Annotated in this window: 112 protein-coding genes and 2 tRNA genes (2 of these 114 running past the window's edge); 60 read left to right on the plus strand and 54 right to left on the minus strand. The window is 54.3% G+C overall.

Annotation, left to right across the window (positions count from 1 at the left end):
• Together ycaO and JZ655_RS06985 are read right to left on the minus strand one after the other, a co-directional pair.
• Window positions 1-1,554, minus strand: the 5' portion of a protein-coding gene (gene ycaO / locus JZ655_RS06980; RefSeq protein ID WP_046887188.1) for a 30S ribosomal protein S12 methylthiotransferase accessory factor YcaO. The gene continues 207 nt to the left of window position 1, outside the view; 1,554 of the gene's 1,761 nt are visible here — the first part of the coding sequence; the start codon lies at window positions 1,552-1,554; its stop codon lies off the left edge, out of view.
• 107 nt (window positions 1,555-1,661) lie between these two features.
• Window positions 1,662-1,889: a hypothetical protein gene (locus JZ655_RS06985; protein WP_207293363.1), complete on the minus strand. Its 228-nt coding sequence runs from the start codon at window positions 1,887-1,889 to the stop codon at window positions 1,662-1,664.
• 206 nt (window positions 1,890-2,095) lie between these two features.
• Between JZ655_RS06985 and JZ655_RS06990 the strand changes: the two genes are divergently transcribed.
• The 13 genes from JZ655_RS06990 (at window position 2,096) to JZ655_RS07050 (ending at window position 17,012) form a co-directional block, all read left to right on the plus strand.
• The gene (locus JZ655_RS06990; RefSeq protein ID WP_207293364.1) at window positions 2,096-2,788 is read left to right on the plus strand and encodes a DUF421 domain-containing protein; all 693 of its coding nucleotides are present in this window, start codon (window positions 2,096-2,098) and stop codon (window positions 2,786-2,788) included.
• 162 nt (window positions 2,789-2,950) lie between these two features.
• A complete protein-coding gene (serC, locus tag JZ655_RS06995; protein WP_207293365.1) occupies window positions 2,951-4,039 on the plus strand; it encodes a 3-phosphoserine/phosphohydroxythreonine transaminase in 1,089 nt (362 codons plus the stop codon).
• Between the two features lie 68 nt (window positions 4,040-4,107).
• Window positions 4,108-5,391, plus strand: a complete 1,284-nt coding sequence (aroA, locus tag JZ655_RS07000; RefSeq protein WP_046887185.1) for a 3-phosphoshikimate 1-carboxyvinyltransferase — start codon at window positions 4,108-4,110, stop codon at window positions 5,389-5,391.
• A 185-nt stretch (window positions 5,392-5,576) separates the two neighbouring features.
• A complete protein-coding gene (cmk, locus tag JZ655_RS07005) occupies window positions 5,577-6,260 on the plus strand; it encodes a (d)CMP kinase (protein WP_040076329.1) in 684 nt (227 codons plus the stop codon).
• A gap of 111 nt (window positions 6,261-6,371) precedes the next feature.
• Window positions 6,372-8,045 (plus strand): 30S ribosomal protein S1, encoded by a 1,674-nt coding sequence (gene rpsA / locus JZ655_RS07010; protein WP_006174462.1) that lies wholly within the window; start codon window positions 6,372-6,374, stop codon window positions 8,043-8,045.
• 168 nt (window positions 8,046-8,213) lie between these two features.
• Window positions 8,214-8,501, plus strand: a complete 288-nt coding sequence (gene ihfB / locus JZ655_RS07015; RefSeq protein WP_040076328.1) for an integration host factor subunit beta — start codon at window positions 8,214-8,216, stop codon at window positions 8,499-8,501.
• Between the two features lie 213 nt (window positions 8,502-8,714).
• Entirely contained in the window at window positions 8,715-10,979 is a 2,265-nt protein-coding gene (locus tag JZ655_RS07020) for a ComEC family protein (RefSeq protein WP_207293366.1), read from the plus strand.
• A gap of 36 nt (window positions 10,980-11,015) precedes the next feature.
• A complete protein-coding gene (msbA, locus tag JZ655_RS07025) occupies window positions 11,016-12,764 on the plus strand; it encodes a lipid A ABC transporter ATP-binding protein/permease MsbA (RefSeq protein WP_040076326.1) in 1,749 nt (582 codons plus the stop codon).
• The gene (gene lpxK / locus JZ655_RS07030; RefSeq protein WP_207293367.1) at window positions 12,761-13,765 is read left to right on the plus strand and encodes a tetraacyldisaccharide 4'-kinase; all 1,005 of its coding nucleotides are present in this window, start codon (window positions 12,761-12,763) and stop codon (window positions 13,763-13,765) included. The genes msbA and lpxK overlap by 4 nt, the downstream gene beginning before the upstream one ends.
• 15 nt (window positions 13,766-13,780) lie before the next feature.
• Window positions 13,781-15,010, plus strand: a complete 1,230-nt coding sequence (locus tag JZ655_RS07035) for a winged helix-turn-helix domain-containing protein (protein WP_207293368.1) — start codon at window positions 13,781-13,783, stop codon at window positions 15,008-15,010.
• A gap of 45 nt (window positions 15,011-15,055) precedes the next feature.
• Window positions 15,056-15,238: a protein YcaR gene (gene ycaR / locus JZ655_RS07040; protein WP_040076323.1), complete on the plus strand. Its 183-nt coding sequence runs from the start codon at window positions 15,056-15,058 to the stop codon at window positions 15,236-15,238.
• The gene (gene kdsB, locus JZ655_RS07045; protein ID WP_207293369.1) at window positions 15,235-15,981 is read left to right on the plus strand and encodes a 3-deoxy-manno-octulosonate cytidylyltransferase; all 747 of its coding nucleotides are present in this window, start codon (window positions 15,235-15,237) and stop codon (window positions 15,979-15,981) included. The genes ycaR and kdsB overlap by 4 nt, the downstream gene beginning before the upstream one ends.
• 137 nt (window positions 15,982-16,118) lie before the next feature.
• Entirely contained in the window at window positions 16,119-17,012 is an 894-nt protein-coding gene (locus tag JZ655_RS07050; RefSeq protein WP_207293370.1) for a YcbJ family phosphotransferase, read from the plus strand.
• Here the strand turns inward: JZ655_RS07050 and elyC are convergent.
• Window positions 16,989-17,768 carry an envelope biogenesis factor ElyC gene (gene elyC, locus JZ655_RS07055; protein WP_207293371.1) on the minus strand — a complete coding sequence of 260 codons (780 nt, stop codon included), beginning with the start codon at window positions 17,766-17,768 and terminating at the stop codon, window positions 16,989-16,991. The genes JZ655_RS07050 and elyC overlap by 24 nt on opposite strands.
• 124 nt (window positions 17,769-17,892) lie before the next feature.
• On the opposite strand from elyC, the gene cmoM reads away from it, so the two are divergent.
• The 7 genes from cmoM (at window position 17,893) to JZ655_RS07090 (ending at window position 28,530) form a co-directional block, all read left to right on the plus strand.
• Window positions 17,893-18,672: a tRNA uridine 5-oxyacetic acid(34) methyltransferase CmoM gene (cmoM, locus tag JZ655_RS07060; RefSeq protein WP_040076319.1), complete on the plus strand. Its 780-nt coding sequence runs from the start codon at window positions 17,893-17,895 to the stop codon at window positions 18,670-18,672.
• Between the two features lie 3 nt (window positions 18,673-18,675).
• Window positions 18,676-19,998 (plus strand): chromosome partition protein MukF, encoded by a 1,323-nt coding sequence (gene mukF / locus JZ655_RS07065; protein ID WP_040076318.1) that lies wholly within the window; start codon window positions 18,676-18,678, stop codon window positions 19,996-19,998.
• Window positions 19,979-20,683 carry a chromosome partition protein MukE gene (gene mukE, locus JZ655_RS07070; protein ID WP_046887179.1) on the plus strand — a complete coding sequence of 235 codons (705 nt, stop codon included), beginning with the start codon at window positions 19,979-19,981 and terminating at the stop codon, window positions 20,681-20,683. Before mukF ends, mukE begins: the two co-directional genes overlap by 20 nt.
• Window positions 20,683-25,131 carry a chromosome partition protein MukB gene (gene mukB, locus JZ655_RS07075; RefSeq protein ID WP_207293372.1) on the plus strand — a complete coding sequence of 1,483 codons (4,449 nt, stop codon included), beginning with the start codon at window positions 20,683-20,685 and terminating at the stop codon, window positions 25,129-25,131. Before mukE ends, mukB begins: the two co-directional genes overlap by 1 nt.
• 181 nt (window positions 25,132-25,312) lie before the next feature.
• Window positions 25,313-27,136 carry a L,D-transpeptidase gene (gene ldtD / locus JZ655_RS07080; RefSeq protein ID WP_207293373.1) on the plus strand — a complete coding sequence of 608 codons (1,824 nt, stop codon included), beginning with the start codon at window positions 25,313-25,315 and terminating at the stop codon, window positions 27,134-27,136.
• Between the two features lie 178 nt (window positions 27,137-27,314).
• Window positions 27,315-27,863: a peptidoglycan L,D-endopeptidase MepK gene (gene mepK, locus JZ655_RS07085; RefSeq protein WP_040076314.1), complete on the plus strand. Its 549-nt coding sequence runs from the start codon at window positions 27,315-27,317 to the stop codon at window positions 27,861-27,863.
• A gap of 19 nt (window positions 27,864-27,882) precedes the next feature.
• The gene (locus tag JZ655_RS07090; protein ID WP_207293374.1) at window positions 27,883-28,530 is read left to right on the plus strand and encodes an MBL fold metallo-hydrolase; all 648 of its coding nucleotides are present in this window, start codon (window positions 27,883-27,885) and stop codon (window positions 28,528-28,530) included.
• A gap of 42 nt (window positions 28,531-28,572) precedes the next feature.
• Here JZ655_RS07090 and aspC read toward each other — a convergent pair whose 3' ends face one another.
• The 17 genes from aspC to JZ655_RS07170 all read right to left on the minus strand — a co-directional run bounded on the left by aspC (window position 28,573) and on the right by JZ655_RS07170 (window position 40,676).
• Window positions 28,573-29,763: an aspartate transaminase gene (gene aspC / locus JZ655_RS07095; RefSeq protein WP_046886686.1), complete on the minus strand. Its 1,191-nt coding sequence runs from the start codon at window positions 29,761-29,763 to the stop codon at window positions 28,573-28,575.
• 184 nt (window positions 29,764-29,947) lie between these two features.
• Window positions 29,948-31,108 carry a porin gene (locus JZ655_RS07100; protein WP_040076310.1) on the minus strand — a complete coding sequence of 387 codons (1,161 nt, stop codon included), beginning with the start codon at window positions 31,106-31,108 and terminating at the stop codon, window positions 29,948-29,950.
• Between the two features lie 601 nt (window positions 31,109-31,709).
• A complete protein-coding gene (asnS, locus tag JZ655_RS07105; RefSeq protein WP_046886684.1) occupies window positions 31,710-33,110 on the minus strand; it encodes an asparagine--tRNA ligase in 1,401 nt (466 codons plus the stop codon).
• 166 nt (window positions 33,111-33,276) lie between these two features.
• Window positions 33,277-34,479 carry a nicotinate phosphoribosyltransferase gene (gene pncB, locus JZ655_RS07110; RefSeq protein ID WP_207293375.1) on the minus strand — a complete coding sequence of 401 codons (1,203 nt, stop codon included), beginning with the start codon at window positions 34,477-34,479 and terminating at the stop codon, window positions 33,277-33,279.
• A 194-nt stretch (window positions 34,480-34,673) separates the two neighbouring features.
• Entirely contained in the window at window positions 34,674-35,966 is a 1,293-nt protein-coding gene (locus tag JZ655_RS07115; protein ID WP_207293376.1) for a tyrosine-type recombinase/integrase, read from the minus strand.
• Window positions 35,967-36,010: 44 nt separating this feature from the next.
• Entirely contained in the window at window positions 36,011-36,268 is a 258-nt protein-coding gene (locus tag JZ655_RS07120) for an excisionase family protein (RefSeq protein WP_207293377.1), read from the minus strand.
• Complete coding sequence (locus tag JZ655_RS07125; RefSeq protein ID WP_207293378.1) at window positions 36,252-36,623, minus strand: hypothetical protein; 372 nt, start codon at window positions 36,621-36,623, stop codon at window positions 36,252-36,254. Before JZ655_RS07125 ends, JZ655_RS07120 begins: the two co-directional genes overlap by 17 nt.
• 43 nt (window positions 36,624-36,666) lie before the next feature.
• Window positions 36,667-37,494: an SPFH domain-containing protein gene (locus tag JZ655_RS07130; protein ID WP_207293379.1), complete on the minus strand. Its 828-nt coding sequence runs from the start codon at window positions 37,492-37,494 to the stop codon at window positions 36,667-36,669.
• Window positions 37,491-37,685: a hypothetical protein gene (locus JZ655_RS07135; RefSeq protein WP_207293380.1), complete on the minus strand. Its 195-nt coding sequence runs from the start codon at window positions 37,683-37,685 to the stop codon at window positions 37,491-37,493. The genes JZ655_RS07130 and JZ655_RS07135 overlap by 4 nt, the downstream gene beginning before the upstream one ends.
• Window positions 37,685-38,092 (minus strand): hypothetical protein, encoded by a 408-nt coding sequence (locus JZ655_RS07140; protein WP_207293381.1) that lies wholly within the window; start codon window positions 38,090-38,092, stop codon window positions 37,685-37,687. The genes JZ655_RS07135 and JZ655_RS07140 overlap by 1 nt, the downstream gene beginning before the upstream one ends.
• Entirely contained in the window at window positions 38,089-38,310 is a 222-nt protein-coding gene (locus JZ655_RS21600; protein ID WP_242637304.1) for a ParE family toxin-like protein, read from the minus strand. The genes JZ655_RS07140 and JZ655_RS21600 overlap by 4 nt, the downstream gene beginning before the upstream one ends.
• Window positions 38,282-38,536, minus strand: a complete 255-nt coding sequence (locus JZ655_RS07145; RefSeq protein WP_207293382.1) for a hypothetical protein — start codon at window positions 38,534-38,536, stop codon at window positions 38,282-38,284. Before JZ655_RS07145 ends, JZ655_RS21600 begins: the two co-directional genes overlap by 29 nt.
• Window positions 38,529-38,894, minus strand: coding sequence for a hypothetical protein (locus JZ655_RS07150; protein ID WP_207293383.1), 366 nt, complete (start codon window positions 38,892-38,894; stop codon window positions 38,529-38,531). The genes JZ655_RS07145 and JZ655_RS07150 overlap by 8 nt, the downstream gene beginning before the upstream one ends.
• On the minus strand, window positions 38,895-39,119 hold the full coding sequence (locus tag JZ655_RS07155; RefSeq protein ID WP_207293384.1) for a hypothetical protein: 225 nt from the start codon (window positions 39,117-39,119) through the stop codon (window positions 38,895-38,897).
• A gap of 177 nt (window positions 39,120-39,296) precedes the next feature.
• Window positions 39,297-39,494: a hypothetical protein gene (locus tag JZ655_RS07160; protein WP_207293385.1), complete on the minus strand. Its 198-nt coding sequence runs from the start codon at window positions 39,492-39,494 to the stop codon at window positions 39,297-39,299.
• Window positions 39,484-39,804 carry a hypothetical protein gene (locus JZ655_RS07165; RefSeq protein WP_207293386.1) on the minus strand — a complete coding sequence of 107 codons (321 nt, stop codon included), beginning with the start codon at window positions 39,802-39,804 and terminating at the stop codon, window positions 39,484-39,486. The genes JZ655_RS07160 and JZ655_RS07165 overlap by 11 nt, the downstream gene beginning before the upstream one ends.
• A gap of 182 nt (window positions 39,805-39,986) precedes the next feature.
• Window positions 39,987-40,676, minus strand: a complete 690-nt coding sequence (locus tag JZ655_RS07170) for an XRE family transcriptional regulator (RefSeq protein ID WP_207293387.1) — start codon at window positions 40,674-40,676, stop codon at window positions 39,987-39,989.
• Window positions 40,677-40,795: 119 nt separating this feature from the next.
• On the opposite strand from JZ655_RS07170, the gene JZ655_RS07175 reads away from it, so the two are divergent.
• From JZ655_RS07175 to JZ655_RS07200, 6 genes are all read left to right on the plus strand, one after another.
• Window positions 40,796-41,026, plus strand: coding sequence for a helix-turn-helix domain-containing protein (locus JZ655_RS07175; protein WP_207293388.1), 231 nt, complete (start codon window positions 40,796-40,798; stop codon window positions 41,024-41,026).
• Complete coding sequence (locus JZ655_RS07180) at window positions 41,010-41,306, plus strand: hypothetical protein (RefSeq protein WP_207293389.1); 297 nt, start codon at window positions 41,010-41,012, stop codon at window positions 41,304-41,306. The genes JZ655_RS07175 and JZ655_RS07180 overlap by 17 nt, the downstream gene beginning before the upstream one ends.
• Before the next feature lie 399 nt (window positions 41,307-41,705).
• Window positions 41,706-43,316, plus strand: coding sequence for a DEAD/DEAH box helicase (locus JZ655_RS07185; RefSeq protein ID WP_207293390.1), 1,611 nt, complete (start codon window positions 41,706-41,708; stop codon window positions 43,314-43,316).
• The gene (locus tag JZ655_RS07190) at window positions 43,313-44,284 is read left to right on the plus strand and encodes a toprim domain-containing protein (RefSeq protein ID WP_207293391.1); all 972 of its coding nucleotides are present in this window, start codon (window positions 43,313-43,315) and stop codon (window positions 44,282-44,284) included. Before JZ655_RS07185 ends, JZ655_RS07190 begins: the two co-directional genes overlap by 4 nt.
• The gene (locus JZ655_RS07195) at window positions 44,281-45,063 is read left to right on the plus strand and encodes an antitermination protein (protein WP_207293392.1); all 783 of its coding nucleotides are present in this window, start codon (window positions 44,281-44,283) and stop codon (window positions 45,061-45,063) included. Before JZ655_RS07190 ends, JZ655_RS07195 begins: the two co-directional genes overlap by 4 nt.
• 614 nt (window positions 45,064-45,677) lie before the next feature.
• Window positions 45,678-45,753, plus strand: a tRNA-Arg gene (locus JZ655_RS07200).
• A 2-nt stretch (window positions 45,754-45,755) separates the two neighbouring features.
• On the opposite strand, the gene JZ655_RS07205 is transcribed toward JZ655_RS07200, so the two are convergent.
• Window positions 45,756-46,166, minus strand: coding sequence for a hypothetical protein (locus tag JZ655_RS07205; protein WP_207293393.1), 411 nt, complete (start codon window positions 46,164-46,166; stop codon window positions 45,756-45,758).
• 282 nt (window positions 46,167-46,448) lie between these two features.
• Between JZ655_RS07205 and JZ655_RS07210 the strand changes: the two genes are divergently transcribed.
• The 10 genes from JZ655_RS07210 to JZ655_RS07255 all read left to right on the plus strand — a co-directional run bounded on the left by JZ655_RS07210 (window position 46,449) and on the right by JZ655_RS07255 (window position 52,015).
• Entirely contained in the window at window positions 46,449-46,850 is a 402-nt protein-coding gene (locus tag JZ655_RS07210) for a putative holin (protein WP_001514183.1), read from the plus strand.
• The gene (locus tag JZ655_RS07215; protein ID WP_001514184.1) at window positions 46,847-47,122 is read left to right on the plus strand and encodes a phage holin family protein; all 276 of its coding nucleotides are present in this window, start codon (window positions 46,847-46,849) and stop codon (window positions 47,120-47,122) included. The genes JZ655_RS07210 and JZ655_RS07215 overlap by 4 nt, the downstream gene beginning before the upstream one ends.
• A 3-nt stretch (window positions 47,123-47,125) precedes the next feature.
• Complete coding sequence (locus JZ655_RS07220) at window positions 47,126-47,566, plus strand: lysozyme (protein WP_207293394.1); 441 nt, start codon at window positions 47,126-47,128, stop codon at window positions 47,564-47,566.
• 11 nt (window positions 47,567-47,577) lie between these two features.
• On the plus strand, window positions 47,578-48,039 hold the full coding sequence (locus tag JZ655_RS21605) for a lysis protein (protein ID WP_425352470.1): 462 nt from the start codon (window positions 47,578-47,580) through the stop codon (window positions 48,037-48,039).
• A gap of 254 nt (window positions 48,040-48,293) precedes the next feature.
• Window positions 48,294-48,971 (plus strand): Rha family transcriptional regulator, encoded by a 678-nt coding sequence (locus tag JZ655_RS07230; protein ID WP_207293396.1) that lies wholly within the window; start codon window positions 48,294-48,296, stop codon window positions 48,969-48,971.
• Between the two features lie 169 nt (window positions 48,972-49,140).
• Window positions 49,141-49,404 (plus strand): hypothetical protein, encoded by a 264-nt coding sequence (locus tag JZ655_RS07235; RefSeq protein WP_207293397.1) that lies wholly within the window; start codon window positions 49,141-49,143, stop codon window positions 49,402-49,404.
• Window positions 49,405-49,563: 159 nt separating this feature from the next.
• Window positions 49,564-49,785: a hypothetical protein gene (locus JZ655_RS07240; RefSeq protein WP_207293398.1), complete on the plus strand. Its 222-nt coding sequence runs from the start codon at window positions 49,564-49,566 to the stop codon at window positions 49,783-49,785.
• 102 nt (window positions 49,786-49,887) lie between these two features.
• Complete coding sequence (locus JZ655_RS07245) at window positions 49,888-50,346, plus strand: hypothetical protein (protein ID WP_207293399.1); 459 nt, start codon at window positions 49,888-49,890, stop codon at window positions 50,344-50,346.
• A 96-nt stretch (window positions 50,347-50,442) separates the two neighbouring features.
• Complete coding sequence (locus JZ655_RS07250) at window positions 50,443-50,799, plus strand: HNH endonuclease (protein ID WP_207293400.1); 357 nt, start codon at window positions 50,443-50,445, stop codon at window positions 50,797-50,799.
• A 68-nt stretch (window positions 50,800-50,867) separates the two neighbouring features.
• A protein-coding gene (locus tag JZ655_RS07255) for an IS3 family transposase (RefSeq protein WP_160435769.1) occupies window positions 50,868-52,015 on the plus strand; the annotation gives its coding sequence in 2 pieces (ribosomal slippage) (window positions 50,868-51,105 and window positions 51,105-52,015; 1,149 coding nt in all).
• 452 nt (window positions 52,016-52,467) lie between these two features.
• Here the strand turns inward: JZ655_RS07255 and JZ655_RS07260 are convergent.
• Window positions 52,468-53,490, minus strand: coding sequence for a hypothetical protein (locus JZ655_RS07260; protein ID WP_207293401.1), 1,023 nt, complete (start codon window positions 53,488-53,490; stop codon window positions 52,468-52,470).
• A gap of 376 nt (window positions 53,491-53,866) precedes the next feature.
• Window positions 53,867-54,106, minus strand: coding sequence for a DinI family protein (locus tag JZ655_RS07265; protein ID WP_207293402.1), 240 nt, complete (start codon window positions 54,104-54,106; stop codon window positions 53,867-53,869).
• A 425-nt stretch (window positions 54,107-54,531) separates the two neighbouring features.
• Between JZ655_RS07265 and pepN the strand changes: the two genes are divergently transcribed.
• Window positions 54,532-57,144 carry an aminopeptidase N gene (gene pepN, locus JZ655_RS07270; protein ID WP_207293403.1) on the plus strand — a complete coding sequence of 871 codons (2,613 nt, stop codon included), beginning with the start codon at window positions 54,532-54,534 and terminating at the stop codon, window positions 57,142-57,144.
• 85 nt (window positions 57,145-57,229) lie between these two features.
• On the opposite strand, the gene ssuB is transcribed toward pepN, so the two are convergent.
• From ssuB to ssuE, 5 genes are read right to left on the minus strand one after another with little or no spacing between them, the layout of a single operon-like run.
• Window positions 57,230-58,000, minus strand: a complete 771-nt coding sequence (gene ssuB, locus JZ655_RS07275; RefSeq protein ID WP_207293404.1) for an aliphatic sulfonates ABC transporter ATP-binding protein — start codon at window positions 57,998-58,000, stop codon at window positions 57,230-57,232.
• Entirely contained in the window at window positions 57,997-58,788 is a 792-nt protein-coding gene (gene ssuC, locus JZ655_RS07280; protein ID WP_040076304.1) for an aliphatic sulfonate ABC transporter permease SsuC, read from the minus strand. The genes ssuB and ssuC overlap by 4 nt, the downstream gene beginning before the upstream one ends.
• A 9-nt stretch (window positions 58,789-58,797) precedes the next feature.
• The gene (ssuD, locus tag JZ655_RS07285) at window positions 58,798-59,943 is read right to left on the minus strand and encodes an FMNH2-dependent alkanesulfonate monooxygenase (RefSeq protein ID WP_207293405.1); all 1,146 of its coding nucleotides are present in this window, start codon (window positions 59,941-59,943) and stop codon (window positions 58,798-58,800) included.
• The gene (locus JZ655_RS07290) at window positions 59,940-60,902 is read right to left on the minus strand and encodes a sulfonate ABC transporter substrate-binding protein (protein ID WP_207293406.1); all 963 of its coding nucleotides are present in this window, start codon (window positions 60,900-60,902) and stop codon (window positions 59,940-59,942) included. The genes ssuD and JZ655_RS07290 overlap by 4 nt, the downstream gene beginning before the upstream one ends.
• Window positions 60,895-61,470, minus strand: coding sequence for an NADPH-dependent FMN reductase (ssuE, locus tag JZ655_RS07295; protein WP_207293407.1), 576 nt, complete (start codon window positions 61,468-61,470; stop codon window positions 60,895-60,897). The genes JZ655_RS07290 and ssuE overlap by 8 nt, the downstream gene beginning before the upstream one ends.
• Before the next feature lie 248 nt (window positions 61,471-61,718).
• On the opposite strand from ssuE, the gene pyrD reads away from it, so the two are divergent.
• Complete coding sequence (pyrD, locus tag JZ655_RS07300) at window positions 61,719-62,729, plus strand: quinone-dependent dihydroorotate dehydrogenase (protein WP_040076299.1); 1,011 nt, start codon at window positions 61,719-61,721, stop codon at window positions 62,727-62,729.
• A 167-nt stretch (window positions 62,730-62,896) separates the two neighbouring features.
• Window positions 62,897-63,439, plus strand: coding sequence for a cell division protein ZapC (gene zapC / locus JZ655_RS07305; protein WP_040076298.1), 543 nt, complete (start codon window positions 62,897-62,899; stop codon window positions 63,437-63,439).
• Here zapC and JZ655_RS07310 read toward each other — a convergent pair.
• Window positions 63,436-64,545 carry a YcbX family protein gene (locus JZ655_RS07310; protein WP_207293408.1) on the minus strand — a complete coding sequence of 370 codons (1,110 nt, stop codon included), beginning with the start codon at window positions 64,543-64,545 and terminating at the stop codon, window positions 63,436-63,438. The two genes, zapC and JZ655_RS07310, sit on opposite strands and share 4 nt — an antisense overlap.
• Window positions 64,546-64,643: 98 nt before the next feature.
• On the opposite strand from JZ655_RS07310, the gene rlmKL reads away from it, so the two are divergent.
• The 6 genes from rlmKL to rmf all read left to right on the plus strand — a co-directional run bounded on the left by rlmKL (window position 64,644) and on the right by rmf (window position 72,573).
• Entirely contained in the window at window positions 64,644-66,752 is a 2,109-nt protein-coding gene (rlmKL, locus tag JZ655_RS07315) for a bifunctional 23S rRNA (guanine(2069)-N(7))-methyltransferase RlmK/23S rRNA (guanine(2445)-N(2))-methyltransferase RlmL (RefSeq protein WP_207293409.1), read from the plus strand.
• Between the two features lie 12 nt (window positions 66,753-66,764).
• Complete coding sequence (locus JZ655_RS07320; RefSeq protein WP_207293410.1) at window positions 66,765-68,672, plus strand: ABC transporter ATP-binding protein; 1,908 nt, start codon at window positions 66,765-66,767, stop codon at window positions 68,670-68,672.
• Window positions 68,673-68,689: 17 nt separating this feature from the next.
• Window positions 68,690-69,955, plus strand: coding sequence for a membrane integrity-associated transporter subunit PqiA (gene pqiA, locus JZ655_RS07325; protein WP_207293411.1), 1,266 nt, complete (start codon window positions 68,690-68,692; stop codon window positions 69,953-69,955).
• The gene (pqiB, locus tag JZ655_RS07330; protein WP_046886671.1) at window positions 69,948-71,585 is read left to right on the plus strand and encodes an intermembrane transport protein PqiB; all 1,638 of its coding nucleotides are present in this window, start codon (window positions 69,948-69,950) and stop codon (window positions 71,583-71,585) included. Before pqiA ends, pqiB begins: the two co-directional genes overlap by 8 nt.
• The gene (gene pqiC / locus JZ655_RS07335) at window positions 71,585-72,151 is read left to right on the plus strand and encodes a membrane integrity-associated transporter subunit PqiC (protein WP_207293412.1); all 567 of its coding nucleotides are present in this window, start codon (window positions 71,585-71,587) and stop codon (window positions 72,149-72,151) included. Before pqiB ends, pqiC begins: the two co-directional genes overlap by 1 nt.
• A gap of 254 nt (window positions 72,152-72,405) precedes the next feature.
• On the plus strand, window positions 72,406-72,573 hold the full coding sequence (gene rmf, locus JZ655_RS07340; protein WP_010429337.1) for a ribosome modulation factor: 168 nt from the start codon (window positions 72,406-72,408) through the stop codon (window positions 72,571-72,573).
• A gap of 67 nt (window positions 72,574-72,640) precedes the next feature.
• On the opposite strand, the gene fabA is transcribed toward rmf, so the two are convergent.
• Both fabA and JZ655_RS07350 read right to left on the minus strand, forming a co-directional pair.
• A complete protein-coding gene (gene fabA, locus JZ655_RS07345; protein WP_207293413.1) occupies window positions 72,641-73,159 on the minus strand; it encodes a bifunctional 3-hydroxydecanoyl-ACP dehydratase/trans-2-decenoyl-ACP isomerase in 519 nt (172 codons plus the stop codon).
• Between the two features lie 68 nt (window positions 73,160-73,227).
• Window positions 73,228-74,988, minus strand: a complete 1,761-nt coding sequence (locus tag JZ655_RS07350) for an AAA family ATPase (RefSeq protein ID WP_207293414.1) — start codon at window positions 74,986-74,988, stop codon at window positions 73,228-73,230.
• 185 nt (window positions 74,989-75,173) lie between these two features.
• On the opposite strand from JZ655_RS07350, the gene matP reads away from it, so the two are divergent.
• On the plus strand, window positions 75,174-75,626 hold the full coding sequence (matP, locus tag JZ655_RS07355) for a macrodomain Ter protein MatP (RefSeq protein ID WP_040076287.1): 453 nt from the start codon (window positions 75,174-75,176) through the stop codon (window positions 75,624-75,626).
• A gap of 63 nt (window positions 75,627-75,689) precedes the next feature.
• On the opposite strand, the gene ompA is transcribed toward matP, so the two are convergent.
• Complete coding sequence (ompA, locus tag JZ655_RS07360) at window positions 75,690-76,745, minus strand: porin OmpA (protein ID WP_207293415.1); 1,056 nt, start codon at window positions 76,743-76,745, stop codon at window positions 75,690-75,692.
• A 356-nt stretch (window positions 76,746-77,101) separates the two neighbouring features.
• On the minus strand, window positions 77,102-77,611 hold the full coding sequence (sulA, locus tag JZ655_RS07365) for an SOS-induced cell division inhibitor SulA (protein ID WP_046886668.1): 510 nt from the start codon (window positions 77,609-77,611) through the stop codon (window positions 77,102-77,104).
• 216 nt (window positions 77,612-77,827) lie between these two features.
• Here sulA and JZ655_RS07370 point away from each other — a divergent pair, with 216 nt between their 5' ends.
• Entirely contained in the window at window positions 77,828-78,433 is a 606-nt protein-coding gene (locus JZ655_RS07370) for a TfoX/Sxy family DNA transformation protein (protein ID WP_207293416.1), read from the plus strand.
• Between the two features lie 2 nt (window positions 78,434-78,435).
• Here the strand turns inward: JZ655_RS07370 and yccS are convergent, their stop codons facing one another.
• Entirely contained in the window at window positions 78,436-80,571 is a 2,136-nt protein-coding gene (yccS, locus tag JZ655_RS07375; RefSeq protein WP_207293417.1) for a YccS family putative transporter, read from the minus strand.
• Window positions 80,572-80,586: 15 nt separating this feature from the next.
• Window positions 80,587-81,036: a YccF domain-containing protein gene (locus JZ655_RS07380; protein ID WP_040076281.1), complete on the minus strand. Its 450-nt coding sequence runs from the start codon at window positions 81,034-81,036 to the stop codon at window positions 80,587-80,589.
• 122 nt (window positions 81,037-81,158) lie between these two features.
• Between JZ655_RS07380 and helD the strand changes: the two genes are divergently transcribed.
• Window positions 81,159-83,213, plus strand: coding sequence for a DNA helicase IV (gene helD, locus JZ655_RS07385; protein WP_207293418.1), 2,055 nt, complete (start codon window positions 81,159-81,161; stop codon window positions 83,211-83,213).
• A gap of 34 nt (window positions 83,214-83,247) precedes the next feature.
• Here helD and mgsA read toward each other — a convergent pair whose 3' ends face one another.
• A complete protein-coding gene (mgsA, locus tag JZ655_RS07390; protein WP_040076279.1) occupies window positions 83,248-83,706 on the minus strand; it encodes a methylglyoxal synthase in 459 nt (152 codons plus the stop codon).
• A gap of 80 nt (window positions 83,707-83,786) precedes the next feature.
• Window positions 83,787-84,449, minus strand: coding sequence for a curli synthesis inhibitor (csgI, locus tag JZ655_RS07395; protein WP_040076278.1), 663 nt, complete (start codon window positions 84,447-84,449; stop codon window positions 83,787-83,789).
• A gap of 171 nt (window positions 84,450-84,620) precedes the next feature.
• Between csgI and JZ655_RS07400 the strand changes: the two genes are divergently transcribed.
• Complete coding sequence (locus tag JZ655_RS07400) at window positions 84,621-85,034, plus strand: CoA-binding protein (protein WP_040076277.1); 414 nt, start codon at window positions 84,621-84,623, stop codon at window positions 85,032-85,034.
• Window positions 85,035-85,070: 36 nt separating this feature from the next.
• Here JZ655_RS07400 and hspQ read toward each other — a convergent pair whose 3' ends face one another.
• Together hspQ and rlmI are read right to left on the minus strand one after the other, a co-directional pair.
• Window positions 85,071-85,388, minus strand: coding sequence for a heat shock protein HspQ (gene hspQ, locus JZ655_RS07405; RefSeq protein ID WP_040076275.1), 318 nt, complete (start codon window positions 85,386-85,388; stop codon window positions 85,071-85,073).
• Between the two features lie 60 nt (window positions 85,389-85,448).
• The gene (gene rlmI / locus JZ655_RS07410) at window positions 85,449-86,639 is read right to left on the minus strand and encodes a 23S rRNA (cytosine(1962)-C(5))-methyltransferase RlmI (RefSeq protein WP_207293419.1); all 1,191 of its coding nucleotides are present in this window, start codon (window positions 86,637-86,639) and stop codon (window positions 85,449-85,451) included.
• Between the two features lie 92 nt (window positions 86,640-86,731).
• Here rlmI and yccX point away from each other — a divergent pair, with 92 nt between their 5' ends.
• Window positions 86,732-87,013 (plus strand): acylphosphatase, encoded by a 282-nt coding sequence (gene yccX, locus JZ655_RS07415; RefSeq protein ID WP_207293823.1) that lies wholly within the window; start codon window positions 86,732-86,734, stop codon window positions 87,011-87,013.
• On the opposite strand, the gene tusE is transcribed toward yccX, so the two are convergent.
• Together tusE and yccA are read right to left on the minus strand one after the other, a co-directional pair.
• Window positions 87,010-87,339 (minus strand): sulfurtransferase TusE, encoded by a 330-nt coding sequence (gene tusE / locus JZ655_RS07420; RefSeq protein WP_040076271.1) that lies wholly within the window; start codon window positions 87,337-87,339, stop codon window positions 87,010-87,012. The two genes, yccX and tusE, sit on opposite strands and share 4 nt — an antisense overlap.
• Before the next feature lie 92 nt (window positions 87,340-87,431).
• On the minus strand, window positions 87,432-88,091 hold the full coding sequence (gene yccA / locus JZ655_RS07425) for an FtsH protease modulator YccA (protein WP_040076269.1): 660 nt from the start codon (window positions 88,089-88,091) through the stop codon (window positions 87,432-87,434).
• Between the two features lie 269 nt (window positions 88,092-88,360).
• Between yccA and JZ655_RS07430 the strand changes: the two genes are divergently transcribed.
• Together JZ655_RS07430 and JZ655_RS07435 are read left to right on the plus strand one after the other, a co-directional pair.
• Entirely contained in the window at window positions 88,361-89,989 is a 1,629-nt protein-coding gene (locus JZ655_RS07430; RefSeq protein WP_207293420.1) for an ABC transporter substrate-binding protein, read from the plus strand.
• Window positions 89,990-90,133: 144 nt separating this feature from the next.
• A tRNA-Ser gene (locus tag JZ655_RS07435) sits at window positions 90,134-90,221 on the plus strand.
• 44 nt (window positions 90,222-90,265) lie between these two features.
• Here JZ655_RS07435 and JZ655_RS07440 read toward each other — a convergent pair.
• The 11 genes from JZ655_RS07440 to JZ655_RS07490 form a co-directional block, all read right to left on the minus strand.
• Complete coding sequence (locus JZ655_RS07440; protein ID WP_207293421.1) at window positions 90,266-90,802, minus strand: nucleotidyltransferase family protein; 537 nt, start codon at window positions 90,800-90,802, stop codon at window positions 90,266-90,268.
• Window positions 90,802-91,725 (minus strand): XdhC family protein, encoded by a 924-nt coding sequence (locus tag JZ655_RS07445; RefSeq protein WP_207293422.1) that lies wholly within the window; start codon window positions 91,723-91,725, stop codon window positions 90,802-90,804. The genes JZ655_RS07440 and JZ655_RS07445 overlap by 1 nt, the downstream gene beginning before the upstream one ends.
• A 10-nt stretch (window positions 91,726-91,735) precedes the next feature.
• Window positions 91,736-93,934: an aldehyde oxidoreductase molybdenum-binding subunit PaoC gene (gene paoC, locus JZ655_RS07450; protein ID WP_207293423.1), complete on the minus strand. Its 2,199-nt coding sequence runs from the start codon at window positions 93,932-93,934 to the stop codon at window positions 91,736-91,738.
• Entirely contained in the window at window positions 93,931-94,887 is a 957-nt protein-coding gene (locus tag JZ655_RS07455) for an FAD binding domain-containing protein (protein WP_207293424.1), read from the minus strand. The genes paoC and JZ655_RS07455 overlap by 4 nt, the downstream gene beginning before the upstream one ends.
• Entirely contained in the window at window positions 94,884-95,555 is a 672-nt protein-coding gene (gene paoA / locus JZ655_RS07460; protein ID WP_040076262.1) for an aldehyde dehydrogenase iron-sulfur subunit PaoA, read from the minus strand. The genes JZ655_RS07455 and paoA overlap by 4 nt, the downstream gene beginning before the upstream one ends.
• Before the next feature lie 123 nt (window positions 95,556-95,678).
• A complete protein-coding gene (locus JZ655_RS07465; RefSeq protein WP_207293425.1) occupies window positions 95,679-96,437 on the minus strand; it encodes an ABC transporter ATP-binding protein in 759 nt (252 codons plus the stop codon).
• Complete coding sequence (locus JZ655_RS07470) at window positions 96,434-97,486, minus strand: FecCD family ABC transporter permease (protein WP_207293426.1); 1,053 nt, start codon at window positions 97,484-97,486, stop codon at window positions 96,434-96,436. The genes JZ655_RS07465 and JZ655_RS07470 overlap by 4 nt, the downstream gene beginning before the upstream one ends.
• Window positions 97,483-98,505, minus strand: a complete 1,023-nt coding sequence (locus JZ655_RS07475; protein WP_207293427.1) for an ABC transporter substrate-binding protein — start codon at window positions 98,503-98,505, stop codon at window positions 97,483-97,485. The genes JZ655_RS07470 and JZ655_RS07475 overlap by 4 nt, the downstream gene beginning before the upstream one ends.
• A 145-nt stretch (window positions 98,506-98,650) precedes the next feature.
• The gene (locus JZ655_RS07480) at window positions 98,651-99,664 is read right to left on the minus strand and encodes an alpha/beta fold hydrolase (protein ID WP_207293428.1); all 1,014 of its coding nucleotides are present in this window, start codon (window positions 99,662-99,664) and stop codon (window positions 98,651-98,653) included.
• A 129-nt stretch (window positions 99,665-99,793) separates the two neighbouring features.
• A complete protein-coding gene (locus JZ655_RS07485; RefSeq protein ID WP_207293429.1) occupies window positions 99,794-101,251 on the minus strand; it encodes a UbiD family decarboxylase in 1,458 nt (485 codons plus the stop codon).
• A 10-nt stretch (window positions 101,252-101,261) separates the two neighbouring features.
• Window positions 101,262-101,831, minus strand: coding sequence for a UbiX family flavin prenyltransferase (locus JZ655_RS07490; protein WP_207293430.1), 570 nt, complete (start codon window positions 101,829-101,831; stop codon window positions 101,262-101,264).
• 91 nt (window positions 101,832-101,922) lie between these two features.
• Here JZ655_RS07490 and JZ655_RS07495 point away from each other — a divergent pair, with 91 nt between their 5' ends.
• The gene (locus JZ655_RS07495) at window positions 101,923-102,384 is read left to right on the plus strand and encodes a MarR family winged helix-turn-helix transcriptional regulator (protein WP_207293431.1); all 462 of its coding nucleotides are present in this window, start codon (window positions 101,923-101,925) and stop codon (window positions 102,382-102,384) included.
• Window positions 102,385-102,407: 23 nt separating this feature from the next.
• Here the strand turns inward: JZ655_RS07495 and JZ655_RS07500 are convergent, their stop codons facing one another.
• Window positions 102,408-103,523: an ABC transporter ATP-binding protein gene (locus JZ655_RS07500; RefSeq protein ID WP_207293432.1), complete on the minus strand. Its 1,116-nt coding sequence runs from the start codon at window positions 103,521-103,523 to the stop codon at window positions 102,408-102,410.
• A gap of 329 nt (window positions 103,524-103,852) precedes the next feature.
• Here JZ655_RS07500 and JZ655_RS07505 point away from each other — a divergent pair, with 329 nt between their 5' ends.
• The 6 genes from JZ655_RS07505 to JZ655_RS07530 all read left to right on the plus strand — a co-directional run bounded on the left by JZ655_RS07505 (window position 103,853) and on the right by JZ655_RS07530 (window position 110,980).
• Window positions 103,853-105,070: an extracellular solute-binding protein gene (locus JZ655_RS07505; protein ID WP_207293433.1), complete on the plus strand. Its 1,218-nt coding sequence runs from the start codon at window positions 103,853-103,855 to the stop codon at window positions 105,068-105,070.
• A gap of 56 nt (window positions 105,071-105,126) precedes the next feature.
• Window positions 105,127-106,431 (plus strand): carbohydrate ABC transporter permease, encoded by a 1,305-nt coding sequence (locus tag JZ655_RS07510; protein WP_207293434.1) that lies wholly within the window; start codon window positions 105,127-105,129, stop codon window positions 106,429-106,431.
• Window positions 106,432-106,442: 11 nt separating this feature from the next.
• Complete coding sequence (locus JZ655_RS07515) at window positions 106,443-107,294, plus strand: sugar ABC transporter permease (RefSeq protein WP_207293435.1); 852 nt, start codon at window positions 106,443-106,445, stop codon at window positions 107,292-107,294.
• Between the two features lie 4 nt (window positions 107,295-107,298).
• Window positions 107,299-108,501, plus strand: coding sequence for a glycoside hydrolase family 53 protein (locus JZ655_RS07520; protein WP_207293436.1), 1,203 nt, complete (start codon window positions 107,299-107,301; stop codon window positions 108,499-108,501).
• A 29-nt stretch (window positions 108,502-108,530) separates the two neighbouring features.
• Window positions 108,531-110,588 carry a beta-galactosidase gene (locus JZ655_RS07525; protein WP_207293437.1) on the plus strand — a complete coding sequence of 686 codons (2,058 nt, stop codon included), beginning with the start codon at window positions 108,531-108,533 and terminating at the stop codon, window positions 110,586-110,588.
• Window positions 110,589-110,731: 143 nt separating this feature from the next.
• Complete coding sequence (locus tag JZ655_RS07530) at window positions 110,732-110,980, plus strand: PTS sugar transporter subunit IIB (protein WP_080346648.1); 249 nt, start codon at window positions 110,732-110,734, stop codon at window positions 110,978-110,980.
• Window positions 110,981-111,085: 105 nt separating this feature from the next.
• Here the strand turns inward: JZ655_RS07530 and JZ655_RS07535 are convergent, their stop codons facing one another.
• Window positions 111,086-112,351, minus strand: a complete 1,266-nt coding sequence (locus JZ655_RS07535; RefSeq protein ID WP_046886646.1) for a maltoporin — start codon at window positions 112,349-112,351, stop codon at window positions 111,086-111,088.
• Window positions 112,352-112,620: 269 nt separating this feature from the next.
• Here JZ655_RS07535 and JZ655_RS07540 point away from each other — a divergent pair, with 269 nt between their 5' ends.
• Window positions 112,621-113,675 carry the 5' portion of a LacI family DNA-binding transcriptional regulator gene (locus JZ655_RS07540; RefSeq protein ID WP_040076244.1) on the plus strand. The gene runs 22 nt beyond the window's last position, so 1,055 of the gene's 1,077 nt are visible here — the first part of the coding sequence; it begins with the start codon at window positions 112,621-112,623; the stop codon falls past the right edge of the window.

Genomic DNA, 113,675 nt, shown 5'->3' on the forward strand with positions numbered 1-113,675 from the left:
CTCTTCTTCCTGAGAGAGCAGCAGCAAGGTCTGCAGGCAACGGTAGTAGTTCGCACGCTCAGCCGAGAAAATAGAGCCGTTGAACTCAATGGTCCATTCAACCCAGGTCAGAGCCTGCTCCAGATCGCCGCCCGCCAGGGCCAGCATTGCCTTTAGCTCACCGATGCGCAGGGTGTACCAGCCGTTGTCTTTACCGGTTGCCAGCCCCAGCAATTCACGTACGCGAGTAAAATCGTCATTACCTTCGTCATCGAGTTGGGTGATGAGGTTGAGATAATCTTCTTTTTCCCAACGGCTTTCCGGGAGGGAGAGCAGGGTTTCGCGCAGATGCGTGCCCATGGTGTTATTGGCCAACCACAGATCTTCAACCGGATAGATATCAGACATGCCAGGCGCAAGAATACGGCAAGCATAGACACCCAGATGTTCGTAATCGGCGATATACACTTCCTGATCTTCTTCACGGAAGATAGCCATCAGCGTGGCGAATTCCTCTTCGGTGGTGCCGGAGAAGCTCCAGTCCACGAACGGGTAATCTGCATCCTGCTTGAACATATCCCAGGAGATCAGACCGCTGGAATCGATAAAGTGGGTTTCAAGGTTAGCGTGTTCAGCGACTTCTTCGTCGTCAAAGGTGGGTGGCGTAAAGACGTCAAGATCTTTCAGACCGCGGCCCTGCAGCAACTCGGTAACTGTACGCTCAAGCGCCACGCCGAAGTCTGGGTGCGCGCCAAAGGAGGCAAAGCAGGTCCCGTTAGCCGGGTTAAACAGGACCACACAGATAACCGGGTATTTACCGCCCAGCGAGCCGTCATACGCGAAAATAGGGAAACCTTCGGCTTCCAGTTTAGCAATGGATTCCACCACGCCCGGGTAACGCGCAAGAACCTCGCTCGGGATCTCCGGCAGGCTGATTGATTCGGCGATAATGCGGTTTTTGATATGACGCTCAAACACTTCAGACAGACCCTGCACACGCGCTTCGTTGCGGGTGTTACCGGCGGACATACCGTTAGAGACATACAGGTTGCCAACGATATTCATTGGAATGTAGACGGTCTGTTCGTCGGACTGACGGGTAAACGGCAGGGCACAAATCCCACGCTCATCATTGCCGGATTGCAGATCCACCAGCATGCTGGCGGTCAGTTCGTTGTCCAGATCGTAAAACGCGCGCAGACGATCGTCCAGAATACCTTCCGGCAGCTCGTCATCTTCGGTCAGCGGGAACCACTTCTCGTTCGGATAGTGCACAAACGGGCCGTTGGCAATGGTGTCGCCCAGCCAGAAATCTGCAAAGAAATAGTTGGTGGAGAGACGCTCAAAGTACTCACCCAGCGCAGAAGCCAGGGCCGCTTTTTTCGTGGCGCCTTTACCGTTAGTAAAGCACAGGGCACAGTCTTTATCGCGAATATGCACGGACCAGACGTGAGGTACAGGGTTCAGCCAGGACGCTTCTTCAATATTAAAGCCCAGATCGGTCAGTTTTTGCTGGAAGCGTGCGATGGAATCTTCCAGAGCGGCGTCTTTGCCGGGGATAAAGGTTTGGGTCATGATTAGTCAGTTGTTGATGGCAGGATGCGCAATAATACGGCTTTTAAGGAAGGATGGCTATTAACGGGAGAGTGTCAGGGCATGGGGTGACCACATACCCTGGAAGATTAAAGAATAGGGGCGCAGATACTCACGATCATTGCGGCACCCGACAGACTGGTCCCAACAATTCCGGCCGCCATAACGGCGAAGCCAATGCCCAGCGTAAAGGGCCCGGCGATAGCGCCAAGCACAATAGTGGGAATAAACGCCCCCAGACCAAGGCCGGCCGGTAAAGATAGCAGCCCAAAGCCACCGCTGACGACGCAGATTTCGTCACAGGTTAATTCACGCATAAAAAATCCTTTTCAATGAGTTTTGATTTCCAGACGAAAGATTTTAGGGAACAGGAATACCGGGAGTAAATCCCGCGATTGGGAGCAACGTCTGAAATCAGAAGAAATCAGATTTGATTTAGCCCCTGAGCAGCGCAGTCAGGCGGCGGAAAGCGGAACCTGAGCTATGCTTACAGGGAGTAACTTACTGTAAAGGAACAACAAAAATGAAAGCGTTCGATCTCCAACGGATGGCATTCGATAAAGTCCCTCCTGAATTTTTAGGTGAAGTTGCGCTGCGTAGCCTCTATACCTTTGTTTTGGTGTTTCTATTTCTCAAAATAACCGGTCGACGCGGCGTGCGTCAGATGTCGCTTTTCGAAGTGTTAATCATTTTAACCCTGGGCTCCGCGGCCGGAGACGTCGCGTTTTATGACGACGTGCCGATGGTGCCCGTGTTTATTGTTTTTGTGTCACTTGCTTTGCTCTACCGACTGGTGATGTGGCTGATGTCTAAAAGTGAAAAGCTGGAAGACCTGTTCGAAGGGAAGCCGGTCGTTATCATTGAAGAGGGGCAACTGGCCTGGGAAAAAGTGCAAAGCGCGAATATGACGGAGTTTGAGTTCTTTATGGAGCTACGTCTCAACAGCGTTGAACAACTGGGCCAGGTCCGACTGGCTATTATGGAAACCAATGGGCAGATCAGCGTCTATTACTACCCCGATGACGAGGTCAAGCCCGGGCTGTGTATCTTGCCGGATATGCTGATTGACCGTTTTAAGACCGTACCTGAGAGCGGGCAGTATGCCTGCATAAAGTGTAGCCATGTCGTGTCCATGCAGGCAGGCGATCATATGTTATGCCCGCGCTGTACCAATCCAGAATGGACGAAGGTTAGCCGGGCCAAACGGCTCGCCTGACAGCCAATTTGTCGGTTTTGTGACAGGGCGGTGGTAGATTGTATTGTGTGACCTGCGCCACATTTCCAGGGTCATAAGTTTTAGACATTGCGGCGCGTGTCACTGAATGATAAAACCGATATCCACAGTTATAACTTATTGCTTTAAGCGTGGTGAGGGGAAATGGCTCAGGTCTTTAATTTCAGTTCAGGTCCGGCAATGTTACCGGCAGAGGTACTTAAGCAAGCTCAGCAAGAGCTGGTTGACTGGCAGGGACTCGGTACGTCGGTGATGGAGATTAGCCACCGTGGTAAAGAGTTTATCCAGGTGGCGGAAGAGGCAGAAAAGGATTTTCGCGATCTGCTGAATATTCCCTCGAACTACAAAGTATTGTTCTGCCACGGCGGGGGACGCGGTCAGTTTGCTGGCGTTCCGCTGAATATTCTCGGTGACAAAACCACGGCAGATTACGTGGATGCGGGCTACTGGGCGGCAAGCGCAGTAAAAGAAGCGCACAAATACTGTACGCCGAACGTTATCGACGCCAAAGTCACCGTTGACGGACTGCGCGCTGTGAAGCCAATGCGCGAATGGCAGCTTTCTGATAACGCCGCGTATCTGCACTACTGCCCGAATGAAACCATCGACGGTATTGCCATTGATGAGACCCCGGACTTCGGTAAAGATGTTGTCGTTGCCGCCGATTTCTCCTCCACTATCCTTTCCGCGCCGCTCGATATCAGCCGCTTCGGTGTTATCTACGCTGGCGCGCAGAAAAACATCGGCACGGCGGGTTTGACTATCGTCATCGTACGTGAGGAACTATTGGGTAAAGCCCATACAGCTTGCCCATCCATTCTGGACTACACCGTGTTGAACGATAACGACTCTATGTTCAACACCCCGCCAACCTTTGCCTGGTATCTCTCCGGTCTGGTCTTCAAGTGGCTGAAGCAAAATGGCGGTGTGGCGCAGATGGATAAGATCAATCAGCAGAAAGCTGAACTGCTTTATGGCACCATCGATAAGAGCGACTTTTACCGCAACGATGTGGCTAAAGCCAACCGCTCCCGCATGAACGTCCCGTTCCAGCTGGCGGATAGCAATCTGGATAAAGTGTTCCTGGAAGAGTCCTTCGCTGCGGGTCTGCATGCGTTGAAAGGCCACCGCGTCGTTGGCGGAATGCGCGCCTCTATTTATAACGCTATGCCGCTGGAAGGCGTGAAGGCCCTGACCGATTTCATGATCGACTTCGAACGTCGTCACGGTTAATCGCGCTGTTTTCACCCCCGCAGCATCGCTGCGGGGTTTTTATTAAGTTGAGTTGAGAGTTAAGTTTCATGGAATCCCTGACGTTACAACCAATCGCGCGAGTAGACGGCACCATCAATCTGCCGGGTTCAAAGAGTGTTTCGAACCGCGCCCTGTTGCTGGCAGCGCTGGCAAATGGCACGACAGTCCTGACCAACCTGCTGGATAGCGATGACGTACGTCATATGCTCAATGCGTTACAAGCGTTGGGCGTTCACTACACGCTCTCTGACGATCGAACCCGTTGTGAAGTTACTGGCAACGGTGGGGCGCTGCGCGCTGCCGAAGAGCTCGAGTTGTTCCTGGGTAACGCCGGCACCGCTATGCGCCCCCTGGCCGCAGCCCTGTGTCTGGGTAACAGCAATATTGTGCTGACGGGCGAACCGCGCATGAAAGAGCGTCCGATTGGTCATCTGGTGGATGCCCTGCGTCAGGGCGGCGCGAAAATTGACTATCTGGAACAGGAAAACTATCCACCACTGCGCCTGCGCGGAGGCTTCACCGGCGGTCATGTTGAGGTAGATGGCAGCGTTTCCAGCCAGTTCTTAACCGCGCTGCTGATGACCGCGCCGCTGGCACCACAGGACACCGTGATTACCATCAAAGGCGATCTGGTCTCTAAGCCCTATATCGATATCACGCTGCATCTGATGCAAACTTTCGGCATCGAGGTGGAAAACCACGCTTATCAGCGCTTCGTAGTGCGCGGTGCACAGCAGTATCAATCTCCGGGCCACTATCTTGTTGAAGGCGACGCCTCTTCCGCCTCCTATTTCCTGGCCGCGGGGGCGATTAAGGGCGGCACCGTTAAAGTAACCGGCATCGGCCGTAATAGTGTGCAAGGCGATATCCGCTTTGCAGACGTTCTGGAGAAGATGGGCGCCACGGTGACCTGGGGGGAGGACTTCATCTCCTGTACGCGTGGCGAACTCAACGCCATCGACATGGACATGAACCATATCCCGGATGCGGCGATGACCATTGCGACGGCAGCGCTTTTCGCAAAAGGGACCACCACGCTGCGTAACATCTATAACTGGCGTGTGAAAGAGACCGACCGTCTGTTTGCAATGGCAACCGAACTGCGCAAAGTGGGCGCAGAGGTAGAAGAGGGCGAAGACTACATCCGCGTCACACCACCGGCACAACTGCAGGTGGCTGAAATCGGCACCTATAACGATCACCGCATGGCGATGTGTTTCTCGCTGGTGGCGCTCTCGGATACCCCGGTGACCATTCTCGATCCGAAATGTACCGCGAAAACCTTCCCGGACTACTTCGAACAGCTGGCGCGCATCAGTACGCTGGCGTAATCATCCTTTGCCGCATCATCGGATGCGGCATTTCCTTACGTTTCCTGACCCACACTCCCGCGCATTTCTTCTACACTCTGCTTCATTAATTTCGTTATTTGCACGCAAAGGTAACAGTTGCGCAAGATGACGCGTATAATGCGCGGCGTTTATATGAACGGTATGCCTTATTTAAGGAGAAAACGATGACGGCAGTTGCCCCGGTAATCACCATTGATGGGCCAAGTGGCGCAGGGAAAGGTACGCTGTGCAAAGCAATGGCGGAAGCATTGCAATGGCATCTTTTAGATTCGGGAGCAATCTATCGCGTACTGGCTTTGGCTGCGCTGCACCACCATGTGGATGTCGCGTCTGAAGAGGCACTGGTCCCGCTGGCTGCGCATCTGGATGTTCGTTTTGTCTCGACCGACGGCAACCTTGAAGTCATTCTCGAAGGTGAAGACGTGAGCGGTGAAATCCGCACCCAGGAAGTGGCCAATGCGGCTTCGCAGGTTGCCGCCTTCCCGCGCGTACGTGAAGCCTTGTTACGACGCCAGCGTGCATTCCGTGAAACACCCGGTTTGATCGCCGACGGTCGCGACATGGGAACCGTGGTTTTCCCTGATGCGCCTGTGAAAATTTTCCTTGATGCCTCATCGGAAGAGCGAGCGCAACGCCGCATGCTTCAGTTGCAGGAGAAGGGGTTTAGTGTTAACTTTGATCGCCTTTTATCCGAGATAAAAGAACGTGATGACCGCGATCGTAACCGCGCCGTCGCGCCACTTGTTCCTGCAGAAGATGCGTTAGTGCTGGACTCTACCAGTTTAACTATTGAGCAAGTGATTGAAAAAGCGCTACAATATGCGCGCCAGAAATTGGCTCTCGCGTAATCGCGACCGATTTAGTAGTACCCCCGCTGCAATGGATTGACGGCGGGTATGTGAAACAACCCCATCCGGCACGGAGCCAGGTGGACGTTAATATTAACCTGAAGATTAAACATGACTGAATCTTTTGCTCAACTATTTGAAGAATCCTTAAAAACAATCGAAACCCGTCCGGGTTCCATCGTTCGCGGTGTTGTTGTTGCTATCGACAAAGACGTAGTACTGGTTGACGCCGGTCTGAAATCTGAGTCCGCCATTCCGGCTGAGCAGTTCAAAAACGCCCAGGGCGAGCTGGAAATCCAGGTCGGTGACGAAGTTGACGTTGCACTGGACGCAGTAGAAGACGGCTTCGGCGAAACCCTGCTGTCTCGTGAGAAAGCTAAACGTCACGAAGCATGGATCACCCTGGAAAAAGCTTACGAAGAAGCTGAAACTGTGGTCGGTGTTATCAACGGCAAAGTTAAAGGTGGCTTCACTGTTGAGCTGAATGGTATTCGTGCGTTCCTGCCAGGTTCACTGGTAGACGTTCGTCCAGTCCGTGACACCCTGCACCTCGAAGGCAAAGAGCTTGAGTTCAAAGTAATCAAGCTGGACCAGAAGCGTAACAACGTTGTTGTATCCCGTCGTGCCGTTATCGAATCCGAAAACAGCGCAGAACGCGATCAGCTGCTGGAAAACCTGCAGGAAGGCATGGAAGTCAAAGGTATCGTTAAGAACCTCACTGACTACGGCGCATTCGTTGACCTGGGCGGCGTTGATGGCCTGCTGCACATCACCGACATGGCGTGGAAACGCGTTAAGCACCCAAGCGAAATCGTGAACGTGGGCGACGAAATCACTGTTAAAGTGCTGAAGTTCGACCGCGAGCGTACTCGTGTATCCCTCGGCCTGAAACAGCTGGGCGAAGATCCATGGGTAGCTATCGCTAAGCGTTACCCAGAAGGTACTAAACTGACTGGTCGCGTTACCAACCTGACCGACTACGGCTGCTTCGTTGAAATCGAAGAAGGCGTTGAAGGCCTGGTGCACGTTTCCGAAATGGACTGGACCAACAAAAACATCCACCCATCCAAAGTTGTTAACGTTGGTGATGTAGTGGAAGTGATGGTTCTGGATATCGACGAAGAACGTCGTCGTATCTCCCTGGGCCTGAAGCAGTGCAAAAACAACCCATGGCAGCAGTTCGCGGAAACCCACAACAAGGGTGACCGTGTTGAAGGTAAAATCAAGTCTATCACTGACTTCGGTATCTTCATCGGCCTGGACGGCGGCATCGATGGCCTGGTTCACCTGTCTGACATCTCCTGGAACGTTGCAGGCGAAGAAGCAGTACGTGAATTCAAGAAAGGCGACGAAATCGCTGCAGTTGTTCTGCAGGTTGACGCAGAACGTGAGCGTATCTCCCTGGGCGTTAAGCAACTGGCAGAAGATCCGTTCAACAACTGGGTTGCACTGAACAAGAAAGGCGCAATTGTAAACGGTAAAGTAACTGCAGTTGACGCTAAAGGCGCAACCGTAGAACTGGCTGACGGCGTTGAAGGTTACCTGCGCGCTTCCGAAGCTTCCCGTGACCGCGTTGAAGATGCAACTCTGGTTCTGAGCGTTGGCGATGACGTTGAAGCTAAGTTCACCGGTGTTGACCGTAAGAACCGTGCAATCAGCCTGTCTGTTCGTGCTAAAGACGAAGCTGATGAGAAAGATGCAATCGCAACTGTTAACAAACAGGAAGATGCAAACTTCTCTAACAACGCAATGGCTGAAGCTTTCAAAGCAGCTAAAGGCGAGTAATTCAAGTAATCCGATTCCTTTGAGCTATAACGCAGTTACGGCTCTAAGGATAACGAGTCTACTTGACAGATTGCAGGATTCGTCCTGTAATCAATAACAAAGGGCGGCTACGGCCGCCCTTGTTTAATAAGCTGTTCAGCTAATAGGTTTGAAGGAACCGGAGGAATCATGACCAAGTCAGAATTGATCGAAAGACTTGCCAGCCAGCAATCACACATCCCTGCAAAAGCTGTCGAAGATGCAGTGAAAGAGATGCTTGAGCATATGGCCTCGACTCTGGCACAGGGCGAGCGCATTGAAATCCGCGGTTTCGGAAGTTTTTCACTGCACTATCGTGCACCACGCACCGGGCGTAACCCGAAGACTGGCGATAAAGTAGAGCTGGAAGGTAAATACGTTCCGCACTTCAAGCCGGGTAAAGAATTGCGCGATCGCGCCAATATTTATGGCGACTGATTCTGCCCTGCTGGCGTGAATGAGTTGTTGAAGAAAAGCACCTGCGGGTGCTTTTTTTTCGTCTTAAATTCCTCTTCCTGAAAGAATCGCACAATTTTTAGTGCAATCTTGCAATCATCTTGAAAACTTTTCGTACGCGCTTCCTTATTCATCTTAAGCCATATGACCAGGACTGAATGACCCGGCACACTCCCTGCTAACAGGGAGGTGGAAATGAGTCTGACTGCACTATCAACATGCGTCATCCTGGCGATCGTGCCATTGCTATGGCTGCCTGCGTTGCCAGATTTACATGTTATTCAGGCTATCGCCTTCGCAGGGGCCATCGGTGCCTGGTGTCGCTGTCGGCCTGTGCGGTTGACCGGCTTCTGGCTTCTCTTTATGGCCTGGGGGCTGCTTGCCGGGCAGGCGATAGTCTGGCCGATGACCCACCTGACCAAAGGCCGGCAGGAGGCCGAGGTCATTCTTACCGCCAGCGATGGTGACACTACGCACCGGGCGAAAATTATCCGCATCAATGGTCAACGCCTTTCACCTGCCGTCGGGGTGAAGCTCTATGGTCAGGCGCTTCCCCAGGCCGGGTGTGCAGGGCAACGCTGGCGCATGACGCTCGCCTTGCGTCCAGTGCATGGACAGCTCAATGAAGGGGGTTTTGACGCGCAGCGCCATGCCTTGTCACAACATTTACCGTTGACCGGGCGTTTCACGCACGCCCAGCTGCTGGATGCCCGATGCAGTCTGCGTGCCCGCTATCTCGCCTCTCTGAGTGCGACGCTGGAGCCATATCAATGGGGAGCCGTCATGCTGGGATTAGGGATGGGGGAGCGGCTGACGGTCAAGCCAGAAGTAAATGACCTGATGCGGGAAACCGGTACATCCCATCTGATGGCGATTTCTGGATTACATATTGCGCTGGCCGCATCAGCTCTCTGGCTTTTGGTGCGTGCTTTCCAGTTTTTTATCCCTGTACATCGAATAGGCTGGCGAAGCCCGATGATGGCCGGTTTTTGCTTTGCTACATTTTACGCGGGGCTGACCGGTATGCAGCCTCCAGCGCTGCGTACCGTGGTATCGCTGGCGGTTTGCCTCGCCTTACAACTCAGCGGGCGACGCTGGTCATCCTGGCAGGTATGGCGGGTTTGCATAGCCGCGATCCTGTTTGTCGATCCGCTGGCTGTGCTCTCTCATAGCCTGCTGCTTTCCGCCTTTGCGGTAGCGGCGCTTATCTTCTGGTTTCAGTGGTTGCCCGTGACGAATAGGAGGTTACCCCGGGGAGTGCAGTCCATTGCGAACTTGCTGCATCTACAGTTGGGAATGCTGTTTTTACTACTGCCCCTGCAGGTTGCGTTGTTTCATGGTTTCAGCCTTTCTTCGCTGGCGGCGAACCTGGTTGCCGTACCGCTGGTCACTTTTGTCGCGGTACCGCTCATTTTGCTGGGAATGTTTTGCCATCTTGTGGCCATGACCCTGGTTGAAAATGGGCTGTGGATGGCCACTGATGCCGTACTTGATCTGCTGTTCAGGTTTTTGAAAATTCTGCCCAATGGCTGGATTGGGGTAGACAATCGGTGGACCGGGCTGGCACTCCTTCCCTGGCTTGCGCTTATCGGCTGGCGGATGCGCGTCTGGAAGAGCTCGCCGGTACTCTGTCTGGTGGTCATCATTGTGTTCACGTTCCCGTTTTGGCGAGCCAGGCACGATAACAGCTGGGCACTGCATATGTTGGATGTTGGGCAGGGGCTGGCTATGGTCATTGAACGTCAGGGCAGGGCGGTGCTTTATGACACAGGCCCAGCGTGGCCGGGGGGAGACAGCGCTCAACTACACATTATTCCCTGGCTACGCTGGCATCATTTATATCCTGACGGCGTTATTCTCAGTCACGATCATCTGGATCACGCCGGAGGCCTGAACACCTTGCGCAAAACCTGGCCAGATATGTGGGTTCGTAGTCCGCTGCGTCAGGAAGACCATATGCCCTGTTTTCGCGGTGAACGCTGGCAATGGCAGGGGCTGACCTTTAGCGCACACTGGCCTGTCGATGCCGTTCGCTGGCGCGGAAATAATCGCTCCTGCGTGGTGAAAGTGGATGACGGGGTACACAGCGTATTATTAACAGGCGATATTGAAGCTGAGGCGGAAAAGGCGATGCTGAGTCACCACTGGCAATATCTTCCGTCTACACTTATCCAGGTGCCTCACCACGGGAGCAATACCTCCTCAACGCTGCCTTTGATACAGCGCGTTAATGGGCATATCGCACTGGTCTCTGCTTCACGATTTAACGCCTGGCGCTTGCCGTCGGGGAAAGTGGCAAATCGCTATCGTAAGGAGGGTTATCAGTGGGTCACTACGCCCCAGAGCGGGCAAATCACGGTGACGTTTACACCGCAAGCGTGGCAAATCCAACGTTTACGATATCAATATTTCCGTCGTTGGTATCATCAGTGGTTTGGCGTGCCCGGCGATAACGGGTAGAATATGCGGCTATTTCAACAAATGCTGGTTTTATGAATGCATAACGATAAAGATCTCTCCACGTGGCAGACCTTCCGCCGTCTCTGGCCGATGATTGCACCTTTCAAGCCTGGTCTGATCGTGGCAGCCGTCGCGTTAATTCTCAACGCTGCCAGCGATACTTTCATGCTATCGCTTCTCAAGCCACTGTTGGACGAGGGTTTTGGTAAAACGGATCGCTCTGTGCTGCTGTGGATGCCTTTGGTGGTTATCGGCCTGATGGTCATGCGTGGTATCACCAGCTATGTCTCTAGCTACTGCATCTCCTGGGTGTCAGGAAAAGTGGTAATGACGATGCGCCGCCGTCTGTTCAGCCACATGATGGGCATGCCGGTCTCCTTCTTCGACAAGCAGTCCACCGGGACGCTGTTGTCGCGCATTACCTACGACTCAGAACAGGTTGCCTCTTCCTCTTCCGGCGCGCTGATTACCGTGGTGCGTGAAGGCGCGTCGATTATCGGCCTGTTCATCATGATGTTTTACTACAGCTGGCAGCTGTCGCTGATACTCATCGTACTCGCCCCGGTTGTCTCTATCGCCATTCGCGTCGTCTCCAAACGTTTCCGCAATATCAGTAAAAATATGCAGAACACCATGGGACAAGTGACCACCAGCGCAGAGCAGATGCTGAAAGGCCACAAAGAGGTGCTGATCTTCGGCGGTCAGGAAGTTGAAACCAAACGCTTCGATAAGGTCAGCAACAAAATGCGTACCCAGGGGATGAAAATGGTTTCCGCTTCATCCATCTCCGATCCAATCATTCAGCTGATTGCCTCCCTTGCCCTGGCGTTTGTGCTGTATGCCGCGAGCTTCCCAAGCGTGATGGAAACTCTGACGGCCGGTACGATTACCGTTGTCTTCTCGTCAATGATTGCCCTGATGCGCCCGCTCAAATCGCTGACTAACGTCAACGCGCAGTTCCAGCGCGGTATGGCAGCCTGCCAGACGCTGTTCAGTATCCTCGATTCAGAGCAGGAGAAAGACGAAGGGACGCGCGTGATTGAGCGTGCAAAAGGCAATGTCCAGTTCCGCAACGTCACCTTTACCTACCCGGGCCGTGAAGCGCCTGCGCTGCGTAATATCAATCTGGATATTCCGGAAGGTAAAACCGTGGCACTGGTTGGCCGGTCTGGTTCGGGTAAATCGACCATCGCTAGTCTGATGACCCGTTTTTACGATATCGATGAGGGTGAGATTTTACTCGATGGGCACGATTTGCGGGAATATACCCTGCAGTCGCTGCGTAACCAGGTTGCGCTGGTTTCTCAGAACGTCCACCTGTTCAATGATACCGTTGCCAATAACATCGCCTATGCCCGTACAGAAGAGTACAGCCGCGAGCAGATCGAAAACGCTGCCCGTATGGCCTATGCGATGGACTTTATCAATAAGATGGATAACGGTCTTGATACCGTTATTGGTGAAAACGGCGTGCTGCTCTCCGGCGGTCAGCGTCAACGTATCGCGATTGCCCGCGCGCTGCTGCGTGATAGCCCGATACTGATTCTCGACGAAGCCACCTCTGCGCTCGATACCGAGTCAGAGCGTGCCATTCAGTCGGCACTGGATGAGCTGCAGAAAAACCGTACCTCGCTGGTGATTGCGCACCGTCTCTCTACCATCGAACAGGCCGATGAGATTGTGGTGGTGGAAGATGGCGTCATTGTTGAGCGCGGCAGCCATGCCGATCTGCTTGAACAACGCGGTGTCTATGCTCAGCTTCATAAGATGCAGTTTGGCGCATGATTGCCCGCATCTGGTCCGGTGAGTCACCCCTGTGGATGTTGCTGTTACCGCTCTCCTGGCTGTATGGCCTGGTGAGCGGTCTCATACGCCTCAGCTACAGACTGGGCCTGAAAAAAGCATGGCGTGCTCCCGTGCCCGTTGTGGTCGTTGGAAATCTTACCGCCGGTGGCAACGGCAAAACGCCGGTTGTTATCTGGCTGGTAGAGCAGTTAACGCGTCAGGGGATTCGCGTGGGCGTTGTCTCACGGGGTTATGGCGGCAAAGCGGCTAGCTATCCTCTGGTGCTTAATGCGCAGACAACGACAGCAGAAGCTGGCGATGAACCGGTATTAATCTTCCAACGTACCGGAGTGCCGGTGGCGGTGTCCCCGGTACGTAGCGAAGCCGTACAGGCGCTGCTGGAACATGCTCCGGTACAGCTGGTCATTACCGATGACGGTCTGCAGCACTACGCGCTGGCGCGTGATAAAGAGATAGTGGTCGTGGACGGTGTCCGTCGTTTTGGGAATGGCTGGTGGTTGCCTGCCGGGCCGATGCGCGAGCGGGCTTCCCGTTTAGATTCCGTCGATGCGATCATCGTCAATGGCGGCGCGGCCCAGGCGGGTGAGATCCCGATGCGGCTGCAGCCGGGGCTGGCAGTTAATCTGCTCAGCGGTGAACGTCGTAACGTGGCTGAACTCCCGGGCCTGGTTGCGATGGCGGGCATTGGCCATCCGCCGCGCTTCTTCGCCACCCTGGAGCAGTGCGGCGCCACGCTGGTAAAAAAAATCCCGCTGGCTGACCATCAGGCAGTGAGCCAGCAGCAGGTTGCGGCGATGACCACTTCGGGCCAGACATTAATCATGACCGAAAAAGACGCTGTAAAATGTCGCCCCTTTGCGCGTGATAACTGGTGGTATTTGCCTGTCGATGCAGAGTTAGAGGGCGAGCGCCCTGAAAAACTGCTTCTGGAACTGATCGCCCTCGCGCGCCAGGCTAATGAGGTCGCCACCGCGCATTAACTGACAGGACACGCTATGGCTCTCCCCTGGCTTACGCTTTCAGCTGCACGTCATCTTCATCTTTCTGCCCAGGGGCTGCTAAAAAAGCCTCGCCGCCGCGCAAAGCCTACGGACATCCTTCCTGCCATTCAACGCATGTCGTTACTGCAAATCGATACCATCAATATTGTCGCCCGCAGCCCTTACCTAGTGCTCTTCAGTCGTCTTGGTGCGTATTCGCCTGAGTGGCTTGAAAACGCCCTCAGTAACGGCGAACTGATGGAGTACTGGGCCCATGAGGCCTGCTTTCTGCCGCGCAGTGATTTTGCCCTGGTGCGCCATCGCATGCGCGCCCCGGACAAGATGGGCTGGAAATACCGCAAAGAGTGGATGGAACAACACGCCGAGGAAATTAAAGCGCTGACAGAGCATATCAAGCAAAACGGCCCGGTTCGTTCCGCTGACTTTGAACATCCGCGTAAAGGTGCCAGCGGCTGGTGGGAGTGGAAGCCCCATAAACGCCATCTCGAAGGACTCTTTACCGCCGGGGAAGTGATGGTGATCGCGCGGCGGAATTTCCAGCGGGTCTACGATTTGACCCACCGGGTGATGCCGCACTGGGACGATGAGCGGGATATGCTCTCTCAGAGCGCGGCTGAAGCTATCATGCTGGAAAACAGCGCCCGCAGTCTGGGCATTTTTCGCCCGCAATGGCTGGCCGATTATTATCGGCTGCGCCAGCCAGCCCTGGCGCCCCTTATGCAGGAGTGGCAGGCGCAACAGCGGATCATTCCCGTGGAGGTAGAGTCCTTAGGCGCAATGTGGCTGCACAGCGATCTGCTACCTGAACTGGAACTCGCGCTGGTGGGAAAACTGACAGCAACCCACAGTGCGGTTTTATCCCCCTTTGACCCGGTGGTATGGGACCGCAAACGCGCCGAACAGTTTTTTGATTTTAGCTATCGGCTGGAGTGTTATACCCCGGCTCCCAAACGCCAGTATGGCTATTTTGTCCTGCCCTTGCTGCATAAAGGGCAACTGGTGGGGCGAATGGATGCCAAAATGCACCGTAAAGCTGGCGAGCTTGAGATTATTTCTCTCTATCTGGAAGAGGGGACGCGAGTCACCGCCGGGCTGGAGAAGGGGCTGCGCGCCGCAATAACCGAATTTGCTGCCTGGCAGGACGCAACGCGCGTTCGGCTGGGTCAACTGCCGCACGGTCTATTTGCTACCTGTCGAAGTGGCTGGGAAATAGACGCGGTCTGAAAAAGGAATATGGTAAGCTTTAGCCATAACCTATACGGAGGAATCATGGATCACCGTTTACTTGAAATCATTGCCTGCCCGGTGTGCAACGGCAAACTCTATTACAGCCAGGATAAGCAGGAACTTATCTGCAAAGTGGATAGCCTGGCGTTCCCTCTGCGTGACGGGATCCCTGTCCTGCTGGAAACCGAAGCCCGCGCGCTGGCGGCAGAAGAGAGCAAACCATGAGTTTTGTGGTCATCATTCCTGCGCGTTTTGCCTCCACCCGTCTGCCGGGTAAACCGCTGGTCGATATCAATGGCAAACCCATGATTGTGCATGTCCTTGAGCGTGCGCGGGAATCGGGTGCCGAGCGTGTGATCGTGGCAACCGACCATGAAGAGGTGGCTCGTGCGGTGGAAGCCGCCGGGGGCGAAGTGTGCATGACCCGTGCCGATCACCAGTCTGGTACCGAACGTCTGGCCGAAGTGGTTGAGAAGTGCGGTTTTAGCGACGACACGGTCATTGTTAACGTCCAGGGCGATGAGCCCATGATCCCGGCGGTGATTATCCGTCAGGTCGCGGAAAATCTGGCGCAGCGTCAGGTTGGAATGGCCACGCTGGCGGTGCCCATTCACAGTGCGGAAGAGGCATTTAACCCTAACGCCGTAAAAGTGGTGATGGATGCCGAAGGCTACGCGCTCTACTTCTCCCGCGCGACCATTCCATGGGATCGCGACCGTTTTGCCGCTTCGCGCGAAACCGTGGGCGATACTTTTCTCCGTCATCTGGGGATCTACGGCTACCGCGCCGGGTTTATCCGCCGCTATGTGACCTGGGCTCCGAGCCCGCTGGAGCAGATCGAATTGCTTGAGCAGCTGCGCGTGCTCTGGTACGGCGAGAAGATCCATGTCTCCGTGGCCGAACAGGTGCCCGGGACAGGAGTTGATACCCAGGAAGATCTTGAGCGCGTTCGCGCAGAGTTACGCTAATCCCGCCCATCCCCTCCTTCGAGGGGATTTTTTCGCTTCATTTGATGAAATCTTTTCCCGGATTGATCTCAGAAGGGTGACATCCGTCGTCCGCGCGCTCATTATAAAAGCAGTAGTCTTGATGGGGGTAATCTCAAATGGAACAGCTGCGAGTGGAGCTCAGCCATCTGCTGGGAGAAAAATTGAGCCGCGTGGAGTGTGTCCACGAAAAGGCCGATACCACGCTCTGGTCTCTGTATGACAGCCAGGGTAATCCGCTGCCGCTACTGGCCAGAAGTTTCTCCTCCCCGGACGTTGCCCGGCAGCTGGCGTGGAAGATCTCCATGCTGGCGCGCAGCGGTACGGTACGCATGCCCACGGTTTACGGTGTCATGACCCATGAGGATCATCCTGGCCCGGATGTATTACTGATTGAACGTCTGCGCGGGGTCTCTGTTGAAGCCCCGGCGCGCACGCCGGATCGCTGGGAACAACTGAAAGATCAGATCGTCGAGGCGTTGCTCTCCTGGCATCGACACGACAGTGGCGGGCTGGTCGGCCCGGTCGACAGTACTCAGGAAAACCTCTGGCCGCTCTGGTATCGCCAGCGCGTTGAAGTCCTTTGGGGAACACTGAATCAGTATCAGAACACCGGATTAACGATGCAGGACAGACGGATCCTGTTTCGTACCCGGCAGTGTCTGCCCGCACTTTTCGAAGGTTTCAACGACAACAGCGTTCTGATTCACGGCAACTTTACGCTGCGTAGCATGCTTAAAGATCCGCGTAGCGATCAGCTGCTGGCGATGGTGGGGCCGGGGGTTATGCTTTGGGCACCGCGCGAGTACGAGCTGTTTCGTCTGAGCGACAGCGGCCTGGCAGAAGGATTACTCTGGCACTACCTACAGCGCGCGCCCGTGTCCGAATCCTTCCTCTGGCGTCGCTGGCTTTATATGTTGTGGGATGAAGTGGCACAGCTGGTGAATACCGGCCGTTTCAGCCGTGCCAACTTCGATCTGGCCTCTAAATCACTGCTCCCCTGGCTCGTCTGAAGCACCTTTCAGCCATTGCCAGATTCTGCCCAGCGTCTCATACCCTACGCGATCGCTGTGCATTAACCAGACTGGAGAGGGGATGACCTTCTCCCAGGGGTTGAGCGGGGCGTTGATCGCTAACTGGTTTGCCGGCGCAGGTAGCGGATGCAGCCCCACATGCCTGAAGAAAATCATCGCACGTGGCAGATGAGAGGCGGAGGTCACCAGCAAGAAGGGCGCATCGCCAATCGCCTTCTTGACCGCTGCCGCCTCTTCTTCCGTATCTTTCGGGCTATCGAGCGTGATGATCTCGCTTCGCGGTACTCCCAGTGATTCTGCTACGCGTGCACCCGCTTCGGCCGTGCTTACCGGGTTCGTCTTCGCTGCCGCGCCGGTGAAGATCAACTTCGAACCGGGGTTCGCCCGCCACAGGCGAATACCTTCGTTAAGCCGCGGCAGGCTATTGTTAATCAGGTTAGAGCTGGGTGCCCATTGGGGATCCCAGGTATAGCCGCCCCCCAGAATCACAATGTAGGCCACTTTCTGCGTATTCTGCCAGGTAGGATAGCGCTCCTCTATGGGTCGCAAGAGCCCATCGGCAACCGGCTGCAGGCTTAACAGTAACAAGGCCAGCCAACCGATGGTGGTCAAAATTTTACCCGCTTTCTGAAAACGGCTGAACCACAGCAACGCCAGACCCAGCGCGATAATCAGCAGCAGCAGCGGCAGCGGCAACATCATGCCGCCAAGGTATTTCTTCAGTGTAAAAAGCATCCTTTTTGGTTCCTTTTTTAACCATATAGCAGGCTAATACCGGTGATATTACACCAGAGAGGTTCATTCTCCGCGCGGGTGTGACAAAATAGCGGTTTTGCAGTTAGCGAGTGGAACTCTCCCAATGCGGGATCGCAATTTTGATGACATCGCGGAAAAGTTTTCGCGCAATATTTACGGCACCACGAAAGGGCAGTTACGTCAGACGATCCTCTGGCAGGATCTGGACAACATTCTTGCCGAAGCGGGTGACCGTACGTTGCGTGTACTCGATGCCGGTGGCGGGGAGGGGCAGACTGCCATTTTGATGGCGCAGCGTGGTCACCACGTCACACTTTGCGATCTCTCTTCTGAAATGGTTGCGCGTGCACAACGGGCCGCAGAAGAGAAAGGTGTGAGCGAGAACATGCATTTTATACATTGCGCCGCTCAGGACATCCCGCAGCATTTGGAAACGCAGGTTGATCTGATATTGTTCCATGCGGTGCTGGAATGGGTGGCCGAGCCGCAGGCGGTGTTAAAAACGCTGTGGTCGATGTTGTCGCCTGGCGGTACGTTATCACTGATGTTTTACAACGCCAATGGCCTGCTGATGCGTAACGTACTGGTGGGCAATTTCGGCTATGTGCAGCAGGGTATGTACAAAAAGAAACGGCGCACGCTTTCGCCGGATTTCCCCCGTGAACCGCAGCAGGTCTATGGCTGGCTGGAGGAGATTGGCTGGGAGATCACCGGTAAAACAGGCGTGAGGGTGTTTCATGATTATCTGCGTGATAAACAAAAACAGCATGACTGTTTAGACGCCTTAACAGAAATTGAAACGCGGTATTGTCGCCAGGAGCCTTACTTAAGCCTTGGCCGCTATATTCACGTCACCGCGCGCAAGCCGCAGATGCAAGGATAATCTATGAGTGAATTTTCCCAGACAGTCCCCGAACTGGTTGCCTGGGCCAGGAAAAACGATTTCTCCATCTCGCTGCCGGTAGACCGACTCTCTTTCCTGCTGGCGGTTGCCACGCTGAATGGCGAACGGCTGGATGGTGAAATGAGTGAGGGTGAACTGGTGGATGCGTTCCGCCATGTCAGTGATGCGTTTGAGCAAACCAGCGAAACCATTAGCGTGCGTGCCAACAACGCAATTAACGATATGGTGCGTCAACGTCTGCTGAACCGCTTTACCAGCGAGCTGGCGGAAGGCAATGCCATCTATCGTCTGACCCCGCTCGGTATTGGTATCACCGATTACTATATTCGCCAGCGTGAATTCTCGACCCTGCGTCTCTCTATGCAGCTGTCGATTGTGGCCGGCGAGCTGAAGCGCGCGGCCGATGCGGCGGATGAAGGTGGCGATGAGTTCCACTGGCATCGTAATGTTTACGCCCCGCTGAAATACTCGGTGGCCGAGATTTTTGACAGTATCGACCTTACCCAGCGCCTGATGGACGAACAGCAGCAGCTGGTGAAAGACGATATCGCCCAGTTGCTGAACAAAGACTGGCGTGCGGCCATCTCCAGCTGTGAACTTTTACTGTCAGAAACCTCCGGTACGCTGCGGGAACTGCAGGATACGCTCGAAGCGGCAGGGGACAAACTGCAGGCAAATCTGCTGCGCATCCAGGATGCGACCCTGTCCCACGACGATCTGCACTTTGTCGATCGTCTGGTCTTCGATCTACAAAGCAAGCTTGACCGTATTATCAGTTGGGGTCAGCAGGCTATCGATCTGTGGATCGGCTACGATCGCCACGTGCATAAGTTCATCCGTACCGCAATCGATATGGATAAAAACCGCGTCTTCGCTCAGCGCCTGCGCCAGTCCGTACAGAACTATTTTGATGCCCCCTGGGCATTGACCTACGCCAGCGCTGACCGTCTGCTGGATATGCGCGATGAAGAGATGGCTCTGCGCGACGAAGAGGTGACCGGGGAGCTACCGCCCGATCTGGAATATGAAGAGTTCAACGAAATTCGTGAGCAGCTGGCAGCAATGATTGAAGAGCAGCTGGCGGTTTATAAAGCCAAACAAACGCCACTGGACCTCGGTCTGGTGGTGCGCGACTATCTTGCCCAATACCCGCGCGCGCGCCATTTCGATATTGCGCGCATCGTGGTCGACCAGGCCGTACGTCTGGGCGTCGCGCAAGCAGATTTCACCGGACTGCCGCCGAAGTGGCAGCCGATTAACGATTACGGAGCCAAGGTACAGGCGCATGTCATTGACAAATATTGAACAAGTGATGCCAGTTAAGCTGGCCCAGGCGCTGGCAAATCCGTTATTTCCTGCGCTGGACAGCCAGCTGCGTGCCGGCCGTCACATTGGCCTGGACGAGCTGGATAATCACGCCTTTTTGATGGATTTTCAGGAATACCTCGAAGAGTTTTACGCGCGTTATAACGTGGAGCTCATCCGTGCGCCAGAAGGATTTTTTTACCTGCGCCCACGCTCCACCACCCTCATCCCGCGTTCGGTCCTCTCCGAACTGGATATGATGGTCGGTAAGATCCTCTGTTATCTCTACCTCAGCCCGGAACGTCTGGCGAATGAAGGTATCTTCACCCAGCAGGAGCTGTATGACGAACTGCTGAATCTGGCCGAAGAGAACAAGCTGCTGAAGCTGGTGAACAACCGCTCGACGGGTTCGGATCTCGATCGTCAGAAATTACAGGAAAAAGTGCGTTCTTCTCTGAACCGCCTGCGCCGTCTTGGGATGGTCTGGTTTATGGGCCATGACAGCAGCAAGTTCCGCATCACTGAATCAGTGTTCCGCTTTGGCGCCGATGTGCGCACCGGCGACGATCCGCGTGAAGCACAGCTGCGAATGATCCGTGACGGTGAAGCGATGCCGGTGGAGAACCATCTGCAACTCAATGATGAGAACGAAGAGAACCAGCCGGATAGCGGGGAGGAAGAGTAATGATTGAACGCGGTAAGTTTCGCTCACTAACGCTGATTAACTGGAACGGCTTCTTTGCGCGTACCTTCGATCTGGATGAGCTGGTCACGACGCTCTCCGGTGGTAACGGGGCGGGTAAATCCACCACCATGGCGGCGTTTGTTACGGCGTTAATCCCTGATTTAACCCTGCTGCATTTCCGTAATACAACCGAAGCGGGTGCCACCAGCGGCTCTCGTGACAAGGGCCTGCACGGTAAGCTGAAGGCGGGCGTCTGTTATTCGGTGCTTGACGTGATTAACTCCCGCCACCAGCGCGTGGTGGTGGGTGTTCGTCTGCAACAGGTTGCCGGTCGCGATCGTAAAGTCGATATCAAACCCTTTGCCATTCAGGGCCTCCCGACCTCTATTCAGCCTACCGCACTGCTCACCGAGACCCTGAACGATCGTCAGGCCCGCGTCCTGAGTCTGCAGGAGCTGAAAGATAAGCTTGATGAGATCGAAGGCGTGCAGTTTAAACAGTTCAACTCCATTACCGACTATCACTCGTTAATGTTTGATCTGGGTATTGTGGCCCGTCGCCTGCGCTCAGCTTCCGATCGTAGCAAATACTACCGTCTGATTGAGGCCTCGCTTTACGGGGGGATCTCCAGCGCCATTACCCGCTCGCTGCGCGACTACCTGTTGCCAGAAAATAGCGGCGTGCGTAAAGCCTTCCAGGACATGGAAGCTGCCCTGCGCGAAAACCGCATGACGCTGGAAGCGATTCGCGTTACCCAGTCTGACCGCGATCTGTTTAAGCATCTGATCAGCGAAGCCACCAACTATGTGGCGGCAGACTACATGCGCCACGCCAACGAGCGTCGCATCCATCTGGATAAGGCCCTTGAGTACCGTCGCGAGCTCTTTACCTCGCGTAAACAGCTGGTGGCAGAACAGTACAAACACGTTGAGATGGCCCGCGAGCTGGGCGAGCACAACGGTGCCGAAGGGGATCTGGAAGCCGATTACCAGGCGGCCAGCGATCACCTGAACCTGGTGCAGACGGGCCTGCGTCAGCAAGAAAAAATTGAGCGTTACGAAGCGGATCTCGATGAGCTGCAAATTCGTCTGGAAGAGCAGAACGAAGTGGTGGCCGAAGCGGCCGACAAGCAGGAAGAGAACGAAGCCCGTGCCGAAGCAGCCGAACTGGAAGTGGATGAGCTAAAAAGCCAGCTCGCCGATTACCAGCAGGCGCTGGATGTCCAGCAGACCCGTGCCATTCAGTACACCCAGGCGCTTCAGGCGCTTGAACGGGCTAAAGCCCTCTGTCATTTGCCGGATCTTACGCCGGACAGCGCCGACGAATGGCTGGAAACCTTCCAGGCCAAAGAGCAGGAAGCCACCGAGAAACTGCTCAATCTCGAGCAGAAAATGAGCGTAGCCCAAACGGCGCACAGCCAGTTTGAACAGGCTTATCAGCTGGTAGTGGCTATTAATGGCCCGCTGGCGCGTAATGAAGCCTGGGATGTGGCGCGTGAATTACTGCGTGACGGCGTCAATCAGCGCCATCAGGCAGAGCAGGTGCAGCCCCTGCGCATGCGTCTGACTGAGCTGGAACAGCGCCTGCGCGAGCAACAGGATGCTGAGCGTCTGCTGGCGGAGTTCTGTAAACGCCATGGCAAGCGCGTCGATATCGACGAGCTGGAATCGCTGCACCAGGAGCTGGAGACCCGCATTGCCTCTCTCTCCGACACGGTATCTAGCGCCAGTGAACAGCGTATGACGCTGCGTCAGGAACAGGAACAGCTGCAATCGCGTATGCAGCGCTTGCAGCAAAGAGCACCGGTCTGGCTGGCCGCCCAGAGTAGCCTGAATCAGCTGAGCGAGCAGTGTGGCGAAGAATTTACCTCCAGTCAGGAGGTAACAGAATATCTGCAGCAGTTACTTGAGCGTGAGCGTGAAGCGATTGTTGAGCGTGACGAAGTCGGCGCGCGTAAACGTGAAGTCGATGAAGAGATTGAGCGCTTAAGCCAGCCGGGCGGTGCAGAAGATGCTCGTCTGAATACGCTGGCAGAGCGGTTTGGCGGGGTGTTGCTGTCAGAAATTTACGATGATGTCGGTCTGGATGATGCGCCTTACTTCTCCGCGCTGTATGGCCCGTCGCGAAACGCCATCGTCGTGCCGGATCTGTCGCTGATTTCAGAGCAGCTGGCGGGCCTGGAAGATTGTCCGGAAGATCTCTACCTGATCGAAGGGGATCCGCAGTCGTTCGATGACAGTGTTTTCAGCGTCGACGAGCTGGAAAAGGCGGTTGTGGTCAAGATCGCCGATCGCCAGTGGCGTTACTCGCGCTTCCCGGAGCTGCCGCTGTTTGGCCGCGCCGCGCGTGAAAACCGCATTGAAAGCCTGCACGCCGAGCGTGAAAAGCTCTCTGAACGTTATGCGACCTTGTCCTTTGACGTCCAGAAAACCCAGCGTCTGCACCAGGCCTTTAGTCGCTTTATTGGCAGCCATCTGGGCGTGGCCTTTGAAGACGATCCGGAAGTTGAAATCCGTAAGCTCACCACCCGCCGTGCTGAGCTGGAACGTGCGATCGCCAACCACGAGAATGATAACCAGCAGAGCCGCGTGCAGTTTGACCAGGCGAAAGAGGGCGTGGCTGCGTTGAACCGTATTCTGCCGCGGCTGAATCTGCTGGCGGATGACACGCTCGCCGATCGCGTCGATGAGATTCAGGAGCGTCTGGCTGACGCGCAGGAAGCCGCGCGCTTTGTGCAGCAGTACGGTAATCAGCTGGCGAAGCTGGAGCCGATGGTCTCTGTTCTGCAGAGTGACCCGGAGCAGTTCGAACAGCTAAAAGAGGATTATGCGTACTCCCAGCAGGTGCAGCGCGAAGCACGTCAGCAGGCATTTGCCCTGACGGAAGTCGCCCAGCGCCGGGCGCACTTTAGTTACTCTGACTCCGCCGACATGTTGAGCGGAAACAGCGATCTGAACGAAAAACTGCGCCATCGCCTGGAGCAGGCCGAAGGTGAACGAACCCGCGCCCGTGAAGCGATGCGCGGTCACGCGGCACAGCTGAATCAGTACAATCAGGTGCTGGCGTCCCTGAAAAGTTCTTATGACACCAAGAAAGAGCTGTTAACTGACCTGCATAAAGAGCTGCAGGATATTGGCGTGCGCGCTGACAGTGGGGCAGAAGAGCGCGCGCGTCAGCGTCGCGATGAACTCCACGGCCAGCTCAGTAACAACCGTGCTCGTCGCAATCAGCTGGAAAAAGCGCTCACCTTCTGTGAAGCGGAGATGGACAACCTGACCCGTCGTCTGCGCAAGCTGGAACGTGACTACCACGAAATGCGCGAGCAGGTAGTCACCGCCAAGGCGGGCTGGTGCGCAGTAATGCGTATGGTAAAAGACAATGGCGTAGAACGTCGTCTGCACCGTCGCGAACTGGCCTATCTCTCCGGGGATGAGCTGCGTTCAATGTCGGATAAGGCGCTGGGTGCGCTGCGTCTGGCGGTGGCAGATAACGAACATCTGCGCGATGTGCTGCGCATGTCGGAAGATCCAAAACGCCCTGAGCGTAAGATTCAGTTCTTCGTGGCGGTGTATCAACACCTGCGTGAACGTATTCGCCAGGATATTATTCGTACGGACGATCCGGTTGAAGCCATCGAGCAGATGGAGATTGAACTGGGGCGTTTGACCGAAGAGTTGACCTCGCGTGAGCAGAAGCTGGCTATTAGCTCCCGCAGCGCGGCGAACATCATTCGCAAAACCATCCAGCGCGAACAGAACCGTATCCGCCAGCTCAACCAGGGGCTGCAGAGCGTCTCGTTCGGTCAGGTGAATAGCGTGCGTCTGAACGTAAACGTGCGTGAGACGCATGCCACGCTGCTGGATGTTCTCTCGGAGCAACACGAACAGCATCAGGATCTGTTTAACAGTAATCGTCTCACCTTCTCTGAAGCGCTGGCGAAGCTCTATCAGCGCCTAAATCCACAGATCGACATGGGGCAGCGTACGCCGCAAACCATCGGCGAAGAGCTGCTGGACTACCGTAACTACCTCGAAATGGAAGTGGAAGTTAACCGTGGCTCCGACGGCTGGCTGCGCGCAGAATCGGGGGCGCTCTCTACCGGGGAAGCGATCGGTACCGGTATGTCGATTCTGGTAATGGTCGTTCAGAGCTGGGAAGATGAAGCGCGGCGTCTGCGTGGCAAGGATATCTCGCCATGCCGTCTGCTGTTCCTGGATGAAGCGGCGCGTCTGGATGCCCGCTCTATCGCCACGCTGTTCGAACTGTGCGACCGTCTGGAGATGCAGTTGATCATCGCGGCGCCAGAGAATATCAGTCCTGAGAAGGGCACCACCTACAAACTGGTGCGTAAAGTGTTCCAGAACAGCGAACACGTACATGTTGTCGGCCTGCGCGGATTTGCGCCGCAGCCGCCGGAATCCTTCCCGGGCACGGCAGACGCCTCCTGAACACTCCGAAAATAACAAAAGGCGGCGAATAAGCCGCCTTTTTTATTCCTTGATGATGTACCCGCGGCTACGATATCTTTAAAATTCTTTACATAAGGCAAGGCTTACCGCGGTATGCCTTCCTATACTGTAAAAAAGCCCGCTGAAGAGGGCGTTGTACACTGCTAACAGGGGGCAAGGGATGTTGCTAAACGAGAAATATGGGGGCCGGCTGTCTGCGCTAAGCATCTGCCTGGCATTACTGGCCGCACCGCTGGTCAACGCATGGGCCGATGAGCCGGAACTGGTGCCGACAGATAGCTCTGCCACCACCGGATCGCAGCCGACGGCGTTATTACAGCCGCTGGAGCAATCACCGGCAACAGCAATAATGGCGGGTATCCAACCGCTGCCTGCCGATACCAACACGGCACAATTGCGACAAGAACTGCTGGCAAACCTGCCCGCGGGTTATACCCCTGCCTACGTTAATCAACTGACGCTGTTATATGCCGCCCGTGACATGAAGCCCATGTGGGAGGATCGCGATGCGGTTCGCGCTTTCCAGCAGCAGCTCGCTGAGGTAGCCATCGCCGGCTTCCAGCCGCAGTTCACCACCTGGGTTGAACTGCTGACCAATCCTGACGTCACTGGCATGGCCCGCGACGTGGTGCTTTCCGACGCCATGATGGGCTACCTGCAGTTTGTTGCCGGTATTCCGGTTAACGGGAATCGGTGGCTTTACAGCAACAAGCCCTACAAACTCGCCACACCGCCGCTGTCGGTGATTAACCAGTGGCAGCTTGCGCTGGACAAAGGCTCGGTGCCGCGTTTTATCACCAGCCTTGCACCCGCACATCCGCAGTATTCAGTCATGCACCAGTCGTTGCTGACGCTGGTGGCCGCTACCCAGACATGGCCACAGCTGCAAAGCACAGCGACGCTTCGTCCGGGACAGTGGAGTAGCGATGTGCCTGCACTGCGCGAAATATTGCAGCGGTCGGGCGTCATTGACGGTGGCCCGAAAATTGCCCTGCCGGGTGACGATCCGCAAAACGTGGTGGTGAGCCCGTCCGCACCGGCCGTCAGTAAAAAAGCCCAGGCTGCGCCGAACAAGCCTTCGGCCTATGATCGCAACCTGGTGGCCGCGGTCAAAGCTTTCCAGTCCTCCCAGGGGCTGGGTGCTGATGGGGTGATTGGCCCCTCAACGCGGGACGCCCTGAATCTGACGCCGGCTCAGCGTGCTGGTGTACTGGCGCTTAATATTCAACGACTGCGCCTGCTGCCGGGAACACTCACGACCGGCATTATGGTGAATATTCCGGCTTACTCGCTGGTCTATTATCAGAACGGCAACGAAGTGCTGGCATCGCGGGTTATTGTCGGCCGGCCGGATCGGAAAACGCCGATGATGAGCAGCGCGTTAAACAACGTCGTGGTCAACCCGCCGTGGAATGTCCCGCCGACCCTGGCGCGCAAAGATATTCTGCCTAAGGTGTGGAACGATCCGGGGTATCTCGAGCGTCATAACTATACCGTGCTGCGTGGATGGAACAGTAAAGAGCCAATAGATCCCTGGCAGGTTGACTGGGGGACCATCACCCCGTCGAATCTGCCTTTCCGCTTCCAGCAGGCTCCAGGAGCCCATAACTCTCTGGGCCGCTATAAGTTTAATATGCCCAGCTCGGATGCCATTTACCTGCATGACACGCCAAACCATAATCTGTTCCAGAAAGAGGCTCGTGCGCTCAGTTCAGGCTGTGTGAGGGTGAATAAAGCCTCTGAGCTAGCGAATATGTTATTGCAGGATGCGGGCTGGAATGACACCCGCATATCAGATGCCCTGAAGCAGGGTGATACGCGTTATGTGAATATCCGTCATAATATTCCGGTTAATCTCTACTATCTGACGGCTTTCGTTGGTGAGAATGGCCAGACCCAGTATCGTACAGATATTTACAATTACGATGCAATCTCGCGATCCGGCGCACAAATCTTGCCGAAAGCGGAACTTTTAATCAGGTAAATGAAGCAGTTCGGAAAATTCTGTTGTCGTAACTTTGGGTGAAAACGGGGCAATCTGGCTGTGAGCCCCGTCTTTCCTGGGTTTGGGCGCCTTGACGTTAGCTTTATAGCCCGGTAAGGTGCCCTTCGTGCGCTGAAGTGCATATAAACGATAACATTGACCTGTAGACCTGATTATCATGGACAAATTTGACGCTAATCGCCGCAAGTTGTTGGCATTAGGGGGCGTTGCGCTGGGCGCAGCACTCTTACCGACGCCATCATTTGCCACCCTCTCAACGCCACGTCCGCGTATTTTGACCCTCAACAACCTGCATACAGGTGAGTCAATTAAGGCCGAGTTTTTTGATGGCAGAGGCTATATTCAGGATGAATTAGCAAAACTGAACCATTTTTTCCGTGATTTCCGCGCGAATAAAATTAAAGCCATCGACCCCTTGCTGTTCGATCAGCTTTTCCGTCTACAAGGATTGTTAGGCACGCGTAAGCCCGTGCAACTTATCTCCGGCTATCGCTCCCTTGATACTAATAACGAGCTCCGTGCGCACAGTCGTGGCGTGGCTAAAAAAAGTTATCACACCAAAGGGCAGGCGATGGACTTTCATATTGAAGGTGTTTCGTTAGCCAATATTCGCAAAGCGGCGTTATCTCTGCGCGCAGGTGGTGTAGGATATTACCCACGTAGCAACTTTGTGCATATTGATACCGGTCCAGTCCGGCACTGGTAATAACGAACACAGGAGCAGTATGAACTATCGTATTATTCCGGTTACCGCGTTCTCCCAGAACTGTTCATTGATCTGGTGTGAGCAGACCCGCCTGGCGGCGCTGGTTGATCCCGGTGGTGACGCAGAGAAGATCAAACAAGAAGTGGCAGCATCCGGGGTGACTTTGACCCAGATTCTGTTAACCCATGGTCATCTCGATCACGTTGGGGCGGCTGCAGAACTGGCACAACATTATGCTGTGCCGGTAATTGGCCCGGAAAAAGAGGATGAGTTCTGGCTGCAGGGATTACCCTCTCAAAGCCGAATGTTTGGTCTTGATGAGTGTCAGCCCCTGACGCCTGACCGCTGGTTAAATGAAGGCGATAACGTTAGCGTCGGCAATATCCCTTTGCAGGTGCTGCACTGTCCGGGGCATACGCCAGGGCATATCGTCTTCTTTGATAGCGCATCCCGGCTGCTCGTCTCCGGCGATGTGATCTTCAAAGGCGGCGTCGGCCGCAGTGATTTCCCGCGCGGCGATCATAACCAGCTTATTCAGGCGATTAAACAGAAGTTATTGCCGCTTGGCGATGACGTGACGTTTATTCCGGGACATGGCCCGATGTCTACGCTGGGGTATGAGCGTTTGCACAACCCTTTCCTGCAGGACGAGATGCCTGTCTGGTAAGCAGAAAAAAGCCCGCGATGCGGGCTTTTTTTTATCTATGTCTTACAGCACTGCGACGATGGCTTCGCACAGCGGCGCCATGTTATCTGGCGTCATGCCTGCCACGTTAACGCGGCCAGAGGCGACGGCGTACACGCCAAACTCTTCACGCAGACGCAGCACCTGTTCTTTGGTCAGGCCGCTGAAGGAGAACATCCCGTTCTGTTTGATGATGAAGCTGAAGTCGCGATTTGCCCCTTTCTCCGCCAGGGTGGTGACAAACAGCTGACGCATACGCTGGATACGCTCACGCATGTCATTCAGCTCTTGCTCCCACAGGGCACGCAGCGCGTCATTGCTCAGAATGGTCGCAACCACTGAAGCACCGTGTGCTGGTGGGTTGGAGTAGTTGGCGCGAATCACGGATTTCATCTGGCTGAACGCACGGTCAACGGTGTCTGCATCGGCAGCAACCAGCGTACAGGCACCTACGCGCTCATTGTACAGACCGAAGTTTTTGGAGTAGGAGCTGGCCACAATCAGCTCTTTATGCAGCGCTGCGAAAGCACGCAGACCTTCTGCATCCTCTTCCAGACCACGAGCGAAGCCCTGATAGGCGAAGTCAAACAGCGGCAGCCAGCCTTTCTCTACGGAGAGCTGCGCCAGCTGTTGCCACTGCTCAAGAGTCGGATCGATACCGGTAGGGTTATGACAGCAGCCGTGGAACAGCACCACATCACCGGCCTGCGCTTCGCTCAGGCTTGCCAGCAGGCCGTCAAAGTCGAGGGTATGATTTGCCGCGTCGTAGTAAGCATACTCGCGTACTTCCAGCCCTGCGGAGTTAAACACGCTCTTGTGGTTAGGCCAGGACGGATTGCTTACCCAGACGGTTTTCGCAGAGGTGTTTTTTGCAAGGAAATCGGCGGCTACGCGCAGGGCACCGGTACCGCCAGGGGTCTGCGCAGTGCGAGCACGTTTATCGCTAATCAGGGTGTTGCCTTTGCCAAACAGGAGCTCCTGAGTGCAGCGGCCAAATTCCGGAATACCGTCGATGCCGAGGTAATTTTTGGTGTTTTCATTTTCCAGCAGGTACTGCTCAGCCTTTTTAACGCTGGTCAGCACCGGGGTTTTGCCGGTTTCATCTTTATAGACACCAATACCAAGGTTAATTTTGCCGGGGCGGTCATCGGCACGAAACAGATCGGCCAGGCCCAGAATTGGGTCGGCAGGGGCGGCGGTAATGTTCTCAAACATGACGAGGTTCCATTGTGATTACAGAAGTGAAATCCGCTACCAGATTAACGGTTGATTTACACATTGCCAACCGTTTGCGATAAAAAGCGTGCGGCTTTTCAAAAGTCGCTATTTTTTTCTTTGGCACATAAAAAAACAGGGCCGAAGCCCTGTTTATTAAGCATATAATAAAGTGGTGTACTGATTAGAACTGGTAAACGATACCTACAGCAGCCTGGTCGTCTGTAGCCAGACCGGTGGATGCAGAGTATTCATTGTCGTCCAGCAAGTTGAATTTATACGCAGCGTATACGTTCATGTTCTTGTTGAAGTAGTACCATGAACCCACTTCGATGTATTTCACCAGGTCAGCATCGCCACCGGTGAAGGTACCGCGGGATTTCAGGTCTTTACCTTTGGACTGAACGTAACCGATGGATGGACGCAGACCGAAATCGAACTGGTACTGAACGACAGCTTCGATGTTCTGAGTTTTGTTCGCAAAATTGTTGTCAGCTTCGCGAGTCATGTTCTGTGTTTCAGCATACTGAACCGCTGCGTACAGGTTGTTCGCATCGTATTTTGCAGCAGTAGACCATGCTTCAGCGCGATCGCCTTCAGCACTTGCCCATGCGGTAGAGGTACCGGCAGCAACCTGCTCGTTGGTACGGTCAGCAGTTTCATAACCTGCTGCTACTGCGAAGCCTTCGCCGAATTCGTACTGTACGGAAGAACTGAATCCGTCGCCGTTACCTTTAGCGCCGTTACCGCCACGGCCGATGTTGATCAACTGGCCGTCGTCAGTGTAGGTAGCCGCTACAGCGTTGCTGCGGTCATTTTTACCCTGATACTGCAGGGCGAAGCTCAGGCCATCAACCAGACCGAAGAAGTTGCTGTTACGGTAGGTCAGCAGGCCAGAAGAACGGCCGTTCATGAAGTTGTCAGTGAAGGTCCAGGAGTCGCCGCCCCACTCAACCAGCATATCGGTATATGCGCCAGCATCATAGATTGCGCCATAGTTACGGCCATAATCGATAGAACCGGCATCACCAAAGTTCAAACCTGCGAAGGCCAGACGGGTTTTAGTACCCTGTGAACCTTCTGCGCTGGACGCGTCCATGTTGTATTCCCACTGACCGTAACCAGTGATCTGGTCATTGATCTGGGTTTCGCCTTTAAATCCGATACGGGCGTAGGTGGTATCTTCGTTGCTGGAATCACCATTGGTTGTCCAGACGTGTTCACCCACAGCTTTACCGTAGAAATCAAGCTTATTGCCGTTTTTGTTATAGATTTCTGCTGCGTTAGCTGCACCGGCTACCAGCAGGGCAGGGATAACCACTGCCAGGATATTGCGCTTCATCATTATTTATTACCCTCATTGGTTTTTTTATGACACTCGCCACTGCCGTCAATAAATTCTGTCAATAAATGTTTCCGGAACTATTGATGAGAGTTTGGTGTCTTTATGTATCTGACAGGCATCTTTCCATTCAAATTACCCTTTCGCTAGCCTGAAAGTGCTACAAACATCAAGAATCGGTTACAAAAAGCAATTATGTGTAACTAAATGTGAATTTTGAGGAACTTTGTGAAGCACCTCAAACTTCAGAGCTGAGTGGCGATAAAAACACCGTCTCGATTTCTATCTATATGAATTGCTTATCTTAATTTTAGATAATGGCATTTCTTATTACCAAAAAACTTTACAGCCTCTTTTTCTTATATGTATCTCCAGACATCCAGACTGCCAAAAAACTGCACAAATAATGTGCTAATGCTTTAGAAAAGTATTAGACGCAATAAGACTGGGGTTTATTTTTTGTTTGTAGATGATTCTGGAAATAAAAGGTAACAGCTAAGAGGATTTTGCGGGGTTGCTTTTAGAAATGATTGACGTTCAACTGACAGAAGTTGACATTGCAGCATAAAATAATGGCCAGCAAGGCTGGCCATAAATTTAATATTTAGAACGAGGCGTTGCGCGGCGTACGCGGGAACGGAATAACGTCACGCACGTTCTGCACGCCGGTGACATAGGCAATGAGACGCTCAAAGCCCAAGCCAAAACCGGAATGCGGCACGGTGCCGTAACGGCGCAGGTCGCGATACCAGCTGTAATCTTCCGGGTTCAGACCCATCTCTACCATACGTGCATCCAGCACATCCAGACGCTCTTCACGCTGCGAGCCACCGATAATTTCACCGATGCCCGGGGCCAGTACGTCCATCGCGGCGACGGTTTTCCCGTCTTCGTTAAGACGCATATAGAAAGCTTTAATGTCTTTAGGATAGTTTTTAACGACCACAGGGGCTTTAAAGTGCTTCTCAGCCAGGTAGCGTTCATGCTCGGACGCCAGATCAACACCCCAGAACACCGGGTTCTCAAACTTCTCGCCGCATTTTTCCAGAATCGCGACAGCGTCGGTGTAATCCACCTGAGCGAAGTCTGTGGTAACAAAGCGTTCGAGGCGTGCAATGGCGTCGCTATCTACGCGCTCAGCAAAGAACTTCATGTCGTCTGCACGTTCTTCAAGAACGGCTTTAAAGACATATTTCAGCATCGCTTCAGCCAGGCCAGCAACATCGTCCAGATCTGCAAACGCCACTTCCGGCTCCAGCATCCAGAACTCCGCCAGGTGGCGACTGGTGTTGGAGTTTTCTGCGCGGAAGGTAGGACCGAAGGTGTAGATTTTTGACAATGCACAGGCGTAGGTTTCACCGTTCAACTGGCCGGATACGGTCAGGAACGCCTCTTTACCGAAGAAGTCTTTGTCGTAATCCACTTTGCCTTCTGGCGTACGCGGCAGGTTTTCCATGTCCAGCGTGGACACGCGGAACATCTCTCCTGCACCTTCGGTGTCAGAGGCGGTGATCAGCGGAGTCGAAACCCAGAAATAGCCCTGCTCATGGAAGAAACGGTGCAGCGCCTGTGCAAGGGTATGACGAACGCGGGCCACGGCACCAATCATGTTGGTACGTGGGCGCAGGTGAGCCACTTCGCGCAGATACTCGATGCTGTGGCGCTTCGCCGCCATAGGGTAGGTGTCCGGATCTTCAACCCAGCCGGTGACTTCAACGGAGGTCGCCTGCAGTTCGAAGCTCTGGCCTTGGCCCGGGGAGGCTACCACGGTGCCGGTAACAATCACGGAACAGCCCGTGGTCAGGTGCAGAACGTCATCATTGTAATTGGGCAGAGAATTATTAATGACGGCCTGTACAGGATCAAAGCAGGAACCGTCATAGACGGCAAGGAAGGAGATGCCAGCTTTAGAATCTCGGCGGGTACGCACCCATCCGCGCACGGTGACTTCACTGTCAACGGCGACACGGCCCTGGAGTACGTCGGCTACAGGCACAACGCTCATAATATTCTCTCTGTAATTAGTCGGAAAAAATAAATACTTGTCCGCCCACGATGGGGGGATATCTATGTTACCTGGCATCTGCCATCAGACAAGCAGATTTCGCAGTCAAAAGAGAAGAAATAAGAAATAAATGAGAGAAGGGAGCCCACAAGGCTCCCTGAAAACGTCAGCTGGCTTTTTTAACCTGGGGCAGGTCGAAGGCTTTGCGCAAAGCGCGTACAAATGCTTTGTCATGGCAAATAGATTTGCCCGGGCTATCCGAAAGTTTAGCCACCGGTTTGCCATTACATTCTACCAGTTTAATGACAATATTTAGCGGTTTCACCTGGGGGATGTCGCAGGTCAGGCGGGTGCCAATGCCGAAGCTTAAATTCACTCTTGATGAGAAATGGCGATAGAGATCGACGGCTTTGGTCAGGTCCAGGTTATCCGAGAAGACCAGCACTTTAGTGAGCGGGTCGATACCCAGCTTTTGATAATGGGCGATGGCTTTCTCACCCCATTCAACCGGATCCCCGGAATCATGCCGCAAACCTTGATAGCGCTCGGCAAATTCTGGCCCGAAATCGCGCAGGAAGGCATCCATGGTTATACAGTCGGTAAGGGCAATACCCAGCTGATTGGGATACTCTTCCAGCCAGGCGGCAAGCGCTGCACGCTGGCTGGTGGCGAGGTCGGGGCTAATCTGCTGATGTGCCTGGAACCATTCATGCGCCTGGGTGCCCATCGGCGTCAGGGAGAGGCGACGCGCCAGGTCATAGTTACTGGTGCCGACAAACCACGGCTCTTGCTGAAGCCGTTGCGCAATAGCCTGCTGCACATCGCGAGAGAAACGACGACGCGTGCCAAAATCCATTAAGCGGAAGCGAGACATATCCAGCGATTCCGTCAGACGAGAGAAGTCGACAAGTTTCTCTTCCAGCATCATCAGGGCCTGATCGACGCCGGCATCAGGCGTGCGGTAACGGTGTACCAGTTCGCTGATGACCGCGAGCAGCGGGACTTCCCACATAATCACTTCCCGCCACGGCCCGGCAAGGCGGATATTGAGCTTACCGTTTTCGTTGGAGATAGTGACCTGTTCCGGGTTATAGCGGAAATCACGCAGGAAGTTGAGATAGTCTTCTTTAAAGAAAGGCAGGGCCGAGAGCCACTGATATTCGTCGTCCCGCAGCGTCAGATGCTGCATAGCATCGACCTGTTCGCGGATAGCTTCAGCATAGATGCCGAGCAGGTCGTCACCACGGCAGCGAAACTCCGCCGCTACCTGTACATCGTAGTAATGGTGAAAAACGGCTTGCTGCATATGCAATTTATACGCATCGGTATCCAGCAACGTATGCAGAACAGGAGAAGCGAATTGAGTCATAGGTGCGCAGTAGCATCCTCTCACGGGAGCGTTTAGTACAATAAACAACTATTGAAACCGCTGGAGTATACCTTGTTTAGCGATTTATTGAACCCCGATCACACCATAAGCTGGATTTAGGGTCGAGGGCATTTCGTGCCCCGTGTTATACAAATGTAGCAGATATGGTACTAACTGCATGTAAAATATGATTTTTAAACCACTTCAGACAGCTGATGGGGCAGTGATGGGGCAAAACGCGAAAGAGCCTGGTTGAGAATCGACACTTGCTCGGCGTTCTTCTCTGACATCCACTTCCCGTATACCTTGTAGACCATCTGCGCGTCAGCATGTCCCATCTGTGTTGCTATAAAGTTTGGGTTCGCCCCGGCAGACAACGACCAACATGCGTACGTGTGTCTTGACTGGTAGGCATTGCGGTATCGTATCCCCGCTCGCTTAATAACTGCCGCCCAAATTTTATTAATGGAATTAACCGGGTAATGGTATCCTGTTCTGGCGCCACGCTTGGTACATTGCGGACTGAAAACGAACGTGCACGGGTGGGTGACTGACTGGCCATACTCCCGTAACTGCACCTCAATTTCATACTGCTTTCCAAGCCGCGTCAGCTGGGCCTGACTTTTCAGGGCATCGATAGCTGGTTGAATGAGAAAAATCACCCTGTCAGTGCCTGCCTCGGTTTTTGGCAGGGTGAACTCATCAGTTTGAGTGTGGTTGCGTCTTACCGTCAACGTACCAGCCTTCAGATCTATATCTTCCCATGCCAGGCCGCACAATTCCCCGTGTCTCATCCCGGTATAAACCGCCAGCGACCACAAATTTCTCATTTGCAGATGCCGGCAGGCTTCGATGAACCGAATAAACTCGTCGGTACTGAGTGGATCAGGTTCACCCTTTGCCTTTTTGAGACGGTTAATTCCGCTAAACGGGTTCTCTTTGGTATAGCCGTTATCAGCACCAAACTGAAAAATCTCGGCCATTAAGGTCATGTAATTGTTTACCGTGGATGACTTTCTTCCTTGTAGAGCAGTCCGGTGATTCTTCTTCATTACATGATAACCCGTCAGCAACTCCTTCCTTACGTAAAGCAAATCCTCAGTCGTCACTGCCGATACAAGTTTTCTCTCGCCAATACGTGGCAACATATTCTTGATAATCGATTCATACCTGTTCATGGTGTTTGAACTGACTTCCATACGCTTCAGCTCTTCCCACCTCGCGGTAAGCTCTTTTACAGTGATTTCTTTCGAATCCTCACCAAACCGGCTAAGGTTCGGCGAGTTCGGGAACTTTTCAGCATAATTGAAGTTCCCCATTCGAATCGCGAAGCAGACCGAGGAGCGCAACTCCCCGGCAATTTTGCGATTCTTGGCAGTGTCGGGAACACCGAGGTTTTCCCTGACTCTCTTGCCTTTATACTGAAACCATATGCGGAGTGAACCGCCATGGTTTTCGACGCCCGTTGGGTATGATGTAGCTGACATTGATCCCTCCTGACGTCCAGGAGCATCGAAGAGTGTACTTCTTTTCATGCTTTCTGAGCACCCGGTTGATTCTTTTTCTGCGCTTCGATCCAGAGGTCGATCGCCTTACGGTTGTACATGCACTCACTTGATGGCTTTGGATTTCCGTCTGGCGAAATGTGCAGGTACTCGCGGCCAAGCATCCATGCTTCTTTTCTTGCCCGGGTGATGGTACCGGGCTTAAGCCCGGTAACCGCAATCAGAACCTTTTCGCTAACCCAGTCATTAGGCACCAAAAGAACGATTTCAGCATTGGTGTGCATGGATCCCCTCCAGTTTCTCTTTAGCCTGAAGCACGCAACGCGCAAAAGATGACGGCGTTACGATTTCCCGTAGAGCCTCGACCAGAAAATCATTGTGCTGCTGGTGCAGCTGCAGGTTGCGTTCTTTCTCCTCATGACGCAGAACCGCCAGACGGGCAGTAATAATACGGCGCTTTCCTTTAATCACGCGAAGCGCGATCTCAGCCTTTTTGCGCCATGCGCTCCAGTCACTGCTGCAGTTAGATTTTGCAAGTTGTTCTTCGATACTAAGCTGAGATTCCTCGGCGTTAACAAGCTGCTGAAGACAGTCGCTGATGGTGTTCAGATTGTCTGTCTCGATAAGAATCTTTTTCATTAATAGCCCCTCTGCAAGCCCGGCATCACACCGGGCTGATCAATCACTTAACCTGAATAAATGGAGTGCCGGCACCGCTGGTCATGTACTGGGGAAGAGTGCCATTCCATTTATTGATAGCTTCAAGTTGCATTACCTCCGGGTTCTGGCGAAGCGCATCACCTCGGATGCGGATGGATTTTGCTTCTGCCTCTGCCAACTTCAACTTTGCGTCTGCCTGGCCATCAGCCTCGGCACGAAGCATGTTTGCCTCTGCTTCACGCTGCTTTACTTCCTGCTCGCGCTGCAGCGTTTTCTGGTTGGCTGTCACTTTGGCGTTGATACTGTCGATCACGGTGGGCGGGTACTCAGGTTTGCCAACGTAAGACAGGCTCACAACCTGAATACCTACAGGCCCCATTTCCTCCTGGATCTCTTTGAGCGAGTTGGTCAGCAGGTCGGCCTTACCGCCATCGATGAAGCGGTCTGTGCTCATACGGCTGGACAGTCGGTTAAGAGAGTCCGCAATTTTCTGACGCAGGTCTGTATCGGTGATGTCGTCGACGCCCTTACGGTAGGTCTGAAAAACGGTTGTGACTTTGGTCGGATCGACCTTGTACGCAACACCGATGTGGTAGCCAATGGTGGTACCGTCGCTCATCTGAAAGTTGAAAGCGTCTTCATACGTCTTCATCTGCTTGAAGGTGGGGAAGATGTAAACCTCCGTGTTCCAGCCGGTCCAGTAGCGGCCAACGCCGACAACTTCGCCAACACCTTTATCGTCACCCAACTTGTTGACCTTAATCCCAACGTTGCCAGGCTCAACGCGATCACAACCAACAAGGCCGATGGCCGAAAGCGCGATAATTGAAGCCATAATTGCTTTTTTCATTTCTTTTCCTTAGTTACGGTAACAACAAGACCCTTACAGATGGCGTAGATGCACGGCGGGGTCAGGATCGCCAGGGCAAAACCGGATACCACAGCTGTTGTGTCCTTCATCGAAATTAGGAACGGAACAAACAGCCCATAAACGCTGGCGACAATTACCAGCGATAGAACGACGCGTAAGTAAGCAATCATCAGCGCACTCCCTCTGGTTTACTGGCCTGCAGCTCTTCCTGCTCTTTCACGAAGCGGTCGTGCATGGAATCCCACTTCGCCAGCCACTTCTGTGCTTCGCGTTTACGCTCCAGGATTCGGCGAACGCGACGCATGCAGCGGTTGTGCGCAAAAAGATATTGCTGTGTGTGCTGGCCCATGCGTCTGATGAGCACACCATTGTTGAAAACTGGCTCGTCTGGCTCGTTGGTGTTCAATCCGGCACGATGAAAAGTTTTGGTTACCATGTAGTGAGCAAGGTTGCTGATCGCCGCGCTCCTGCTCAGGAAACGGCGCGAGTATCCGTGCCTTGATACGACGTAAACAGGCTGCAGTTCTTTGGCAAAGGCGCTGTCGATTGAGCTGGTGGTGATGCGTTTATCGTTCATTTCCGGTCCTTAACTTTGCTGTAACGTTCATGGCTCATTACTTCCCAGTTCTTACCGCCGTCGCGGGAAAGTAGCCTCCAGCGGTGGTTTACCTTCAAACTCAGGTTCCCTGATCCGTGCATGCGGGAGGGATGAATTCGCCGGGCTCTGAACTGGCGCAGGACATGCGCCGCTTTAAGATGAACCCACTCAGGAATTCGAATTGCTGTCAGCGCCACTTTTCACCTCCGCAATCCGCAGCTCCATATCGCGAGCCATTTCAATAAACGTGTCCAAAGCGCAAATATGTTCGTCTGGGGACAACCGGCGATCACATTTCACCTGGCCGTTCTCTATGTAGAGAACGATGCGGCCGCTGAAATCAGGCAGAACATGCAGATCCACGCTCAACACAGGGACAGGAACCTGCACGCCCTGATAGAGCATTGTTTGGTGGTTAATCATTGCCGGCCTCCGCATTAACGGGTTTCTGTTTTTTGACGAACTCGACCAGCTCAGAAATGAGCTCGTCGATTAACTCCTTCCCGCTATCCGTGAGAAATTCACCGCTGCCATTCACATCAACTGCGTTGCTGTAAATTCCTCTGATGGCTTTTACGGCCTCGACACTTCCGTACTCGCTTATCGCGAGCCTTTCGAATTTTCTTAATAATCCATCGAGAAGAATCTCTGTTAATTCGACAGTGTTTATGCCGCCTTTATTGAGCTTAATAACAAGGCAGTTACTGCCTGTTTTACGCTGGTGGCGAAGTAGCGCTGCTTTATAAATGCGGCGTCGATATGTCTCGATTAGAAAGCTCATCTAAATATTCCTTCTCTGCTCATCTTCATTCGCCAGAACTATCTTTTCCTCTTCTTCTGTCCAGGAATAAATGCCTCCAGCAAGGTCATAAGCCATTCCCAAAAGAGCATTCATCTGGAAGCAATCAAAATCCTTATGATGGGCGTGCATAGTTTGTAGGAGGAAATTAAGCTGCTCTGCCTTGATATTCACTTCCTGAATATCCTGCCTTTCTTTAATAGACATAGTTATCTCCCGTATGCTTTTTTTAGGAAGATATTGGCGATATGCCAATAACCGGCGCGACACATTAATTGCGCTGTTTTATAAGCTTTTATATTCACCACGATAGATACCCGAATTAAGGATGTAAAAGTCCCCAGCGTTTAAGCTGCATTAAGTCCAAATTAATTTAAATGTTGATTATTTGCTTTTGGCTTTAAGAGACCGCTCCTCTATGAGCCATGCGCAAACATCCCCGGTAAGCTTGGCGAGAAGCGATGCCATGGCATGATATTCTGAATCATCCATTTTGTCGGGGTGCGACTCCAGCATGCGACAAATTACTTCTGCTTGATGTGCGCGTTCAGCTGCTTGCTCTAAAGTAATTTCATGCGCCATGATTTCCGTCCTTTACGCCAGAAAGATAAGCAGCGGTTTGAGAGATTTTATTTGTAGCAATCGCCAATTCAGCGAGAGATGAAATAATAGTGGAAAGATTGCTGATTTTTTCTTTATCAGTTTCATCATCCTCAGTTAAAGAGAAAATATTTAAGCTGATGTGATTAATGGCATCCAGCAAACTGATAGTTTTGGTATCGCAATCAGAGGCGAGATCAGCATATCCAATATCAGAACAATTAGCTTCACTTCGGAAATCTTTGATATCTACTAACTGATAGAATTTATTGGTGGTCGTTTTAGCTGTCATTTTAATGGCTCCATTGTTTGCCGATGAAATAAGCATACGATCACCAAAATTGTCTGTCAAACATATTTATGCGTGGAAAACATATTGTGGGTCTAACCAATTGTTTTCGTGGCTTTAAAAGATATGTTTCTTAAGCAAAAAAAAAGAGCCATTAGGCTCTTTTGTATGTGTGGGGAGTAGGGTTATGCGTGGCGCCTGAATTGTTGTGATTGGCTTAGAAGCACCTTTCCGCATACGTGAAGCATGTCCATCTCTGCATCAGTGATCTGCCATTCTCTATACAGTGGGTTGTCTGAAAGCACATGAAGCTGAGTCTTGATTTTCTGAAGGCGCTTAACAAAAAGATCGCCGCTAAAATCAAAAACATAAATGCCGTCACCATCGAAATGGTTTACACCAACGTCAACAAAAATGAGATCACCAGGTTCGATCGTGCCTTGCATGCTATCGCCGCGAACGTTAATGAGCTTGACCTGATTCGCGGGGCGGTGGCCAAAGAGATTTCTCGCCTCTTCGGTAACGTACTCTATCGAACTAATAACTTCGATGAAGTCACGGTTAGAGTTGCCATTGCCTGCACTTGCAGAAACGTCCATCACATCAACTCGATACACGTCCCTTCTCCTTTCCTGTGAAAGTGAATTGACACTGTATGTATCTACAGTGTCTTTTTTATCTTGGAAAGAGAATAGTTCAGAGAGTGGAACTTCTAAAGCCTCGGCAATTTTTTTGAGGCTGGCTTCACTGTAGCCCTGCATACCTCTTTCGAGCCGTGAAATGTTGCCCACATCCCAATCCGTCAGGGACGCCAGCTGATTTATAGTCATTTTCTTTGCTTTTCGCAGCTCTCTAATCCGTTGCCCTACATTCATCGAAGCACCCCCGCCAAATGTTATTTAATTTGTATTTTATACATAATTTTGCAGCTCACACAACTCGACTTGCATAATATGTTTATCACGCATAATATGTCTAAAACACATATGGAGTTATGCGCATGTTCACACCGCTACGCAAAGCTCGCCTCAAAGCAAAGATGACCATTCAGGAGGTTGCATCATCCATTAAGTGCGACCCCGGTAATCTTAGTCGAATGGAGCGAGGTATACAGAGGCCTTCTCCAGAAGTTGCTGAGAAGCTGGCCAAATTGTTCGACACAGAATTGACAGAAATACAGATCCTTTATCCCGAAAGGTTTAGCTCTGATGGATATCAACCGTAATGAGCAGCTTGTTATGCCTGACAACCATAGCCAGGCAGATTCGGAATGGATTAAGCAGCAGCTATTAACCCTGGCACCATCCGCACGACAAAAAGCAATTCAGCGTTATGCGGCTGTATATCAGGAAACGTTTGAAGCCGAGCCCGTTTCATACCGCAAGGAGAATCGGGCAAGGCATGAAGCAAATACGCGGCTTCGGCTGTTCGTGAAGAAACACAGTAGAGCTTTGCAGGGGTACACCGCTGAACCACCCCTGGCAGGAACGCAACCACGCTCCTGATAGTTTCGGGCTTAAAGGTGCCTGGTCAGTTTGGCAACCACCTTACTCTCAGCTCCATATGTACTAGGAAAGTAGTACGTTTTTATGGGGAAGAGGGAAAGGGGGGTAAGGGGGGATTGGGTGTAGGGGTAGGAATAGGGCCTTTTCCAACAGGGAAGATTCATAGGTTAGGTAGATCTCAGTCTTAAGGGCTGAACCAAAAAAGCGCCCGTATCAGCAAAGTAGTACGAGATCTGAAGGCGCAGAGAAACGAGGAAGGTTCTTCCTGGAAAAGTGAATTTCGGGGGAGCTGGTTCAGAAAGGAGGCTGGCAGCCTTTGGGGAGGCCACCAGCCATGTGAGGGGAATCCATGAAAACCACATCACAGAATTATTATCTCATCACCGCGGGGGCAGCACAATGCAGCTGACGATCACACCGAATTTTGCACAGGAACGAGCGCTTAATATGCTGCGCCGTGACTGGAAGGCAAACGACACCTTCATGGTGTATGCGCCTACCGGTAGTGGCAAGACGGGACTGGCTGCCTTCATCGCTGCCGGGTTCGTTAGCCGTGGCATGCGTGTTTTGTTCTGCGCACCGTACACAATCCTGATTGGTCAGACAGCAAACCGCTTCGTTGAATATGGATTGCCGGGTGAAGAAATCGGGTACATCTGGGCTGACCATCCAAACTACGATCCGTCACTGAAAATCCAGATTGCCAGCGCCGATACGCTTATTCGTCGTGTTTTCCCTGACAACATCGACCTACTGATCATCGATGAAGCGCATCTGCGTAAAAAACGCATCCTGCAGGATATTGAGCGCCTGCGAGCGAACGGCGTGAAAGTGATAGGTCTGTCTGGTACGCCGTTTTCCCCGTTCCTGGGCAAATACTATGACCGGCTGATTAAACCGACGACCATCGGTGAGCTCATCCAGCGTGGCGACCTGAGTAACTACGAGTTTTATGCGCCAACGAAGCCGGATCTTAAAGGGGTGAAAACCTCGGAGTCTCTCGAATACGGTAAAGACTATAACGAGGCCCAACTGGCTGAAATCATGTGCGGCTCTACGCTGGTGGGGGATATCGTCCAAAACTGGCTGGAGAACGGCCGCGACCTTCCGACGATCGCATTCTGCGTCAACGTAGCCCACGCCAATTATCTGACCATCCAGTTTAACCAGTCTGGCGTTAATGCTGAGGTGATGACCGCTGACACGCCAGTGGATGAGCGCCAGACAATCATTCACCGGTTTGAAACCGGCGCCACGAAAATCATCGTTAGCGTGGGCGTTCTGGTGGCCGGCTTCGATAGTGATGTTCGCTGCATCATTTACGCCAGGCCTACAAAGAGCGAAATTCGCTGGCTTCAGGCTCTCGGTCGTGGCCTGCGCACTGCCCCGGGTAAAGAATCCTGCCTCATCTTCGATCACAGCGGCACCGTTCACCGCCTGGGTTATCCAGACTCTATCGAATATGACGATCTTCCGGGGAAATCAGACGGTATGGAGGAGAGCGCACGCCGCGCAGCTGAGGAACGAGCAGAGAAGTTGCCTCATGAATGCTCACAGTGCCACTTCATGAAACCTGCAGGCGTCTATGTCTGCCCGAAGTGTGGACACAAGCCTCTGGCAGGCGAGGACATCGACACTGATACCGGACGCAAACTCAAAAAGCTTGGCAACGAACAGCCACAGCCCACAAAGGCCGAGAAACAAGCCTGGTGGAGCCAAATCAAGTTCTACCAGAAGCAACGCGAATCCCTGGGCAAAACACCGGTAAGCGACGGCTGGTGTAAGCACACATTCCATGAACGTTTCGGGGAGTGGCCACGCGGCATGAGCGACTATCCGATGGATCTTACCCCCACGGTTTCGAACTTCATCAAACACAAAAAGATTGCGTTCGCAAAAGGGAAGGCTAAGCGCCAGCAGGAGGTTGAAACAGAGCCAGCCACTTCGCGCCTTCGCCAGGCACAGAAAACTATTAACGAAATCAGGCAGCAATTAGGGAAAAGAGCATGAAAACGGCAGAAGCAGCAAAAGGCCAGTGGGCCATGATTCTTGAACATTACGGTCTGCCGCCTATCACCGGGAAAAACCATTTCAAAGGGAAATGCCCACTGTGTGATTCGATTGGTAAATTCCGTATTGATGACCGCGACGGTGCTGGTACCTGGATCTGCACTTGTGGCAGCGGCGATGGAATGAAACTGGTTACGCAAACCCAGGGCAAACCCTTCAATGAAATTTGCCGGGAAATTGATGAGTTGATTGGTAACACCTTCACTCGCTTGAAAATACCGGTTACCACCAGCGCGAGTAGCTTGCGTAAAAGGGTGCTCAGTAAATTTTCCAAACTGGCACCGCTGCATGGGACCACTGGTGCCGATTACCTCAATGCGCGTGGTATCTATAAGCTCCCGGCAGAAGCTATCCGTTTTAATGATAAGCAGCGTCACGATGGCCGGGTATTCCAGTCCCTCTACTCTCTGGCCACTGATGATAAAGGTGAACTTTGCTATCTGCATCAGACGCTTCTGGACGGCTCAAAAAAGGCCGATATCGGTACCAGCGCAAAGCGTCAGAAATCCCTGCAAGAGGACAATTACCTGGATCACGCTCGTTCAGTGGCGATCCGTATGTTTCCTGTTGCCAGCACCCTGGGCATAGCCGAAGGCATCGAAACAGCCCTGTCAGCGCACCAGCTGTACGGCGTGAATACATGGGCAACCATGACCAGCGGATTTATGAAGAAATTCCGGGTCCCGGCAGGCGTTAAGCATCTGATTATTTTCGCTGACCGTGACCCGAACAGCGCCACCGGGCTGGCAGCTGCCTACGAATGTGCACACCACAACCTGCTGGCAAAGAATGACCTGCAGCGTGTGAGTGTCTATTGGCCCGATCACGATGATTTCAACAATATGCTCATGAACGGTGATCAGGTTCGTGAGCTGGTTTTCAATAAAAAACAGCAGGTGGCCGCATGAAACTGGAAGCATCACTCAAGCATTTTAGCCCTCAGGGAATGCACATCAGCGACGACGTGAAAGGAACCTCTCCGGATCGGCTCACCGGCACCGATGTTATGGCGGCCATTGGTACCACCAGCAGCCGCGCACGTTTCGGCCTGGCTGCTTTCTTCGGAAAGGCCGGGATCAGCAAAACGGATGAACAGCTCGCGGTTCAGGCGCTGGCGCAGTTTGCCATTAAACACGCTCCTAAAAATGTCCGCAAAGCCGCTGGTGATGCGCTTGGAGCCTGCATGTTGACGCTGGCGCAGTTTGCCTTTGCAGAATACTCCCGTTCTGCGGCCACCAGCGTGACATGTCACACCTGCAGTGGTACCGGCTTTATCTCCGGATATGAAGATGTGGTTAAGCATCCTGGGGTTTTTGATGCAGACGGCGCCGAAGTGCTGGCACCGAAAATTAAGAAAGAGTTGGTGAAAAGAGTGTGCGGGTCATGCGAAGGAAAGAAAGTTATCTTTGCCCGTTGCAGGTGTGGCGGCAAAGGGGAAGTGTTGGACCGCAAGGCCACAAGTGAGCGGGGCGTGCCGGTTTTTAAAACCTGTGAGCGCTGCTCTGGCAATGGCTTCTCTGCTATCTCCTCGGCGACGGTACACCGTGCCATTCTCGCGCGGCTCTCCGACCTCCATCAGTCCTCATGGTCACGAAACTGGAAACCATTCTATGAAATGCTGGTGGACACTCTGCGAAAGGGTGAGCGTAGCGCGGCTGTAGAATTCGAGAAGGCAACAACTTATTAATATGATCGGAACAAATGGCGACACTTTTTTGCTCGTTAGGGTTGACTTTGCATAAAACTGTCCTGTATGCTTTCCATCGTGGGATATTACGCCTACACGACATCAAACCCGCCTGAGCGCGGGTTTTTTATTTCAGGGTCAGAAGCACAGCACTTGTGCGTTCGGCTGCTAACCGAATGGTGGAAGGTTCGTCCATACAGACAGGCCAGGCCTCCTAGCAGGCTATAGCGGCGCTTCTAGTAAATAAATTGCAGAACGAATGTATCTTTTAAGGTGTAAGCCACGTAGAGTGCCCGGGTGGTGAATCCCCCTAAGCGGTGGGGCGTCTGGGCAAAACCAGTCGGGTTTATTGAGCGCGATTTTGTGGCCTAGCACAGGATCACCGGGAGGCACCCGGCATCACAACTTCAATACCATCATTTTTAAGGCTGCCTTTAGGCGGCCTTTTTTATTTCCCCTCATCCACTGAGAGGACTTACGGCAATAAGAGTGGTGCTATATTTAAAATGGCATTTGATAATGCTCTCGATACATCAAAACACTGGGCGGGGACGCGCCCGCTACGCAGAGACAGCTGCATGACCCCTTGACCAGCGATCCATGCTGGTCTTTTTTTCGCCATTAGCTCAACTGGAGAGAGCACAGAGCTTCTACCTCTGTGGTTCGGGGCTCGAGTCCTCGATGACGGAATTTTAACTGGTCAATTCTTTCTTCAGCCTTTGCATTTTTTCAAGAACCTCAGCTGGGTTGGTAACAATAAAACTGGCCGGGAAAAATACCGTCCCGCTGGATGGGTGAACGTCATGCCAGTGCTTCGTAACGGCGACAGAATGCGCCTCCAGGTAGCTGGCATAGGCATCTCTAATTGCCTTCCTTCTGCGGACTGGAACATAAGGTAGCAACTGGTAAAAATCAGTATAGCTAATGAGCTTGTGCGGGTAAGAGCCTCCCTGGATAGCCTGAATTTCGCTGAGTAGCTTCTCCAGAACTGGCGCAGATTGCTTTCTGAACTCTGCTTTGCGTGAAGAATGGTTGCTAATTAGTGACGGAACAAATAGTCCGGCCAGGGTAAGAAGCACTCCAATTATCGTGATAATTTCCATGAGGTATTTCCATGCCTGATTATGTTTATTCTGTTCTACCCGTGCTGGGATTCGGGTTTTCTTGTTTTGGCCTGGGTTACATCTTCGGCTTTGTGCGCGGACGAGACTGAGCAGGAAGGATAAATCGGCGGGTCAGGGCGGTGAATCCTGATATTTATCCAGTCCCGTCTTACAGGCTGCCATCTGGCGGCCTTTTTCTATTTCAGGTCCCGGGAATCAACATCAGATGGCTTCGTTGTTAAATGCAGCCCGAGGGCCTGACCCTATACACACGGAATAATTATGTCTGAGACCTTCACTATCGTAGGCGTTGGTCTTACATCGTCATCAGTCGGTGTAACCTTTGCCACGCTGTTTCCGGAGGCGACTCCAGCAGTGATGCTCGGATCACTCGCCGGAACGGCGTTATACGTTCTGACCTCAGATCCCCATCAACTCTGGAAGCAGGCTATCTTTGCGCTGATATCGTTTATCAGTGGCGTGTTCTTCTCCGTTCCCATGGCGAAAATCATGGCCGGAATTATTAACACGCCATTAAGCCTGATGAAGCCACCGGCCAGCATCGAGGTATCCCCAGCTGTCGGCGCTATCGTTACCGCTTCCATTTCCGTGGCAGTCCTGCTGCGTATTCTCCGCAAATCAAAAAGCGGGAAGATGCCAGGGCTGGGGGAGGAAGATAAATGACATGGCAACTTCTTCTGATGGATGCAAACGCCATAGTTTGCCTGTTAATCATGGTCAGGCTGATGTTTTTTCGGAAAGAAGGGAAGCGTCATCGCCTTAGTGTCGCGGTGCTGGCCTACCTGGTCATCCTTGCCGCCGGATTCAACGCCTTCAACATTCTTCTCGGCCATTACGTACAGGTTAATCTCGGCGATCTGCTGCTGAACTCCGTCATCTGCATGGCGGTGTGGCTGGCTCGCGGTAACCTGGCGAAGGTCGTTATAACGGAGTAGTCCATGCAAACCAGCGAAAAGGGCATTGCCCTGATCAAAGAGTTCGAAGGCTGCAAACTCACCGCCTACCAGGACAGCGTAGGTGTCTGGACGATCGGCTATGGCTGGACTCAGCCTGTCGATGGAAAACCAATCCGCGCCGGGATGACGATTAAGCAGGAAACGGCAGAGCGCCTGCTGAAGACCGGACTGGTCAGCTACGAGAGTGACGTGTCCCGCCTGGTTAAAGTCGGCCTGTCTCAGGGGCAATTCGACGCCCTGGTGTCGTTCACTTACAACCTCGGCGCCCGGTCACTGTCGACATCGACCCTGCTGCGAAAACTCAACGCCGGTGATTACGCTGGCGCAGCCGATGAGTTCCTGCGCTGGAATAAAGCTGGTGGCAAAGTCCTGAACGGCCTGACCCGTCGGCGTGAGGCGGAGCGCGCTCTGTTCCTGCCGTGATTGGCGCACTGATGAAGCGTTACTGGTTGCAGTTGCTGGTGGTGGCATTAATCGGTGTGCTGGCGTTCTTCGTAAACCACTACCGCGATAACGCCATCACCTATAAAGACCAGCGCGACAAGGCAACTGAGAATCTCAGCCTTGCGAAAAATACCATCGATGACATTAAGGTGCGCCAGCGCGATGTGGCCGCACTGGATGCCAAGTACACGAAGGAACTCGCCGATGCAAAAGCTGAAAATGATGCTCTGCAGCGCAAGCTTGATAATGGTGGCCGGGTGCTCGTCAAAGGCCGCTGTCCAGTGCCAGCCTCAGCCGAAGCCGCCAGCACCTCCGGCGTGGGCCATGATGCCATCGTCGAACTCTCTGACGTTGCTGGACGAAACGTTCTCGGTATCAGGGCTGGAATCATCAGCGATCAAAAATCCCTGAAGGTGTTGCAGGAATACATCAACACGCAGTGCCTGAAATAAAAATGTTTTGACCGCAATTTGCAAATCACAAAGTCCATTAAATGAGCCTCGCTACAACGCGGGGCTTTTTATGCCTGTTACCGCTGGGGAATTTTCTGTCATCGGTGAGGGGATTTATCCAGACTGCGCGTCGCAGCGCATAGACAACCCGAGTCTTTCAGAAAGCTGAGCCTGAGAACTGCCGTATATGGTGGCGACCATCTCGGGGCGGCTTTTCTGTGCGAACAGGCTCATCTTTCTAAAGGAACATCGCCATGCAATTAGTTGAAATCAAGAAGCTCGACCTGGTAACAAACACTGCCGCCATCGCCGAAGGTGTTGGGCGAGACCATGACACCATCATCAAGCTGGTTGACCGTAACAAAAGTGACCTTGAAGAGTTTGGTGAGGTCGGATTTGAAATCCGAGCTGGTTATAACAATGCCAAGGTTCGTGTCGCGGTACTTAACGAGCAGCAAACCACGCTGCTGATTACCTACATGCGAAACAACGAAGTTGTCCGGGCATTCAAGAAACGCCTGGTGGCTGAATTCTTCACGATGCGCAGCGCGCTGGCGAAGAAGAAGATGGATCGTAACTCGGCGCGCCTGGAGTACAAGCCGATGACAGATGCCATCAAGCATGAGCGAGAGGCTCAGGGTAAACAGATCGCACCGCATCACTTCTCCAACGAGGCTGACCTGATTAACAGGCTGGCTTTGGGCATGACTTCAGCCAAGTTCCGCGTGCATCACGAAATCGGGAAGAAAGAACCGATCCGCGATTACCTGACGCCGGAACAAATTCACTGCATCACCGAGCTACAGCGCGCCAACTCGGTATTTATCAGCATGGGGTGGGACTTCGAGCAAAGGAAAGAGGTGCTGCGCGGTATGTTCGAGCGCAATCACCGACAGCCACTTATCGAAGAACAGCACCGTCTGGCGGCCTAAGCTACAAAAATAGCTTCGAGAGCCACTTTCACAACGGCTTTCCATTACAAAGCTCATCTGCTGGTGGGCTTGATAATGGGAAAACAGTGATGCCTATAAGTTTTGGTAATTAGAAAAAACCTCAGATAAGTGCTAAAAATTTTCCCAGTAAACAATGATGAGATGAAGAATGAAAATCCTGGGATTTGATGAGCACAGAACAAAACGTGGGAGTGGTGCATTAAAGATCTTTGAGCTGGAGCGTGTACCAAGCAGTGACTGGGTAAAGATATTCGAAAGCCTGTTCACAAAAAGTGGTGATGAGGCGTGGGTTGAGGGGTATTGCATAGTAACGAACTGCCCAAGCAGTGACATAGCTGAAAGGCTAGTGCAGTTACAATCAAAGTGTGAAGAAGCAAACACAATATTCAGAACTAAGAACTCAACTCTTTGAACAGTAATCGCCGCCTACGGGCGGTTTATTATTGCCATTACAACGCTCATCTACCGGTGGACATTGATAATGCCTCTAGCTGCAGGTTTGCATTAGGAGTAAATGGCTGGGGGTATTTAGTCTACGTTTAAGACTTACAACTATGAGCGAGGCTGAATTATGCAAAGCGATAAAGAGGAATACCTTAAGCAGGCGTTACTGGTAGTCCTGTCTCTTAATGAGGACTCAGGTCTGAGCCTGGATGGGGTTGTGAATGATGTGCGTCGGGAAATGAGTAAGGGCGGAAAGTACAACCATTACTGTCCAGATGGTGCTGAAGAAGTATGTGGCATCGTTAAAAAGTCAGTAGAAGAGGTCAAAGCTAAAGGCCAAAAGCGCTGACGTTAAGCAATCAGTTCGCTTCCTCATTTACAGGAAAAGAATATCCTCGGATGATATCCCTGATAAGCTGTTGCCAAGTTCAACGGCTAATGAGGCAAAACGGTGATTGGAATTTTGAAACGTGGTCCCGCTGCAGTTAAAGTTAAAAATCATGTCACAGACTTGATGGCTGCTATGAGAACCTCTTTCCGTAAATTAACGGCTGGAGAGCGCTTTGATGAGACTACGCTGCATATAGTTTGCACAAGCATTATCGTTGCGGCGATTATGGAGCGAGGCGTCAGCTCACCCAGACTAATGACCGCTCTATCTGATCATGTAATGAATTCATACGGATTAAGTCTGGAAGAAATGCAGCTTACGCCTGTACTTGCGCATGGCATGCTCAAGGGATTGAATGGAAAAGATACTCTGCAGGTTAAAACGAGCATGCTAAATGACATTTGCCCCGGACATGAGTTTGGTATCGATGGAATTAGATGGTTTGAAACCAGCGTGAATTCAGCAAAGGATCAAATCGATTCGAACCTTAAGGATGCGATTCATACTTTGAGTAAATAATTTGTTTGCTGGTCCGCCACGCCAAGAACGACACATCTCGTTAAATTTGATAAGCCACTGGCATCTGCTGGTGGCTTTTTTATTGGAGTCAACAATATGCCAGCAGCTATCCCGCGCGCCTGCCGTAAACGAGGGTGCTCGGGCACCACCACAGACCGTTCCGGCTACTGCGAGGCGCACCGTAACGAAGGGTGGCAGCAGCATCAGCGCGGCCTGAGCCGCCACCAGCGTGGCTACGGCAGTAAGTGGGACATCATCCGCGCCCGAATCCTTAAACGTGATCGACACATCTGCCAGCAGTGCCTGCGCAATGGCAGGCCACGCCCTGCGGAAACGGTCGACCACATTATTCCGAAAGCTCACGGCGGCACAGACGAAGACAGCAACCTGGTTGCGATCTGCTTCAAGTGCCATAAGGCCAAAACCTCGCGGGATCGTTTAAACCGGAACTAACTCATTGAATCGCCACGGGTTTAACAGACACCTCAGAGTCATTTAAGATGACTTAAAGAGAGGTGCCCATGAGCGGTAAGCGTTATCCCGAAGAGTTTAAAATTGAAGCGGTAAAACAGGTTGTTGATCGCGGCCATTCTGTTTCCAGCGTGGCAACACGTCTCGGTATCACCACCCACAGTCTTTATGCCTGGATAAAGGCATATGGCCCGGATTCCTCAACCAATAAAGTCCAGTCAGACGCTCAGGCTGAGATCCGACGCCTCCAGAAAGAGCTGAAGCGGGTTACCGACGAACGGGACATATTAAAAAAAGCCGCGGCGTACTTCGCAAAGCTGTCCGACTGAGGTACGCCTTTATCCGTGACAACACCTATTGCTGGCCTGTCCGACTGCTTTGTCGGGTGCTGGATGTGCATCCGAGTGGTTTTTACGCCTGGCTTCAGCAGCCGGATTCACGGCGGCATCATGCTGACCTGAGGCTGACGGGGCTGATAAAGCAGTTCTGGCTGGAGTCGGGTTGCGTTTATGGTTATCGCAAGATCCACCTCGACCTGCGGGATACCGGACAACAGTGCGGAGTTAACCGTGTCTGGCGACTGATGAAGCGTGCCGGGATAAGGGCTCAGGTCGGGTACCGTAGCCCACGGGCACGTAAGGGTGAAACCAGCATCGTGACGCCCAACAGGCTCCAGCGGCAGTTCAACCCGGAAGCACCGGATGAGCGTTGGGTAACGGACATCACCTACATCCGGACTCACGAAGGCTGGCTGTATCTGGCTGTGGTTGTTGACCTGTTCTCGCGCAAAGTTATTGGCTGGTCAATGCAGCCCCGGATGACAAAGGATATTGTCCTGAATGCACTTCTGATGGCCGTGTGGCGACGTAATCCTCAAAAGCAGGTGCTGGTTCATTCTGATCAAGGCAGTCAGTACACAAGCTATGAGTGGCAGTCGTTCCTGAAATCACACGGGCTGGAGGGCAGTATGAGCCGTCGCGGTAACTGTCATGACAACGCAGTCGCAGAAAGTTTTTTCCAGCTACTGAAACGTGAACGGATAAAGAAAAAGATCTACGGAACGCGAGAAGAAGCTCGCGGTGATATTTTTGATTACATCGAAATGTTTTATAACAGTAAGCGTCGGCATGGTTCGAGTGATCATATGCCACCAACTGAATACGAAAAACAATATTATCAGCGGCTCGGAAGTGTCTAGATTATCTGTGGCGATTCAAAGAGTAAATCTGGAGCCGTTATTGAACTGGTGACAAAAATTATCTGGGGTTGAGGTTCTGCTAATACTTTGCGATGACAGAACTCAGTTCGCAAAGTTACAGGGAAGGTCTTTGATCACTAGTGACGGCGAAGCGATCAAAGATGAGGCGGCTGAAGTGCTGGGCAGGGTAAAGTACTTCATCAACCGAACTCTTGACTATGAGCGACCAACGATCTGATTGAGCGAAAGATATAACGTGAACACCTGAGCAATGACATGATAAAGGCCTATCAGGCCCCAAATGACAAATAAAATTAAAAAATCCCGCACGGGAGCGGGAAGCAGTATAGCTATATTTTAATTTTATTCTATTTCATAGGGAGTGTTATCGGCACGTATGGCTGAGACTTTAGAGCAATAAAAACCCGGCGCGGTGGCCGGGCTAGAGTAAATCATCTTGAGATTCTTGATATCATAGCAAGTTCTATTATGCCGCTTCGAATTTTGTAGTCTCCGAAAAGATTTGTCGTATCGGATTCTTTCATCGCATCGTACAGTAAATCAGTCTCTTCTTTATCAAAGAATTCAGTCAAGACATAAGCAGGGAAAGAATAGTCCTCACCAACCCTTCTGCATGTAACAGTAAGCTTTTCTGGGGTTTTCTTAATACCCTCGATCTCAACCTCTACGGTAAGTTCGCAGTTTGTCATTTTTTCTCGCGGGTTCTGAATCATCTCTTTAATATCTTTCTGGTCTAACTCAATTTTAGCAAGGCCATTGAATTCAACCCTATCGGCGTCAGAAACCCCTTTTAACACACCGACAACAGCGTTAGCTGCATGGTTTTGTATACCTTCAGAAACATCTCTTGCTGCAGGTGTAGCACTCGACGCACTAAGAGCTTCAACAATCCCATCCTTAAGGATTCTCATCCTCTCATTTTCAGAATTGTTATCATCTTTGGCTGAGTCAAGCTCCAGTTGCTTCATCCCTTTTTCATGCTTGTTTTTGAGATGCGACTTTACAAGCCACGCCCCGGTAAGGAGTAGAGATATGAGGACTAAGCAAATTGCCTTTTCTGTTCCGGTCATACCTTGGGTTGATCTCTCAAATGCAATGCCAAAAGAATCTATAACATCCTTGACAGCCACGATAAGGTCAGTACATCCAGGCTCGACCTTAAAGATTATCTCAAGCTCTTCACGATCCTTCTTTGTGAGGTGCTTAAGGTTGTCAGTTCCGTGTTTAACAAGCGTATACGCCTTATAGAGTTCTGTCTGAAACTCGCACATCCCTTGTGCTAGCGATGCTGGAATGGTTCCATTATAGCGCTCAGGATCTCCATAAATCTTGAAATTTACGACATTTACTAAGTTTATCCTTAGATTTTCTACCGCAATTTCTTCACCCTTTCTAAGGCGATTGAGCAAAAATTCAATGTCGCTTAGGTTTGAAATCTCGATTTGATTGTCCATTTTTTCCTTAGATCATACCCTTGGTAAAAGCTAACAGCTCCAATCTTGTGTCGGATAAGCGCTGAATGTGCCTTCGGCAAATGAAGTAAAATACTTTCTAGACTTCCTTCAAGATCACTAAATCAGGCGCAGATTCGTCTCTAACCAAAAGTCTCTTCCGGCCACTGCTACAGTTTGTTGTAAGCTATCGATTCGTGAATAAGCGCTTTGCCCATGATGTATAGCTGACCCTGTTTATATTCCGTCACTGAGCAGCCTTTGTATGCATAGCTATCAAAAGGGCGTTAAGAAAAGGCCATTGCATTCCGGATGATTTGGATTTTAGTTGAAAATATCAGATGTTATAACCTGGTGTTTTTCTCAGTGTTTTGAATGATTAGTCTGATACTAACCACATATCCGCCTCTTCAAACATTTCCTCCAGCATGCGGTTCAGTTTTTCCCGGTCGCTTTTGCTGGCATCGCTATTCAGAGCGTTCGCCTGCATCGGCTTCACCTTAACCTCAGCGTCGGGGAAAATTCGGTGAACTCTTTTCGTAAGTTCGGCCAGGATGATCTCCCGGGCACCATTCAGACCCTCAACATTCCGCTTGTCATAAATCAGTTCAACGAACATATCAGCCTCTTAGAATACTGTTTGTATATACAGTATCTTTACCTTGGCCGTTAACCCTGTCAAGCCACATGGAGTGCTCTCATTTCCTCTTTAAGGTTTTTGGGGTGGTATTTTTTGATGGAAGTGGGCTGTAAGCCCGATGGGGCGCGGCGCGGGAATAAAAAGGCCTTGGGGCATGGGTGGGGCAAAACCGGTTACTAAAGTACGTTTAAGTTCGTTAACTTGTCCATCTACCGATATCGCTCATCCCTTGTTTTATGCGCTCCTGGACGATCTTTACCGATATTAAATTTTATGTGCTCATATTATACAAATGTAGCAAAAAGGGTGTTTGTAACTGAAAAGATGAACATTCTGCGTAGCGCGATCTACACAACAGGAATAGACTGGATTCGTTATTCGACAAACGATGCAAAAGGTTTTCTATGACACAACAGCCACAAGCCAAATACCGCCACGACTATCGTGCGCCTGAATACCTGATTAGCGATATTGATCTGACTTTTGACCTGGATGCCACAAAAACTCTTGTTACGGCCGTAAGCCAGGTGACGCGCCAGAGCGCGACGGCTGTTCCCCTGCGCCTCGATGGTGAAGACCTGACGCTCGTATCCATCGCGGTAAACGACCAGGCCTGGACAGACTATAAAGAAGAGAACGGCCAGCTGGTTATTGATAACCTGCCGGAGCGTTTTACCCTGCGCATCGTGACCGAAATTAGCCCGGCAGCCAACACCGCGCTGGAAGGGCTGTACCAATCAGGTGAAGCACTCTGTACGCAGTGTGAAGCCGAAGGTTTCCGCCATATTACCTGGTATCTGGATCGCCCGGACGTTCTGGCGCGCTTCACCACCAAAATCATGGCCGATAAAACTCGCTATCCATTCCTGCTCTCCAACGGTAACCGTGTGGGCGAAGGCGAGCTGGAAAACGGGCGTCACTGGGTGCAGTGGCAAGATCCATTCCCGAAACCTTGCTACCTGTTTGCGCTGGTGGCAGGCGACTTCGATGTGCTGCGCGACACCTTCAAAACCCGCTCCGGACGCGACGTGGCGCTGGAGCTGTTCGTTGACCGTGGCAACCTCGACCGCGCGCCATGGGCGATGACGTCGCTCATCAACTCCATGAAGTGGGACGAGGAGCGCTTTGGCCTCGAATATGATCTCGACATCTACATGATCGTCGCCGTCGACTTCTTCAACATGGGGGCGATGGAGAACAAAGGCCTTAACGTCTTTAACTCCAAATATGTGCTGGCCCGTACCGATACCGCGACCGATAAAGATTACCTGGATATCGAGCGCGTGATTGGCCATGAATACTTCCACAACTGGACCGGTAACCGCGTGACCTGCCGCGACTGGTTCCAGCTGAGCCTGAAAGAGGGCTTAACCGTCTTCCGCGATCAGGAGTTCAGCTCGGATCTGGGTTCGCGTGCGGTTAATCGCATCAGCAACGTGCGCACCATGCGCGGTCTGCAGTTTGCTGAAGATGCCAGCCCGATGGCCCACCCGATTCGCCCGGACAAAGTGATTGAGATGAATAACTTCTACACCCTGACGGTGTATGAAAAGGGTTCTGAAATCATCCGTATGATCCACACCCTGTTAGGGGAAGAGAACTTCCAGAAAGGGATGCAGCTCTACTTCGAGCGTCATGACGGCAGCGCCGCCACCTGCGATGACTTTGTGCAGGCGATGGAAGATGCTTCCAACGTTGATCTTTCGCACTTCCGCCGCTGGTACAGCCAGGCCGGTACGCCGATTGTTACCGTAAAAGATGATTACAATCCTGAAACCGAGCAGTACTCTCTGACCATCAGCCAGCGTACGCCGCCAACGGCCGAGCAGGAAGAGAAGCACCCGCTGCACATTCCTTTTGCCATCGAGTTGTATGACAACGAAGGAAACGTGATCCCGCTGCAAAAAGGGGGTCACCCGGTGCACAATGTGCTCAACGTTACCCAGGCGGAGCAGACATTTGTATTCGATAACGTCTATTTCCAGCCGGTGCCGGCGTTGTTGTGCGAGTTCTCTGCACCCGTTAAGCTCGAATATAAGTGGAGCGATCAACAGCTCACCTTCCTGATGCGTCACGCGCGCAACGACTTCTCCCGCTGGGATGCGGCCCAGAGCCTGCTGGCGACCTACATTAAGCTGAACGTAAACCGCCATCAGCAAGGACAGCCGCTGTCGGTGCCGGTCCACGTGGCTGACGCTTTCCGCGCCATTCTGCTGGACGAGAACATCGACCCGGCGCTGGCGGCAGAGATCCTGACCCTGCCTTCCACCAGTGAAATTGCTGAGCTGTTTGAGATCATCGATCCGATCGCCATTGTGGCGGTACGCGAAGCGCTGACCCGCACCCTGGCGACCGAACTGGCCGATGAGTTCCTGGCGCTGTACAACGCGCATAAGCTCGACGAATACCGTGTCGAACATGCTGATATCGGCAAACGTTCACTGCGTAATACCTGTCTTCGCTACCTGGCCTTCGGCGAAACCGAACTGGCTGATACGCTGGTAAGCAAGCAGTATCACGACGCGGATAATATGACCGACGCGCTGGCTGCCCTGGCCGCTGCGGTGGCCGCTGAGCTGCCGTGCCGCGACGCGCTGATGCAGGCGTATGACGACAAGTGGCATCAGGACGGCCTGGTAATGGATAAGTGGTTCATTCTGCAATCCACCAGCCCGGCGGCAGACGTGCTGAATACTGTTCGCCGTCTTCTGAAGCACCGTTCATTTACCATGAGCAACCCGAACCGCGTACGTTCACTGATTGGCGCCTTTGCCAGCAGCAACCCGGCGGCTTTCCATGCCGAAGACGGCAGCGGGTATCAGTTTATGGTCGAGATGTTGACGGAGCTGAATAGCCGCAACCCGCAGGTGGCGTCGCGTCTGATTGAGCCACTGATTCGACTGAAGCGTTACGACGAGAAGCGTCAGGCGAAGATGCGTGCGGCGCTCGAGCAGTTGAAAGGGCTGGAGAACCTTTCTGGCGATCTGTACGAGAAGATCACCAAAGCACTGGCCTGATAAGCAGGTAATAGCGAAACGGCAACCCTGGTTGCCGTTTCTTATTTTCTCCCTCTCCACGTGGGAGAGGGCCGGGGTGAGGGCATCAGGCATTAACCTTAAACAATGCCCGCTCACTTACCCCACGCTTCATCACCCGATCCAGCACCTCTGCTTCCAGTTCCGCCAGCCTCGTCGACCCGACGCGCCGCGGACGCGGGATATCCACGTTCAGATCCAGACCAATTTTCCCCTCTTCTATTAACAGCACGCGATCGGCCATCGCCACGGCTTCGCTCACATCATGGGTTACCAGCAATACCGTAAACCCGTGTTCCTGCCAGAGGGACTCAATCAAGCCCTGCATATCTATCCGCGTCAGAGCATCGAGTGCGCCAAGCGGTTCATCCAGCAGCAGCAAACCCGGGCGGTGAATCAGCGCCCGGGCTAAAGCGACGCGCTGTTTCTGTCCCCCGGACAACGCTGCAGGCCATTCGCTCGCGCGATCCTGCAGACCCACGGCGGCCAGCGCCTGGCTTGCCGCCTCCCGCCAGTGACCCTTCAGCCCCAGACCCACGTTATCGATAACCGTTTTCCACGGCAGCAGGCGCGCGTCCTGAAACATCATCCGGGTATCATCCTGAATCTCCGCCAGCGGCGTATTGCCCGCCAGCAGTTCACCACCATTGGGGGCCTCCAGCCCGGCGAGCAGGCGCAGCAGCGTACTCTTGCCACCGCCGCTACGGCCAACCACTGCTACAAACTGCCCGGCGGGGATATGCAGATCCAGTTGGTTCAGAATGGTGTTGTCGCCGTAGCGTTTGGTCACGCCGTTCAGCAGCAACGGCGTTCCCTGGTTCAAGCGTGCAGTATTCATGCGTGTGCCTCACTTTTGACATAGGCCGGATTCCAGCGCAGCCAGATACGTTCCAGCCACTGGGCGCTGACGTCGGCGAGTTTGCCGAGCAGGGCGTATAGAATAATCGCCACCACGACGACATCGGTCTGCAGGAACTCGCGGGCATTCATCGCGAGGTAGCCGATACCGGAGTTGGCCGAAATGGTCTCTGCCACAATCAGCGTTAACCACATCAGGCCGAGGGCAAAACGTACCCCCACCATAATCGAGGGCAGGGCGCCGGGGAGGATCACATGGATAAACAGGGCAAAGCCCGATAAGCCATAGCTGCGTGCCATCTCGACCAGCCCACGATCAATGTTACGAATACCGTGCCAGGTGTTGATATAGATAGGGAAGAGGGTGCCGAGGGCCACCAGGAAAATCTTGGCACTCTCATCAATGCCGAACCACAGAATCACCAGCGGGATCAACGCCAGATGCGGCACGTTTCGCAGCATCTGGATGGAGGTGTCCAGTAGCCGCTCGCCCCAGCGGGAAAGTCCGCTGATCAGCCCCAGCGTCAGACCGATCGTCCCGCCGATTGTGAAGCCAATCAACGCCCGCCAGGAGCTGATCGCCAGATGCTGCCACAGCTCGCCGCTTGAACTTAGCGCCCAGAAAGCCTCTATCACCCCTTCCGGAGAGGGAAGTATCCGGCTCGACAACCAGCCCACTGACGAGGCCAGTTGCCAGATAGCCACGATACTGACAGGCAGTACCCAGGGCGCAATACGCAGCAGCCAGGTTGGGGAAGGTTTCGCCATACGTCCTCCTCAGCTCTGCGCGACGTTACGCGGAATAAATTCGTTGGCGACCGCCTCGCCCTGCAGTTGCAGGCGCTGCGGCTGTGGGACCTCCGGGATAGCAACATCCAGATGAGGGAAAAGAAGCTCACCCACTTTGTACGCCTCTTCCAGATGGGGATAACCTGAGAGAATAAAACTGTCGATACCCAGATCGGCATACTCATTAATCCGCGCCGCCACGGTCGGACCATCCCCCACCAGCGCCGTGCCGGCGCCCCCGCGCACCAGGCCGACCCCGGCCCACAGGTTAGGGCTAATCTCCAGATTTTCGCGTTTACCCTGGTGGAGGGAGGCCATCCGATGCTGTCCTACGGAGTCGGTTCTGGCGAAAGCAGCCTGCGCTCTGGCAATGGTTTCATCGTCCAGATGGGCAATCAGGCGATCGGCGGCTTGCCAGGCTTCTTCGTTCGTTTCACGCACAATCACGTGCAGGCGGATACCAAAACGCACGTTGCGCCCGCGCGCCGCCGCTTTGGCGCGAACCTGTTCAATCTTTTCTTTCACAAGTTCCGGCGGCTCGCCCCAGGTGAGATAGAGATCGACCTGCTCAGCGGCAAGATCCTGGGCCACATCTGATGAACCGCCAAAATAGAGCGGTGGGCGCGGCTGCTGCACCGGCGGGAAGTAGAGCTTCGCATCGCGGACGTGGATATGTTTGCCCTCGAAGGTAACCGTCTCCCCCTCCAGCAGACGCCGCCAGACGCGGGTAAATTCAGCCGAGGCTTCGTAACGCTCGGCGTGATCCAGAAACACGCCATCGCCAGCCAGTTCCTGTGGGTCACTCCCGGTCACCAGGTTAAACAGAGCGCGGCCATTGGATAAACGGTCCAGCGTGGCGGCCTGACGCGCTGCCACCGTTGGCGAGGTGACGCTCGGGCGCAATGCCACCAGAAATTTTAAGCGCTGAGTCACCGGAATCATCGAAGCCGCGACCAGCCAGGCATCTTCACAGGAACGTCCGGTCGGGATAAGCACCCCGGTAAACCCAATCCGGTCCGCCGCCTGGGCAATCTGCTGAAGATAGCCCTGATCCACCGGGCGTGCACCGGACTCGGTGCCAAGATAGTGACCATCACCGTGGGTAGGTAAAAACCAGAACAGATTCAGACTCATGATTTTGCTCCTTTATGCTCTGTCGGTTGCCAGATACGGTTACGGATATCGATTTTTTTCGGTACCAGTCGATTTTCGTAGAAGAGGTCGGCGGTCTGCTGCTGCAACGCCGCGGTGTGAGTATCCACCGGCTTAATGACGGTGGGTGGGCGGTGATCCAGATAGCTGGCAATGACCGGCTCAGGAAGACCCATAGTCTTTGCCAGCAGAGCGATACTGGCCTGCCGCTGGCTCTGGGTCAGGGCATCTGCGTCGCTGAAGGTATCCAGCACTCCCTGAATAAAGGCACCGTTCTTTTCCGCATAAGGACGCGCTGCCAGATAGAAAGAGCCGGTCTGTTTCAGGGTTTCCCCATCTTTCAGCACTCTAACTCCCCCCTGCAGCAAGGCTGCGGAGTAGTAGGGATCCCAGATAGCCCAGGCGTCCACATTATGTTGCTGAAACGCGGCGCGGGCATCGGCCGGGGAAAGATAAACTGGCTGTATCTCTTTAAACGTCAGACCGGCCTGCTGAAGGGCTCGTAACAACAGATTGTGTGAACTGGAGCCTTTCTGGAACGCCACTTTGCGGCCTTTGAGATCGGCAACGGTTTTGATCGGGCTGTTTTCCGGCACCAGAATCACTTCCGCTTTTGGTTTTGGCGGCTCGACGCCAACATACACAAGGTCTGCGCCGGCGGCCTGAGCAAAGATGGGGGGAATATCGCCGGTGCTACCCAAATCAATGCTGCCCACATTTAAGGCTTCCAGCATTTGTGGCCCCGCAGGAAACTCGACCCATGAAAAATGGGTGTTCGGGTAGCGTTTTTCCAGTAACTGATGGCTTTTAGCCAGCACCATGCTGACGCTACCTTTCTGATAACCAATCCGCAGATTTTCCGGTGCGGGTTCGGCGGCCTGTGCAAAGGAGGCGATCGCGATGATACCGGCCAGGCTCAGGCGGGCGAGGGTTTTAAACATGGGCGACTCCTTTCAACTGACCAAAAGCAGGAACCTGGACGTCACGACGATGCAGCGCCTGCCAGAAGGTCTCAAGGGCGCTATCAAGCCGGATTTGCAGGTTGGGGGAGAAATGCGGTTTATGCTGATAGTCAATGACTTGCGAATCATCGGCAAATACGCCGTGCAGGATCTCCTGCGCTTTCAGGGCGCTAAGCACCGGTTTGAGGGCATAATCTACCGCCAGCATGTGCGCCACCGTGCCGCCTGTGGCAAGAGGTAGCACCACTTTGCCCTCAAGGGCGCGTTCCGCAAGCAGATCAAGCAGCGTTTTCAACGCGCCGGAAAACGAGGCTTTATAGACCGGGGTCGCCACAATCAGGCCGTCTGCGCCTTGCAACTGCTCACTAAAAGCCTTTAATGCCGGGCTATCGAAGCGGGCATAAAGCAGATCCTCTGGGGAAAAGTTGTGCAGATTCCAGTGGTATACTTCGACCTCCAGCGAGGTAAGTTTCTCGCGGGCATATTCCAGCAGTGCGCTGGAGCGTGAAGGAAAACGCGGACTTCCAGCCAGAGTAATAACGCGCATACATGCTCCTTATAACCAATTGTTTGCTTTTATCTAACATTGATAACATTTACAGGCAGTGTGTCATTGCGCACTTATTCCACTAAATGATTTATACGCAAGTGAAATGCTAAAAAACGAATAAGGAGGAGAGGGAAAGTAAACGATTGCGTTGCTCCACGCTTTTTTTGCCGCAGGTCAATTCCCTTTCGGGCAAGATTCGCAGATAATACGCCCCCGGTTTGCACACCGGGAATCCAGGAGAGTTCATGTACTACCCCTTCGTTCGTAAAGCCCTTTTTCAGCTCGATCCAGAGCGCGCCCATGAATTTACATTCCAGCAATTACGCCGTATCACAGGAACACCGCTCGAAGCGCTAGTGCGCCAGAAAGTGATGGATAAACCGGTGCAGTGTATGGGGCTGACCTTTAAAAATCCGTTGGGTCTCGCAGCAGGACTCGACAAAAACGGTGAGTGCATCGACGCGCTGGGTGCGATGGGGTTCGGCTCTATTGAGATCGGCACCGTCACGCCACGCCCGCAGCCGGGCAATGAGCAACCGCGTCTGTTCCGCCTGGTCGAGGCCGAAGGGTTGATCAACCGGATGGGCTTTAACAACCTCGGTGTGGACCACCTCGTCGAGAACGTGAAAAAGGCCCATTTCGATGGCGTGCTGGGTATCAATATCGGTAAAAATAAAGATACGCCGGTAGAGCAGGGTAAAGATGACTATCTGATTTGTATGGAAAAAGTCTATGCCTATGCGGGTTATATTGCGGTGAATATCTCTTCGCCGAACACCCCGGGCTTACGCTCGTTGCAATATGGCGATGCCCTCGACGATTTATTAATTGCGATAAAAAATAAGCAGAATGATCTTCAGTCCCGGCATCATAAATATGTACCGGTCGCCGTGAAGATCGCCCCGGATCTTTCTGAAGAAGAATTGATCCAGGTTGCCGACAGCTTAGTTCGCCATAATATTGATGGCGTTATTGCAACCAATACGACACTGGATCGATCCCTGGTACAGGGAATGAAGCATTGCAACGAAGCGGGAGGACTCAGTGGCCGACCGGTGCAATTAAAAAGTACAGAAATTATTCGCCGCCTGTCAGCGGAATTAAAAGGTCAACTGCCGATTATTGGCGTGGGTGGCATTGACTCGATAATGGCGGCCCGCGAAAAAATGGCCGCCGGCGCTTCGCTGGTGCAAATTTATTCTGGCTTTATTTTTAAAGGCCCGCCGCTGATAAAAGAAATCGTTAATCACCTCTAATCTTTTCTCTCATTATGACGACCAGGGCTTTATTTCCAGCTCTGGTTGTTTTATATTCCGGGACTGTTGCTTATTTAGACATTATAGTCTTTGATTATTGAAGTAAAAAAACGAGACGGTAATAAGGACTTTCTTACGACAGGACGTTTCGGGGACGGGAGAGGCAAATGCGAATTAAACCTGACGATAACTGGCGCTGGTATTATTGTGAAGAGCATGATCGCATGATGCTGGATTTAGCCAATGGCATGCTTTTTCGTTCTCGTTTTGCCCGCCGGATGTTAACCCCAGACGCCTTCGCCCCCAGCGGTTTTTGCGTGGATGATGCCGCGCTCTATTTCTCTTTTGAAGAGAAATGCCGCGACCTGGAACTCTCTAAAGAACAGCGTGCTGAACTGGTGCTTAATGCTCTGGTGGCGATCCGCTTCCTCAAACCTCAAATGCCTAAAAGCTGGCATTTCCTCGCCCATGGTCAGCGCTGGAGTCCGGCGATGGGGGATGCTGCCTGCGTTCATTTGAGCGATACGGCAGAAGAGGTGAGTTTGCTGGTGGTTGAGTCTGGCGAAAACGCCGCGCTCTGCCTGCTGGCGCAGCCCGGTGTGGTGATTGCCGGGCGCACAATGCAGTTAGGTGATGCAATAAAAGTAATGAATGACCGCCTCAAACCGCAAATGCGGGTGGATTCGTTCAGTCTGGAGCAGGCCGTTTAAGGCGCCAGCTGTAGCGACGTTTTTGGGACGCAGCTGCAGCACAAAATCGTGCCGTCATTACCCATGGCGGCTTGCTTCAATGCGGTCACTTCCCCATCCAGCAACCGAATACGACAGCTCCCACAAATGCCCGCACGGCAGGAATAGGGTACGCGAATACCTGCCTGCTCAAGCTGCTCAAGTAAAATCTGCTGATTATTGCCGTTCAGGGTTTTATCTTGCCATTGAATAGTCACGGTGCTTTGCGGCTGGCTCTCTACCTCGATCTCCTCTTCCGTTGCGCCGGCGCCGTAAATTTTCGCCGGCCCGGTTGCGAGAATTTCAACCTCATCGCCCACGCGGATCACGCCGCTATTGCGCGCTATCAGATTCTGACCGAAATCCACGTCGCCGTTATCTTGCGCCGTACGGAATGATTGCAGCGTTTTCAGCGGCTCGCCCGCAGGATGTTTCTGCCCTTTTTCCGGACTGATGGTGGTGAAGATACAGCGGCTGCACGGCTTCGCCACGTCAAAAATGACGTTGCCAATGCGGATAACTTTCCAGGTGTCCTCTTCCCAGGGCTGCGCGCCGGTTACCACAATATTGGGGCGGAACTGCTCCATCTGCACGCTGGCCTTACAGCGGTTTTGCAGATCGCGCAGGGAGGCCTCGTTGGCCAGCAGGTAGGGGTAGCCATCGGCAAAGGAGAGGGGAACGCCCTCGTGACGCTTCACGCGACGCGTAGGAGCTTGTCCGACCCAGCGTAGCTGCACGTCACGGGCGAAAAAGCCGCTCAGCCAGCGGTTAATGGCCTCAGGCGCGATATGCGCGGTGAAGTGGTTACCCCATACCTCCGTCGGTGCGTTGTCCGGGGCAAAATCGCTAAAACGCACCACGGCGCTGGAGCCATCCGGCGCGGTCAGGTGTAAACCATCGTGCAGCGGAGAAGGGATAAAGCGTACCATCTGCGGGAACTGACGCGCAGTAATGAAAGTACCATCCGTTTCGGTGAGCATAAAAATACGATCAAAGGCAAAACCGCTGACATCTGCCAGTGCATGCGTCAGCCCAATACCACGCATCGATTTGACCGGATGGATAAAAAGCCTGGATAACGTAGGCACGGCAATCTCCCGCAAATGAAAATAAGCCCTCAACTTTATGACATAGAGCGCATATTAGCTATAATGCGCAGCAATTTTCTAAGAGTAAAAGTGACGATATGAATTCTCTGTTTGCCAGTACGGCCCGTGGGCTGGAAGAGCTGTTAAAAACTGAACTGGAAAGTCTGGGCGCGACAGCGTGTCAGGTGGTTCAGGGTGGTGTCCATTTTGAGGGCGACACACGGCTTATTTACCAGAGCCTGATGTGGAGCCGCCTGGCCTCGCGCATCATGCTGCCGATGAAAGAGTTTAAGGTCTATAGCGATCTCGATCTCTACACCGGCGTACAGATGATCGACTGGACAGAGATCTTTGCGCCGGGGGCGACCTTTGCGGTGCACTTCAACGGCGTGAATGATGAGATCCGCAACAGCCAGTACGGCGCGCTGCGTGTGAAAGACGCCGTGGTTGACTGTTTTACCCGTAAAAATCGTGAGCGCCCGAACGTTGATCGTGAAAACCCCGATCTGCGTATTAACGTGTGGCTGAATAAAGAGACGGCGAGCCTTTCACTGGACATGAGCGGTGAAGGTCTGCATCAGCGCGGATATCGCGATCGCGCCGGTGCGGCGCCGATCAAAGAAAACCTGGCCGCCGCGATTGTCATGCGTTCTGGCTGGCAACCGGGCACTCCGCTGCTCGATCCGATGTGTGGTTCAGGTACTCTGCTGATTGAAGCCGCTATGTATGCCACCGATCGTGCGCCGGGTCTGCACCGTGGCAACTGGGGGTTCAGCGGCTGGGCGCAGCACGATGACGCCATCTGGAAAGAGGTGAAGGCCGAGGCACAGACCCGTGCCCGTGCCGGGCTGGCGGCTTACGGTTCGCGTTTCTACGGCTCGGACAGCGACTCCCGCGTCATTGAGCGCGCGCGCAGCAACGCCCGTCGGGCGGGCATTGGCGAGCTTATCGATTTCAACGTGAAAGACGTGGCGCAGCTGAGCAATCCACTGCCGAAAGGGCCGTACGGCACGGTTATTAGCAACCCGCCTTACGGCGAGCGTCTGGACAGCGAGCCGGCTTTGATCGCTCTGCACAGCCTGCTGGGCCGGATCATGAAAGATCAGTTTGGCGGCTGGAATCTGTCGCTGTTTAGCGCCTCTCCGGAACTACTGAGCTGCCTGCAGCTGCGCGCCGACCGCCAGTTCAAAGCCAAAAACGGCCCGCTGGACTGCGTGCAGAAAAACTATCATCTCGCGGAGAAATCTGGCGAAAGCAAGCCGACCACCGTGGCGGAAGACTACGCGAACCGTCTGCGCAAGAACCTGAAGAAATATGAAAAGTGGGCGAAGCAGGAGGGCATTGAGTGCTATCGCCTGTACGACGCCGACCTGCCTGAATACAACGTTGCCGTAGACCGTTACGCCGACTGGGTCATTGTGCAAGAGTATGCGCCACCGAAAACTATCGACGCGCAGAAAGCCCGCCAGCGTATGCTGGATGTGATTGCGGCAACCATCGGCGTGCTGGGTATTGCCCCGAATAAGCTGGTGCTGAAAACCCGTGAACGCCAGAAAGGTAAAAATCAGTACCAGAAGATGGGCGAGAAGGGCGATTTCCTGGAAGTGGGAGAATATAACGCGCGCCTGCTGGTCAACCTTACGGACTATCTGGACACTGGCCTGTTCCTCGATCACCGCATCGCCCGTAAGATGCTGGGCCAGATGAGCAAAGGAAAAGACTTCCTTAATCTCTTCTCCTATACCGGAAGCGCCAGCGTACACGCCGGCCTGGGCGGTGCGCGTAGCACCACCACGGTGGACATGTCCCGCACCTATCTGGAGTGGGCTGAACGTAACCTGCGTCTGAATGGCCTGACCGGCCGCCAGCATCGCCTGATGCAGGCCGATGTACTGGGCTGGCTGCGCGATACCGACGAACAATTCGATCTGATCTTTATCGATCCACCGACGTTCTCCAACTCTAAGCGTATGGAGGACTCGTTTGACGTCCAGCGTGACCACCTGCGCCTGATGACCGCCCTGAAGCGCCTGCTGCGCAAAGGTGGCACCATCATGTTCTCGAACAACAAACGCGGCTTCCGCATGGATCACGACGGCCTGAGCGCTCTGGGGCTGAAAGCTGAAGAGATTAGTCAAAAGACGATCTCTCAGGACTTCGCCCGTAACCGTCAGATCCACAACTGCTGGCTTATTACCGCCGCCTGAAAGGAATAGTAAATGTCATTAATCAGTATGCACGGCGCATGGCTCTCCTTTAGCGATGCTCCCCTTCTCGATGATACTGAACTGCATATCGAGGATAATGAACGCGTCTGTCTGGTAGGCCGCAACGGCGCGGGTAAATCTACCCTGATGAAGATCCTGAACCGTGAACAGGGGCTGGACGATGGTCGTATCGTCTATGAGCAGGATCTTATCGTCTCGCGTCTGCAGCAGGACCCACCGCGTAACGTGGCGGGCACGGTTTATGATTTCGTTGCGGAAGGGATCTCTGAGCAAGCCGAATACCTGAAGGGCTATCACGACATTTCACATCTGGTGATGACCGATCCGAGCGAAAAAAATCTCAATGAGATGGCGCGCCTGCAGGAGTTGCTGGATCATCATGGCCTGTGGCAGCTTGAAAACCGCATCACGGAAGTGCTGGAACAGCTCGGTCTGGATCCGGACATGGAGCTGGCATCGCTCTCCGGCGGCTGGCTGCGTAAAGCGGCGCTTGGCCGGGCGCTGGTAAGCGGCCCGAAAGTGCTGCTGCTGGATGAACCGACTAACCACCTGGATATCGAAGCTATCGACTGGCTGGAAGGATTCCTGAAGACCTTTAACGGGACGATTATCTTTATCTCGCATGACCGTTCGTTTATTCGCAATATGGCTACCCGTATTGTCGATCTCGATCGCGGCAAGCTGGTGACCTATCCGGGCGATTACGACACCTATCTGCTGGAGAAAGAAGAGAACCTGCGCGTTGAAGAGCTGCAAAATGCCGAGTTTGACCGCAAGCTTGCGCAGGAAGAGGTCTGGATCCGCCAGGGCATCAAAGCCCGTCGTACCCGTAATGAAGGCCGCGTACGCGCCCTGAAAGCGATGCGTAACGAACGTAGCCAACGCCGTGAAGTGATGGGCAGTGCCAAAATGCAGGTAGAAGAGGCGGCCCGTTCCGGGAAGATCGTCTTCGAGCTGGAAAATGTCAATTATCAGGTTGATGGCAAAGTGCTGGTAAACAACTTCACGGCTCAGGTTCAGCGCGGTGACAAAATAGCCCTGATCGGCCCTAACGGCTGTGGCAAAACCACGCTGCTGAAATTGATGCTCGGCCAGCTAAAAGCCGACAGCGGCCGGGTCCACTGCGGTACCAAACTGGAAGTGGCCTACTTTGATCAGCACCGTGCTGAGCTCGATCCTGACAGAACGGTGATGGATAACCTGGCGGAAGGTAAGCAAGAGGTGATGGTAAACGGGAAACCGCGCCATGTGCTGGGCTATCTGCAGGACTTCCTCTTCCACCCGAAACGCGCCATGACGCCGGTGCGGGCACTTTCTGGGGGAGAGCGTAATCGACTGCTGCTGGCACGTCTGTTCCTGAAACCCAGCAACCTGTTGATCCTCGATGAACCGACGAACGATCTTGATGTGGAAACGCTGGAACTTCTTGAAGAACTGATTGATAGTTACCAAGGTACTGTGTTGCTGGTCAGCCACGATCGTCAGTTTGTGGACAATACCGTGACCGAGTGCTGGATCTTCGAAGGCGAAGGCCGTATCGGGCAATATGTCGGGGGGTATCACGATGCCCGCGGGCAGCAGTCTCAATCACAGGCGCTGAAGCAATCTCGCAGCAAAAATGATGCGGAAGCCGCTGTCACCAAATCCGAAGCGGTAAAAAGAGGCAGCAGTAAGCTAAGCTATAATCTGCAGCGCGAGCTGGAAGGGTTGCCGCAGCGTATGGAAGAGCTGGAAGCAAACCTTGAAGCCTTGCAGGCCCAGGTCGCCGATGGCGCGTTCTTCAACCAGCCGCATGACCACACTCAAAAAGTCCTGGCGGATCTGGCGCAGGCTGAGCAGGCGCTGGAAGAAGCATTCGAACGCTGGGAGTACCTTGAGGCTCTGAAAAACGGCGCTTAAGTAAATATGGAGCCAGAATGTGTGAACATCACCATGCCGACAGGCACATTTTATGCTCACAGTGTGACCTGCTCGTGGCGCTCCCGGCGCTTGAGCATGGTCATAAAGCGGCATGCCCCCGCTGCGGGACAACGCTGACAACCGAGTGGGACGCACCGCGCCAGCGTCCCACCGCGTATGCGGTTGCAGCCCTGTTTATGCTGCTGCTCTCTAACCTGTTCCCGTTCATCTATATGAAGGTCGGGGGTATCACCAGCGAAGTCGAACTGCTGGAGATCCCCCGCGTTATGTTCAGCGAAGATTATGCCAGCCTCGGCACCTTCTTCTTGTTGTTCGTTCAACTGGTGCCGGCGTTCTGTTTGGTGGTCATTTTGCTGCTGGTAAATCGCGTCAAAATGCCCCTGAGCGTAAAGATTTTGCTGGCGCGGATCCTCTTCCAGCTGAAAAGCTGGGGAATGGCTGAAATTTTCCTCGCCGGGGTGCTGGTCAGTTTCGTGAAGCTCATGGCTTACGGTGATGTGGGGGTCGGCAGCAGCTTTATTCCCTGGTGTCTGTACTGTGTACTGCAGTTGCGCGCTTTCCAGTGCGTGGATCGCCGCTGGGCATGGGACGATATCGCTCCTGCGCCAGCGCTCCCGCATGCGCCGCAGGTGGGCGTTCCCGGAATTCGCCAGGGTCTGCGCTCATGTCCTTGCTGTACGGCGATTTTACCGGCCGATCAGCGAGTCTGCCCGCGTTGTGGCACTAAAGGGCATGTCCGGCGCAAAAACAGCATTCAGTGGACGCTGGCGCTGCTCTTTACCTCCATCATGCTCTATCTCCCTGCCAATATTCTGCCGATCATGATTACCGATCTGCTTGGCGACAAGATGCCCTCGACCATTATGGCCGGGGTTGTTCTGCTGTGGGGGGAGGGGTCGTATCCCGTGGCACTGGTTATTTTTATTGCCAGTATTATGGTGCCGACCCTGAAGATGATTGCGATTGGCTGGCTCTGCTGGGATGCAAATGGGCACGGACAACGTGACAGCGAACGGATGCACCTGATTTATGAAGTCGTCGAGTTTGTCGGCCGGTGGTCCATGATAGACGTGTTTGTCATTGCAGTTTTATCGGCGTTGGTGCGCATAGGGGGATTGATGAATATCTATCCCGCTCTGGGAGCGCTGATGTTTGCATTGGTCGTGATTATGACCATGTTTGCGGCCCTGACCTTCGACCCTCGTTTATCGTGGGATCGTGAACCAGAGCCAGACCATGAGGATAATAAAAAGCATGGATAACAAAAGTGGAGAGGCGAAAGTGCAGAAGGTTAAACACTGGTCGCCGGTCTGGATCTTCCCCATCGTGACTGCGCTAATCGGTGCCTGGATCCTGTTTTATCATTACAGCCACCAGGGACCAGAAGTCACCCTTATTACCACTAACGCAGAGGGCATTGAGGGGGGTAAAACCACCATTAAAAGCCGTAGCGTAAACGTGGGCGTAGTGGAAAGTGCGACGCTGACCGACGATTTGACCCATGTCGAAATTAAAGCGCGCCTGAATGCCGGTATGGAAAAGGTGCTTCAGGGCGACTCCGTTTTTTGGGTCGTTAAGCCGCAGGTTGGCCGCGAGGGCATTAGCGGCCTGGGGACACTGCTTTCCGGGGCCTATATTGAGCTGCAGCCGGGAACCAAAGGCGGGCAAAAAAATGAGTATCAGCTTCTGGATTCTCCGCCCCTTGCGCCACCTGATGCCAAGGGTATCCGCGTCATTCTCGACAGCAATAAAGCCGGGCAGCTGAGTCCGGGTGACCCGGTACTGTTCCGGGGCTATCGCGTCGGTTCGGTCGAAACCAGCACCTTTGATACGCAAAAACGCACCATAAGCTATCAACTGTTTATCAATGCGCCAAACGATCGTCTGGTGACCAGTAATGTGCGTTTCTGGAAGGATAGCGGTATCGCCGTCGATTTGACCTCGGCCGGTATGCGGGTTGAAATGGGCTCGCTCACCACGCTGTTTGGCGGCGGCGTCAGCTTTGATGTGCCGGAAGGGCAAGAGCTGGGTCAGCCTGTTGCGGAGAAAAGCGCCTTTAAGCTGTTCGACGACCAGAAATCGATACAGGATGCGCTCTACACCGATCACATCGATTACCTGATGTTCTTCAAAGACTCTGTCCGCGGTCTGCAGCCGGGCGCGCCGGTAGAATTCCGGGGTATCCGCCTGGGTACGGTTGGTCAGGTTCCCTTCTTTGTACCGGGACTGAAACAGGTGCTGGATGACGACTACCGTATTCCGGTGCTCATCCGCATTGAGCCGGAACGTCTGATCAACCAGATTGGTGAAGATCAGGATATCGGGACGCATATTACCGAGCTGATGAACCGTGGTCTGCGCGGCTCGCTGAAGACCGGTAATCTGGTGACCGGCGCGCTCTATGTAGATATGGATTTCTATCCGAAAGCGCCAGCCATTACCGGAATGCGGGAGTTTGGCGGGTATAAAATCATCCCAACCATGAGCAGCGGGCTGGCGCAGATCCAGCAGCGCCTGATGGATACGCTGGATAAGATTAACAATCTGCCGTTGAACCCGATGCTTGAAGCGGCCACGCATTCTCTGAATGAGAGCCAGGCCACGATGCGTCGTCTGCAGACCACGCTGGATAATCTGAATAAGCTCACTGCCAGCCAGTCGATGCAGCAGCTACCTCAGGATATGCAGAAAACGCTGCGCGAGCTAAATCGCAGCATGCAGGGCTTCCAGCCAGGCTCCGCCGCGTATAACAAGATGGTGGCGGATATGCAGCGCCTCGATCAGGTATTGCGTGAACTCCAGCCAGTGCTGAAGACGTTGAATACGAAGAGCAACGCGCTGGTCTTTGAAGCGAAAGATCAAAAGGACCCTGAGCCGAAGGGGGCTAAATAATGAAAAAATGGTTATTGATCGCCGCCGCAGCAGTGCTGACTGCCTGTAGCTCGGGTAGCGACAACAAGAGCTATTACCAGTTGCCGCTGGCTAGCCAAACGGGAGGCAACAACATGGCCAGCCAGGGTAACCGCTTACTGTGGGTAGAACAGGTCGCGGTGCCGGATTATCTGGCAGGTAATGGCGTGGTTTATCAAACCAGCGATGTTAAGTATGTCATCGCAACGAATAATCTGTGGGCAAGCCCGCTTGATCAGCAGTTGCGCAATTCGCTGGTGGCGAACCTCAGCAGCCAGTTACCTGGCTGGGTTGTTGCTTCGCAGCCTCTGGGTAGCGATCAGGATACGCTTAACGTCAATGTGACCGGTTTTCACGGGCGCTATGACGGGCGCGTGATTATCAGTGGCGAATGGCTGGTTAACCATCAGGGACAGCTAATTAAACGTCCTTTCCATCTGGAGCTGAAACAGCAGAACGATGGCTACGAAGAGATGGTGAAGGTGCTCGGGCAGGGCTGGGCGCAGGAAGCCAAAAGCATCGCCAGTGAGATTTCACGCTTGCCATAAGTAAAATTCATTATCCAAAACCGCAATCTGCCTCTCGCTGATTGCGGTTTTTTTTTGATGGTATCTCAGTCTGTTACTTGTGCCGCATCACAGATTTTGTACAAACGAACTTCCGTATAGTTCACATTTATGACACTGGCGTGAATTTTGCGCATTGACGCTGGGCTTTATTCGCGGTATTCGTTAGATGTGATTGCACATTTAGTAATCACTGTTTTCTTTTCCACCAGATCAAATAATGAGGGAAACGAGGCATGAAGAGACAGAAACGAGATCGCCTTGAAAGGGCTCATCAACGTGGTTATCAGGCTGGCATCGCCGGACGTTCTAAAGAAATGTGTCCCTATCAGACCTTAAATCAAAGGTCGCAATGGTTAGGGGGCTGGCGAGAAGCCATCGGAGACAGGGCAGTACTTGCTTGATAGCGTCTCTTTAAAAAAGAAACCTCCGCATTGCGGAGGTTTCGCCTTTAACGCCTTCAGTCAGCAATTAGAAAGCTGACGTATCCTGGAACAGGCCGACCTTCAGGTCGGTTGCGCCGTAAATCAGACGACCGTCTACCAGCACTTCACCATCTGCCAGGCCCATAATCAGACGACGGTTCACAACGCGTTTGAAGTGAATACGGTAGGTCACTTTCTTCGCAGTTGGCAGAACCTGACCGGTGAATTTCACTTCGCCCACGCCCAGCGCGCGGCCTTTACCTTCGCCACCCAGCCAGCCGAGGTAGAAACCAACCAGCTGCCACATCGCGTCGAGGCCCAGGCAGCCTGGCATTACCGGGTCGCCAATAAAGTGGCAACCGAAGAACCACATGTCCGGGTTGATATCGAGTTCTGCTTCTACGTAACCCTTATCGAAGTTGCCGCCGGTTTCCGTCATCTTCACGACACGGTCCATCATCAGCATGTTCGGGGCCGGTAACTGTGGGCCTTTCGCGCCAAACAGTTCACCGCGACCAGAGGCAAGAAGATCTTCTTTTGTATAGGATTCGCGTTTATCTACCATGTTCTCAGTAAGCCTTATTTTAGTGAAGGACGCAGGATAGCTAACACGTGTACGCTGAACAAGTCCGATCAGTTTGGACTAAACCATCCCAACCAGCGCAGCGGCCACGGATAACGATGACGAGACTCCTGCTGAGTCGCCTGGGCGATGCGTTCCTGAATGGTCTGCATGAGCGTTGTCTGCCCCTCGCCATCCCATATCAGGTTTGTGAGTAAGGGTAGCGCATCCGCAATATCTTCAATCGCCCAGAGGGAGAATTGTTCCTCTTCCACTGCCTTCAGCACATCCTGGCTGAGGCTCAGGTGACGCACGTTTGCCAGCGGAATGATCACACCCTGTTTGCCGTTCAGACCACGCTGCTGACAAACCGTGAAGAAGCCTTCAATCTTCTCATTGAGGCCGCCTACTGGTTGGGCACGACCAAACTGATCCACTGAGCCGGTTATGGCGATACTCTGGTTAACTGGCACGTCGGCCAGCGCGCTAATCAGGGCACACAGCTCGGCCATGGAGGCGCTATCGCCATCTACTTCGCTATACGATTGTTCAAAAGTCAGCGAGGCAGTGAAGGGGATCTGCTGCTCAAGCTGTAGCTCTGACATCAGATAGGCCTGCATGATCATCATGCCTTTAGCATGAATATTACCGCCCAGTTCCGCTTTGCGCTCGATGTCGATAAATTCGCCATCGCCAATATGCACAACGCAGCTGATGCGTGAAGGTTCGCCAAAGGCGCGCGGATGGCCCGGGAATTCAATCACCGACAGGGCATTGATCTGCCCGACACGTTCACCTTCCGTTTCGACCAGGATCTGATCAAGCAGGATTTCATCCTGCATCCGGTCAGCAAGATACCCTTCACGCCATTGGCGTTGCAAAAGCATCTGGCTCAATTGCTCACCAGTGAAGAAGGCATCCGGCGTTAAAGCGGCCACTTCACGGAGTTGCTTACCCAGCCACAGAGGGCAGAGGGGCAAGGTCTCTTGATCGCCCGTGTAACGGACGGCTTCACGAATCAGCACTGGCCAGGCATCAGGGGCAGGGACAGGTAGACCAGCACTTTCGGCCAGGGCGTTTACCCATAAACACCATTGCTGCATCTCTTCTGCATCAGCAATCTGAATGTTGTCTTCAAATTCGCTGTAAATGGCCTGATCGGCCAACTCCGGCTCCATCTCCTGGAAATCGGCCAGTGCTTCGCGATCACCCACCAGGACCACTTTTAATGACAGCGGCATAGAAGGAACGGAGACCGGAAGTGGACGAGACTCGTCAAAACCGACCCAATCAAAGCGCTGCTGGCTCACTATATTCTTTAAACGCATCCACAAGAGCGGCTGGGCCAGCAGGGTACGCAGGGAGATGAGCAAGACACCGCCATTGGCCTGGTGCACCAGACCCGGCTGGAGGCTGACCTCACCATTAAACTGACGCAAGCAGCCAAAAAGCTGTTCAGCCTCTACCCAACCGGCCGTTGTAACACCGCCAGTGACCGCAAAACGGCCATCTGCAATCTCAGTGGGGGTAAAGGTGATAGTCGTGCCGTTGACGCAATACGTACCGCCAGAGACGGCGTCATTCTCCGGCAATAACTGCCGCATGGCATCCGCCAGCAGGTTGAGATACTCCGCTTCATCCGGTGCCTTCAGCAACATAAAAGGCGACGTTGCCCAGGGGCTTAACGCCTGCTCCATTGCGTAATGCAAACGTGGCTGCGTATCGCTTAATGCGGATTCGTCTTCTTTCGCGAGATCGGGCTGTGCAAACAGTTCTTGATAGCTATCGGTATCCGGAACCAGGTCACGCCATGCTAATTTCGTAATCGTCAAAGTTGATGTTTTTTAGTCAGATGTAAAACGATGGATTATACCGTAAGGCTCAGGCTCTGCCCACGAAGGAATAGGAGTTTCACGCGGTGAATCTCATCTGGCGGTCACAGGCGTTGATTTCTTTTCAGCAGATTGGCAAAAAACTGATATTCTGGACAGAGTTACACGGTCACATTGGGATCGCAATGAAATATCAACAACTGGAAAATCTCGAAAGCGGCTGGAAATGGAAGTACCTGGTCAAAAAACACCGCGAAGGAGAATTGATAACTTGCTACCTTGAAGCCAGTGCGGCGAAAGAAGCGGTAGATTTATTGTTGACCCTCGAGAATGACCCCGTTCGGGTTAACGGCTGGATTGAACGCCATATCAACCCCACACTGCTGAACCGCATGAAGCAGACTATCCGCGCGCGGCGTAAACGGCATTTTAATGCTGAACATCAGCATACCCGTAAGAAGTCGATCGATCTGGAATTTTTAGTCTGGCAGCGTCTGGCGGGGCTGGCTCAACGTCGGGGGAAAACCTTGTCTGAGACCATTGTTCAGCTTATTGAAGATGCTGAACATAAAGAAAAATACGCCAGCAAGATGTCGACGCTGAAGACCGATCTGCAGGCATTGCTGGGCAAAAAATAGCGTTAGCTTTTTCGCAGGCAATAAAAAACCCCGCTGAGCGGGGTTTTTTTATAAGACGATAACTTATGCCGCAGGCTGAGTTACAACGTCTTTGATGCCTTTAACTTCGATCTCTACGCGACGATCTGGTGCCAGGCAGTCGATCAGCGCTGCACGTGCTTTCACGTTGTCGCAGGTGCTGCCGGTAACTGGGTTAGATTCGCCCATACCACGTGCGGAGATCTTGTTGCTTGGGATACCTTTAGAGATCAGGTAATCAACAACAGACTGAGCACGTTTCTCGGACAGACCCTGGTTGTAAGCGTCAGAACCGATGCGGTCAGTGAAGCCCAGAACCACTACGGAACCGTCTTTCGGATCCAGGTTGCTCAGCTGGCTGTACATCTGATCCAGAGCCTGCTGGCCTTCTGGTTTCAGAGTTGCTTTGTTGAAGTTGAACAGAACGTCAGACTTCAGAGTGAAGTGCTTGGTCTGTACTTCTGGAGCTGGAGCCGGTGCTGGAGCTACGATTGGCGCAGCTTCTTCCTGCTGGCCGAAGCGGTAGGAAACACCTACGCTCAGCAGGCCGTTGTCTGGACGGGTACCAACGGTGTTTGCATCACCGATGTTGTTGGTCCACTGGTATTCCAGACGGGTAGCGATGTCACGGGTCATTGCCCATTCCAGGCCGCCAGCGAATACTGGGGAAACGCCAGTGTCGTGGTCTTTGAAGGAAGCGCGGCCAGGAACGTTAGCTTTAGCATCTGCACGCCAAACCATACCACCCAGACGGGTATAAACGTCCAGATCGTCAGTGATTGGGTAACCCAGTTTAGCGGTCAGCTGAACGCCCTGAGCCTTGAATGCGCCGTTGATGTTGTCGCCTTTGTATGGCATACGACCTAACCAGTCGTAACCCATTTCAAAGCCAACATACGGGTTAACCTGGTAACCACCGAATGCACCAGCGCCCAGCTGGTTTTCGTGGGTTGGACCATTGTTGTTGATAAAACCAGTATCGTGGAACTGAGACCAGCCCAGTTTAGCACCAGTATACCAGGTGTTATCTTTCGGAGCGGCCTGCGCTACGGTAGCGAAGCCAGCCAGTGCCACTGCAATCGCGATAGCTGTCTTTTTCATTTTTTGCGCCTCGTTATCATCCAAAAATCGCCATGAGAATCTCAATGAGAGTTCACGGTTAAATCCTTCACCGGGGGGCGGGGACAATAGAGTAACTCTACCGATATCTTCGGCTTAGGCCGAGCACCCCTGGCGATGTAAAGTCTACAACGTAGTTGGAAACTTACAAGTGTGAACTCCGTCAGGCATATGAAAAAAAAAGTTTTGTATACACAATATTTAACATAAATTGTGGTTATTCATGCCAGACGAAATCAGAGAAACCGCACCAGACAAGACTCTTCGTCGGATTTACACATGGAATTAATGGTGTACAAGTGGCGCAAAAAAAATTCCAGGAAAACTCTTATTTTTACTTAATGATACAAATTCGAGTGAATTTTTAGCCCAGAAAAGTGTCCCTTGCCCTGGGGACCAACCTGAACCGGACGCATTATAAAGCCCAGCGCGTTTCCTTCTTCAGCCGCTTCAGCGAGCAAATATTGCTCATCATCCGTTAACGCTTCAGTAAACCAGCCAATAACCACACTGTAATTACCGGTGCGCAATGCTCTGGCCATGGATTCAACAGTATGGCAAGGCGCAAGCTGACTAACCTGCATAACTTTAGTCAAAGGCAGACCCGCTGACTGCACCCACTGGCGACTTAATTTCTGATTAGGCGTGAGCCACAACTGCCAGCGAGACTGCTGCCCCAGTTGCTGTAAAAGCGGCAGCAGCAGGAGTTGGGTCATCATGGGCTGGTCTTCACGGTAGAGCACTTCACTAATCAGCCCGGTGGAGGGACGCGCAGAAGAAGTCATTGCGCTATTGCCTGCAGTTGAAGTGAAAGATGTTGTGCGATTTGAATAGCCTGAAGAGTACATAATCAATCCAGCCCTGTAGTTACTGTATGGATATACAGTAACCCCTGTGCGACTAAAGATCAACCTCATTTTCTGAAAGCGTCTCGCAAAATTCACTCGTTGTTGCTGCCTCTTTCAAAATCATCTTGCCCATCGCCCGTAACTTACCTATTTTTTGACTAACGGATCCGTTAATAAAAACTTCATTTGTTACTTTATGATTTAAAAGGAATTATTATGAAAAAGATATCCTATGAACGGATCTATCAATCTGAAAAATACCTGTCCTCATTGGGAGAAGTAGAGCATCGCGCGTTGTTTGGCGGGTACGCACTGGCCGTAGACAATACGGTGTTCGCCATGGTTTCAGCAGGCGAGTTGTACCTGCGGGCCTGCGAAGAAAGCGCCTCCTATTTTGTCAAACAGGGCGCCTCATTCTTAACGCTGTTAAAACGTGGGCGGCCCGTCTTACTAAACTATTATCGGGTGGATGAGACCCTCTGGCAGGATCAAGAGCGACTGCTACGGCTCTCGTCGTTTGCGCTCGAAGCCGCCCGCCGGGAACGCTGTAAACGCTTTAAACAGGACCGCCTGAAAGATCTCCCCAACCTGACCTTCCAACTCGAACTGCTTCTATGCGAAGCCGGAATTCCAAACGAAGAGGCGTTACGCACACTCGGCGCTGAGGCATGCTGGTTGAGGATCAAGCGGTTGAATAAGCATCTTAGTTACAAAGTGCTGTTTGCACTGGAAGGGGCGATCCAGGGGCTACATGAAGCGGCTCTCCCGGCAATACGACGCCGGGAGCTGATTGAGTGGTATAAAACATTGCCAGCGCAATAACGCTACTCTGGCAAGTGAGCAACCTGTTGTTGTAGTCGACAAATTTCTGGCAGCAACGCAATAAGCAGACCGATCTGTTGTAGAACCAGTGGCGCTTTGCTCTCCGTGCCGGGTTCAAGATGCGATATACGTTGCGCCAGTTCATTTAATGCTTGCTCTACACGCGGCTCATCCGCCGGGCGCTGATGCAGTGCATCATCCACATAGCAGACAGCATCATCCAGCAGATCCAGTATCGCTGGGTTCGTGAGCCGCTCACGGTGCGCGCCCAGTGCAGATATATAGCTGGTGAAGGTGTGATTCAGGCACAACAGCCGGAAAGCTACCTCGCGGATCTCCGCCGTGGCGCGTGGCTCCCGCGTCATATTTGAAACCACCGAGGCCAGTTCGGCATCGCGATTATGCGCATCCCGCCGGGCAATACGATAAGCCAGGCGGTTATCGCGCCCCTGATGGTACTGTTCGAGGATCGCATCCAGGTAACGACAGTTGGCATTGACCGCCTGAGCCAGCACCCGCGGTAAGTTGCGAAACCGCCAGTCGGGCCAGATAAAACTCACTGCAGCCCAGGCAATAGCGCAGCCTATCAGGGTATCGATCACTCTTGGCAATGCCACTTCGAACCCTTCACCAAGGAGATTAAAGCAGAGCAAAACCAGCAAGGTTATAAACATGGTGGCATGAGCGTACTGCACATTACGGAAGGCAAAGAACAACACCCCGGTAATAACAATCAGAATCAGCTGTCCTTCCACTGAAGGGACGAAATAGAGGATCGGCAGGCCCAGCGCCACCCCGGCGAGGGTGCCAAGAATACGCAGCGCCAGACGGTGTCGGGTGGCATTGTAGTTAGGCTGGCAAACAAACAGGCTGGTCAACAGGATCCAGTAACCATGATGCATCCCGGTAATCTGGATAAAGGCATAACCCACACATAACACCACCGACATCCGCACGGCATGACGGAACAGCGCCGATTCAGGCGAGAAGTGGCGGCTTAGGCGCAGCCAGATATCACTGAAACCATGCATACTGTCGTCTGCCAGCTGGTTTTCCGCCTCATTGCCGGGCTGCGCGAGGGCCTGTTCGGATTCGATGGAGGCGAGCTGGGCATCAATCGCCCGCAGGTTATTAAGCAGGAAACCGAGGGCTTTCATCTGCTCGGCCGAGGTACCGCTGGCCTGTACGCGGTCGAGGGCCGCATCCAGATGGCTAAAGGCTCGCTCGAAACGGGGATCATGCTGGTAAGGCGTGCGCAATAAAATAGAGCGAGAGAGCTGCTGACAGGCCTGCGACTGCATCGACAGCAGACGCTGAAAACGGAACATGACATCGCTATAACGAAATTTCTCGCGCAGGGCCGAGTATTGAACATGAGAGGAACTGGCGCGCTCATGAATATCCTGCGCCACAAAATAGTAATGCAGGGTACGGCGGGTGCCACGCTGACCGCGGTCGCCGCGCAAACGGGTAAGGAGCGAGGCTTTCGTCTGGTTTAGCGTTGTCACCAGTTGGCCATTCGCCAGCGCCACATCGTAAAGCGGAGCCTGGCTTTCATCTTCAATGTCCGGATCGAAAAGCCGTGATTTAAGTTCCAGATAGTGGGCCAGCTGTTCATAGCTGCGCGCCAGGTTGTCCTGCAGCGGGCGAATGGGGAAGATCAGATGACCCGCAAGGGTTAACAGGTTATACCAGATAGCGCCAATGAGCAGCAGCACCGGCTGTTGATACCACTGGTCGTAAAGCGATACGCCCAGCATGGTGTAAATGGCTATCAGCAACGCGCCGAACGCGATAGTGGCATAGCGCTGGCCCAGGCCACCCAGCAAGATAAAGCAGCTTGTCGAGAGCAGTAGTCCTATTGCAAAGAGCCAGGGCCAGGGGAAGAGCAGCTCCACGGAGGCCGAGGCGATAAAAAAGCAGATTAAGGTAATAACCAGGTTACGCAGTCGTCCGGCGAGGCGATCGTCAAGATCGGCCAGGGCGCCAGCAACCACCCCCAGCGTCAGGGGGATGGTCAGCTTTACCTCGCCCAGCCACCAGGGCAGGGCGGTGCTGCCGCAAAGGGCGATGAAGATCCTGACGTTATAAAGCCAGGCGCTGTTCCATGTATAGCGACGTAGCAGTGGGCTGAGCATGCGCGCAGGTAATCCTTATGACTGAAATCGACGACGGGCGCTATTTTCACGGGCGGCACGGGCGACCTCCACCGGGACCACTCTACGTCCGACCGGCCACAGGGCGATAGCGGCAATCTTAAAATTGGCGATACCAACCGGGATACCAATAATAGAAATACACTGAGCAATGCCCGCCGCAATGTGCATCAGGCACAGCCACCAACCGAAAAAGATCAGCCAGAGAATATTAAGCAGCGTACCGCCGGTGTTCATGATTGCGCTCTTCCCGTCCGGGTTTAACTCATCGACGTGAACGGCTTCGTTACCATAAGGGAAAAGCGAAAGACGGGTGATTTCCCAACATGATCGCGTTAGCGGCAGGGTGAAAATCAGGACGATACTCACCAGGGTTGCCAGCAGCCAGGAGAGGGTGGTGGCAAAACCACCCAACACAAAATTCAAAATATTCAAAACGGTACGCATAATCCCTCAATTCCTTCCGGTTTGTTCACAGCCTGATGATTGTAACGTTTTTTTGCGCTGGAGCACCTTAAAACTGGCAGTTACACTATCAGGCAACTATCACCCCGTGGATCAGGCTGGACATGGAACTGAAAGCAACTTCGTTAGGCAAGCGCCTGGCACAACATCCCTATGACAGGGTTGTCCTGCTCAACGCAGGCGTTAAGGTTTCAGGCGAGAAGCATGAATATCTCATCCCCTTTAACCAACTGTTGGCTATCCACTGTAAGCGCGGTCTGGTCTGGGGTGAGCTGGAGTTCGTGCTGCCAGCGGATAAAGTGGTGCGCCTTCATGGCACCGAGTGGGCTGAAACCCAGCGCTTTCATCATCATCTGAACGCACTCTGGCAAACGTGGAGTGCTGAGATGAGCGACATCGCGGCGCAGGTCTTACAGCAGGTGCTGGCGGATATCGCAGAGAGCAATGAGCAGAACAGCTGGTTAACCCGCGACAAGACCCTTGGCCTGCAGCAAAAAATCACCCAGGCGCTGACGGCACTACCATTACCCGCCTCCCGGCTGGAGGAGTTTGATAACTGCCGTGACGCGTGGCGGCAGTGTCAGGCGTGGCTGAAAGATATTGACCAGAGCCGTCTGCTGCATAACCAGGCGTGGACGGATACCATGCTGACGCGCTACGCCGATTTTTTTGCCGGAATAGAATCTTCGCCCCTCAACCCGGCGCAGGCGCGCGCAGTGGTCAACGGCGAACACTCGCTATTAGTGCTGGCCGGTGCGGGTAGCGGTAAAACGTCAGTGCTGGTGGCGCGTGCCGGGTGGTTGCTCACCCGCGGCGAAGCGACAGCAGATCAGATCCTGCTGCTGGCCTTTGGTCGTAAAGCCGCGCAGGAGATGGATGAACGGATCGAAGCGCGCCTGCATACGCAGGAGATCACCGCCAGAACTTTCCACGCGCTGGCGCTGCATATTATTCAGCAGGGCAGTAAAAAAGTGCCGGTCGTCAGTAAGCTTGAAAACGACACCCCCGCCCGACAGGCTCTGTTCATCAAGGCCTGGCAACAGCAGTGCAGCGAGAAAAAAGCGCAGGCAAAAGGCTGGCGGCAGTGGCTTGAAGAGGAGCTTAACTGGACCGTCCCGGAAGGGAGTTTCTGGCAGAACGAGAAGCTGGCTCGCCGTCTGGCGCCGCGCCTGGACCGCTGGGTGAGCCTGATGCGTATGCACGGCGGCGCGCAGAGCGAGATGATTGCCGGTGCGCCGGAGGAGATCCGCGATCTCTTCTCGAAGCGGGTGAAGCTAATGGGGCCTCTGTTAAAAGCCTGGAAAACGGCCCTGAAAGAGGAGAATGCCGTGGACTTCTCGGGGCTTATTCATCAGGCGATTCTCATTCTGGAGAAAGGACGCTTTGTGAGTCCCTGGAAACATATTCTTGTGGACGAGTTTCAAGATATCTCGCCTCAGCGCGCGGCGTTGCTGGCGGCTCTGCGGGGGCAAAACAAACACACCTCGCTCTTTGCGGTTGGCGATGACTGGCAGGCCATCTACCGCTTTAGCGGCGCGCAGTTGTCGCTTACTACTGCCTTCCACCACTATTTTGGTGAGGGGGACCGGTGCGATCTGGATACCACCTATCGCTTCAATAACCGAATCGGTGAAATCGCCAACCGCTTTATTCAGCAAAACCCGCATCAGCTGGCGAAGCCGTTAAACAGCCTCGCCGCGGGGGATAAAAAAGCGGTCACCCTGTTGGCTGACGATCAGCTCGACGCGCTACTGGATAAGCTCAGTGGTTATGCCAAACCGGAGGAGCGGATTCTGCTGCTGGCGCGCTACCATCATCTGAAGCCTGCCACGCTGGAAAAGGCCGCGACTCGCTGGCCGAAATTACAGCTCGACTTTATGACTATCCACGCCAGTAAGGGGCAACAGGCGGATTACGTCATTGTGCTGGGATTGCAGGAGGGAAGTGACGCATTCCCGGCCCCTGCCAGGGAGTCGGTCATGGAGCAAGCGCTGCTGCCCGTTCCGGAAGATTTCCCCGATGCCGAAGAGCGGCGACTATTGTATGTGGCGATAACCCGCGCCCGGCATCGCGTGTGGTTACTCTTCAATAAAGCGCAGCCGTCGTCTTTTGTGGCGGTATTGCGTGACCTGGATGTGCCAGTAGCCAGAAAACCTTGAGATCCTGCCGGGTGGGGGCCACCCGGCAAAGAGCTTACTTGAGACGCTCTGCGAGGTAACGCTGATAATCTGGAATCAGAATATCAACCTGACGATTAAACTGCGGTGACTCGATAATAAAGTCAGCCGTCGACAGGTTTGTGGCAACCGGGATATTCCACACCGTGGCCAGACGCAGCAGCGCTTTCACGTCCGGATCGTGTGGAACGGCGTTAAGCGGGTCCCAGAAAAAGATCAGTACATCAATCTTGCCTTCCGAGATCAGCGCCCCTACCTGCTGATCGCCGCCCATCGGGCCGCTAAGCAGGGCATTCACGTCAAGACCTGTTTCACGGTTAATCAGATTGCCGGTGGTCCCGGTCGCGGAAAGGGCATGGTGTTGCAGCAGGGGTTTATGGCGCTGCACCCAGTTGAGCAGCATCTGTTTGCAGTGATCGTGGGCGACCAGCGCAATGTGTTTACGTTCCGGGAGTGAGCGGGTAGTCAGTTCCATTATCGGTTTCCATCAATGTAAATGGCTACAGATTACTGGAAGCATCTGACGCTGCAAGAGAAAGGGCAAAAAATTGCGGCTCAGGAGGGGGGTTGTTGCTTCGCCCATTGCATGAAACGGTTGCGGGTCTCCGTATCTGCCTGCGCAAACCAGTATTTTAACCGCTGTTCGGTCAAAGTTTGCGATTGAGGGGGCGGCATATCCAGTTCAGACACGCCCGACAGGAGCGTACTGTCGTCGGCCATCCTGATGGCAAATTGCGGCAGCGAGGCTGTCAGCCCGGCGCTGTTATACCGCTCAGTATCGCTTTCGTAATTGATCCCTTTTGAGGTGGTGGTGATGGCGAGGATATCCAGTTTGACCGGAATCGGCATCGCATCTCCGTCCAGCAGCTCAATGCGCGGCGCGTTATCAAATGACTGAGACTCTTTTTCCGTCTCCAGACGCGGCAAACTAAAGTTGACCTGGCTGATGCGCTGCGTGTTGAAGCTGGCAACCAGCGGTGGGGAGATATAGATCCGCTGCTCATGGCTGGCGAGACGAATGGTTTTTTCAACCCGAAAAACGATCTGATGGGGGCCGTTATCCAGCTCAATGCTATCTGCGCCACGTAACAGCGAGCTGGAGACCCTTTTACCATCCAGCACCAGCAGATCGATATCGGTGGAGAGTCTCAGCGTGGTAGCGGAAGCGCAAACCGGCATCATCAATACCATCATCAGTGTGGCAATGCCGGTTTTCATAACAGGCTCCTGGGTATCCGATACGTCGCGGAATAATGTATCTAAATTTTTCGGTGATCATGTTTACTAACATATAGACATCATTGCGCCGTTTGCCCTCATACGAACGTATGGGTTAGATGGTTGCCTGCCCAGCTTTGGCTTACACTCACAAAAAGCCAGGAGGAAAAGATGAAAGAGAACGATATCGTTAACATTTTGACATCGACCCGCACCATTGCGCTGGTGGGGGCAAGCGATAAGCCCGAGCGCCCGAGCTATCGGGTCATGAAGTATCTGCTCGATCAGGGTTACCATGTGATCCCTGTCTCCCCCAAAGTGGCCGGTAAAACGCTATTAGGCCAGCAGGGCTACGGGACCCTGGCAGAGGTGCCAGAAAAAATCGATATGGTCGATGTGTTCCGCAATTCAGAAGCGGCCTGGGGCGTCGCGCAGGAGGCTATTGCCGTGGGGGCGAAAACATTGTGGCTGCAGTTGGGCGTCATTAACGAACAGGCGGCCGTGCTGGCGCGTGAGGCGGGGCTGAACGTGGTCATGGATCGTTGCCCGGCTATCGAAATACCCCGTCTGGGAATGGCAAAATAATAAAAAACCCGGTCAGCCCTGGCTACCGGGTTTTTTTTAGTTCCGTAAACGTGGCGCCTGCAACTGTTTACGGATGGTCTGCGCCAGTTCGTCCAGGGTCGGCTGTTCAGGGTGTTCATCCTGTGCTTCGCCACTCAACTGGGCTTCGGCAAGATAGGTATGCACCGGCTGGCCATCGTCATCTTCCATTACCACGTGGTACCAGGGTGCGGCGCGGAGATCTGCGTTAACCGCCAGCTCATCGGCTGACGGTTCATCGAGTGAGTATTCCGGGTCGATATCAACAACCACGCCCAGATACCCTAACAGAGAGTGGCGGACCTGCTGGCCGATACCGAATTTGCTGGCAATCATAGTCACCTCCCGGGAAACGTTACTTACACTATAAGTGTGGGCAACATTCCACTTTTCAAGTTACATGACGCGACAGGCAAATCCTTTCAGATAAAGCCCTTCAGGATAGGTTGCAATCACCGGGTGATCGGCCGCCTGACGGAACTGCTCTATAAATTGTACATCACGACCAGCATCTACAGCGGCATCGGCCACAATTTTCTGGAACAATTCGTTTGTCATCAGGCCAGAGCAGGAGAAGGTCAGGAGCACACCGCCTGGGTTAAGCAGTTGTATCGCCAGCATATTGATGTCTTTATAACCGCGGCAGGCACCCATAAGCTGATTTTTGTTTTCCACAAATTTCGGCGGATCCATCACGATAACGTCGAATTTCTCGCCCTGATCGCGATATTTACGCAGCAGCTTAAACACATCATCGCGCACAAACTCAGCTTTACTCAGATCCAGCTTGTTGAGTTCAACGTTTTGTTTCGCCACGTCCAGAGCCTCCTGAGAGGTATCCACGCTCACCACGCTGGCACAGCCGCCCATCAGCGCAGAAACCGCAAAGCCGCCCGTGTAAGAGAAGCAGTTAAGGACGCGTTTGTCTTTTACGTACTGGCGGGTCGCCAGACGACTGTCACGCTGATCGAGGTAATAGCCGGTTTTATGTCCGCCCTGGATGTCCACCAGCAGCTTCATGCCGTGCTCTTGAATCGGCAGCAGCGCAGGTGGCAGTTCGCCGGTGACCGGGCCCTGGGTCAACTCCATACCCTCTTTTTTGCGCACCGCCACGTCGCTGCGGTCATAAATCGCGCATTCCGGATAGAGGCCTTGCAGGGCGCTGATCAACGCCGCGCGTTGATACTCCGCCCCCGCGCTCAGCAGCTGCAGAACCAGGAAGTTGCCAAAGCGGTCGATCGTCACGCCCGGCATGCCGTCGGACTCCCCGGCAATCAGACGATAGCTGTCTAACCCGTCACGCTGTGCTAGCCAGTCTCGCCACTGCTGCGCCTGCTGCAAGCGGCGGGTAAAGAAGGCGATATCGATGGTTTCCTGAGGATCAAAGGTCCAGACGCGCGCACGGATTTGTGACGCGGGCGAGTATGCGCCGCGGGCTAACCATTTCCCCTGATGGTCAACGATATCGATGGTTTCACCGAGGCTGGCTTTTCCTTCCATTCGGGCAACGGCACCGGAAAAGACCCAGGGATGACGACGCAGTAATGACTTCTCGCGCCCTTTGGCTAACACTAAACGTACACTCATAATTGGCTATTCTGTCGATTTAATGAAATGGCCGCCATTTTCCCGAGTTCAGGGGGGAAATGCAACGCGCCACGAGGATAAGGAGAACGATGATGTCAAATATCTGCACGATCGCATGGGTCCACGGCACGGTTCAGGGGGTGGGCTTTCGTTACAGCACCCAGCGAGAAGCGACGCAGCTTGGGTTGACCGGCTACGCGCGAAACATGGATGACGGCAGCGTTGAGGTTGTGGCTTGTGGTGATGCAGCGCAGGTGGAAAAGCTCATCACCTGGCTGAAGGCAGGGGGGCCGCGCAGTGCTCGGGTTGAAAAGGTCTTATCAGAACCGCATCAACCCGGCCGGGAATATACCAACTTTGGTATTCGCTATTAAATACACTTCACCGGTTTAGGCAGGCCGGCGATCTTGGTCGCCTGTTTCGCCGGGCCTTTCGGGAACAGACGATAGAGATAGCGGCTGTTGCCTTTCTCTTCGCCAAACTTTTTAGCCATCGCCTTCACCAGCATACGAATCGCAGGGGAGGTATTAAATTCCAGATAGAAATCACGCACGAAACGCACCACTTCCCAGTGTTCAGGCGACAAAGTGATGGCCTCTTTTTCGGCAATCACTTCCGCCAGCGCTTCGCTCCACTGGCTGCTCTCTTTCAGATAACCGTCGTTATCGGTCTCGATCTCTTTACCGTCAAAGCTCAACATAGTTCATCACACGTCAGTCAAAAACCGCTGCAGTGTAGCAAAAAACAGAGCCCCGCATAAGCGGGGCCCGGGGATACAGCACAGTGAGGGGGTTAATCGCGGCTGGCGAAGCCCAAGATACTCAGCAGGCTGACGAAGATGTTGTACAGCGACACATACAGGCTCACGGTGGCGCGGATGTAGTTAGTCTCGCCGCCGTGAATGATGTTGCTGGTCTCATAGAGAATAGCGCCAGAGGAGATCAGGATAAATACGGCGCTGATCGCCAGGTGCAGAGCCGGCAGCTGCAGGAAGATGTTTGCCACCATACCCACCAGCACAATCACAATACCTGCCATCAGCATACCGCCGAGGAAGGACATGTCTTTACGGGTGGTCAGCACATAGGCCGAGCAGCAGAAGAAGACCAGGGCCGTACCGCCCAGCGCCATACCAATCACGTCACCCATACCTGCTGACAGGTAAGTATTCAGGATCGGCCCGAGGATATACCCCAGGAAGCCGGTAAAGGCGAAGGCAGATAAAATACCAACAGGTTTATCTGCGGTTTTATAAGTCAGGAACATCAGGCCATACATGCCCACCAGCGTCAGAATCAGCCCTGGAGAAGGCAGCATCAGTACGGTGCTGGCAGTCGCGGTGAGGGCCGAAAACGCCAGCGTCAGGCTCAGCATGAAATAGGTATTACGCAGCACTTTATGGGTGCTAAGCAGCGACGCGCGGTCGCGGGAAGAAGTAATTATACGATCCATGAGTCACTCTCTTATGACAGATGTAATTAACGGGAAGAATAGAGAACGACGCAGCCGTAACAAAGTGATTTTACCCATCTTTACTCAGTTCTTCAGGGCTTTACCCAGCATGATCTCTCCCAAAAGGCTTTTACCGCAGAAGGAAAAATGGTTTCAGCAGATTATCGAGATCAAGATCTTATAGGTCTCTGAAATATATTGCTTTATTTTAGTTACCCAGCTAAGAGTTAAATCCGCATCGTCAAAAAACAGACAATAAGGCGAAGGAAATGAAACCACAACCACGCACTATCTTTACACTCTCTTTGCTGACGGCAGGCATCCTGTGCGCAAGCGCAACGGCGTTTGCGGCCAGCGTGCCGGCAGGAACGCAGCTTGCAGAGAAGCAGGAACTGGTCAGGAATAATGGCAATGAACCGGCCTCGCTCGACCCTCATAAAGTCGAAAGCGATGTCGAATTCAATATTATCAGCGATATATTCGACGGGTTGGTGAGTGTCTCTCCGCAGGGTGAGATTCAGCCGCGCCTGGCGGAAAAATGGGAAAACAAAGACAATACCGTCTGGACCTTCCATCTACGTCCGGACATTACCTGGAGCGACGGTACACCGATTACCGCGCAGGATGTGGTCTGGAGCTGGCAGCGGCTGGTCGATCCGAAAACCGTCTCTCCTTACGCCAGCTATCCGGGCAGTATGCATATCATGAATGCCGCCGAGATTGCCGAAGGCAAGCAGCCCACGGATAAGCTAGGCGTGAAGGCGATTAATGACACCACGCTCGAAGTAACACTCACCCAGCCGAATGCGGCCTTCCTTGCGATGCTGGCGCACCCGTCTATGGTGCCGATCGATAAAGTCCTGGTGAGTCGTTTTGGCGAGAAGTGGACCAAGCCCGAGCACATCGTCTCCAGTGGGGCTTACAAGCTGTCGCAGTGGGTGGTAAACGAACGCATCATTGCCGAGCGCAATCCGCGTTACTGGGATAACGCCCACACCGTCATTAACAAAGTGACCTATCTGCCAATCACCTCTGAAGCGTCTGACGTTAACCGCTACCGGGCAGGAGAGATCGATATTGTCTATACGGTGCCTATCAATCAGTTTGCCCAGTTGAAAAAAACGCTGGGCAGCGAGCTGGACGTCTCCCCGCAGCTTGCCACTTACTATTACCAGTTCAATACCGCCCGCGCGCCATTTAACGATGTCCGCGTGCGTAAGGCGCTGAATATGGCGCTCGATAAAGAGATCATCGCCGATAAAGTGCTGGGGCAAGGGCAGCGACAGGCATGGTTGATCAGCCAGCCAGATATCGGCGGCATCACGCTGAAGAACCCGGACTACGCCAGCTGGCCAATGGATAAACGCATCGCGGAGGCGAAAAAGCTGCTTAACGAAGCTGGCTTTAACGAAAGCCACCCGCTGAGCTTTAACCTGCTATACAACACCTCTGAGTCGCACCAGCGCATCGCCATTGCTGCAAGTTCGATGTGGAAGAAAAATCTCGGCGTGGAAGCAAAGCTGCAAAATCAGGAGTGGAAAACCATGCTGGATACCATGCACACCCATACCTTTGATGCGGTGCGCTACGCCTGGATTGCGGATTATGACGATGCCGCCACCTTCCTGAATAACTACCGCACCGGTGACAGCCAGAACACCAGCCAGTACAGCAACCCGGACTATGACCAGGCGCTGGTTAACGCCGCGAAGGCCAAAACCCCGGCGGAGCGCGGTAAGTTTTATCAGCAGGCCGAAGATCTACTGGCGCGCGATGTCCCTGCTATTCCGGTCTATCACTATGTGCGTACGCACATAGTGAAACCCTGGGTGGGCGGTTTTACGCCAGATAAGCTGGGCTACTACTACACCAAAGATATGTACATCAAAAAGCATTAAGGCTTAAAACGTGAGATTTTGTGCTGATAAAACGGTCAATGCGTTGTTATTTCAACCGATTGAATGCGATTTGGCTGTTTTTCAGGCAAACGAACACAATGGTGCTTTACAGGGCGTACTGAGGTGTTTATAGTGCGCCTCATTGGAAGCGTGGCCGAGCGGTTGAAGGCACCGGTCTTGAAAACCGGCGACCCGAAAGGGTTCTAGAGTTCGAATCTCTACGCTTCCGCCAAATACGAAGAACCCCGTGATAGCGATATCACGGGGTTTTTTCTTTTATGCTTCTCCAGCGCGCTGCAAATCACCAAGGGTATCGATATCCCTGACAATTCCCTCATCCTCCAGCATCAGATCTGCCACTGCCCCCTGACGACGTGCAGCCTGCACAATAGACCTCGCACCAGCCTCGCCGCGTAACGCGCGCAAGGCGGCATAATACCGACGGTCAAAGCCCACCGGATGCCCGGACTGATGACGGTAGTGCGGTACGACGAGAGAGGTGTGCGTAAGGGCATGGGCAACGGCCTTCAGCGTGTCGGGTTGGATAAAGGGCAAATCGGCCGGCAAGATCAGCCAGCCGGAGGCCTCCGGTGTGGCCATCACGCCCAGCGCAATTGACTCGCCCATCCCGGCGGTTCCTCCCTTGGGCCTCACCAGATGCCACTCAAGCCGCGAAGCCGTAACGGCGGCCAGGGTATGGTCCAGCACCCTTTGCCCGTTAAGCCTCGCCTCCAGTTTATGGCTCAGCCCGCCGGAGGCCAGAAAGCGTTCGCCGCGCCCGGCCGCCAGCACAATCACCACCGGGGCGGCCACTAACTTGCCGCTCCGGCCTGCCGCGTGGCGGCGATATCCGCCAGCACGGAGAGGGCCAGCGTGCTGGCATCCCGCGCCCGGGGAAAGAGGCCGATAGGGGCCTTAATCCTGGCGATATCCTCTTGATGCCAGCCCAGCGCGAGCAAGGTTTCGCTGCGTTGCGAATGGGTACGCTGGCTGCCCAGCGCGCCGATATAAAAGGGGCGAGCGCGCAGAGCGGCCTGCAACACTGGCAACTCTCGGTGGAGATCATGCCAGAGCAGCACCACGGCGGTATCCGCATCGATAAGGGGGTCTGAAGCGTCCGTAAAACCGGTTACCTCATAGCCTGCCGCCTGGGCCAGCGCGGCGGTCGCTTGCGCCTCGACCGAATGACCCTGCAGGACCAACTGCACGCGGGGCCGATAGCCGCGTTCAAACCCGCCGCTGCGCCAGCCCGTCGTGACTGCGCCCTCTATCGCACCGAGCTGTTGCGTGGCGGGGCAATAATGCAAACCGGCCGGGGTACGTCTTTCCAGGCTGTTAAGTACCGCCAGCAGCGGGCGAGCTGAACGCAGCCGGTGAAGGGTGAGGGTGATCCCGCCCCCGCAGGGTAAAACAATGTCAAACCAGGGCGATCCTTTGCCATACCGTATCTGGCGATCCTGACCTTTGGCCAGGAGATCCAGCGCCTCGAAGGCCACGGCCGACTCCACGCAGCCGCCGGAAACGAAGCCACAATAGTGGCCATCGTCGCGCACGCACATCTGCGCCCCCAGCGCGCGGGCCGCGCCGCCCTCGATACCGGTCAGGGTCACCAGCACGGCCTCTTTTCCGGCGGTGAGCGCCTCGACGGCAAAGCGCAGCACGGCGATGCTGTCATCGGTGACAAAGGCGCGGGAAGGGGAGGGAAGCGGCGCGTTGGAGGCAATGTTATTGAGCATCAAGCCTCCCTCACACCGCATCCGGCAGAGCATCGATAAGTTTATCGAGGGTGATCGGGTAATCACGCACCCGCACGCCGGTGGCGTTGTAGATAGCGTTGGCAATCGCCGCGCTCACCCCGCACAGCCCAAGTTCGCCGACCCCTTTGGCCTTCATGGGGGAGGAGATGGGATCGGTATCCTCAAGGAAAATGACCTCCTGCTCCGGAATATCGGCGTGAACCGGCACTTCGTAAGCCGCCATATCATGGTTGACGAAGTAACCCAGCCGCGTATCTACCGCCAGCTCCTCCATCAGCGCCGCGCCCAGCCCCATGGTCATCGCCCCGATCACCTGGCTGCGCGCGGTGATCGGATTGAGGATCCGCCCGGCGGCGCAAACGGCCAGCATCCGGCGCACCCGCACTTCACCGGTAGCGCTGTCCACGCCCACCTCGACGAAGTGTCCGGCAAAGGTGGACTGCTGATACTCCTTATCCAGGTCGCCAAACTCGATGCTGTCCTCGGCGGTCAGCACGCCCGATTTTGCCGCCTCAGCCAGCGGCGCGCTGCGCCCCTGGGCGGATATCGTCTCGTCGGCAAATTCAGCTGTTGCCGGGTCGAAACCCAGCTGCCGGGCAATGGCTTCCCGCAGCTTCACGCAGGCGGCGTACACGCCTGCGGTAGAGGTATTCGCCCCCCACTGGCCGCCCGATCCGGCAGAGACCGGGAAGTGTGAGTCGCCCAGCCGCACGTCGACCTTCTCCAGCGGCAGGCCCAGCATTTCGGCAGCGGTCTGCGCAATGATGGTATAGCTCCCGGTACCGATATCGGTCATGTCCGTCTCAACCGTCACGCTGCCATCGGCGTTGAGATGGACCCGCGCGCCGGATGTTGCCACCAGGTTGTTACGAAAGCCTGCCGCCATTCCCATACCTACCAGCCAGCGCCCATCGCGCACCTGGCCGGGCTGCGCGTGCCGTTTCTGCCAGCCAAAGCGTTCCGCCCCCGTCTGCAAGCATTCGACAAGCTGGCGACGAGAGAAGCGGCGCTCGGGGTTAGCCGGGTCGACCTGGGTGTCATTCAGAATGCGAAACGCAACCGGATCCACGCCCGCCTTGTCGGCAATCTCGTCGATAGCGATCTCAAGGGCCATCAGGCCGGGAGCCTCGCCCGGCGCGCGCATGGCATTGCCCTCAGGCAGATCAAGCGTAGCCAGCCGCAGGCCAGTATGGCGATTTGCGCCAGCGTAAAGCAGCTCGGTTTGCTGGACTGCCGTTTCCGGCGTGCCGCCGGGAAGATTGCCCGACCAGCTATCATGCGCGATGGCGACAATCTTTCCTTCGGTGTCGGTACCGATACGGATGTGCTGGAGGGTAGCCGGACGATGGGTCGTGTTATTGGGGATCGTCGGCCTCGGCAGCATCACCTTGACCAGGCGCTTCACCGCCCGCGCCCCCAGCGCCGCCAGAAGGGCATCGCTGCGTAAAAAGAGTTTGCCGCCGAAGCCGCCGCCAATATACGGCGAAACAATGCGCACGTTCTCCGGCGGGATCTTCAGGGTCAGGGCCAGATCGGTACGGCACCAGTCAATCATCTGGTTTGAGGTCCAGACCGTGACGTTGTCGCCCTCCCAGACGGCCATAGAGGCATGGGGCTCCATCGCCATATGGCTCTGGTCCGGAGTGGTGTAGATCGCGTCGAGCTTCACCGCCGCCGAAGCAAAGGCGGTGGCCACGTCCCCGACGTTTTTGTCAGGGGTATCCTCCGGCGGCTCGGTGAAGGAAGCTTTTTCCGCCGCCAGATCGTAGGCGCCCTGCGCTCGTTTACAGGTCACCTTGACCAGCGCTGCGGCCGCACGGGCCTGCTCGAAGGTCTCTGCCACCACCAGCGCAACCGCCTGATGGTAGTGCTCAATTTCAGGGCCGCCTAACAGGGTGGCGGTATTTTTCTCTCCCTTGCCAAGCGGTCCGGCGTTATCGGCGGTAATCACTGCCAGCACGCCGGGGGCCGCTTCCGCCGCCTTTTTGTCAATGGCGGTAATGCGCCCTTTGGCGATGGGGGCGCCGACGACGTGGCCGTAAGCAGCATTGGGGGCGATATCATGCCATTCGTACGCATAGTGCGCGCTGCCCGTGGTTTTACGGGGGCCGTCGATACGCGTATGGGGTTGGCCGACAACCCGAAGCGTGTCGATAGGGTTAGTGGTGGCGGGTTTGTCGAATTTCATGCGTGAGCCCTCGCTTCAGACAACACGGAGGCGAGCGTGCGCTTCGCCAGGGTGAGTTTAAAGGCGTTTTCAGGCGTGGGATGGGCATCCGCAAACAGCCTGTCATACACCGCCTGCGCCCCGTCCGGAAGGCGGGCATCTGCTTCATCCAGCCGCCACGGCTTATGGGCTACGCCGCCCAGGGCCACGCGGCCCGTGCCGTCAGGCTGAACGATGGCCGCCACCGACACCAGCGCAAAGGCATAGGAGGCGCGATCGCGCACTTTGCGATAGATATGGGTCCCCCCTGGTGGCGGAGGTAGCGTAACCGCAACGATCATCTCTCCCGGCGTCAGGACGGTTTCCAGATGTGGCGTGGTACCCGGGGCGCGCCACAGTTCATCGACGGGAAAGGTCCGTGTCTTGCCGTCCGGATCGACTGTTTCGACTTTGGCGTCCAGTACGCGCATGGCGACCGCCATATCGCTGGGATGCGTGGCGATGCAGGCGTCACTTGCGCCCACCACCGCCAGCTGGCGGCTATAGCCCTCGCGCGCCGCGCAGCCGCTGCCGGGCAGGCGCTTATTACAGGGTTGGTTGGTATCATAAAAATAGGGGCAGCGGGTTCGCTGCAGCAGATTACCGGCGGTGGTGGCCTGATTACGTAGCTGGCCGGAGGCCCCGGCAAGCAACGCCCGCGACAAGACCGCGTAATCTTTGCGCACCCGGGCATCGGCGGCCAGATCGGTATTACGCACCAGCGCCCCGATACGCAGACCGCCGTCGTCGGTGGCTTCAATGCTATCCAGTCCGAGATGGTTAATGTCGATCAGGTGGACGGGGGTTTCGATCTCCAGCTTCATCAGATCCAGCAGATTGGTCCCGCCGGCAATGAATTTTGCCCCCTCGTGGCGTTGGGCGCTCTGTGCAGCCTCGGCCGGGGTCTTTACGCGCTCATAGGTAAAGGCTCTCATGATTTCAGCTCCCCGGCGGCCTCTTCGATGGCGGCAAGAATGTTGGAATAGGCGCCGCAGCGGCAGATATTGCCACTCATGCGCTCGCGCAGCTCGTCAGGGGTCATTTCCGGCGGCGAGACCAGATCGAGGGTCACGTGGCTCGGGATCCCGGCTTCTATCTCTTTTAATACGGCGACCGAAGAGCAGATCTGCCCCGGGGTGCAGTAACCGCACTGGTAGCCGTCGTGTTTAATAAAGGCGGCCTGCATGGGGTGCAGTGCCTCCGGGGTACCCAGCCCTTCAATGGTGGTGATGTCGGCATCCTGGTGCATCACCGCCAGCGTCAGGCAGGCATTCAGACGGCGACCATCCACCATCACGGTGCAGGCGCCACACTGACCGTGGTCGCACCCTTTTTTGCTGCCGGTCAGCTGCAGATTCTCACGCAGGGCATCCAGTAAGGTGGTACGGGTATCGACCTCCAGGGTTCGCGGTTCCCCGTTAACCGTAAAAGAGAGGGGAAGACGTTCAGCGGGGGGCGTGGCCGCAGGGCGCTCGTCACCAAACGCCATACCCGGCGCAACGGCGGCGGTGGCGGCGGTGCCCGCGCTGACTTTCAATAGGGTACGACGCGTCAGGCTAAAATCCTGCTCGCCTTCGTCAGGGGTATTGCCATGGTTGCTCATGCCAGGCCTCCGGTATCAAATGAGAAAAGTTATTCCTGAAACGCTTTTTTAAGCTTCAAGCATAGTCCCTGCTGTTGGCAGGATTATTCCTAATTCGTTTGTCGGGAGGCTGGCGCAGGCAGGCTAGTCCATGAGATAGCGGATAACGGTGACGCCCTCTTCTTGCCGTACGCGGGATTTTACCCGCCAGGTCTGTTCAATTTGCTCCGGGGTGAATACCGTTGCGGGCTCGCCGCTTGCCACGACCCGCCCGCCTTTAAGCAGCACCAGCCGCTGGCAGAATCGGGCCGCCAGGTTGAGGTCATGCAGCGCGACGACCACCGTCAGCGGCAGGCTGGCAATCAGGCGCATTAGCTCCAGCTGATGCTGAATGTCGAGATGGTTTGTCGGCTCATCCAGCAGCAGTACCTGCGGTTGCTGAGCCAGGGCGCGGGCGATTTGGCAGCGCTGGCGCTCGCCACCGGACAGGTGACGCCACTGCCGATCGCGCAGCAAGGTGAGCTGCATCAGGCGCAGCGCCTCTGCCACAGCCTGCTCATCTTCGGCGTGCCAGCCCTGTAAAAGCCGGCGATGTGGGGTACGTCCCAGGGCGACAATCTGCCCGACGCTGAGATCCCCATCCACCTCGGCATGCTGCGTAACAAACGCCATCTGACGGGCGCGCTGCCTGAGGGGGAGGGCATCAAGGGCAATCCCATTCAGGCGTACCTGCTGCGCACCGGCGGGCAGCAGCCCGGCCAGACAGCGGAGCAGGGTCGACTTCCCCGAACCGTTTGGCCCCAGCAGGCCAACACGCTGCCCGGCGCTCACCTCCAGATCGATACCATGGAGTACAGTTTTTGATTGCAACTGCACCTGCAGTCCCTTCGCTGAGATATTCATCTTTTTCTCTCCCGGCTGCGCCACAGTATCAGGACAAACGCGGGGGCCCCCACCAGCGCGGTGACCACGCCGATCGGCAGCACCTGGTGGGCGATCAACGTCCGGGAAACCATATCCGCGAGGATCATAAAATGGCTGCCAATAAGAAAGGTTAAAGGAATGGATCGCTGATGGCCCGGGCCGCTCACCATGCGCGAGATATGCGGGATCACGAGACCGACAAAGCCCACGGCGCCGATGGTGCTGACCATCACGGCGGTGATCAGCGCGCAGGTTAGCAATAACACCACGCGTACCCAGGTGACCGGAACCCCAAGGGTGGTAGAAACTTCATCGCCGAAGGTAAAGGTATCCAGCGCCTGGGAGAAAGCCATGATTATGAGCAATCCCGCCAGCGTAACCGCCAGCGCCAGTAAAGCATCGGGCCAGCGCACGCCGCTCAGGCTCCCCAGCAGCCAGAACATGACGCTGCGTGACTGCTCGGCGTTGGCCGAGGTGCTTACCACATAGGCGGTCAGCGCGTTAAACAGCTGGGTACCGGCAATGCCCGCCAGCAAAATGCGCGGCGGGCTGTCGGTCATACCGCGCGTAATGACCATGATCAGCCCAAAAGCGCCGCAGGCACCGAGAAAGGCACCGCTGCTGATGCCCAGCGTGGTACCGCCAATGCCCAGCAACATCACGCAGACTGCCCCCAGTGACGCCCCGGCGGAGATGCCCAGCAGATAGGGCTCCGCCAGCGGGTTGCGTAGAATCGATTGCAAGACCAGCCCGCACAGGGCCAGCCCGCCGCCGCTGCACGCCGCCATCAGTGCCCGGCTCATGCGATACTCCCAGACAATACCCGCCTCTACCTGGGGAAGGTCGAAGGCGGTCAACCCTAACCCGTTAAGAATGGCCTGACCTGCCGTGATAAAGGAGACCGCCATCTCCCCCTGAGTGGCGGCGAGCACCAGCATCAAGGGTAGCGCCAGCACGCCTGCCGCCAACAGCGTGCGGTATCGCCAGCGCGGAGGTGAGACGGGCAGACGCATGGCCAGAGTGCTCATGGCTGCGCCTGGAAGGTGGCCAGCTGTTGACCGATCAGCTCGACCGCATCCACGTTGCGCAGAGACGGATTTAAAGACATGGCCGGCACCACGATGATGTGGTTATTTTTGACCGCAGGGATATGTTGGGTAACCGGATCGCTGCGTAAAAAGGCCTTTTTTACCTCGACGTCATCGGCGGGATAGAGCCGCCGCGCCATCTCAGCAATCACGATAATATCCGGCTGCGCCTGGGCAATACGCTCCCAGGTGACGGCAGGCCACTCGTCGTGCGAGTCGATAACATTGTTCAACCCCAGGGTCTTTCCGATCCAGCCCGGCGCGCCAAAATTGCCCGCAACCCAGGGATCGCCGTTCAGGCGGCTACTGGAGAACCAGAACAGCACCTTCAGCGGCGTTTTCCGCTTACTGGCGGCCTGCTTTTGCGCCTTTTCGATGCGTTGCGTCAACGCCTTGATCAGGCTGTCGCCCTGCTGGGGGACGGCGAATAGCGTAGCCAGTTCGCGGACTTCGCGTTCAATTTCCGCAATGGAGAAAGGGGTGCTGCGCGCGCCATCCCCGTTCGAGCTGTCGGTGACGCGTTTGCCAATGCAATCCGCAGGGGAGATCCAGGTGTTGATCCCGAGCGCGGCGAACTGGTCGCGGGTGCCCACTTCGCCCTGGGGTCCGATATGCCAGTGATACTGGGCCAGTACCAGCTCGGGTTTTTGCGCGACCACCGCCTCAAAGGAGGGGGCGTTATCGGCCAGCTTTTTCAGCCCTTTGCCCTGGGGGGCAAGCGTATCCGGTAAGGGGCCAAACCATACCGAGGTAGCGGCAATTTTCTTCTCCAGACCCAGCGCCATTAGCAGCTCGGTTTCATGTTGCCCCACGGTCACAACGCGTTCTGGTGGGTGAGTAAACGTCTGTTTGACGCCGCAATTCTCCAGCGTCAGCGGGAAGGGGCCAGCCGCAAAAGCCTGGGCGGTGAACAGGAGCCATGCAGATGCAGCCAGGGAAAGTAAATGTTTAACGGACACGTGCCAGACCTCAAAAATGTTATGTTATAACATAATACATGTAGTGAGGCGGGGTTCAACCCCTGAACAGCGCAAAGCGTCGATCGGCGGAAGGAGGGAAGTATGAAGATGCAACGGGCGCAGTCGGACGCTGCGCCCGTGAAGGTTATTGCGTGGCGCGCTTTTGCAGGCCGTCGAGCAACGCCTGATGGAAGCGCACCGGGTCCTGCATCTGCGGTGCATGGCCCATATCGTCAAACTCTATCAGAGTGGCATGGGGGATCCGCTTCGCCGTCTCTTTCCCGAGCACCGCGTAGTTCCCCAACTGCTGGCGAATTTCAGGCGGGGCGAGATCCTTGCCGATGGCGGTATTGTCTTTGGTGCCGATCATCAACAGCACCGGCATCTTCAGTTCACTGAACTCATACATCACCGGTTGGGTGTAGATCATGTCGTAGAGCAGGGCGGAGTTCCACGCCACGCGCGCTTTACCGGGGCCGTTATTCAACCCGGCCAGCATCGTAACCCAGCGCTCGTACTCCGGCTTCCACTCCCCGGCGTAATAGGTATTCTTCTCGTACTGACGAATGCCCTCGGCGCTGGTTTTCAGCTCACGCTGGTTCCACTCATCAACGGTGATATGCGGTACGCCGCGCGCTTTCCAGTCTTCCAGCCCTATTGGGTTCACCATCACCAGCTGCTCGACCTGCTGCGGCCACATCAGCGCGTAGCGGGTGGCGAGCATGCCGCCGGTGGAGTGGCCGATAACCGTCACCTTATCAACACCCAACTGCTTCAGAAGCGCGTGGGTATTATCTGCCAGCTGCTGAAACGTATACTGATACTGTTCCGGCTTGGTGGATTTGCAAAAACCGATCTGATCCGGGGCGATGACCCGGTAGCCGCTGGCGCTCAGGGCTTTGATAGTGGCCTCCCAGGTACCGGCACAGAAGTTTTTACCGTGCATCAGCACCACGGTGCGGCCATTCGCGTTCTCGGGTTTGACATCCAGATAAGCCATATCCAGACGCTGTTTCTGCGAGGTAAACGTAAAGTGCTGAACCGGCCACGCGTAGTCAAAGCCTTCCAGTTTCTCCCCGTAAGCCGGGGCATCGGCCGCCAGTGCCGGAGTGGAAAGGGCAACGAAAAGCGCAAGGCAGGATAATCGTCGTGCGGTCATGCAGGCTCTCCCATAGCAAAGAGTGAAAGTGAACAACAATGACACACTGTAGAGCACCAGACGGAACGGGGGTGTAAAGCGGGGTAAAGATGGCCGGGGCTGCGGTAATTTCCGCAGCCCGCTGGAAGGTTATTCCCAGTTATCCAGTACGCGCTGGCGTACTGCTTCAGGGTAACCCTGGTCAAAGGAGGCATGCAGATGACGTTTCTCCTGCAGGGTATCAAAGACCACTTTCGCCCCTTTGCCTGCGATGTACTCCGCTTCGTCATAGCATTGAGGCAGGCGTATCACTCGCTGGTCATCAAAGACCACGCGGCGGCCTACCGGGTGCACGCGGGTCGACAGCACCCATACCACTTCTCGCAGGTTGGTAGGATCGAAATCGTCATCCACCACGTACACTTTCGGGATAAAGACCATCGCATCGGTTTTAAATAGCACCTCGCCAATTCGGCGACTTAATGCTTCGCTACTGACGCCCGGCAGCCGTTCGCGCCAGTTTTGCGGCACCACCACCAGTAGCCAGTGCACGGTAGAATCCTCCGGGATCCAGGCGGTCGTAATCGGCAGGTTTGCCTCGCGCAGCGAGGTCAGCGCATCGGCGGCCAGGCCCATCGCCCAGAGGGTATGTGATTCGTCGGTAGGACGCCCCGTTATCGACATGGGCCAGATAGGATCGTCCCGGTGGGTAATGGTCTCTACGTGGAAGGTAGGCTGCGCGGACGAGCCTTCTCCCAGATAGCCGCCGTACTCCCCATATGGCCCCTCCTGGCAATCCCGTTCGATGGAGACATGCCCCTCGATAACAATTTCGGCCGTGGCGGGAACGTCCAGATCGATGTCGATTGCCCTTACCACCGGCACTGGCGCTCCCGCCAGCGTACCGATGTAGTCAGACTCATCCGCATGTGCCGGAATGGGAATACCGGACACGCACGAAATCGCTGGCGCAGGGCCCTGTACCAGCGCATAGGGCATAGGCTGACCCAATTTCACCCATTCGCCCCAGATCTGGCCAATATGCTGGCTTGGCACGATCAGCCCCACCATACGTTTGCCGTCCACCTTCATTACGCGGGCGATAGACCAGTTCACCCATTTACCGTCTGGGGTTTTGACAATCAGCGTGCCCCAGGTGTTGGCATAACGGCCACCGTCTTTATCATGTGCAAACGGGATAGGGAAACGATCGAGGCTGGCGTCATCGCCGCGCAAAATGTTCTGATGGCAAAGGGCATCGGCAGATCCCACGCGTACCGGCGGTATGCCGGGCTGACTGCGCGCGGCAGATAACGCTTCGATAATTTGCGGGCCAGTGGACTCGGGTGCCAGCCCCAGGGACATCGCCACACGGGCATAGGGCATGTCGCTGCGGGAGGAGAGGCTGGCCGGGGCGCCAAACAGACGAAAACCGGGCGCTACGCCGGCAACCTTATGAAATAGCGGGGCAGGGGACTGGCGTTCATAGCTGCGACGCGTGATAGCGCTCGGCTCAAAATCACCGTCAACTTCCCGGCGGACGTGCATGATATCGCCCATCTCATCCAGGGCATCAATAAAGCTTCTTAAATCATCGTAATATTTCATCTGACTTTCCTTAAGTCCTGGGACGCGGTTCGCCCCAACGTTGCGTTAATGCGTTATCAAGCCCGAACTGATCGAGGATGCGCGACGCGCAGTGGTTAATGATGTCGTCGGTGCTGTGCGGGTGGTTGTAAAAAGCGGGCATGGGCGGCAACATCATGGCGCCCGCACGGGTCAGGGCGAGCATGTTCTCCAGATGGATAGCGTTGAGCGGCGACTCACGCGGCACCAGCACCAGCTTGCGCTGCTCTTTTAAGGTGACGTCGGCGGCGCGGGCAATTAAACCATCACCGTAGCCACAGCGAATGGCGGCGAGGGTTTTCATGCTACAGGGCACGACGATCATCCCATCCACCCGAAACGAACCGCTGGAGATGGCCGCCGCCTGGTCATGTTCGCTGTAACTCTTTGAGGCGAGGGCCAGAACCTCCTGTACACTGTAGGGCGTTTCCAGTTGGAGGGTTGCGCGTGCCCATTTCGAGATGACCAGATGCGTCTCGACGCCCAGCTCTTTGAGCGCGGCCAGTACGCGCACACCAATGGCGGCGCCGGTTGCGCCCGTCATGCCAACAACAATTTTCATGGGGTTTATAAGAACCTTTATGATATAGTTTGAACTTAAACTGTTTGTGTTCGAACTATATGGTTATCGGTTCAGGGAGTCAAGACAGCCAATGTCAAATCATCGCGACTTAATTCATGCCGCGCCGCTGTGGCCGCACGGTGATAGCTCACTTATGCACCTGATGCGCCGGGCGGGGCAGCACGCCACGCTCTGCTGGAGTCAGTGCGTGGACACGGGATTATCTGCCGTCCAGTACGCCATTCTGGTGGTGCTGGCCGAGGAGACCTCTTGCGATCAGCAAACGCTGGGCAGCCGGGCGGGCTTTGATAAAGCCACCGGCACCTATGTGATTGATCGTATGAGTAAGAGTGGATTACTGTCGGTGCAGACCGATCCCGACAACCGCAGGCGCAAGCTGGTCTCGATGAGTGCGGAAGGCGAGGCAATGCTGGCGAAGATGATTACGCAGGCAAAACAGGCTGAAAACGTGATTACTGAAGGAATGAGTGCGCAGGATATTGCCGATCTGAAGCGACTTCTAAGCAAGATTGGTGGCCTGCAGGCGCCCTGAAAGGGCGTCCCACAGGATCAAGGTCAGGCGACCGCGCGGGCGTTCTCTTCGATATCCGCACTGACGCGCACGTCGTCGGCATCAAAGATCATGCAGTGGCGATCGTCAAAAGCGAGTTCAATCTTCTGCCACGGGGCAAATTTCACGTCGCCCGGCAGGAGGATCTTCACGTTGTCGTGACCATAACACTGACCGAACAGATAGGTATTGTTACCCAGTCGCTCCACCACTTCGCAGTTAAACGTGATGCGCGTCCCCAGGCGGGTATCGGTGGTTAAATGTTCCGGACGAATGCCCAGCGTCACCTGACTACCGGGGGTGAGCGGGGAGGTCTGGATCGCCAGGGTCAGAGAATGTTGCTGCGACAGGCTCACGGTCAGCTCCCCGGGTTGCCAGGCGGTGACGGTGGCGGGCAGGAAGTTCATTTTGGGTGAGCCAATAAACCCGGCGACAAACTTGTTCACCGGTTTGTAATAGAGATCCATCGGGGCGCCCATCTGCTCCACTTTGCCGTAATTCATCACCACAATTTTGTCGGCCAGCGTCATCGCCTCTATCTGATCGTGGGTGACATAGACCATGGTGGTTTTCAACTCCTGGTGCAGGCGCGCCAGATGCAAACGCATCTCCACGCGCAGTTCCGCATCCAGGTTAGAGAGGGGTTCATCGAACATAAAAACGCGTGGGTTACGCACAATCGCGCGGCCTATGGCCACACGCTGACGCTGGCCGCCGGAGAGCTGCTTTGGTTTACGGTCCAGAAGATGCGAGAGCTGTAGCGTTTTGGCCACCATCTCAACCTGATGGCGAATCTGATCTTTAGGCACCTTATTCACTTTTAGCCCGTAGCCCATATTCTCGGCCACCGTCATATGCGGATAGAGCGCATAGGACTGGAATACCATCGCCACGCCGCGATGAGACGGCGCCACGTCATTCATCACCTCGTTGCCAATCAGCACTTCACCTTCGCTCACCTCTTCCAGGCCGGCAATCATCCGCAGCAGGGTCGATTTTCCGCAGCCAGAAGGGCCGACAAAAACGGCAAACTCACCGTCCTGAATATCCAGATTCACATTGTGCAGCGTAACGGTGTCGCCAAAACGTTTGGTGACACTCCTCAATTGTATATTCGACATTAACGTTCCCCGGTAAGCCGTCGTTTCTGTCGTTTGTGTATTACGTATAACAATTCACAAAGACGTTGTCCGGCGGCGCAAATTATCTGTCACGACTATAACTTCCTCTATTTGCATGCCCTATACAGATATTTCATTAATGTTATGAGGATCACACAACTTACAGTTTTTTGTAGAGTTATCATGATGTGAAGGGTAGCGTATAACAAACCAAAGAGGTCAGGCACCATCCTTTGCAGGCCAGCTATATCAGGTTTTGCAGGCGCAAGGATAGATCGTCTGGCACCATAACAACCCTAAAATTGTTATACCTTCACATGAGGTTGATAATGAAAAAGAACATTCTCGCTGCTCTTATCCTCTCTGCTATCGCCACCGTTCAGGTTCATGCCGCGCAGCAACTTAACGTCTGGGAAGACATCAAGAAATCTTCAGGCATCAAAGATGCGGTGAGCGACTTTGAAAAGCAGTACGACGTTAAGGTCAACGTGCAGGAGATGCCCTACGCACAGCAGCTGGAAAAACTGCGTCTGGATGGCCCGGCAGGTATCGGCCCGGATGTCCTGGTCATCCCTAATGATCAACTGGGCGGGGCCGTGGTGCAAGGGTTGTTAACCCCCCTGAATATGGCGGCTGGCGCGACTGAGCAGTACACACCGGCGTCAATCAACGCTTTCAAAATGGATAACGTCCTCTATGGCGTGCCTAAAGCGGTCGAAACGCTGGTCTTAATCTACAACAAAGACCTCATCGACAAACCGCTGGATAGCCTGCAGGCGTGGTACGACTTTTCTAAGCAACAGCGGGCGAAGGATCAGTACGGCCTGCTGGCGAAATTTGACCAGATTTACTACAGCTGGGGCGCGATTGAGCCGATGGGCGGCTACATCTTCGGTAAAAACGACAAAGGCGGCTATAACCCGCAGGACGTTGGGCTGAACAAACCGGGCGCGGTCGAAGCGGTTACCTTCCTGAAAAAATTCTATGCCGACAATGTCTTCCCGGCGGGGATTATCGGCGACAACGGCCTGAACGCCATCGACTCCCTGTTTACCGAGAAAAAAGCGGCGGCGGTGATCAACGGCCCCTGGGCTTTCCAGCCGTATGAAGCCTCGGGCATCAACTACGGCGTGGCGCCACTGCCGACCCTGCCGGATGGTAAGCCGATGAGCTCATTCCTGGGAGTGAAGGGCTATGTGGTCTCGACCTGGAGTAAAGACAAAGCGCTGGCGCAGAAATTTATCGAGTTTATTAATCAGCCGCAGTACGTAAAAACCCGCTACGTGGCCACCCGTGAGATCCCACCGCTGACGGCAATGATTGACGATCCGCTTATCAAGAATGACGAGAAAGCCAGCGCGGTGGCGGTGCAGGCCGCGCGTGCATCTGCCATGCCGGGCATTCCGGAGATGGGTGAAGTGTGGGGCCCGGCAAACGCCGCGCTGGAGCTGAGCCTCACCAGTAAGCAGGATCCGAAAGCGGCGCTGGATGGCGCAGAAAAACAGGTTCAGATGCAGATCGAAGCCATGCAGGCCAGCAATCAGTAATTGTCAGAGGTAACAAAACGGGCGCCCCTGCGCCCGTTTTTTGAAAGGAGTGGTCAGTGAGTATCATCCCAGAAAATTATGCCAGCGCGCGGCCAGCCGGGCGTCATGCCTGGTGCGGCCTGCTGTTGGCGCTCATCCCCGGTTTCGGCCAGTTTTATCATCGCCAGTGGCTCAAGGGCATTATCTTTCTCGTGCTGCTGGTAAGCTTTGTCGGCGTGTTTGCAGACTTCCTGGGCGAAGGGCTTTGGGGGTTGGTGACGTTAGGCGAAGTGGTGCCGCGCGACAACTCTATCTTCCTGCTGGCAGAAGGGATTATCAGCGTGCTGATCATCGCCTTCGGCGTGGGACTCTATGCGCTTTCGCTGCGGGACGCGTGGGCCAACGGTCGTAAACGTGACGACGGACAACAGCTTAACAGCGTGCGCAAGCAGTACCAGATGCTGCTGAGCGAAGGCTTCCCCTATCTGATGATCTCGCCCGGCTTTATTCTGCTGGTGTTTGTGGTGGTCTTTCCGATTCTGTTCGGGTTTGCCATCGCCTTCACCAACTACAACCTCTACCACACCCCGCCGGCGAAGCTGGTGGACTGGGTTGGTTTCAAGAACTTTATCAACATTTTCACCCTCTCCATCTGGCGTTCCACCTTCCTGGACGTGCTGCAGTGGACGGTGGTCTGGACGCTGCTGGCGACCACGCTGCAGTGTTCCGTCGGCGTGCTGTTAGCCATCCTGGTGAACCAGAAAGATCTGCGCTTCAAGCCGCTTATCCGCACCATCTTTATTCTGCCGTGGGCGGTGCCGGGTTTCGTCACTATTCTGGTGTTCGCCGGCATGTTTAATGACTCTTTTGGCGTCATCAACAATGCCATTCTGGCCTTCTTTGGTATTGCGCCCAGGGCGTGGATGACCGATCCGTTCTGGACCAAAACCGCGCTGATCATGATGCAGACCTGGCTCGGCTTCCCGTTTGTTTTCGCCATGACCACCGGCGTGCTGCAGGCGATCCCGGACGATCTCTACGAAGCTGCCACCATGGATGGCGCCAGCAGCTTTACCCGGCTGCGCACCATTACGTTGCCGCTGGTGCTCTACGCCATTGCCCCGATCCTGATCACGCAATACACCTTTAACTTCAATAACTTCAACATTATCTACCTGTTCAACAACGGCGGGCCGGCGGTAGTGGGGTCGAATGCCGGCGGGACGGATATCCTGGTGTCGTGGATCTATAAGCTCACCATGTCTTCGTCCCAGTATGCGATTGCCGCAACTATCACCATCCTGCTGTCGATCTTTGTCGTCGGGCTGGCGCTGTGGCAGTTCCGTGCCACCAAATCGTTCAAAAATGACGACATGGCATAGGAGAGAGAACAATGGCTCAATCACAAAGTATTAAACGTGAGAAGTGGCTCCGCCTCTCGCTCTCCTGGCTGGTTATCCTGCTGGTCTCCACCGTCATTATCTATCCACTGGTATGGACGGTAGGGGCTTCGCTGAACGCGGGCAACAGCCTGCTCAGTTCGTCGATCATCCCGGAAAATCTCTCATTCCAGCACTATGCCGACCTGTTCAATGGCCAGGTGAACTATATGACCTGGTACTGGAACTCAATGAAAATCAGCTTCATGACCATGGTGCTGACGCTGATCAGCGTGAGTTTTACCGCCTATGCCTTCTCGCGTTTTCGCTTTAAGGGGCGGCAAAACGGGCTGATGCTGTTCTTGCTGCTGCAGATGATCCCGCAGTTCTCGGCGCTGATTGCCATTTTCGTCCTCTCGCAGTTGCTGGGGTTAATCAACAGCCACTTGGCGCTGGTGCTAATTTACGTCGGCGGCATGATCCCGATGAACACCTATCTGATGAAAGGGTATCTGGATGCGATCCCGAAGGATCTGGACGAATCGGCCCGCATGGATGGTGCCAGTAACTTCCGTATCTTCATTGAGATCATTATGCCGCTGTCAAAGCCGATTCTGGCGGTGGTGGCGCTCTTCTCCTTCACCGGGCCGCTGGGGGATTTCATTCTTTCCAGCACCATTTTGCGTACCCCGGACAAATACACCTTACCTATCGGGCTTTATAACCTGGTGGCACAAAAAATGGGTGCCAGTTACACCACCTACGCGGCAGGGGCAGTGCTAATTGCCGTGCCGGTGGCGATCCTCTATCTGGCGTTACAAAAATACTTCGTCTCCGGCCTCACCTCCGGCAGTACCAAAGGATAAGCACATGAAAAGATTCCAGCCCGCTCTGCTTGCGCTCTGCCTCTCGTGCGGATTTGCCGCCAGCACCTTCGCTGCTGATGCGCTGAAAACCCGTCCGTTTAACGGCATGCCGGATGATTTTATCAAAGGCGCGGATATCTCCACCTTGCTGGAGGCCGAGCAGCATGGGGCGACGTTTTACAATGCGCAAAACCAGAAGCAGGACGCCATCGCGATTCTGAAAGCGAACGGTGTGAATTACGTACGCCTGCGCCTGTGGGTTGACCCGCAGGACGGCCAGGGCAATACCTATGGCGGCGGCAGCAACAACCTGGAGAACACGCTCGCGCTGGCGAAACGCGTAAAGGCCCAGGGGATCAAATTACTGCTCGATTTCCACTACAGCGATTTCTGGACCGACCCGGGCAAACAGTACAAACCAAAAGCCTGGGAGAAAATGGACTATCCGCAGCTTAAAACGGCGATCCACGATTACACCCACGACGTTATAGCCCGCTTCAAGAAAGAGGGTGTGTTGCCGGATATGGTGCAGATTGGCAACGAAATTAACGGCGGGATCCTCTGGCCGGAGGGAAAAAGCTGGGGGCAAAACGGCGGGGAGTTTGACCGCTTAGCCGGGCTGCTGAATGCGGCCATCGACGGCCTGAAAGAGAACCTCACCGAAGGCGAGCAGGTGAAAATTATGCTGCATCTGGCTGAAGGTACGAAAAATGACACCTTCCGCTGGTGGTTTGATGAAATCACAAAGCGTAACGTGCCGTTCGATATTATCGGCCTGTCAATGTACACCTACTGGAACGGCCCCCTCAGCGCGCTGAAGGCCAACATGGATGACATCAGCCAACGCTACAACAAAGATGTGATCGTAGTGGAAGCCGCCTATGGCTATACCCTGGAAAACTGTGACAACGCAGAAAATAGCTTCCAGGCCAAAGAAGAGAAAGATGGCGGTTATCCTGGTACCGTCCAGGGCCAGTACGACTATATACACGACCTCATGCAGACCGTTATTGATGTGCCGGCGCAGCGTGGCAAAGGCATCTTTTATTGGGAGCCAACCTGGATTGCCGTTCCGGGTACCACATGGGCCACTAAAGCTGGCATGAAATATATCCACGATGAGTGGAAAGAGGGCAATGCCCGCGAGAATCAGGCCCTGTTTGATTGTCAGGGAAAAGTGTTGCCATCAATGACAGTATTTAAATAATCCCCCTCTGATTTCAGGAAGCTGTAAATATGACTAAATTCGCGCCTTTATTTCCTAAGGTTGCTGCGTTACTGCATGGCGCCGATTATAACCCGGAACAATGGGAAAATTATCCCGGTATTATTGAAAAAGACATTACCATGATGCAGCAGGCAAAATGTAATGTGATGTCGGTCGGGATATTTAGCTGGGCGAAACTCGAACCGCGCGAAGGGGAATATGATTTTGCCTGGCTGGATGCGGTAATTGAGAAACTTTACGCGGCGGGTATCCATATATTCCTCGCCACCCCGAGCGGTGCGCGTCCGGCGTGGATGTCGCAAAAATATCCGGAAGTGCTTCGGGTAGGGCGTGACCGCGTGTCGGCGCTGCACGGTGGGCGACACAACCACTGCATGACCTCGCCGGTCTATCGTGAAAAGACGCTGAAGATTAATCGCCTGCTGGCGGAGCGCTACTCGCAGCACCCCGCCGTGCTGGGCTGGCATATCTCTAACGAATATGGTGGCGAGTGCCACTGCGGCCTGTGTCAGCAAAAATTCCGCGACTGGCTGAAAGCGCGTTATAAGACGCTGGATGCACTCAACCATGCGTGGTGGAGCACCTTCTGGAGTCACACCTACACGGACTGGTCGCAAATTGAATCGCCCGCGCCGCAGGGTGAGGTCTCCATCCACGGCCTGAATCTGGACTGGCGACGCTTTAACACCGCGCAGGTGAGCGACTTCTGCCGTCATGAAGTGGCGCCACTCAAAGCGGTAAATGCCGACCTGCCGGTGACCACCAACTTTATGGAGTACTTTTACGATTACGACTACTGGCAGCTGGCGAAAGAGATCGATTTTATCTCCTGGGACAGCTATCCGATGTGGCACCGTGAGAAAGAGGAAACGACGCTGGCCTGCTACACCGCCATGTATCACGACATGATGCGTTCGCTTAAAGGCGGCAAGCCTTTTGTGCTGATGGAGTCTACGCCCAGCACCACCAACTGGCAGCCCATCAGTAAGCTGAAAAAACCGGGGATGCACATCCTCTCGTCTTTACAGGCTGTGGCTCACGGGGCGGATTCGGTGCAGTATTTCCAGTGGCGTAAAAGCCGCGGCTCGGTAGAGAAGTTCCACGGGGCAGTTATCGACCATGTGGGGCATCTGGATACCCGCGTCGGGCGTGAGGTGAGCAAGCTGGGCGATATGCTGGCGCGTCTGTCGGTGGTGGCGGGTTGCCGCACCGAGGCGCGGGTGGCCATTATCTTTGACCAGCAGAGCCGCTGGGCGATGGACGATGCCGCAGGCCCGCGCAATATGGGCCTGGAGTACGAAAAAACCGTGAATGAGCACTACCGTCCCTTCTGGGAGAAAGGCATTGCCGTTGACGTGATCGATGCCGATCAGCCGTTGAGCCAGTACGCGCTGGTGATTGCCCCTATGCTCTACATGGTCCGCCAGGGATTCGCCGAACGCGCCGAAGCCTTTGTGGCCGAGGGGGGGCATCTGGTTACGACCTACTGGAGCGGCATTGTGGATGAAACCGATCTCTGCTTTACGGGCGGCTTCCCTGGCCCGCTGCGCAAGCTGCTCGGGATCTGGGCGGAAGAGATCGACTGTCTGGGCGAGGGGGAACGTAACCTGGTGCAGGGGCTGGCGGGCAATGCGTCGGGTCTGCAGGGGCCGTACCAGGTGCGTCATCTCTGCGAGCTGATCCACACTGAAACCGCCCAGGCGCTGGCGACCTACCGGGATGATTTTTATGCCGGTCGACCGGCGGTAACGGTTAACCGATTTGGCAACGGCAAAGCCTGGCACGTGGCGTCGCGCAACGATCTGCAATTCCAGCGTGACTTCTTCGCCGGCATTATTAACGAACTGGCGCTGCCGCAGGCCGTCGATGCTGACTTCCCGCCGGGCGTGGTGGCTACCGCCCGTACTGATGGCGAGAGCACCTGGGTGTTTGTGCAGAACTTCACGGCGCAGCAGCAACTGGTCACGCTGCCAGAGGGCTATACCGACAGTATGACCGATGCTGCGGCGGTGGGCGAAACCGTGCTCCTGCCGTGGGATTGTCGCGTGCTGAAGCGCAGGGCATAACGCCCGGCGCCACGCATAACACGCCTGCTCAAATGAGCAGGCATTTTTTTACCCCTGGATACCCTAAATCATTCGGCTTGCAGACCAGGATGCGTATCGCGTTTGCAGCGTGAAGGATGACGGATATAACTGAGAGGCTACTGATGGATACCAAAATCACTCAGCGTTTAATTCCGGCGTTTGGCGGAGAAGAGAATATCGAACATATCGAAGCCTGTATTACCCGCCTGCGCGTCACGGTAAAAGATTTAAATAAGGTTGACTCGCAGGCAATACAGGAGGAGGGGGCGTTAGGGGTCATTATTATTGGGCAACAAGTCCATGCGATATTTGGCCGACAATCCGATACCTTGCGCCAATTACTCGACGACCATTTTAATGGCCGTAAATAAATAAAAAAAACGGGATAGCCAATAAATGGTTATCCCGTAAAGGCCAAAATAACTACCCAGTGTTGGAGATAAAATAATGATAACAGGCAAATCAGAGAATAATGCTTACCACCAGGCTTCAACCTGGATGCCAAAGTTCCAGTTATTATTCGCGGTGCCATCCTGGAATGATTGACCCTTCTCAGAGTCATTCAGATAAGAGGCAAACACGCGCAGTTCCGGACGCGACATAAAATCAGGGCCATCCGCCAGACCCAGAGCGATGGTGTACTTCTCGCCGCTCTGTTTGTATTTCGCGCCGTCGGTGTAGGTGTCTTTCTGATAGAACCCGCCTACCTCGCCGATAAGACGCACATACTCCGTAAACTGATACTGCGCGCGGCCGACGAGGGAGATCAGGCGTGACTTCTCGGTGTAGAGGGTGGTGTCATCCGCCGAGCCCCAGGTGAGAACGTGGTTGAAAGAGAGCTTATCGGTGATGGGAATCAAGCCGGTGTTGATAACACGGTAACCCGAAGCATCGTTGACATAGTTCCACATGTCATACCAGCCTCCGCCCTGAGAGACCATATTCTGCGCCAGCCCTTTGTTGGCATACTGCAGCACCAGCTTGTTATAGCCGCCCAGCATCTCCTGGCTAATCTCGCCGGTGACCATCACGCCGTTATCAGCGTCATACAAGCCGCCGTACTCTTTCTGCTTGTTGGTGGGGTTTGGCATCGCGTAATCGATGCCCACTTCGGTCCACGCGCCTGCCCAGGGTTTCCAGCCGGCGTAGCGTACGTCGATATAGTTGATGTTGACATCGTTGTCGCCATCCACGCGGTAATCCACGTCATTGGCATCGCCACGGATCCACGCCACGGAGATGGCACCGGGGCCGAGGGTGTAGTTTTCAATACCGGCACCGGCGCCGGAAATGTTCCAGTATTTGGTATCGATGATGTGCAGGTCATGACGCTGGTAATAGCGTTTACCGCCCCAAATTACCGCGTTAGGATCGCCCGGGATCAGCCCTTTGATCTGCAGGTTGAGCTGACGCAAGCCGAACTCGGCGTCGTCATCCAGGGTCGATTCGTTGTCATTCGAGCCATCGGACACCATGCTGACCATACTGTCGAGGTAAAAACTGACATCGTTCTTCTTGTAAACTTCTGAGCCTAACTCCAGCTCACCGTAGGTGTCGGTCTCGTTACCCAGACGACCAATCTTGTTTTTTTGCCACTCTTCCATCCCGCCATCCCGCGAGACGCCCACACCAGAGCGAAGATATCCATGGAAATCAATAGGTACTGAAGACGCCGCTAACAGCGAAGGTGAGGCCAGCGCAGCCGCCAACGCAACGGATACAGAGCGGATCGTAGTGTTCATTGTAACCCTCTTATTGTTTTGTAATACGTTCACAAATCCGCTGTCATAAAATGCCTAAACTCTTTTCGTGGCAATTGTGATGTCATAAATGTGTGATTAAGTGCAAATAAAACAGCGAGATTTGTTACGAGAGATGAGATTCAGACAGAAATGTGGCAATGTGATCGTCATACTTTTTTAGAGCGTGAGCCGCGCCATGATGCTGCGATGAGCGTTTTTTTAAATGGCCCCTGTTACAATCAAACAATAACGACACAAGGAACCGGACCATGAAGTCGAAAAGCGCGACGTTAGAGGATGTGGCTCGCCATGCGGGCGTCTCCTATCAGACCGTGTCCAGGGTACTGAACAAATCTGCCAATGTATCCGAAGCCACGCGCCATAAGGTGGAGAAAGCCATTGAAATACTGCGTTATGTTCCGAACCGGCTGGCACAGCAACTGGTCGGCAAGCAGACGCAGACCGTAGGGCTGGTCACCATATCTCTGGCCCTGCATGCCCCTTCACAGGTGGCGGCGGCGGTAAAACGCTATGCCAATCTTGAAGGTTACCAGGTGCTGATCTCCATGATCGATGAGAACGTCAACCACAGCATTCAGGATTCGATCAACGAATTGAAGTCTCAGCTGGTAAACAAAGTGATCATCAACGTGCCGCTGGAGGCTGACGAGGCGCAGAAAATCGCGTCAGATAACGACGACATCGTCTGCCTGTTCCTGGATGTTGATCCCTACAGCTCTGTGTTTAACGTTTCGTTTAACCCGGCGGATGGCACGCGCGCCAGCGTGAAATATCTGCATGAACTCGGCCACCGAGAGATCGCGCTGCTGGCGGGACCGGCCAGTTCAGTCTCGGCAGAGCTGCGCCTGAAAAGCTGGGTGGAGACGTTGAAGAGTTATGGCCTGGAGCCTGCCACCATCGTGCGCGGCAACTGGGATGCGCAGAGCGGTTACGCGGGGGCGCTGCAAATGCTGCGTGAGACAGCCCACTTTACCGCCGTGCTGGTGGGGAACGACCAGATGGCGCTGGGGGTGCTAAGCGCCTTCCATCAACATCAGATCCCGATTCCGGGCGAGAAATCGGTGATTGGTTACGATGACACCTATGAAAGCTCATTCTTCTATCCGGCACTGACGACCGTCTCGCTGGATCTGGATCTGCAGGGTAAAGAAGCGGTGCGCCGCATTCTGGACCACGGAGAGGAAAGTACGCTGCGCTTGTCGTCCATCCTACCGGCGCGGCTGGTGGTGCGGCACTCCACCGGCCCGAAAGGGGAGAAGGGTAAAAACCTGCAGGCGCTCGCCGACCAGCTGCGGGCCATTGC

Source organism: Leclercia pneumoniae (assembly GCF_017348915.1).
GTDB classification, from domain to species: Bacteria; Pseudomonadota; Gammaproteobacteria; order Enterobacterales; family Enterobacteriaceae; genus Enterobacter; species Enterobacter pneumoniae.

Coding starts and splice junctions, on each gene's coding strand:
- ssuB (WP_207293404.1), bottom strand. CDS start 58,000: ATGAATACTGCACGCTTGAACCAGGGAACGCCGTTGCTGCTGAACGGC.
- elyC (WP_207293371.1), bottom strand. CDS start 17,768: ATGCTTTTTACACTGAAGAAATACCTTGGCGGCATGATGTTGCCGCTG.
- JZ655_RS07430 (WP_207293420.1), top strand. CDS start 88,361: ATGAAACCACAACCACGCACTATCTTTACACTCTCTTTGCTGACGGCA.
- JZ655_RS07470 (WP_207293426.1), bottom strand. CDS start 97,486: ATGAGCACTCTGGCCATGCGTCTGCCCGTCTCACCTCCGCGCTGGCGA.
- tusE (WP_040076271.1), bottom strand. CDS start 87,339: ATGTTGAGCTTTGACGGTAAAGAGATCGAGACCGATAACGACGGTTAT.
- JZ655_RS06990 (WP_207293364.1), top strand. CDS start 2,096: ATGAAAGCGTTCGATCTCCAACGGATGGCATTCGATAAAGTCCCTCCT.
- JZ655_RS07320 (WP_207293410.1), top strand. CDS start 66,765: ATGTCATTAATCAGTATGCACGGCGCATGGCTCTCCTTTAGCGATGCT.
- ihfB (WP_040076328.1), top strand. CDS start 8,214: ATGACCAAGTCAGAATTGATCGAAAGACTTGCCAGCCAGCAATCACAC.
- ssuC (WP_040076304.1), bottom strand. CDS start 58,788: ATGGCGAAACCTTCCCCAACCTGGCTGCTGCGTATTGCGCCCTGGGTA.
- JZ655_RS07520 (WP_207293436.1), top strand. CDS start 107,299: ATGAAAAGATTCCAGCCCGCTCTGCTTGCGCTCTGCCTCTCGTGCGGA.
- JZ655_RS07160 (WP_207293385.1), bottom strand. CDS start 39,494: ATGGCGCATGAAATTACTTTAGAGCAAGCAGCTGAACGCGCACATCAA.
- JZ655_RS06985 (WP_207293363.1), bottom strand. CDS start 1,889: ATGCGTGAATTAACCTGTGACGAAATCTGCGTCGTCAGCGGTGGCTTT.
- mgsA (WP_040076279.1), bottom strand. CDS start 83,706: ATGGAACTGACTACCCGCTCACTCCCGGAACGTAAACACATTGCGCTG.
- JZ655_RS07235 (WP_207293397.1), top strand. CDS start 49,141: ATGAAAATCCTGGGATTTGATGAGCACAGAACAAAACGTGGGAGTGGT.
- JZ655_RS07465 (WP_207293425.1), bottom strand. CDS start 96,437: ATGAATATCTCAGCGAAGGGACTGCAGGTGCAGTTGCAATCAAAAACT.
- JZ655_RS07480 (WP_207293428.1), bottom strand. CDS start 99,664: ATGACCGCACGACGATTATCCTGCCTTGCGCTTTTCGTTGCCCTTTCC.
- JZ655_RS07220 (WP_207293394.1), top strand. CDS start 47,126: ATGCAAACCAGCGAAAAGGGCATTGCCCTGATCAAAGAGTTCGAAGGC.
- JZ655_RS07290 (WP_207293406.1), bottom strand. CDS start 60,902: ATGTTTAAAACCCTCGCCCGCCTGAGCCTGGCCGGTATCATCGCGATC.
- matP (WP_040076287.1), top strand. CDS start 75,174: ATGAAATATCAACAACTGGAAAATCTCGAAAGCGGCTGGAAATGGAAG.
- pqiB (WP_046886671.1), top strand. CDS start 69,948: ATGGATAACAAAAGTGGAGAGGCGAAAGTGCAGAAGGTTAAACACTGG.
- JZ655_RS07180 (WP_207293389.1), top strand. CDS start 41,010: ATGGATATCAACCGTAATGAGCAGCTTGTTATGCCTGACAACCATAGC.
- JZ655_RS07140 (WP_207293381.1), bottom strand. CDS start 38,092: ATGAACGATAAACGCATCACCACCAGCTCAATCGACAGCGCCTTTGCC.
- yccS (WP_207293417.1), bottom strand. CDS start 80,571: ATGCTCAGCCCACTGCTACGTCGCTATACATGGAACAGCGCCTGGCTT.
- JZ655_RS07050 (WP_207293370.1), top strand. CDS start 16,119: ATGGAACAGCTGCGAGTGGAGCTCAGCCATCTGCTGGGAGAAAAATTG.
- JZ655_RS07125 (WP_207293378.1), bottom strand. CDS start 36,623: ATGAAAAAGATTCTTATCGAGACAGACAATCTGAACACCATCAGCGAC.
- JZ655_RS07455 (WP_207293424.1), bottom strand. CDS start 94,887: ATGAGAGCCTTTACCTATGAGCGCGTAAAGACCCCGGCCGAGGCTGCA.
- JZ655_RS07230 (WP_207293396.1), top strand. CDS start 48,294: ATGCAATTAGTTGAAATCAAGAAGCTCGACCTGGTAACAAACACTGCC.
- lpxK (WP_207293367.1), top strand. CDS start 12,761: ATGATTGCCCGCATCTGGTCCGGTGAGTCACCCCTGTGGATGTTGCTG.
- pqiC (WP_207293412.1), top strand. CDS start 71,585: ATGAAAAAATGGTTATTGATCGCCGCCGCAGCAGTGCTGACTGCCTGT.
- mukF (WP_040076318.1), top strand. CDS start 18,676: ATGAGTGAATTTTCCCAGACAGTCCCCGAACTGGTTGCCTGGGCCAGG.
- JZ655_RS07185 (WP_207293390.1), top strand. CDS start 41,706: ATGCAGCTGACGATCACACCGAATTTTGCACAGGAACGAGCGCTTAAT.
- JZ655_RS07535 (WP_046886646.1), bottom strand. CDS start 112,351: ATGAACACTACGATCCGCTCTGTATCCGTTGCGTTGGCGGCTGCGCTG.
- JZ655_RS07100 (WP_040076310.1), bottom strand. CDS start 31,108: ATGATGAAGCGCAATATCCTGGCAGTGGTTATCCCTGCCCTGCTGGTA.
- JZ655_RS07150 (WP_207293383.1), bottom strand. CDS start 38,894: ATGAGCTTTCTAATCGAGACATATCGACGCCGCATTTATAAAGCAGCG.
- JZ655_RS07195 (WP_207293392.1), top strand. CDS start 44,281: ATGAAACTGGAAGCATCACTCAAGCATTTTAGCCCTCAGGGAATGCAC.
- JZ655_RS07250 (WP_207293400.1), top strand. CDS start 50,443: ATGCCAGCAGCTATCCCGCGCGCCTGCCGTAAACGAGGGTGCTCGGGC.
- JZ655_RS07240 (WP_207293398.1), top strand. CDS start 49,564: ATGCAAAGCGATAAAGAGGAATACCTTAAGCAGGCGTTACTGGTAGTC.
- JZ655_RS07120 (WP_207293377.1), bottom strand. CDS start 36,268: ATGCACACCAATGCTGAAATCGTTCTTTTGGTGCCTAATGACTGGGTT.
- JZ655_RS07525 (WP_207293437.1), top strand. CDS start 108,531: ATGACTAAATTCGCGCCTTTATTTCCTAAGGTTGCTGCGTTACTGCAT.
- JZ655_RS07530 (WP_080346648.1), top strand. CDS start 110,732: ATGGATACCAAAATCACTCAGCGTTTAATTCCGGCGTTTGGCGGAGAA.
- rmf (WP_010429337.1), top strand. CDS start 72,406: ATGAAGAGACAGAAACGAGATCGCCTTGAAAGGGCTCATCAACGTGGT.
- JZ655_RS07265 (WP_207293402.1), bottom strand. CDS start 54,106: ATGTTCGTTGAACTGATTTATGACAAGCGGAATGTTGAGGGTCTGAAT.
- rpsA (WP_006174462.1), top strand. CDS start 6,372: ATGACTGAATCTTTTGCTCAACTATTTGAAGAATCCTTAAAAACAATC.
- JZ655_RS07145 (WP_207293382.1), bottom strand. CDS start 38,536: ATGATTAACCACCAAACAATGCTCTATCAGGGCGTGCAGGTTCCTGTC.
- JZ655_RS07500 (WP_207293432.1), bottom strand. CDS start 103,523: ATGTCGAATATACAATTGAGGAGTGTCACCAAACGTTTTGGCGACACC.
- JZ655_RS07485 (WP_207293429.1), bottom strand. CDS start 101,251: ATGAAATATTACGATGATTTAAGAAGCTTTATTGATGCCCTGGATGAG.
- yccA (WP_040076269.1), bottom strand. CDS start 88,091: ATGGATCGTATAATTACTTCTTCCCGCGACCGCGCGTCGCTGCTTAGC.
- JZ655_RS07175 (WP_207293388.1), top strand. CDS start 40,796: ATGCGCATGTTCACACCGCTACGCAAAGCTCGCCTCAAAGCAAAGATG.
- ssuE (WP_207293407.1), bottom strand. CDS start 61,470: ATGCGCGTTATTACTCTGGCTGGAAGTCCGCGTTTTCCTTCACGCTCC.
- rlmI (WP_207293419.1), bottom strand. CDS start 86,639: ATGAGTGTACGTTTAGTGTTAGCCAAAGGGCGCGAGAAGTCATTACTG.
- yccX (WP_207293823.1), top strand. CDS start 86,732: ATGTCAAATATCTGCACGATCGCATGGGTCCACGGCACGGTTCAGGGG.
- JZ655_RS07490 (WP_207293430.1), bottom strand. CDS start 101,831: ATGAAAATTGTTGTTGGCATGACGGGCGCAACCGGCGCCGCCATTGGT.
- cmoM (WP_040076319.1), top strand. CDS start 17,893: ATGCGGGATCGCAATTTTGATGACATCGCGGAAAAGTTTTCGCGCAAT.
- aroA (WP_046887185.1), top strand. CDS start 4,108: ATGGAATCCCTGACGTTACAACCAATCGCGCGAGTAGACGGCACCATC.
- asnS (WP_046886684.1), bottom strand. CDS start 33,110: ATGAGCGTTGTGCCTGTAGCCGACGTACTCCAGGGCCGTGTCGCCGTT.
- ompA (WP_207293415.1), bottom strand. CDS start 76,745: ATGAAAAAGACAGCTATCGCGATTGCAGTGGCACTGGCTGGCTTCGCT.
- pqiA (WP_207293411.1), top strand. CDS start 68,690: ATGTGTGAACATCACCATGCCGACAGGCACATTTTATGCTCACAGTGT.
- pepN (WP_207293403.1), top strand. CDS start 54,532: ATGACACAACAGCCACAAGCCAAATACCGCCACGACTATCGTGCGCCT.
- JZ655_RS07190 (WP_207293391.1), top strand. CDS start 43,313: ATGAAAACGGCAGAAGCAGCAAAAGGCCAGTGGGCCATGATTCTTGAA.
- pncB (WP_207293375.1), bottom strand. CDS start 34,479: ATGACTCAATTCGCTTCTCCTGTTCTGCATACGTTGCTGGATACCGAT.
- JZ655_RS07445 (WP_207293422.1), bottom strand. CDS start 91,725: ATGCTCAATAACATTGCCTCCAACGCGCCGCTTCCCTCCCCTTCCCGC.
- msbA (WP_040076326.1), top strand. CDS start 11,016: ATGCATAACGATAAAGATCTCTCCACGTGGCAGACCTTCCGCCGTCTC.
- JZ655_RS07035 (WP_207293368.1), top strand. CDS start 13,781: ATGGCTCTCCCCTGGCTTACGCTTTCAGCTGCACGTCATCTTCATCTT.
- sulA (WP_046886668.1), bottom strand. CDS start 77,611: ATGTACTCTTCAGGCTATTCAAATCGCACAACATCTTTCACTTCAACT.
- JZ655_RS07205 (WP_207293393.1), bottom strand. CDS start 46,166: ATGGAAATTATCACGATAATTGGAGTGCTTCTTACCCTGGCCGGACTA.
- JZ655_RS07170 (WP_207293387.1), bottom strand. CDS start 40,676: ATGAATGTAGGGCAACGGATTAGAGAGCTGCGAAAAGCAAAGAAAATG.
- JZ655_RS21605 (WP_425352470.1), top strand. CDS start 47,578: ATGAAGCGTTACTGGTTGCAGTTGCTGGTGGTGGCATTAATCGGTGTG.
- serC (WP_207293365.1), top strand. CDS start 2,951: ATGGCTCAGGTCTTTAATTTCAGTTCAGGTCCGGCAATGTTACCGGCA.
- JZ655_RS07020 (WP_207293366.1), top strand. CDS start 8,715: ATGAGTCTGACTGCACTATCAACATGCGTCATCCTGGCGATCGTGCCA.
- csgI (WP_040076278.1), bottom strand. CDS start 84,449: ATGAAAACCGGCATTGCCACACTGATGATGGTATTGATGATGCCGGTT.
- paoC (WP_207293423.1), bottom strand. CDS start 93,934: ATGAAATTCGACAAACCCGCCACCACTAACCCTATCGACACGCTTCGG.
- mukE (WP_046887179.1), top strand. CDS start 19,979: ATGTCATTGACAAATATTGAACAAGTGATGCCAGTTAAGCTGGCCCAG.
- JZ655_RS07505 (WP_207293433.1), top strand. CDS start 103,853: ATGAAAAAGAACATTCTCGCTGCTCTTATCCTCTCTGCTATCGCCACC.
- kdsB (WP_207293369.1), top strand. CDS start 15,235: ATGAGTTTTGTGGTCATCATTCCTGCGCGTTTTGCCTCCACCCGTCTG.
- JZ655_RS07130 (WP_207293379.1), bottom strand. CDS start 37,494: ATGAAAAAAGCAATTATGGCTTCAATTATCGCGCTTTCGGCCATCGGC.
- hspQ (WP_040076275.1), bottom strand. CDS start 85,388: ATGATTGCCAGCAAATTCGGTATCGGCCAGCAGGTCCGCCACTCTCTG.
- JZ655_RS07515 (WP_207293435.1), top strand. CDS start 106,443: ATGGCTCAATCACAAAGTATTAAACGTGAGAAGTGGCTCCGCCTCTCG.
- JZ655_RS07260 (WP_207293401.1), bottom strand. CDS start 53,490: ATGGACAATCAAATCGAGATTTCAAACCTAAGCGACATTGAATTTTTG.
- rlmKL (WP_207293409.1), top strand. CDS start 64,644: ATGAATTCTCTGTTTGCCAGTACGGCCCGTGGGCTGGAAGAGCTGTTA.
- JZ655_RS07135 (WP_207293380.1), bottom strand. CDS start 37,685: ATGATTGCTTACTTACGCGTCGTTCTATCGCTGGTAATTGTCGCCAGC.
- pyrD (WP_040076299.1), top strand. CDS start 61,719: ATGTACTACCCCTTCGTTCGTAAAGCCCTTTTTCAGCTCGATCCAGAG.
- JZ655_RS07115 (WP_207293376.1), bottom strand. CDS start 35,966: ATGTCAGCTACATCATACCCAACGGGCGTCGAAAACCATGGCGGTTCA.
- mepK (WP_040076314.1), top strand. CDS start 27,315: ATGGACAAATTTGACGCTAATCGCCGCAAGTTGTTGGCATTAGGGGGC.
- ssuD (WP_207293405.1), bottom strand. CDS start 59,943: ATGAGTCTGAATCTGTTCTGGTTTTTACCTACCCACGGTGATGGTCAC.
- JZ655_RS07155 (WP_207293384.1), bottom strand. CDS start 39,119: ATGTCTATTAAAGAAAGGCAGGATATTCAGGAAGTGAATATCAAGGCA.
- JZ655_RS07380 (WP_040076281.1), bottom strand. CDS start 81,036: ATGCGTACCGTTTTGAATATTTTGAATTTTGTGTTGGGTGGTTTTGCC.
- JZ655_RS07210 (WP_001514183.1), top strand. CDS start 46,449: ATGTCTGAGACCTTCACTATCGTAGGCGTTGGTCTTACATCGTCATCA.
- JZ655_RS07165 (WP_207293386.1), bottom strand. CDS start 39,804: ATGACAGCTAAAACGACCACCAATAAATTCTATCAGTTAGTAGATATC.
- JZ655_RS07370 (WP_207293416.1), top strand. CDS start 77,828: ATGAAAAAGATATCCTATGAACGGATCTATCAATCTGAAAAATACCTG.
- JZ655_RS07090 (WP_207293374.1), top strand. CDS start 27,883: ATGAACTATCGTATTATTCCGGTTACCGCGTTCTCCCAGAACTGTTCA.
- cmk (WP_040076329.1), top strand. CDS start 5,577: ATGACGGCAGTTGCCCCGGTAATCACCATTGATGGGCCAAGTGGCGCA.
- ycaR (WP_040076323.1), top strand. CDS start 15,056: ATGGATCACCGTTTACTTGAAATCATTGCCTGCCCGGTGTGCAACGGC.
- JZ655_RS07495 (WP_207293431.1), top strand. CDS start 101,923: ATGTCAAATCATCGCGACTTAATTCATGCCGCGCCGCTGTGGCCGCAC.
- ldtD (WP_207293373.1), top strand. CDS start 25,313: ATGTTGCTAAACGAGAAATATGGGGGCCGGCTGTCTGCGCTAAGCATC.
- zapC (WP_040076298.1), top strand. CDS start 62,897: ATGCGAATTAAACCTGACGATAACTGGCGCTGGTATTATTGTGAAGAG.
- mukB (WP_207293372.1), top strand. CDS start 20,683: ATGATTGAACGCGGTAAGTTTCGCTCACTAACGCTGATTAACTGGAAC.
- fabA (WP_207293413.1), bottom strand. CDS start 73,159: ATGGTAGATAAACGCGAATCCTATACAAAAGAAGATCTTCTTGCCTCT.
- paoA (WP_040076262.1), bottom strand. CDS start 95,555: ATGAGCAACCATGGCAATACCCCTGACGAAGGCGAGCAGGATTTTAGC.
- aspC (WP_046886686.1), bottom strand. CDS start 29,763: ATGTTTGAGAACATTACCGCCGCCCCTGCCGACCCAATTCTGGGCCTG.
- JZ655_RS07215 (WP_001514184.1), top strand. CDS start 46,847: ATGACATGGCAACTTCTTCTGATGGATGCAAACGCCATAGTTTGCCTG.
- JZ655_RS07400 (WP_040076277.1), top strand. CDS start 84,621: ATGAAAGAGAACGATATCGTTAACATTTTGACATCGACCCGCACCATT.
- helD (WP_207293418.1), top strand. CDS start 81,159: ATGGAACTGAAAGCAACTTCGTTAGGCAAGCGCCTGGCACAACATCCC.